The sequence below is a fragment of the Sphingomonas sp. 4RDLI-65 genome, assembly GCF_049472435.1.
GTDB lineage: Bacteria > Pseudomonadota > Alphaproteobacteria > Sphingomonadales > Sphingomonadaceae > Sphingomonas.
The window spans coordinates 396,181-511,523 of sequence record NZ_JBCEBT010000002.1 but is presented as its reverse complement, the minus strand read 5'-3'; the positions used below and the strand labels follow the sequence as shown (position 1 = coordinate 511,523).

103 protein-coding genes, 1 tRNA gene and 1 pseudogene (1 of these 105 running past the window's edge) are annotated in these 115,343 nt (G+C 65.3%); 60 read left to right on the top strand and 45 right to left on the bottom strand.

What is annotated here, in order from left to right; translation table 11 throughout:
• Nucleotides 1-2,389, bottom strand: partial view of a TonB-dependent receptor domain-containing protein gene (locus VH567_RS07410; protein ID WP_423324616.1) — the 5' portion only. 128 nt of this gene lie to the left of the window's left edge; 2,389 of the gene's 2,517 nt are visible here — the first part of the coding sequence; its start codon is at nt 2,387-2,389; its stop codon lies off the left edge, out of view.
• Between the two features lie 98 nt (nt 2,390-2,487).
• Nucleotides 2,488-3,471, bottom strand: a complete 984-nt coding sequence (locus VH567_RS07405; RefSeq protein WP_423324614.1) for a LacI family DNA-binding transcriptional regulator — start codon at nt 3,469-3,471, stop codon at nt 2,488-2,490.
• Between the two features lie 150 nt (nt 3,472-3,621).
• Here VH567_RS07405 and VH567_RS07400 point away from each other — a divergent pair, with 150 nt between their 5' ends.
• From VH567_RS07400 to VH567_RS07350, 11 genes are all read left to right on the top strand, one after another.
• Entirely contained in the window at nt 3,622-4,629 is a 1,008-nt protein-coding gene (locus tag VH567_RS07400; protein WP_423324612.1) for a zinc-dependent alcohol dehydrogenase family protein, read from the top strand.
• A gap of 90 nt (nt 4,630-4,719) precedes the next feature.
• Entirely contained in the window at nt 4,720-5,202 is a 483-nt protein-coding gene (smpB, locus tag VH567_RS07395) for an SsrA-binding protein SmpB (RefSeq protein ID WP_055879372.1), read from the top strand.
• A 24-nt stretch (nt 5,203-5,226) separates the two neighbouring features.
• Nucleotides 5,227-5,778, top strand: a complete 552-nt coding sequence (locus VH567_RS07390) for a DUF2062 domain-containing protein (protein WP_423325020.1) — start codon at nt 5,227-5,229, stop codon at nt 5,776-5,778.
• 93 nt (nt 5,779-5,871) lie between these two features.
• Nucleotides 5,872-7,950, top strand: a complete 2,079-nt coding sequence (locus VH567_RS07385) for a M13 family metallopeptidase (RefSeq protein WP_423324609.1) — start codon at nt 5,872-5,874, stop codon at nt 7,948-7,950.
• 177 nt (nt 7,951-8,127) lie between these two features.
• The gene (locus VH567_RS07380) at nt 8,128-10,179 is read left to right on the top strand and encodes a M13 family metallopeptidase (RefSeq protein WP_423324607.1); all 2,052 of its coding nucleotides are present in this window, start codon (nt 8,128-8,130) and stop codon (nt 10,177-10,179) included.
• Nucleotides 10,180-10,531: 352 nt separating this feature from the next.
• Entirely contained in the window at nt 10,532-12,907 is a 2,376-nt protein-coding gene (locus tag VH567_RS07375; RefSeq protein ID WP_423324605.1) for a response regulator, read from the top strand.
• Between the two features lie 65 nt (nt 12,908-12,972).
• The gene (locus VH567_RS07370; RefSeq protein WP_423324603.1) at nt 12,973-13,323 is read left to right on the top strand and encodes a response regulator; all 351 of its coding nucleotides are present in this window, start codon (nt 12,973-12,975) and stop codon (nt 13,321-13,323) included.
• A 237-nt stretch (nt 13,324-13,560) separates the two neighbouring features.
• Nucleotides 13,561-15,282 carry a dihydroxy-acid dehydratase gene (ilvD, locus tag VH567_RS07365; protein ID WP_423324601.1) on the top strand — a complete coding sequence of 574 codons (1,722 nt, stop codon included), beginning with the start codon at nt 13,561-13,563 and terminating at the stop codon, nt 15,280-15,282.
• Nucleotides 15,283-15,409: 127 nt separating this feature from the next.
• Nucleotides 15,410-15,817: a hypothetical protein gene (locus VH567_RS07360; protein ID WP_423324599.1), complete on the top strand. Its 408-nt coding sequence runs from the start codon at nt 15,410-15,412 to the stop codon at nt 15,815-15,817.
• Entirely contained in the window at nt 15,814-17,304 is a 1,491-nt protein-coding gene (locus VH567_RS07355) for an NAD(P)H-hydrate dehydratase (RefSeq protein WP_423324597.1), read from the top strand. The genes VH567_RS07360 and VH567_RS07355 overlap by 4 nt, the downstream gene beginning before the upstream one ends.
• Nucleotides 17,301-18,509, top strand: a complete 1,209-nt coding sequence (locus VH567_RS07350; RefSeq protein ID WP_423324595.1) for a class I SAM-dependent RNA methyltransferase — start codon at nt 17,301-17,303, stop codon at nt 18,507-18,509. The genes VH567_RS07355 and VH567_RS07350 overlap by 4 nt, the downstream gene beginning before the upstream one ends.
• A gap of 65 nt (nt 18,510-18,574) precedes the next feature.
• On the opposite strand, the gene truA is transcribed toward VH567_RS07350, so the two are convergent.
• The gene (gene truA, locus VH567_RS07345; RefSeq protein WP_423324593.1) at nt 18,575-19,315 is read right to left on the bottom strand and encodes a tRNA pseudouridine(38-40) synthase TruA; all 741 of its coding nucleotides are present in this window, start codon (nt 19,313-19,315) and stop codon (nt 18,575-18,577) included.
• Nucleotides 19,312-20,238, bottom strand: a complete 927-nt coding sequence (gene fmt / locus VH567_RS07340) for a methionyl-tRNA formyltransferase (RefSeq protein WP_423324591.1) — start codon at nt 20,236-20,238, stop codon at nt 19,312-19,314. Before fmt ends, truA begins: the two co-directional genes overlap by 4 nt.
• Nucleotides 20,239-20,291: 53 nt before the next feature.
• Between fmt and recR the strand changes: the two genes are divergently transcribed.
• From recR to rmuC, 3 genes are all read left to right on the top strand, one after another.
• Entirely contained in the window at nt 20,292-20,888 is a 597-nt protein-coding gene (gene recR, locus VH567_RS07335) for a recombination mediator RecR (protein ID WP_423324589.1), read from the top strand.
• Between the two features lie 48 nt (nt 20,889-20,936).
• Nucleotides 20,937-21,461 (top strand): peptide deformylase, encoded by a 525-nt coding sequence (def, locus tag VH567_RS07330; RefSeq protein ID WP_423324587.1) that lies wholly within the window; start codon nt 20,937-20,939, stop codon nt 21,459-21,461.
• Nucleotides 21,462-21,836: 375 nt separating this feature from the next.
• The gene (rmuC, locus tag VH567_RS07325; RefSeq protein ID WP_423324585.1) at nt 21,837-23,195 is read left to right on the top strand and encodes a DNA recombination protein RmuC; all 1,359 of its coding nucleotides are present in this window, start codon (nt 21,837-21,839) and stop codon (nt 23,193-23,195) included.
• A gap of 399 nt (nt 23,196-23,594) precedes the next feature.
• Here the strand turns inward: rmuC and rplI are convergent, their stop codons facing one another.
• From rplI to VH567_RS07305, 4 genes are all read right to left on the bottom strand, one after another.
• On the bottom strand, nt 23,595-24,191 hold the full coding sequence (gene rplI, locus VH567_RS07320) for a 50S ribosomal protein L9 (protein WP_056050886.1): 597 nt from the start codon (nt 24,189-24,191) through the stop codon (nt 23,595-23,597).
• Nucleotides 24,192-24,202: 11 nt separating this feature from the next.
• Nucleotides 24,203-24,427 carry a 30S ribosomal protein S18 gene (gene rpsR, locus VH567_RS07315; protein WP_031393978.1) on the bottom strand — a complete coding sequence of 75 codons (225 nt, stop codon included), beginning with the start codon at nt 24,425-24,427 and terminating at the stop codon, nt 24,203-24,205.
• A 2-nt stretch (nt 24,428-24,429) separates the two neighbouring features.
• The gene (gene rpsF / locus VH567_RS07310) at nt 24,430-24,864 is read right to left on the bottom strand and encodes a 30S ribosomal protein S6 (RefSeq protein WP_132739164.1); all 435 of its coding nucleotides are present in this window, start codon (nt 24,862-24,864) and stop codon (nt 24,430-24,432) included.
• A 187-nt stretch (nt 24,865-25,051) separates the two neighbouring features.
• A complete protein-coding gene (locus tag VH567_RS07305; protein ID WP_423324582.1) occupies nt 25,052-25,408 on the bottom strand; it encodes an RcnB family protein in 357 nt (118 codons plus the stop codon).
• 209 nt (nt 25,409-25,617) lie between these two features.
• On the opposite strand from VH567_RS07305, the gene fabD reads away from it, so the two are divergent.
• The 6 genes from fabD (at nt 25,618) to mltG (ending at nt 30,568) form a co-directional block, all read left to right on the top strand.
• Nucleotides 25,618-26,577, top strand: coding sequence for an ACP S-malonyltransferase (gene fabD, locus VH567_RS07300; RefSeq protein WP_423324580.1), 960 nt, complete (start codon nt 25,618-25,620; stop codon nt 26,575-26,577).
• Nucleotides 26,578-26,624: 47 nt separating this feature from the next.
• Entirely contained in the window at nt 26,625-27,047 is a 423-nt protein-coding gene (locus tag VH567_RS07295) for a GxxExxY protein (RefSeq protein WP_423324579.1), read from the top strand.
• A 14-nt stretch (nt 27,048-27,061) separates the two neighbouring features.
• Nucleotides 27,062-27,802, top strand: coding sequence for a 3-oxoacyl-[acyl-carrier-protein] reductase (fabG, locus tag VH567_RS07290; protein ID WP_423324577.1), 741 nt, complete (start codon nt 27,062-27,064; stop codon nt 27,800-27,802).
• 78 nt (nt 27,803-27,880) lie between these two features.
• Nucleotides 27,881-28,117 carry an acyl carrier protein gene (locus VH567_RS07285; RefSeq protein ID WP_031393971.1) on the top strand — a complete coding sequence of 79 codons (237 nt, stop codon included), beginning with the start codon at nt 27,881-27,883 and terminating at the stop codon, nt 28,115-28,117.
• Nucleotides 28,118-28,238: 121 nt separating this feature from the next.
• Nucleotides 28,239-29,501 carry a beta-ketoacyl-ACP synthase II gene (fabF, locus tag VH567_RS07280; RefSeq protein WP_121904024.1) on the top strand — a complete coding sequence of 421 codons (1,263 nt, stop codon included), beginning with the start codon at nt 28,239-28,241 and terminating at the stop codon, nt 29,499-29,501.
• A 98-nt stretch (nt 29,502-29,599) separates the two neighbouring features.
• Entirely contained in the window at nt 29,600-30,568 is a 969-nt protein-coding gene (gene mltG / locus VH567_RS07275) for an endolytic transglycosylase MltG (RefSeq protein ID WP_423324574.1), read from the top strand.
• A 162-nt stretch (nt 30,569-30,730) separates the two neighbouring features.
• Here the strand turns inward: mltG and eda are convergent, their stop codons facing one another.
• The 8 genes from eda to VH567_RS07235 all read right to left on the bottom strand — a co-directional run bounded on the left by eda (nt 30,731) and on the right by VH567_RS07235 (nt 38,226).
• The gene (eda, locus tag VH567_RS07270; RefSeq protein ID WP_423324572.1) at nt 30,731-31,339 is read right to left on the bottom strand and encodes a bifunctional 4-hydroxy-2-oxoglutarate aldolase/2-dehydro-3-deoxy-phosphogluconate aldolase; all 609 of its coding nucleotides are present in this window, start codon (nt 31,337-31,339) and stop codon (nt 30,731-30,733) included.
• Nucleotides 31,336-32,304, bottom strand: a complete 969-nt coding sequence (glk, locus tag VH567_RS07265) for a glucokinase (protein ID WP_056486103.1) — start codon at nt 32,302-32,304, stop codon at nt 31,336-31,338. Before glk ends, eda begins: the two co-directional genes overlap by 4 nt.
• A 142-nt stretch (nt 32,305-32,446) precedes the next feature.
• Nucleotides 32,447-34,261: a phosphogluconate dehydratase gene (gene edd, locus VH567_RS07260; protein WP_423324570.1), complete on the bottom strand. Its 1,815-nt coding sequence runs from the start codon at nt 34,259-34,261 to the stop codon at nt 32,447-32,449.
• 2 nt (nt 34,262-34,263) lie between these two features.
• Entirely contained in the window at nt 34,264-34,968 is a 705-nt protein-coding gene (pgl, locus tag VH567_RS07255; RefSeq protein ID WP_423324569.1) for a 6-phosphogluconolactonase, read from the bottom strand.
• A gap of 171 nt (nt 34,969-35,139) precedes the next feature.
• A complete protein-coding gene (gene zwf, locus VH567_RS07250; RefSeq protein WP_423324568.1) occupies nt 35,140-36,603 on the bottom strand; it encodes a glucose-6-phosphate dehydrogenase in 1,464 nt (487 codons plus the stop codon).
• 27 nt (nt 36,604-36,630) lie between these two features.
• Complete coding sequence (gene argC, locus VH567_RS07245) at nt 36,631-37,554, bottom strand: N-acetyl-gamma-glutamyl-phosphate reductase (RefSeq protein ID WP_423324567.1); 924 nt, start codon at nt 37,552-37,554, stop codon at nt 36,631-36,633.
• Complete coding sequence (locus VH567_RS07240) at nt 37,551-37,754, bottom strand: hypothetical protein (protein WP_423324566.1); 204 nt, start codon at nt 37,752-37,754, stop codon at nt 37,551-37,553. Before VH567_RS07240 ends, argC begins: the two co-directional genes overlap by 4 nt.
• A gap of 142 nt (nt 37,755-37,896) precedes the next feature.
• A complete protein-coding gene (locus tag VH567_RS07235; protein ID WP_132897785.1) occupies nt 37,897-38,226 on the bottom strand; it encodes a MarR family transcriptional regulator in 330 nt (109 codons plus the stop codon).
• Nucleotides 38,227-38,460: 234 nt separating this feature from the next.
• Between VH567_RS07235 and secG the strand changes: the two genes are divergently transcribed.
• Together secG and VH567_RS07225 are read left to right on the top strand one after the other, a co-directional pair.
• Nucleotides 38,461-38,856, top strand: coding sequence for a preprotein translocase subunit SecG (secG, locus tag VH567_RS07230; RefSeq protein WP_423324565.1), 396 nt, complete (start codon nt 38,461-38,463; stop codon nt 38,854-38,856).
• A gap of 84 nt (nt 38,857-38,940) precedes the next feature.
• The gene (locus tag VH567_RS07225; protein ID WP_332755283.1) at nt 38,941-40,575 is read left to right on the top strand and encodes a CTP synthase; all 1,635 of its coding nucleotides are present in this window, start codon (nt 38,941-38,943) and stop codon (nt 40,573-40,575) included.
• A 253-nt stretch (nt 40,576-40,828) separates the two neighbouring features.
• Here the strand turns inward: VH567_RS07225 and VH567_RS07220 are convergent, their stop codons facing one another.
• Nucleotides 40,829-41,305: an Hsp20 family protein gene (locus tag VH567_RS07220; RefSeq protein WP_423324564.1), complete on the bottom strand. Its 477-nt coding sequence runs from the start codon at nt 41,303-41,305 to the stop codon at nt 40,829-40,831.
• Between the two features lie 232 nt (nt 41,306-41,537).
• On the opposite strand from VH567_RS07220, the gene VH567_RS07215 reads away from it, so the two are divergent.
• The 8 genes from VH567_RS07215 to VH567_RS07180 all read left to right on the top strand — a co-directional run bounded on the left by VH567_RS07215 (nt 41,538) and on the right by VH567_RS07180 (nt 49,984).
• Nucleotides 41,538-43,997, top strand: a complete 2,460-nt coding sequence (locus VH567_RS07215) for a TonB-dependent receptor (protein WP_423324562.1) — start codon at nt 41,538-41,540, stop codon at nt 43,995-43,997.
• A 198-nt stretch (nt 43,998-44,195) separates the two neighbouring features.
• Entirely contained in the window at nt 44,196-44,630 is a 435-nt protein-coding gene (locus VH567_RS07210) for a hypothetical protein (RefSeq protein ID WP_423324560.1), read from the top strand.
• 48 nt (nt 44,631-44,678) lie between these two features.
• On the top strand, nt 44,679-45,539 hold the full coding sequence (gene panB, locus VH567_RS07205) for a 3-methyl-2-oxobutanoate hydroxymethyltransferase (protein ID WP_423324558.1): 861 nt from the start codon (nt 44,679-44,681) through the stop codon (nt 45,537-45,539).
• 72 nt (nt 45,540-45,611) lie between these two features.
• The gene (locus VH567_RS07200) at nt 45,612-46,337 is read left to right on the top strand and encodes a tetratricopeptide repeat protein (protein ID WP_423324556.1); all 726 of its coding nucleotides are present in this window, start codon (nt 45,612-45,614) and stop codon (nt 46,335-46,337) included.
• Entirely contained in the window at nt 46,334-47,656 is a 1,323-nt protein-coding gene (locus tag VH567_RS07195) for a PQQ-binding-like beta-propeller repeat protein (RefSeq protein WP_423324554.1), read from the top strand. The genes VH567_RS07200 and VH567_RS07195 overlap by 4 nt, the downstream gene beginning before the upstream one ends.
• Nucleotides 47,657-47,850: 194 nt before the next feature.
• Nucleotides 47,851-49,239 carry a ribosome biogenesis GTPase Der gene (der, locus tag VH567_RS07190; protein ID WP_423324552.1) on the top strand — a complete coding sequence of 463 codons (1,389 nt, stop codon included), beginning with the start codon at nt 47,851-47,853 and terminating at the stop codon, nt 49,237-49,239.
• A 3-nt stretch (nt 49,240-49,242) separates the two neighbouring features.
• Nucleotides 49,243-49,461, top strand: a complete 219-nt coding sequence (locus tag VH567_RS07185) for a sulfurtransferase TusA family protein (RefSeq protein ID WP_423324550.1) — start codon at nt 49,243-49,245, stop codon at nt 49,459-49,461.
• An 82-nt stretch (nt 49,462-49,543) separates the two neighbouring features.
• Nucleotides 49,544-49,984, top strand: coding sequence for an Hpt domain-containing protein (locus VH567_RS07180; protein ID WP_423324548.1), 441 nt, complete (start codon nt 49,544-49,546; stop codon nt 49,982-49,984).
• Nucleotides 49,985-50,160: 176 nt separating this feature from the next.
• Here the strand turns inward: VH567_RS07180 and bfr are convergent, their stop codons facing one another.
• The 4 genes from bfr to purL all read right to left on the bottom strand — a co-directional run bounded on the left by bfr (nt 50,161) and on the right by purL (nt 55,000).
• Nucleotides 50,161-50,676, bottom strand: coding sequence for a bacterioferritin (gene bfr / locus VH567_RS07175; RefSeq protein WP_056486959.1), 516 nt, complete (start codon nt 50,674-50,676; stop codon nt 50,161-50,163).
• 102 nt (nt 50,677-50,778) lie between these two features.
• Nucleotides 50,779-50,949: a (2Fe-2S)-binding protein gene (locus tag VH567_RS07170; protein WP_082441433.1), complete on the bottom strand. Its 171-nt coding sequence runs from the start codon at nt 50,947-50,949 to the stop codon at nt 50,779-50,781.
• A gap of 75 nt (nt 50,950-51,024) precedes the next feature.
• Nucleotides 51,025-52,281 carry a DUF418 domain-containing protein gene (locus VH567_RS07165; RefSeq protein WP_423324545.1) on the bottom strand — a complete coding sequence of 419 codons (1,257 nt, stop codon included), beginning with the start codon at nt 52,279-52,281 and terminating at the stop codon, nt 51,025-51,027.
• A gap of 490 nt (nt 52,282-52,771) precedes the next feature.
• The gene (gene purL, locus VH567_RS07160) at nt 52,772-55,000 is read right to left on the bottom strand and encodes a phosphoribosylformylglycinamidine synthase subunit PurL (protein ID WP_423324543.1); all 2,229 of its coding nucleotides are present in this window, start codon (nt 54,998-55,000) and stop codon (nt 52,772-52,774) included.
• 101 nt (nt 55,001-55,101) lie between these two features.
• Here purL and VH567_RS07155 point away from each other — a divergent pair, with 101 nt between their 5' ends.
• Complete coding sequence (locus VH567_RS07155) at nt 55,102-55,548, top strand: hypothetical protein (RefSeq protein ID WP_423324541.1); 447 nt, start codon at nt 55,102-55,104, stop codon at nt 55,546-55,548.
• 12 nt (nt 55,549-55,560) lie between these two features.
• On the opposite strand, the gene map is transcribed toward VH567_RS07155, so the two are convergent.
• Nucleotides 55,561-56,388: a type I methionyl aminopeptidase gene (gene map, locus VH567_RS07150; protein ID WP_332746254.1), complete on the bottom strand. Its 828-nt coding sequence runs from the start codon at nt 56,386-56,388 to the stop codon at nt 55,561-55,563.
• 51 nt (nt 56,389-56,439) lie between these two features.
• Here map and VH567_RS07145 point away from each other — a divergent pair, with 51 nt between their 5' ends.
• On the top strand, nt 56,440-57,198 hold the full coding sequence (locus VH567_RS07145; protein WP_423324539.1) for a competence/damage-inducible protein A: 759 nt from the start codon (nt 56,440-56,442) through the stop codon (nt 57,196-57,198).
• Nucleotides 57,199-57,204: 6 nt separating this feature from the next.
• On the opposite strand, the gene VH567_RS07140 is transcribed toward VH567_RS07145, so the two are convergent.
• Nucleotides 57,205-57,630, bottom strand: coding sequence for an HIRAN domain-containing protein (locus VH567_RS07140; RefSeq protein ID WP_423324537.1), 426 nt, complete (start codon nt 57,628-57,630; stop codon nt 57,205-57,207).
• A 137-nt stretch (nt 57,631-57,767) separates the two neighbouring features.
• Here VH567_RS07140 and VH567_RS07135 point away from each other — a divergent pair.
• Nucleotides 57,768-57,841 (top strand) — tRNA-Gly (locus tag VH567_RS07135).
• Between the two features lie 20 nt (nt 57,842-57,861).
• Here VH567_RS07135 and VH567_RS07130 read toward each other — a convergent pair.
• Both VH567_RS07130 and VH567_RS07125 read right to left on the bottom strand, forming a co-directional pair.
• On the bottom strand, nt 57,862-58,632 hold the full coding sequence (locus VH567_RS07130; RefSeq protein ID WP_423324535.1) for a GDSL-type esterase/lipase family protein: 771 nt from the start codon (nt 58,630-58,632) through the stop codon (nt 57,862-57,864).
• Nucleotides 58,632-59,498: an IclR family transcriptional regulator gene (locus VH567_RS07125; RefSeq protein ID WP_423324533.1), complete on the bottom strand. Its 867-nt coding sequence runs from the start codon at nt 59,496-59,498 to the stop codon at nt 58,632-58,634. Before VH567_RS07125 ends, VH567_RS07130 begins: the two co-directional genes overlap by 1 nt.
• 164 nt (nt 59,499-59,662) lie before the next feature.
• Between VH567_RS07125 and lldD the strand changes: the two genes are divergently transcribed.
• A complete protein-coding gene (gene lldD, locus VH567_RS07120) occupies nt 59,663-60,796 on the top strand; it encodes an FMN-dependent L-lactate dehydrogenase LldD (RefSeq protein ID WP_423324531.1) in 1,134 nt (377 codons plus the stop codon).
• 210 nt (nt 60,797-61,006) lie between these two features.
• Here the strand turns inward: lldD and VH567_RS07115 are convergent, their stop codons facing one another.
• The gene (locus VH567_RS07115; protein ID WP_423324529.1) at nt 61,007-61,726 is read right to left on the bottom strand and encodes a hypothetical protein; all 720 of its coding nucleotides are present in this window, start codon (nt 61,724-61,726) and stop codon (nt 61,007-61,009) included.
• On the bottom strand, nt 61,723-62,103 hold the full coding sequence (locus VH567_RS07110; RefSeq protein WP_423324527.1) for a hypothetical protein: 381 nt from the start codon (nt 62,101-62,103) through the stop codon (nt 61,723-61,725). The genes VH567_RS07115 and VH567_RS07110 overlap by 4 nt, the downstream gene beginning before the upstream one ends.
• 333 nt (nt 62,104-62,436) lie before the next feature.
• Between VH567_RS07110 and VH567_RS07105 the strand changes: the two genes are divergently transcribed.
• From VH567_RS07105 to istB, 5 genes are all read left to right on the top strand, one after another.
• Nucleotides 62,437-63,012 (top strand): recombinase family protein, encoded by a 576-nt coding sequence (locus VH567_RS07105; protein WP_107957239.1) that lies wholly within the window; start codon nt 62,437-62,439, stop codon nt 63,010-63,012.
• A gap of 1,107 nt (nt 63,013-64,119) precedes the next feature.
• Nucleotides 64,120-64,383, top strand: coding sequence for a hypothetical protein (locus tag VH567_RS07100; protein WP_423324525.1), 264 nt, complete (start codon nt 64,120-64,122; stop codon nt 64,381-64,383).
• A 28-nt stretch (nt 64,384-64,411) separates the two neighbouring features.
• Nucleotides 64,412-64,924, top strand: a complete 513-nt coding sequence (locus VH567_RS07095; RefSeq protein WP_423324523.1) for a hypothetical protein — start codon at nt 64,412-64,414, stop codon at nt 64,922-64,924.
• Nucleotides 64,925-65,365: 441 nt separating this feature from the next.
• Entirely contained in the window at nt 65,366-66,877 is a 1,512-nt protein-coding gene (gene istA, locus VH567_RS07090) for an IS21 family transposase (RefSeq protein WP_423325018.1), read from the top strand.
• Nucleotides 66,864-67,592: an IS21-like element helper ATPase IstB gene (gene istB, locus VH567_RS07085; RefSeq protein ID WP_133032303.1), complete on the top strand. Its 729-nt coding sequence runs from the start codon at nt 66,864-66,866 to the stop codon at nt 67,590-67,592. Before istA ends, istB begins: the two co-directional genes overlap by 14 nt.
• 64 nt (nt 67,593-67,656) lie before the next feature.
• Here istB and VH567_RS07080 read toward each other — a convergent pair whose 3' ends face one another.
• From VH567_RS07080 to VH567_RS07060, 5 genes are all read right to left on the bottom strand, one after another.
• The gene (locus tag VH567_RS07080) at nt 67,657-68,274 is read right to left on the bottom strand and encodes a Crp/Fnr family transcriptional regulator (RefSeq protein ID WP_423324521.1); all 618 of its coding nucleotides are present in this window, start codon (nt 68,272-68,274) and stop codon (nt 67,657-67,659) included.
• A 383-nt stretch (nt 68,275-68,657) separates the two neighbouring features.
• A complete protein-coding gene (locus VH567_RS07075; RefSeq protein WP_423324519.1) occupies nt 68,658-69,140 on the bottom strand; it encodes a DUF421 domain-containing protein in 483 nt (160 codons plus the stop codon).
• The gene (locus tag VH567_RS07070) at nt 69,140-69,676 is read right to left on the bottom strand and encodes a hypothetical protein (protein ID WP_423324517.1); all 537 of its coding nucleotides are present in this window, start codon (nt 69,674-69,676) and stop codon (nt 69,140-69,142) included. The genes VH567_RS07075 and VH567_RS07070 overlap by 1 nt, the downstream gene beginning before the upstream one ends.
• 178 nt (nt 69,677-69,854) lie before the next feature.
• Complete coding sequence (locus VH567_RS07065; protein WP_423324515.1) at nt 69,855-72,371, bottom strand: PAS domain S-box protein; 2,517 nt, start codon at nt 72,369-72,371, stop codon at nt 69,855-69,857.
• 310 nt (nt 72,372-72,681) lie between these two features.
• On the bottom strand, nt 72,682-73,437 hold the full coding sequence (locus VH567_RS07060) for a MauE/DoxX family redox-associated membrane protein (RefSeq protein ID WP_423324513.1): 756 nt from the start codon (nt 73,435-73,437) through the stop codon (nt 72,682-72,684).
• A gap of 83 nt (nt 73,438-73,520) precedes the next feature.
• Here VH567_RS07060 and VH567_RS07055 point away from each other — a divergent pair, with 83 nt between their 5' ends.
• Nucleotides 73,521-73,922: a MerR family transcriptional regulator gene (locus VH567_RS07055; RefSeq protein ID WP_423324511.1), complete on the top strand. Its 402-nt coding sequence runs from the start codon at nt 73,521-73,523 to the stop codon at nt 73,920-73,922.
• Nucleotides 73,923-73,950: 28 nt separating this feature from the next.
• On the opposite strand, the pseudogene VH567_RS07050 reads toward VH567_RS07055, so the two are convergent.
• A pseudogene (locus tag VH567_RS07050) lies at nt 73,951-74,121 on the bottom strand (transposase); the annotation flags it as partial.
• A gap of 2,262 nt (nt 74,122-76,383) precedes the next feature.
• Between VH567_RS07050 and VH567_RS07045 the strand changes: the two are divergent.
• The 15 genes from VH567_RS07045 to VH567_RS06975 all read left to right on the top strand — a co-directional run bounded on the left by VH567_RS07045 (nt 76,384) and on the right by VH567_RS06975 (nt 94,924).
• Complete coding sequence (locus VH567_RS07045) at nt 76,384-77,403, top strand: sterol desaturase family protein (RefSeq protein ID WP_423324509.1); 1,020 nt, start codon at nt 76,384-76,386, stop codon at nt 77,401-77,403.
• A 71-nt stretch (nt 77,404-77,474) separates the two neighbouring features.
• The gene (locus tag VH567_RS07040; RefSeq protein WP_423324507.1) at nt 77,475-78,077 is read left to right on the top strand and encodes a hypothetical protein; all 603 of its coding nucleotides are present in this window, start codon (nt 77,475-77,477) and stop codon (nt 78,075-78,077) included.
• 104 nt (nt 78,078-78,181) lie between these two features.
• The gene (locus tag VH567_RS07035; RefSeq protein ID WP_254686229.1) at nt 78,182-79,126 is read left to right on the top strand and encodes a LysR family transcriptional regulator; all 945 of its coding nucleotides are present in this window, start codon (nt 78,182-78,184) and stop codon (nt 79,124-79,126) included.
• A 159-nt stretch (nt 79,127-79,285) separates the two neighbouring features.
• Nucleotides 79,286-80,380 carry a putative urea ABC transporter substrate-binding protein gene (locus tag VH567_RS07030; protein WP_423324505.1) on the top strand — a complete coding sequence of 365 codons (1,095 nt, stop codon included), beginning with the start codon at nt 79,286-79,288 and terminating at the stop codon, nt 80,378-80,380.
• Nucleotides 80,381-80,565: 185 nt separating this feature from the next.
• Nucleotides 80,566-81,384: an ABC transporter permease gene (locus VH567_RS07025; protein ID WP_423324503.1), complete on the top strand. Its 819-nt coding sequence runs from the start codon at nt 80,566-80,568 to the stop codon at nt 81,382-81,384.
• A gap of 14 nt (nt 81,385-81,398) precedes the next feature.
• Nucleotides 81,399-82,187 (top strand): ABC transporter ATP-binding protein, encoded by a 789-nt coding sequence (locus tag VH567_RS07020; protein WP_423325016.1) that lies wholly within the window; start codon nt 81,399-81,401, stop codon nt 82,185-82,187.
• Nucleotides 82,184-82,993, top strand: coding sequence for an urea amidolyase associated protein UAAP1 (locus VH567_RS07015; RefSeq protein WP_423324501.1), 810 nt, complete (start codon nt 82,184-82,186; stop codon nt 82,991-82,993). Before VH567_RS07020 ends, VH567_RS07015 begins: the two co-directional genes overlap by 4 nt.
• Before the next feature lie 9 nt (nt 82,994-83,002).
• The gene (locus VH567_RS07010) at nt 83,003-83,626 is read left to right on the top strand and encodes an urea amidolyase associated protein UAAP2 (protein ID WP_423324499.1); all 624 of its coding nucleotides are present in this window, start codon (nt 83,003-83,005) and stop codon (nt 83,624-83,626) included.
• Nucleotides 83,626-87,234, top strand: a complete 3,609-nt coding sequence (uca, locus tag VH567_RS07005; protein ID WP_423324497.1) for an urea carboxylase — start codon at nt 83,626-83,628, stop codon at nt 87,232-87,234. Before VH567_RS07010 ends, uca begins: the two co-directional genes overlap by 1 nt.
• Nucleotides 87,234-89,021 (top strand): allophanate hydrolase, encoded by a 1,788-nt coding sequence (gene atzF, locus VH567_RS07000; protein ID WP_423325014.1) that lies wholly within the window; start codon nt 87,234-87,236, stop codon nt 89,019-89,021. Before uca ends, atzF begins: the two co-directional genes overlap by 1 nt.
• Nucleotides 89,018-90,445 carry a hybrid sensor histidine kinase/response regulator gene (locus VH567_RS06995; RefSeq protein ID WP_423324495.1) on the top strand — a complete coding sequence of 476 codons (1,428 nt, stop codon included), beginning with the start codon at nt 89,018-89,020 and terminating at the stop codon, nt 90,443-90,445. The genes atzF and VH567_RS06995 overlap by 4 nt, the downstream gene beginning before the upstream one ends.
• Nucleotides 90,432-91,361, top strand: a complete 930-nt coding sequence (locus VH567_RS06990) for a response regulator (RefSeq protein WP_423324493.1) — start codon at nt 90,432-90,434, stop codon at nt 91,359-91,361. Before VH567_RS06995 ends, VH567_RS06990 begins: the two co-directional genes overlap by 14 nt.
• Before the next feature lie 11 nt (nt 91,362-91,372).
• Nucleotides 91,373-92,956 (top strand): sulfotransferase, encoded by a 1,584-nt coding sequence (locus VH567_RS06985; protein WP_423324491.1) that lies wholly within the window; start codon nt 91,373-91,375, stop codon nt 92,954-92,956.
• A 95-nt stretch (nt 92,957-93,051) separates the two neighbouring features.
• Complete coding sequence (locus tag VH567_RS06980; RefSeq protein WP_423324489.1) at nt 93,052-93,936, top strand: sterol desaturase family protein; 885 nt, start codon at nt 93,052-93,054, stop codon at nt 93,934-93,936.
• Nucleotides 93,937-93,988: 52 nt separating this feature from the next.
• Complete coding sequence (locus tag VH567_RS06975) at nt 93,989-94,924, top strand: YncE family protein (RefSeq protein ID WP_423324487.1); 936 nt, start codon at nt 93,989-93,991, stop codon at nt 94,922-94,924.
• Nucleotides 94,925-94,941: 17 nt separating this feature from the next.
• On the opposite strand, the gene VH567_RS06970 is transcribed toward VH567_RS06975, so the two are convergent.
• The 3 genes from VH567_RS06970 to VH567_RS06960 form a co-directional block, all read right to left on the bottom strand.
• Complete coding sequence (locus VH567_RS06970) at nt 94,942-95,868, bottom strand: MBL fold metallo-hydrolase (protein ID WP_423324485.1); 927 nt, start codon at nt 95,866-95,868, stop codon at nt 94,942-94,944.
• Between the two features lie 96 nt (nt 95,869-95,964).
• Nucleotides 95,965-96,294, bottom strand: a complete 330-nt coding sequence (locus tag VH567_RS06965; protein ID WP_423324483.1) for a UrcA family protein — start codon at nt 96,292-96,294, stop codon at nt 95,965-95,967.
• Nucleotides 96,295-96,397: 103 nt separating this feature from the next.
• A complete protein-coding gene (locus tag VH567_RS06960; RefSeq protein WP_423324481.1) occupies nt 96,398-96,628 on the bottom strand; it encodes a hypothetical protein in 231 nt (76 codons plus the stop codon).
• A gap of 389 nt (nt 96,629-97,017) precedes the next feature.
• Here VH567_RS06960 and VH567_RS06955 point away from each other — a divergent pair, with 389 nt between their 5' ends.
• Nucleotides 97,018-99,465: a TonB-dependent receptor gene (locus tag VH567_RS06955; protein ID WP_423324479.1), complete on the top strand. Its 2,448-nt coding sequence runs from the start codon at nt 97,018-97,020 to the stop codon at nt 99,463-99,465.
• A gap of 156 nt (nt 99,466-99,621) precedes the next feature.
• Entirely contained in the window at nt 99,622-99,945 is a 324-nt protein-coding gene (locus VH567_RS06950) for a 2Fe-2S iron-sulfur cluster-binding protein (RefSeq protein ID WP_423325012.1), read from the top strand.
• 151 nt (nt 99,946-100,096) lie between these two features.
• Here the strand turns inward: VH567_RS06950 and VH567_RS06945 are convergent, their stop codons facing one another.
• The 3 genes from VH567_RS06945 to VH567_RS06935 form a co-directional block, all read right to left on the bottom strand.
• A complete protein-coding gene (locus VH567_RS06945; protein ID WP_423324477.1) occupies nt 100,097-100,732 on the bottom strand; it encodes a hypothetical protein in 636 nt (211 codons plus the stop codon).
• A 23-nt stretch (nt 100,733-100,755) separates the two neighbouring features.
• Nucleotides 100,756-101,067 (bottom strand): hypothetical protein, encoded by a 312-nt coding sequence (locus tag VH567_RS06940; RefSeq protein WP_423324475.1) that lies wholly within the window; start codon nt 101,065-101,067, stop codon nt 100,756-100,758.
• 68 nt (nt 101,068-101,135) lie between these two features.
• Nucleotides 101,136-101,405, bottom strand: a complete 270-nt coding sequence (locus tag VH567_RS06935; RefSeq protein WP_093400148.1) for a GlsB/YeaQ/YmgE family stress response membrane protein — start codon at nt 101,403-101,405, stop codon at nt 101,136-101,138.
• Nucleotides 101,406-101,585: 180 nt separating this feature from the next.
• Between VH567_RS06935 and VH567_RS06930 the strand changes: the two genes are divergently transcribed.
• Nucleotides 101,586-103,052 carry a PAS domain S-box protein gene (locus VH567_RS06930; RefSeq protein WP_423324473.1) on the top strand — a complete coding sequence of 489 codons (1,467 nt, stop codon included), beginning with the start codon at nt 101,586-101,588 and terminating at the stop codon, nt 103,050-103,052.
• A 98-nt stretch (nt 103,053-103,150) separates the two neighbouring features.
• Here VH567_RS06930 and VH567_RS06925 read toward each other — a convergent pair whose 3' ends face one another.
• On the bottom strand, nt 103,151-104,665 hold the full coding sequence (locus VH567_RS06925; RefSeq protein WP_423324471.1) for a M28 family peptidase: 1,515 nt from the start codon (nt 104,663-104,665) through the stop codon (nt 103,151-103,153).
• Nucleotides 104,666-104,820: 155 nt separating this feature from the next.
• Between VH567_RS06925 and VH567_RS06920 the strand changes: the two genes are divergently transcribed.
• Nucleotides 104,821-106,626 carry a DUF885 domain-containing protein gene (locus VH567_RS06920; protein WP_423324469.1) on the top strand — a complete coding sequence of 602 codons (1,806 nt, stop codon included), beginning with the start codon at nt 104,821-104,823 and terminating at the stop codon, nt 106,624-106,626.
• Nucleotides 106,627-106,719: 93 nt separating this feature from the next.
• On the opposite strand, the gene VH567_RS06915 is transcribed toward VH567_RS06920, so the two are convergent.
• The 3 genes from VH567_RS06915 to VH567_RS06905 are packed head-to-tail and all read right to left on the bottom strand — an operon-like array spanning nt 106,720 to nt 112,496.
• Nucleotides 106,720-108,126 carry an efflux transporter outer membrane subunit gene (locus tag VH567_RS06915; protein ID WP_423324467.1) on the bottom strand — a complete coding sequence of 469 codons (1,407 nt, stop codon included), beginning with the start codon at nt 108,124-108,126 and terminating at the stop codon, nt 106,720-106,722.
• Complete coding sequence (locus VH567_RS06910; RefSeq protein ID WP_423324465.1) at nt 108,113-109,300, bottom strand: efflux RND transporter periplasmic adaptor subunit; 1,188 nt, start codon at nt 109,298-109,300, stop codon at nt 108,113-108,115. Before VH567_RS06910 ends, VH567_RS06915 begins: the two co-directional genes overlap by 14 nt.
• Nucleotides 109,293-112,496, bottom strand: coding sequence for an efflux RND transporter permease subunit (locus VH567_RS06905; RefSeq protein ID WP_423324463.1), 3,204 nt, complete (start codon nt 112,494-112,496; stop codon nt 109,293-109,295). The genes VH567_RS06910 and VH567_RS06905 overlap by 8 nt, the downstream gene beginning before the upstream one ends.
• A gap of 447 nt (nt 112,497-112,943) precedes the next feature.
• Here VH567_RS06905 and VH567_RS06900 point away from each other — a divergent pair, with 447 nt between their 5' ends.
• On the top strand, nt 112,944-113,441 hold the full coding sequence (locus VH567_RS06900; protein ID WP_423324461.1) for a MucR family transcriptional regulator: 498 nt from the start codon (nt 112,944-112,946) through the stop codon (nt 113,439-113,441).
• A gap of 123 nt (nt 113,442-113,564) precedes the next feature.
• Here the strand turns inward: VH567_RS06900 and VH567_RS06895 are convergent, their stop codons facing one another.
• Both VH567_RS06895 and motA read right to left on the bottom strand, forming a co-directional pair.
• On the bottom strand, nt 113,565-114,464 hold the full coding sequence (locus tag VH567_RS06895) for a flagellar motor protein MotB (RefSeq protein WP_423324459.1): 900 nt from the start codon (nt 114,462-114,464) through the stop codon (nt 113,565-113,567).
• Between the two features lie 4 nt (nt 114,465-114,468).
• Nucleotides 114,469-115,332, bottom strand: a complete 864-nt coding sequence (motA, locus tag VH567_RS06890; protein WP_423324457.1) for a flagellar motor stator protein MotA — start codon at nt 115,330-115,332, stop codon at nt 114,469-114,471.
• Nucleotides 115,333-115,343: the final 11 nt, after the last annotated feature.

Sequence of the window (115,343 nt, the reverse complement as noted above, 5' to 3'; positions counted from 1 at the left end):
CGTTGACCGACAGCGTGACGTTCTCCGCCGGGCGTACCGAGACGAATGCATTGACCTGCGTATAGCCGGGCATCTTGAGGACGTTGTTGTCCTGCGCGAAGCTGTCGGTGGTGCCGATCACGTTCGCGCCGACGGTCAGCCGGCCGACATCGACCTGTGGGGTCGCCTGGAAGATGAACTTGGCCTGGCGGCGCGGGCGGTTGCCCTCGACCGCGGGGTTGAGCACGTCCTTGGTGATCTCCGCATCGGTATAGGTGCCGCCGGCCGACAGCGAGAACGGTCCGCGAGCGATCCGGCCCTCGAGCTCGACGCCCTTCGCTTCATATTCGCGGTTGAAGAAACGCTGCGTCGTCGCCTCGAAATTCTGCTCCTCGGTGCGCGCCCAGAAGCCGGTGGCGTAGAGCGAGAGACCGTTCTGGCGGAACTTGAAGCCACCCTCGAGCTGGCGGACGAAATCGACCGCGGCGCCTTCGTCGGTCAAGCCGCCGGTGGTCGTGTTGATCGACGGGCCGAACAACAGGCGATCGGCGTTGGCACGGCCGCCGCGGCTATACCGGGCGAATACCGCGGTGCTGTCGGTCAGGCGATAGTTCGCGCCGCCCGAGTACGACAGGTAATCGTAATTATAGTTGAGCGGCGAACGACGGTCCGGAATCACCGCGACCTGGCGCTCGGCGGCCGAGATCACGCCGTCGCCGTTGATGTCGAAGGTCGTGATGCCGCTGCCGAAGCCCGCACCCAGATCGGCGCCGGCGACGCTGCCCCGTGCGCGACCGAAATCGTAGCGGAGCGAGCCGTCTATGTTGAACCGGCCGATCTCCAGCCCGAGCTGCGCGAACGGTGCGTAGGTCGTGTAGTCGAGATCGTACGACCGACGGCAGCAATTGCCGAAGCCGCTCGCCGAATAGCCGGGGACGCCGTTCTGCGTGACCGGCACGCCCGCCGCGGTGCGGATGTCGACCAGTTCCGAACGGCCGTCATCGGCGACGGTCTGGACGAACGAGTTCCACAGCCAGTCGGTCTTGATGTCCTGGCGCGACGCATAGAAGCCGCCGGTGATCGCCAGCGTGCCCGACCCCATCGGCACCGAGCCGTTGAGGCGGATGTCATTGGTGATGTTGTTGAGGCTCTTCAGGTCGACGTCGAACAGCACGACGTTCGCCAGCAGACCATTGCCGTTGAGCGACGCCGGGTTGGTGATCCGCTGGCCGTTCTGCGATCCGCTGGCGTAGAACAGCTGTGCGCCGGCGCCACCGATGCCGTTGGCGATCGTCTGCGCCGAACCGACGGCCGACGGGAAGGGCGAGGTGAAGCCGCCCGAGATGTCCGAATAGCGGAACCGCTCGACGATGTTCCAGCCGTCGGCGACCGGGATCTGCGTCTCCAGGCCCGCGGAATAGACGACGGGATGCTGGCCGTCGCGGATCGAGCGCGTGACGAGCTGGTTGTTACCGTCGAGCGTCTGCACGGTGCGGATGTTGCCGCTGTGCAGCGTGCCGTTGTTGATCGAGAAATTGGTGATGTTGCTGTAGGTCGGGTCGCTGTTCGTGCCGCTCACCTGCACCGGGTTCGGGAGGTAGCCGATCGCGCGGTCGTCGAGATACTTGCCGTACAGCCGGACATAGCCGCCATTGCCGAACGACTTGGTGACGTTCGCCTTGAACTGGCCGCCCTTGACGCCGTCATAGCCGACCTGCCGCTGGCCGTCGCCGATCCGGTAGAAGCCGCCGAAATGATAGGTAAGCGTGTCGGACAGCTTGCCGCCCTGGTCGAAATCGACGCGGAATTCGCGGTAGTCGAGCCCGCTGGTCAGCTGGAACGCGCCGCCTTCCTGTTCGCCGGTCTTCGAGATGAAGTTGATGACGCCGCCGGGCGAGTTCGACGCGAAGGTCGAGGCCGAGCCGCCGCGGACCGACTCGATCGTCCGCACGTTGAAATCGGCGCGCAGGAAGATGTCGGCGTTGCCGAACGTGATGTCGCCGAATTCGAGGATCGGCAGGCCGTCTTCCTGCAGCTGGAGGAACTTCGACCCACCCGATGCGACCGGCAGGCCGCGGACCGAGATGTTCGCGTTGCCGTCGCCGCCCGAGGCCTCGACGCGGATGCCGGGGAGGTTGCGGAGAAGCTCGCCCGAGGTGCGCGGTGCGAGCTGGACCAGCGTGTCCGAGTTGATCGAGCTGGTCGTGATCGACGTGTTGAGGCGGTTCGTCCCGCGCGCGACCGCGGTCACGACGATGTCGTCCTGCGGTGCGTCGGCGGGGGCGGCTGCAACGGGTGTGGTGGCTGCATCGGTCTGCGGATCGGCGGTCTGCGCCGACGCCCCCGTTGCGAACGATGCGGCGAAAGAAGCGGCGGCGATGCCGGCCAGCAAAACGTGACGAGTGTTCATGCGATCCTCCCTGCGGGGTGGCTTTCTGTGAAGCCCAGAATCGCCTCCTACGCTTTTCGCAATCGATTGCAATAACCTTCCGCAATCGATTGCGAAATTCAGGCGGACTGTCGTGCGATCAGGCTCGGCGGCACGATCGCGGACTCCGCAGGCTCGCCCGCGATGCGCTTGAGCAGGCGGTCGACCATAAGACCGGCACCGATCGCCAGGTCCTGCCGGATCGTCGTCAGCGATGGTGAAGTATGCGCGGCAAGCGTCACGTCGTCATACCCGACGACGGCGGTGGTCCCCGGAACGTCGATCCCGGCCTCCGCCAGCGCACGCAGCACGCTCATCGCCGCGACGTCCGATGCCGCGAAGATCGCGTCTGGCGCGGGACCTTGCCCGAGCCGCTCGGCGACGGCCGCATGGACGATTTCCGGCATCATCGGCGTCGCCAGGACCTCGCACGCCAGACCCGCTTCGCCGGCGGCCGCGGCAAATCCCGCCAGCCGGTCCGCGAACTCCGGCGGGGCAGGGTCGCCGACGAACATCAGGCGTTTGCGCCCTCCCGCGATCACGCGCTCCGCTGCCATTCGACCGCCCGCGACATTGTCCGATCCGATCGTCAGGTGATGCTGGCCATCCCGGTGAGCCCCCCACACCACCAGCGGGCGATAGCGTTGCGCGACACGTTCGATCACCGCGAACTGGTCCGACTGGCCGACCAACAGCAGCCCGTCGATCCGCCCGCTGTCGACCACCCGTTCCAGCCAGTCGTCGGCATCCGGGATCACGCGCGACAACAGGATGTCATAGCCCCGCTCGACGAGCAGGTCGGCGAGGAACCCGAGCAGCGTCAGGAAGAACGGGTCGGTCAGATGCTGCGTCCGCGCATGCCCCAGCGGCAGGACGAGCCCGATCGCGCCGGTATTCTTCATCCGCAGGTTGCGCGCGAGCTGGTTGGGCCGAACGTCATGTTCGCGGGCGAGCGCCCGGATACGGTCGCGCGTCTTGGTGTTGACCGACGAATGCCCCGCGAGTGCACGCGAGACGGTAGCGGTCGAAACGCCCGCGAGCACGGCCAGATCGGCGAGTTTCATGGCGATGGGCTGTCTCGCGGTTACCAGATGGGACTGACAGCAATAGGATCACGCATCCTCCGCCGCAATCGACACCGGCCGGGCGCGCAACACCGGCCGGGGAGGGAGAGTTTGCCGGGCAGGCGCGTTGGAGCCGCAAAGGAGTCTGCGATGAAGGTCATGACGCTCCGGTCCCCGGCCGGTCTTGAAAATCTGCGGATCGAGGAGCGCGACGATCCCGGCGCACCTACGCCTGGCACGATCCGGGTGGCGCTGCACGGCAGTTCGCTCAATTTCCACGATCTCGGCGTCGCGACCGGAAAGTCGCCCAGTGCGGACGGTCGCGTGCCGCTGTCCGACGGCGCGGGCGTGGTCGAGAGCGTCGGTGAAGGCGTCACCGAGTTCGCCCCCGGTGATCACGTCGTCTCGTGCTTCTTCCCCGACTGGCAGGACGGCGCGCCGACGATCGGCGATTTCAGCCGCACCCCCGGCGACGGCATCGACGGTTTTGCACAAAGCCACGTCGTGCTCCCCGCCACCGCCTTCACCAAAGCGCCGGAAGGCTACGACCATGTCGAGGCCGCGACGATCACCACAGCCGGGCTGACGGCGTGGCGCGCGCTGGTGGTCGACGGCAAGCTGAAGGCGGGCGACACCGTGCTCCTGCTCGGCACCGGCGGCGTCTCGATCTGGGCGTTGCAGATCGCCAAGGCGATGGGCGCGACCGTCGCGATCACCTCCTCGTCGAACGACAAGCTGGAGCGCGCCAAAGGGCTCGGCGCCGATTTCACGCTCAACTACCGCGAGGAGCAGGACTGGGGCCGCAAGGTCGCCGATTGGGCCGGCGGACGCGGGGTCGATCACGTCGTCGAAGTCGGCGGCCCCGGCACGCTGGCGCAGTCGATCGATGCAGTCCGGGTCGGCGGCCACATCTCGCTGATCGGCGTACTGACCGGCCGTGGCGGCGAGGTTCCGACCGCCGCGCTGATGGCCAAGCAGGCGCGGCTGCAGGGCCTGATCGTCGGCAGCCGCCGCGAGCAGCAGGATTTCGTTCGCGCGCTGGAAGCGACCGGGATTCGCCCGGTGATCGACCGCCGCTTTCCGCTCGACGCGTTGGCGGATGCGTTCGCTTATGAGGCGAGCGGCGGGCATTTCGGCAAGATCGGCATCGAATGGTGACGCCGCTGTACGGAAATCGCAATCCGCATCGACACGATCGGCCCGCCACCGCTTCCCCTAAGCCCTCCGACCTCCTACATCGCGCGTCCCATGGCACGTCCCAAACCCCCGACCTTCGAGAAGACCAAGATCGTCGCCGAGAACCGGCGCGCGCGGTATGATTATTATATCGAGCAGGTGTTCGAGGCGGGCATCGCGCTCACCGGCACCGAGGTGAAGGCGCTGCGCGGCGGCGAGGGCTCGATCGCCGAGGCCTATGCCGAGGTGAAAGGCAAGAACGTCGTCCTGGTGAATTCGAACATCCCCGAATTCAGCCACGGCAACCGCTTCAACCATGAGCCCAAGCGCCCCCGCAAGCTGCTGCTGCACGAGCGCGAGATCAACAAGATGTTCGGCGCGGTCGCGCGCCAGGGCATGACGCTCGTGCCGTTGATGATCTACTTCAATTCGAAGGGCCGCGCGAAGATCGAACTGGCGCTCGCCAAGGGCAAGCAGAACCACGACAAGCGCGATTCGGTGAAGGAACAGGACTGGAAGCGCGAGCAGGGCCGGATCATGCGGGATCGCGGATAGCCTGTGTCGAAGGCGCCGGGCAGTATTTTCGGGCGCCTCGGGGCGTGGTCGCATCGCAATCTGCCGACCCGCGAATCGATGGAGCGGAACCGGCTGCTGCGCCCGGTCGCGCACCGCGTGCTCGCGCCCGAATTGTGGCGCTTCACCCGCCGATCGGTCCCGCGCGGTGTCGCGCTTGGCATGGTCGCAGGCATCCTGATCCCGGTCGCGCAGACGCCGGTTGCCGCGATCTTCGCGCTGCCGTTCCGCGCCAACGTGCCGACTGCGGCGCTCACCACCTTCATCACCAATCCGCTGACCACGCCGCCGCTCTGGATCGCCGCCTATTGGATCGGATCGTCCTTGCTGCGGCTCGACGAGCACGTCCCCGGCCAGCCCGTCGCCAACGCCACGGCGCGCACCGAATGGATCCCCTGGCTGATGCAGGCGGGGCCCGCCACCGCGCTTGGCCTGCTGGTCATCACGGTGGTCTGCTCGGTCGGCGGCTATGCGCTCAGCGCGCTCGGCTGGCGGTTGTGGATCGCGCGCAAGTGGCGGCACCGCCACGACAATCGCCCCGACACGCGCGGGTCGTAACAATCGTCACTATTATTGACCTAGCCGAATTGACGGACCGTCCTATCGGCGTAGAACACGCATCATCCAGACGATCTTTCTCCGAGGTTCTTGATGCGCAAGTCGATTGTTACCGTGATCCTGCTCGCGTCCGCCGCATCGGCTTTCGCCCAAACCGCCAGCCCTTCGACGACGTCCACGCCGACCCTCGCCAAGGCCGCCAAGGGCCCCGTTGCTCCCAAGGACGCCAATAAGCCGCAGATCGGCGATTTCGGCTTCGACATGGCGGGCCGCGATACCAGCGTGACGCCCGGTACCGACTTCTTCGACTATGCGAACGGTGGCTGGGTGAAGACCACGCCGATCCCCGCGGATCGCTCGTCCTACGGTATGTTCCACGTCCTCCAGGACCTGTCGCTCGAGCGTACCCGCACGATCCTCGACGGCGCCGCCAAGACGCCGGGCGACAAGGTCGGCGATTTCTACACCAGCTTCATGGACGAGGCCGCGGTCAACGCGAAGGGGGCCACGCCGGTCAAGCCGATGCTTGCCGCGCTGAAGGCGACCAAGGACAAGACCGCGCTCGTCACCGAAATCGCCAAGCTCCAGCGCCAGGGCGTCGGCGGTCTCGTCGGCGTCGGCGTCTCGCAGGACGACAAGGACCCGACCACCTACGTCGTCGAGTTCGGCCAGAGCGGGCTCGGCATGCCCGACCGCGATTATTACCTCAAGGACGACGCCAAGCTGGCGACCGCCCGTACCGCGTACCAGGCGTATCTCGCGCGCATGCTGACGCTGGCCGGTGAGCCGAACGCCGCAGCCCGCGCCGCCGCCGTCTTCGCGATGGAGAAGGGCCTCGCCACCGCGCACTGGACCCGCATCGAGAGCCGCGATGCCGACAAGCGCTACAATAAATGGACCGCCGCCGATTTCGCCGCCAAGGCACCCGGCTTCCCCTGGACGCAGTATATGACCGCGATGGGCGTCACCGGCCGTCCGTTCTACATCGTCGCACAGCCCAGCGCGGTGACAGGCGAGGCGAAGGTCTTCGCCGACACGCCGATCAACGTCCTCCAGGACTATGCGATGCTCAAGGTGCTGCGCGCCTACGCGCCGTATCTGTCGAGCGATTTCGACAAGACCAACTTCGCCTTTTACGGCACCACGCTGTCGGGCACGCCCGAGCAGCAGGTTCGCTGGAAGCGCGGCGTATCGACCGTGTCGGGCGCGATGGGCGAGGCGATCGGCCAGCAGTACGTGGCGAAGTATTTCCCGCCCGCGTCGAAGGCCGCTGCCGACGATCTGGTGAAGAACGTCATCGCGGCGATGGGCGAGCGCCTCAAGAACCTCGAATGGATGGCGCCCGAGACCAAGACCAAGGCACTCGCCAAGCTCGCCGCCTTCACGCCCAAGATCGGCTATCCCGACAAGTGGCGCGACTATTCTGCGCTGCAGATCCAGCGTGGCGATCTCGTCGGCAACGTCGCGCGCGCCAATGCGTTCGAATACGACCGCGACCTGAAGAAGCTCGGCCAGCCGATCGATCGCGGCGAGTGGTTCATGACGCCGATGACGATCAACGCCTATGCCAACCCGACGATGAACGAGGTGGTCTTCCCGGCCGCGATCCTCCAGCCGCCGTTCTTCGATCCGAAGGCAGACCCGGCGGTCAATTACGGCGGCATCGGCGCGGTGATCGGTCACGAGATCAGCCATCACTTCGACGACCAGGGCCGCAAATACGATCTCAACGGCAAGCTCACCGACTGGTGGACGCCGCAGGACGTCGCGCGCTTCAAGGTGTTCACGGATTCGCTGGTGAAGCAGTACGATGCGTACGAGCCCTTGCCCGGCCAGCACATCCAGGGCGGCCTGACGCTCGGCGAGAACATCGCCGATCTCGCCGGCCTCACGGTTGCCTACGACGCGTATCACAAGTCGCTCGGCGGCAAGCCCGCGCCGATCATCGACGGCACCACCGGCGACCAGCGTTTCTATTACGGCTGGGCGGGCGTGTGGCGCAGCAAGTTCCGCGACGCCGCGCTCCAGCAGACGCTCCTGTCGGACCCGCATTCGCCGGGCCACCAGCGCGTCCTGACGGTCCGCAACCTCGACCCGTGGTACGCCGCATTCGGTGCCAAGCCGGGTGAAGCCAGCTACCTCGCCCCCGCCAATCGCATCCGTATCTGGTAACTACGACCCCGCCGCATATCCCGACCGTGCACCTCCCCGGCGAAGGCCGGGGCCCAGTTGGGGGACGGGCGTAACGGCCGACTGCCCCTCGTCACCGAGATCTTTCCAACTGGACCCCGGCCTTCGCCGGGGAGGTGGTGTTGGTGGTTTGTGCCAACGAAATTCTAGGAGAACCCCGTGAAGTCCTTCATCGTCGCCGGCCTACTTGCCGCAACCGCCATCACCGGCGTCACCGCCGCCATCTCGCAAACCTCTGAACCAAAGCCCACTCCCGCACCCGCCGCCTCGACCGGCGCGCAATACGGAAGCTTCGGCTTCGACGAGAAGGGCATGGACAAGACCGTCCAGCCCGGCGACGATTTCTATAGCTACGCCAACGGCGCATGGGCCAAGAACACCCCGATCCCCGCTGACAAGGCGGCCTACGGCGCGTTCAACTTCCTGTCCGACCTGTCCGAGAGCCGCACCCGCGGCATCCTCGACACCGCCGCGAAGGACCCGAACTCGAAGATCGGCCGCGCCTATGCGACCTTCCTCGATACCGGCACGATCGAGGGCAAGGGCCTAGCGCCGATCAAGCCCTGGCTCGGCAAGATCGCCGCGCTGACCGATCGCGCCGGCTATCCCGCGCTCCTCGCCGAAGCCGACCGCGCCGGCATCCGCGGGCCGTTCGGCGGCGGCGTCGGCCAGGACGACAAGTCCCCTGAGCAATACGCACTCTCGCTCGGCCAGTCCGGCCTCGGCCTCCCCGACCGCGATTACTACCTCAGCGCCGACGCCAAGCTGGTCGAGGCGCGCAACGCCTATCGCGCGCACATCGTCAAGATGCTCACCCTCGCCGGCGAACCCAATGCCGAGGCCCGCGCCACCGCCTTGCTCGCGTTCGAGACCGAGATCGCCAAGGTCAGCTGGACCCGCGTTGACAGCCGCGACGCCACCAAGACCTACAACAAGATGACCGTCGCCGATCTCGCCAAGCGCGCGCCGGGCTTCGATTTCGTCGCCTATTTCAAGGGCATCGGCACGCCCGTCCCGACCGTCATCGTCGCGCAGCCCTCTGCGATCACCGGCATCGCCAAGCTCGTCTCGACCGCGCCGATCGGCGTGCTCAAGGACCAGCTGATCCTGCGCTCGCTCGACGGCTATGCCGACGTCCTCCCCAAGGCGTTCGACGCCGAGCAGTTCGCCTTCTACGGCACCGTCCTCGGCGGCACGCCGGAACAAGAGGCGCGTTGGAAGCGCGGCGTGCAGTTCACGTCGGGCGCGCTCGATGACGAGGTCAGCAAGCTCTACGTCGCACAGTATTTCCCGCCCGAAACCAAGGCCGCGGCCGACAAGCTCGTCAAGAACGTGCTCGCCGCGATGGGCCGCCGGATCGACAAGCTCGAATGGATGGCGCCCGAGACGAAGGTGAAGGCGCACGCCAAGCTCGCCGCCTTCACGCCGAAGATCGGCTATCCCAGCCAGTGGAAGGATTTCTCCGGCCTGACGATCACGTCGGGCGATGCGTTCGGCAACGAATGGCGCGCCAACGAATGGCAGCACCAGGACAACATCGCCAAGCTCGGCAAGCCGCTCCAGCGCTGGGAATGGGGCATGACGCCGATGACGGTGAACGCCTACGCCAATTTCGGCATGGTCGAGATCGTTTTCCCCGCCGCGATCCTGCAGCCGCCGTTCTTCGATCCGAAAGCCGACGACGCGGTCAATTACGGCGGCATCGGCGCGGTGATCGGCCATGAACTGAGCCATCATTTCGATGACCAGGGCTCGAAGTACGACGCGAAGGGCCAGCTCACCGACTGGTGGACGGCCAAGGACATCGCCGGCTTCAACGCGCTCACCGGCAAGCTCGGCGCGCAGTACGACGCCTACGAGCCGCTCCCCGGCATGCACGTGAAGGGTCAGCTCACGATGGGCGAGAACATCGCCGATCTCGCGGGTCTTACGGTGGCGTACGACGCGTACCACACGGCTTTGGGCGGCAAGACGGCACCGGTGCTCGACGGGTATACTGGCGACCAGCGCTTCTATCTCGGCTGGGCGCAGGTCTGGCGCCGCAACTACCGCGAAGCGAACCTTCGCAATCGCTTGCTGACCGATCCTCATTCGCCGTCGCAGCAGCGCGCCTGGGTCGTACGCAACCTCGACCCCTGGTACGCGGCGTACAAGCCGACCGCCGGGCAGAAACTGTACCTGACACCGGAACAGCGCGTCCGGATCTGGTAACGGATGGATGCACGCTTCGTGTTCCCCCGCGAAAGCGGGGGCCCAGGAGCCACAAGCGCCGTCCTCCGCAGTCCCTGGACCCCCGCCTCCGCGGGGGAACAGCAGGGCGGGCGAGGCAGCTCTACGCAAGCATCGGCGCAAATCATGGCACCACCCCGGCGGAGGCCGGGGCCCAATTGGAGGATGCCGCTGACGACGGACGGCGCTCCGTTACGACCACCTTTCCAGTTGGGCCCCGGCTCCGCCGGGGTGGTGCGGTCTTTGGGGACCGGCTTCGGCGATAAGAGTAGCGCCCCCCGCAATACCGCATCCCGCTTGACGCCCGGCCCCGCTTGAGCGGATGACTCCCCCGATGGCATCGTTCGCTTTATCCACTCCGGCCCGTAACGCCGCGCTCGTCGCTATCGCCTCGGGCGCTGCCGCCGCCGCGATCGTACTTCTGCTCGTCGGCAGCTGGATCGCCGCCGCCGGTTTCTTTGCCGCCGCCATCGTCGTCATTGGCGCGCTGATTGCCTGGCGCCTGCTCAACCCGGTCGCCAAGGACGCCCCGCGACCGGTCGACTGGGACCTGACGCGCACCGTCGCCGAAGCCGGCACCGACGCCATCGCCATCACCGACCGCGCCGGGCGGCTGGTTTGCGCCAACGACGCGTACGAAGCGTTGTTCGCAGGCTTCCCCACACCCCCCGGCCTCCCGCTCGACGAAGCCGGCATCGCCGCTCTCGCCGACGCCGGCCGCTCCGCGTGGCGTGACGGCACCGCGCAGGTCGAGCGCCTCAACACGCAGGGCATCCAGCTGTCCGCGCAGATCGCCCGCGCCGGCGACGATGCCGACATGCTCGTCTGGCGCTTCGTCACCGCGCAGGAACACGACCTTGCCGAGACGCTCGCCGCGCTGCTCGCCGGCCCGACCGGCGACCGGCTCGGCGGCAGCGGCATCATGGCGGCGTTGCTCTCCCCCGACGGTCGTGTGCGTTCCGCCAACCGCGTGCTGAGAGCGCGTGCGTGCGGCGACGAATACGACCCGGTCGAGGGCCGCGACTTCGCGCGCTTCCTGATCACCGACAGTCGCGGCCTCGTCCGGTTCGAGCGCGAAGGCCTCGAAGGCACGCCGCTCCGTGTCCTCCAGATCCCGTTCCTCGAAGGCGACGACGCGCCCGTATTGGTCGCGCTGCTCGACGACGAGGAAGACGCCCCCGCACTCGGCGCCAGCGCCTCCGCGCACGTCCGCAGCCTCGTCAGCATGATGCCGTTCGGGATGGCGCTGGTCGATCGCGATGGCCGCTTCCTGCAGATGAACGACTCGTTCCTGCGTGCGGCGGGCGTCAATTCGGTCGCGCCGCCACTCTATCCCGGCGACCTCGTCGTCCGCGAGGACAAGGCCGCGGTCGCCGACGCGATCCGCAAATTCGCCAACGGCGCGACGCACTCCGCCGACATGGCGGTTCGCCTGAAAGATCACCCTGACGAGCCGGTCGCGCTCACCATCGCCGGCGCGCGCGGCCTGGGCGATGCCGCCGTGCTCCTGAGCCTCAAGGACAATAGCGAGGAAAGCCGCCTCAAGCGCGAGGTCGCGCAGGCCACCAAAATGCAGGCGGTCGGCCAGCTCGCCGGCGGCGTCGCGCATGATTTCAACAACATCCTGACCGCGATCATCGGCCATTGCGACCTGATGCTGATGCGCCATTCGCCCGGCGACAGCGATTACGACGATATCCAGCAGGTCCGCACCAACTCGAACCGCGCCGCCAGCCTCACGCGCCAATTGCTCGCCTTCTCGCGCCAGCAGACGCTCCGTCCCCAAATCCTCCAGCTCCCCGACGTCGTCTCCGAAGTCTCGAACCTGCTGAAGCGCCTGATGGGCGAGAACGTCCGTCTCGACATGACGCACGGCCGCAACCTCGGCCCGGTCCGCGCCGATCCCGGCCAGCTCGAACAGGTCGTCGTCAACCTCGCGGTCAACGCGCGCGACGCGATCGTCTCGGCCAATGCGCGGGGTGGCGGCGTGCTGACGATCACCACGCGCTCGGTTCCCGCATCCGAAGTGCGCGAGATGGCGTCCGACATCCTGCCCGTCGCCGATTACACCGCGCTTGTCGTGCAGGACACCGGCACCGGCATCCCGCCCGACGTGCTGCCGAAGATCTTCGAGCCGTTCTTCACCACCAAGGAATTCGGCAAGGGCACCGGCCTCGGCCTCTCGACCGTCTACGGCATCGTCAAGCAATCCGGCGGCTACATCTTCGCCGACAGCAAGCCGGGGCAGGGCGCCACCTTCACCATGTACCTGCCGGTCCACGCCGCCCCCGCCGCAACGCGCGCGCCGGTGGTCAAGGCACCGCCCAAGCCGGTCGACCTCTGGGGCACGGGCACGATCCTGCTGGTCGAGGACGAGGACATGGTCCGCGCCGTCGCCGAACGTGCGCTCGCGCGGCAGGGCTATACCGTGCTCACTGCGGAGAATGGCGAAGTCGCGCTCGAAGTGTTGCAGAAACACGGCTGCCCCGACCTGCTCATCAGCGATGTCGTCATGCCGCAGATGGATGGCCCGACCATGGTCCGACATGCGCGCGAGAAATATCCGAACCTGCCGATCCTGTTCATGTCGGGCTATGCCGAGGAGCAGTTGCGCAAGTCGATCGATCTCGACAACGTCGCGTTCCTTCCCAAACCCTTCTCGGTCCAGGAGCTTGCCGAAGCGGCGCGGGACGTGCTGGCCGCGCGCTGAAACGAAGTCATATTGAATTGAACAAGATGTTGGCAAGTCGTAACAATCCCGACTATGCGGGCGATATGACCGCTCCCAAGCAGATCCTCATCGTCGAGGATGAACCGTTGATCGCCATGATGCTCGAGGATTTCCTCGAAGTATTGGACAAGGGAGTGGCGGGTTCGGTCGACACCGTCGCCGACGCATTGAAGCGGATCGAAGAAGGCGGCGTCGATGGCGCGATCCTCGACGTGAACCTTCGTGGTGGCGAGAAGAGCACCGCGGTTGCCGAGGCGCTGGCCGCCAAGGGCGTCCCCTTCGTCTTCGCGACAGGCGGCGGCGATGACGGCGTGGCCCCGGAATTCCGCGACCGCCCCCGGTTGCAAAAGCCTTTCACGATGGACGGCGTGGCGAAGGCGCTCGAAGGCCTTTAAGCCTCCTTCGCTGGCACGCCCCTCTTTCGCATCCTCCCCTGTCGGGGGAGGTGGCAGCGCATAGCGCTGACGGAGGGGTGACCCGCCCTCGATAGGCCATCACCCCTCCGTCGCTGCGCCACCTCCCCTTGCAGGGGAGGATCTGGGATGAACGCGAGGGACGCAGGCGTCGTCCCACCGAAAAATCGACGCAACTCTCTTGCGCAAATACCCCCTCCCGCGACATAGGCGTTCGCCATGACCCGCACATTCGATAAATCGCGCCTGCCGAGCCGCCATGTCTCCGTTGGTCCCGAACGCGCCCCGCACCGCAGCTATTACTACGCGATGGGCCTCGACGAGGAGCAGATCGCCCGCCCGTTCGTCGCGCTAGCCTCCGCCGGCAACAACTCCGCACCGTGCAACACCACGCTCGACGCGCAGGCCGACGCGGCGCAAGCCGGCGTCATCCAGGGCGGCGGCATGCCGCGCCGGTTCAACACCATCACCGTCACCGACGGCATTGCGATGGGCCACCAGGGGATGAAGGCCTCGCTGGTGAGCCGCGAAGTCATCGCCGACTCGGTCGAACTGTCGGTCCGCGGCCATTGCTACGACGCGATCGTCGCGTTTGCCGGCTGCGACAAGTCGCTCCCCGGCATGATGATGGCGATGCTCCGCCTCAACGTCCCCGGCATTTTCGTCTATGGCGGCTCGATCATGCCCGGCCGCTACGAGAACCGCGACGTCACCGTGGTCGACGTGTTCGAGGTCGTCGGCAAATACGCCGCCGGCGCCTGCCCGTTGTCCGAAGTCCACGCGCTCGAGAAGGTCGCATGCCCGGGCCACGGCGCGTGCGGCGGCCAGTATACCGCCAACACCATGGCCTGCGTCGCCGAAGCCATCGGCCTGTCGCTCCCCAACTCCAACATGGTCCCCGCGCCCTACAGCACGCGCGAGCAGATCGCCGTCGCCGCCGGTGCGCAGGTCATGGAATGCCTCGCCGACAATCTGCGCCCCCGCGACATCTGCACGCGCGAAGCCTTCATCAATGCCGCGCGCGTGGTGGCTGCGACCGGAGGCTCGACCAACGCTGCGCTGCACCTGCCCGCGATGGCCAGCGAAGCCGGCATCGACTTCGACCTGTTCGACGTCGCCGAGATCTTCAAGACCACGCCCTACATCGCCGACCTCAAGCCCGGCGGGAAATACGTCGCCAAGGACATGTACGAGGCCGGCGGCGTCTACATGCTGATGAAGACGATGCTCGGCGGCGGCCTGCTCGACGGCAATTGCAAGACCGTCACCGGCAGGACGCTCGGCGAGAATATCGACCAGGTGACGTGGAACCCCGACCAGAAGGTCATCTACGACATCGCCACGCCAATCACCCCGACCGGCGGCGTCGTCGGCCTGCGCGGCAGTCTCGCGCCCGACGGCGCGATCGTGAAGGTCGCGGGGCTCCACCGCCTGCAATTCTCGGGCCCGGCGCGTGTGTTCGATTGCGAGGAGGATTGCTTCGCCGCGGTCGAGAACCGCCTCATCAACGAAGGCGAAGTCATCGTTATACGCTACGAAGGGCCAAAGGGCGGCCCCGGCATGCGCGAGATGCTGTCGACCACCGCAGCGCTCTACGGCCTCGGCATGGGCGAGAGTGTCGCGCTGATCACCGACGGCCGTTTCTCGGGCGGTACACGCGGCTTCTGCATCGGCCATGTCGGCCCCGAAGCGGCGGACGGCGGCCCGATCGCACTCGTGGAGAATGGCGACATCATCCACATCGACGCCGAGGCCGGCACGATCGACCTCGACGTTCCCGAGGACGTGATGGCCTCGCGACGTGCGGCGTGGGTGCCGCGCACCAACGATTACGGCTCGGGTGCACTCTGGCGCTATGCGAAGACTGTCGGCCCCGCCTACAAGGGTGCCGTCACGCACCCTGGAGCGGCAGCCGAAACCCATGTCTACGCGGATATTTGAGCTCAGAACCGGTCGCGCCACCCGTGACATCACCCGTCACCCCAGCGAAAGCTGGGGTATCCCGCGTGGTGCGTGCAGCGACCCGAACGGGGATATCCCAGCTCGCGCTGGGATGATGGACTGTGGTTTGAAAGTCGGCTTCGGCAAGACATTGAGTCGCCTCCTTTGCCTCTCCCTCCTCCCGCTAGCGGCATGCGGTCCCGGCAAGCCATCCAGCACGCAGGTCGCAGCCGAGCAGACCAAGGAGGCCGCCGGCGACCTCCGCATCCCCTGCGCCCGCGGGACCGCCGCGCTCGAAACGGTCTGCACGATCGAACAGGCCAAGGGTGAGACTGGCCCGATCCTGACGATCCGCCACCCTGATGGCGCATTCCGCCGCCTGCTCGTCACCGACGACGGACGCGGCGTCGTCGCGGCCGACGGAGCGGAGGTCGCCAAGGTCGGCCTGATCGAGGGCAACGGCATCGAGGTGTCGATCGGCGACGCTCGCTACCGCCTCCCCGCAACCGTCAAGGGCGCAGCCAAGCCGTCATGATTCGCATCGACGGCCAGCCGATCCTGACCGCCGCCGAGATGCGTGCGGCGGAGGACGCGGTGATCGCCAGCGGCGTCTCGGTGGAAACGCTGATGGACCGCGCGGGCACGGCGATCGCGGGCGCCGTTCGCCGGTTGGCGGGCGCGAACGACGTCCTGATCCTCTGCGGCCCCGGCAACAACGGCGGCGACGGCTACGTCGCAGCGCGGGTGCTGGCCGAGATGGGGGTATCGGTCCGCGTCGCGGCGCTATCCGAGCCGAAGACGGATGCGGCGAAGTCGGCAAGGGCAGGGTGGTCCGGCCCGGTCGAGACACTGGCGGCGGCAAAACCCGCGCCGATCCTGGTGGATGCGCTGTTCGGCACCGGCCTGACCCGCCCGTTGGACTCCAGCCCTGTCCACCGCGGCAGCACCTCCCCGGCGGAGGCCGGGGCCCAGTTGGGCAACGCTATCGAGCACCCCGCCGGTTCGCCCAACTGGACCCCGGCCTCCGCCGGGGAGGTATCAGTGATCAGGCGCCTTCACGCCCTAGTCAAAGCCGCGCAACTCAGCATCGCCGTCGACCTCCCGAGTGGCTTAGCCACCGACTCCGGCAAAGCCCTCAGCGAACCGCCGGTCTTCAACCTCACCCTTGCGCTCGGCGCGGTAAAACCAGCGCACCTCCTCCAACCGGCCGCGCGCTATTGCGGCCAGATCCGTCTCCTCGACATCGGCGTTCCCACCGTCGGCCAAGCCGAGGTTCTTAAAACCCCAATCCTCCCGTCCCCGGGCCCAGACTCGCACAAATATACCCGAGGCATGGTCGCCGTCATCGCCGGCAGCATGTCCGGTGCCTCCGACCTTGCGGCGCTGGCGGCGATGCGCGCCGGTGCCGGCTACGTAACGCTGGTCGGCGATAGCGAAGGCCCGCCCCATGCACTCGTCCGCACGCCATTCTCCGACGCCGCGCTCGCCAACGACCGCATCGGCGCGCTCGTCATCGGCCCCGGTCTCGGCCGCGACGCCGACGCCAGGGCTCGCCTCGACGCCGCGCTGACCGCCGGCCGCCCGCTGGTCATCGACGGCGACGCGCTCCGCCTGCTCGACCCGGATCGGATCGCGGCGCTGGACAGGCCCGTCATCCTCACGCCGCACGCGGGCGAATTCGACGCGCTCTTCGGCAAATCCGACGCGGACAAGATCACGCGCGCCCGCAACGCCGCCGTCCGCGCCAATGCCGTCGTCGTCTTCAAAGGCGCCGACACCGTCATCGTCACCCCCGACGGCGACGTCCGGATCGCGCAAGGGGCCAGCGACTGGCTCTCCACTGCCGGCACCGGCGACGTCCTGGCCGGCGTGATCGGCGCAATGCTGGCGGCCAAGCTCGATCCGCTCGACGCCGCCTGCGCCGGAGTGTGGCTCCACGGTGACGCTGCCCGCCGATTGGGGCCCGCGTTTATCGCCGACGACTTGGCGGAAGCGCTCCGGTCGGCCAGAGCGTCGCTATGACCTCTGAAACGCCCCCCGATATAAACGCCGACACCATCATCCGCGTCGCGGCCCGCGGCGATGGGATGACCGCCGACGGACGCCACGCCGCCTTCTCGGCACCGGGCGACACGCTCACTGCCGACGGCACCGTGATCCCCGGTCCGCACCACCAGACTCCCCCCTGCGTACACTTCCCGACCTGCGGCGGCTGTCAGCTCCAGCATCTCGACGACCAAGCCTATGCCGAGTTCGTCACCGACCGCATCGCCTCCGCGCTCGACGGCCAGGACCTGTCCGCCCCGATCCGCACCCCACACATCTCCCCCGAACGCAGCCGCCGCCGCGCGACGCTCCACGCCGAGGGCAAGGGGGGCAAGATCACGCTCGGCTTCACCGCCGAGAAGGCGCACACGATCGTTGACATCAAGGAATGCTGGATCCTCGATCCGCGCCTGTTCGCGCTCGTCCAACCCTTGCGCCAGCTGCTCAAGCGCCTCAACTTCCGCCGCCGCGCCGACATTCACCTGACGCTCGCCGACCAAGGCGCCGACATCCTGATCACCGGGTTCGCGCCCGAAGGCCTCGCCGCCGCTGAAGCGCTGACCAAGTTCTGCGAAGACTACAAGATCGCCCGCGTAGCGTTCGACGACGGCCTCGGCCCCGAGACGCGCTGGGAGCCCGATGCGGTCACGATCACGCTGGGCGGCGTCCCCGTTCCGCTCCCGCCAGCCTCGTTCCTGCAAGCCACGCCCGACGGCGAGGCGGCGCTCACCGCCGCCGTCCTCGAAGCGATCGGCAAGCCCGCGACGGTCGCCGACCTGTTCGCCGGTCTAGGCACCTTCACGCTCGCGATCCCGGCCAAGGTCTATGCGGCCGAAGGCGCGCGCGACGCACTCGGCTCGCTGAAAGCCGCTGCGCACCGCACCCAGCGCCCCGTCTACCCCGAGCATCGCGATCTCTATCGCCGCCCGCTGACGGTAGCCGAACTCGATCGCTTCGACGCAGTAGTCATCGATCCGCCGCGCTCGGGTGCACGCGAACAGGCGACCGCGCTCGCCGAGTGCAAGACGCCAGTGATCGTCTACGTCTCGTGCAACCCGGCCAGCTTCGCGCGCGATGCGAAGGAACTGTGCGACGCCGGCTGGCGGATCGACTGGGTCCAGCCGGTCGGCCAGTTCCGTTGGTCGACGCATGTCGAGCTCGCCGCAAAGTTCGTCCGCTAGTCTCTTGTTCCCCCGCGAAGGCGGGGGCCAGACTGGACCCCCGCCTTCGCGGGGGAACATCCTTTCTAAGGGTAGACTGCACTCACGAAGAACAGCCCATCGGGCGGCGCATTCAGCCCCAGCATCGCCCGGTCCTTCGCCGCCAGCGCCTTCGCGACATCGCCAACCGCCCAACGCCCCATGCCCACCAGCGCAAGGCACCCGACCATCGACCGCACCTGATGATGCAGGAACGACCGCGCCGCCGCGTAGACGAACAGACGCTCCCCCTCGCGCACCACCTCGAGCCGATCGAGAGTCCGCACCGGACTATCCGCCTGACAATGCGCCGAGCGAAACGTCGTAAAATCATGCCGCCCGACCAGCGCCCCCGCAGCCTCCGCCATCGCCCCCGCATCCAGTGCCTGAGGCACCTGCCAAGCCAACCCAGCCTCGAACGTCAGCGGCGCGCGCCGGTTGACGATCCGATACTCGTAAGAGCGCCCGACACACGAAAACCTTGCATGCCAATCGTCGTCGACCACCTCGCACGCCAGCACCGACACCGGCGCCGGCTTCACCAACGCATTCAGCCCCTCCATCAACCGAAACGCCGCGAGCGGCTTTTCGATATCGACATGCGCGCGCATCGCCATCCCATGCACCCCCGCATCGGTCCGCCCCGCCGCCTGCACAGAGGCGGTCTCGCCGGTCATCTTCAGCACCGCGGCTTCCAGCGCCGCTTGCACGCTCGGCCCGTGCTTCTGCCGCTGCCAGCCCATGAACGGCCGCCCGTCGAACTCCACCGTCAACGCGAACCGCGTCAAAGCTGCGTCCCCGACGGGATCGCAAACCCACGCAGCAATTCCGTGGCCGAGGTCACCCCGCGTCCCGCCCGCTGTACCAAGGTCGGCCGGATCGCCCCGTCGCCGCACCCGATCGTCAGCTCGGCATTGACCGTCAGCCCCTCGCACCCAAGAAACGTGAACGGCAGTACGTCCGCCGCCAGCACCTTCACCCGCTCGCCGGCATGCTCGAACCACGCCCCCGGCGCCGGGTTCATCGCGCGCACCAGCCGCTCGACCTCGGTCGCCGACCGCTCGAAATCGATCCGCGCCTCTGCCTTCTCGATCTTCGCCGCATAGGTGACGCCCTCCTCGGGCTGCGGCCGGGCAGGGTAGGCGTCGAGATTAGCCAGCACCTCGACCATCAGCCGAGCCCCCATCGCCGACAGCTCGGCGGTTAAGTCTCCCGCCGTCTTACCGACGATCGGCGTCCGCCCCTCGAGCCGGACCGGCCCGGTATCTAGCCCCGCCTCCATCTGCATGATCCCGACCCCGGTTTCGGCATCGCCCGCTAGGATAGCCCGCTGCACCGGCGCCGCCCCGCGCCACCGCGGCAACAGCGACCCATGCACGTTCAGGCACCCGAACCGAGGCGCTTCCAGCACCGCGCGCGGCAGGATCAGGCCATACGCCGCGACCACCGCAACATCCGCGTCCAAGGCGGCAAACGCTTCGCGAGCCTCCAGCCCCACCGGCAAAGACGCCTTGAACGACACCGGCGTCCGCACCTCGATCCCGAGCGCCTCCGCCCGAACCTGCACCGGCGACGGCACCAGCTCGCGCCCACGCCGCCCGCCCGGTCGCGCCGGCTGGCAATACGCCGCCACCACGTCATGCCCCGCCGCGACGAGGGCCTCCAGCACCGGCACTGCGAAGTCCGGCGTTCCCATGAAGATGATCCGCATGGCCCTCTCGAACACGCTGGCGGGGAGCCGCGCAACCCCCTATCTGTTCCGGTATGGCATCCCCCGAGATCGAGGCGCTGACGCAGGCGCTGGCCCGGCTCCCCGGCCTCGGCCCCCGGTCTGCACGTCGCGCCGTGCTGCATCTGCTCAAGAAGCGCGACGCCGCCCTGGGTCCTTTGCGCGAGGCACTGACCGCGGTCGACGAGCGGCTGGAGAACTGCACGACCTGCGGCAACGTCGACACCACCAACCCGTGCGCGATCTGCGCCGACCCCCGCCGCGACCAGCGCGCGCTCTGCGTCGTCGAGGAAGTCGCCGACCTCTGGGCGCTCGACCGCTCCCGCCTGTTCCCCGGCCGCTTCCACGTCCTCGGTGGCCGCCTGTCCGCGCTCGAAGGCATCCGCCCCGAGGATCTCAGCATCGACAGCCTCGTCCGTCGCATCGAAGCCGGCGGCATCGACGAAGTCGTCCTCGCGATGAACGCCACGCTCGAAGGCCAGACCACCGCGCACTACATCGCCGAGCGCATCGAACGCTTCCCCGTCCGCGTCACCCAACTCGCGCACGGCCTCCCGGTCGGCGGCGAACTCGACTATCTCGACGAGGGCACGCTGGCGCAGGCACTAAGAGCCAGAAGGCCAATGGCTTGACGCCCATCGGCTTGACGTGATGCCCACGCGTACCTTAGCGGACGCGCTATGACCGTCATGACCGTTCTCGAAGTCCCCGATCCCCGCCTGCGTCTCGTCGCGCAAGCCGTGGAGACGGTCGACGACTCCATCCGCACGCTCGTCGCCGACATGATCGAGACGATGTACGACTTCAACGGCATCGGCCTCGCCGCGACCCAGGTCGGCGTCCAGAAGCGCGTCCTCGTCATCGATCTCCAGGAGGAGAAGGACGAGGACGACAAGCCGATCAAGAACCCCAAGGCGTACATCAACGCCGAGATCCTGTCGGTCAGCGACGAGATGTCGACGTACAACGAAGGGTGCCTCTCGATCCCGGAGCAGTATGCCGAGGTGGCGCGCCCGGCGCGGTGCCGCGTGAAGTGGCTCGACGAGACCGGTGCGGCGCATGAGGAGGATTTCGACGGGTTGCTGTCGACCTGCATGCAGCATGAGATCGACCACCTCGACGGTGTGCTGTTCATCGACCACATCAGCCGCCTCAAGCGCGACATGGTGCTGAAGAAGCTGGCGAAGCAGCGCAAGCTGGGGTGAGCGAGCTTGGGTGTTGCGATTGTGTAGCCATCCGCGCGCCTAGCAAGTTACCACCCCGGCGAAGGCCGGGGCCCAATTGGGGGACGTCGCCGACTGAGCGCAATCCCTCGTTACTGCGACCTTTCGAATTGGGCCCCGGCCTCCGCCGGGGTGGTGCTATTCCGCGAGGATATGGAGCCGCTCCATCCTAGTTCCCCCGCGAAGGCGGGGGCCCAGGACCACAAGCGCTAGCGCCCGTAACCCTGGACTCCCGCCTCCGCGGGAGAACGATATTCTGATTGTCCTGCATCAATCGTTCAACGTATGTTCTCACCATGACGTATCGAACCCCACCTCAAATGCCCATGATCCGTGCGCTCGCTTCGGTGACGGCGCATGGCTGAGTTCGCCATTATCGCCGTCCTAGCCCTAGCTGCCGGCATCCTCCTAGGCTGGCTCCTGGCCTCCCGCCGAGCCGCCACCCTAGCCAGCGAACTCGCCGTCGCGCAGACCAAGGTCGCCGACGTCGACCTCATCCGCACCACCCGCGACGCAGTCGAACGCGAACGCAACGAAGCGCAGCGAGACCTTGCTCGTCTCCAGGCTCAGAGCGAAGAACGCCAGGCCGCGCACTTGGTCACGCTCCGCCAGCTCAAGGACGCCAACGACGCGATGACCGCGCAGTTCGGTGCCGCCGCCGCCAAGGCGCTCGAGGTCGCGCAGGCGCAGTTCCTCGAACGCGCCGACGCGCGCTTCCGCCAGTCGGAGGAATCCGCCGGCCTCAACCTCAAGTCGATGCTCCAGCCTGTCAGCGACCGCCTGCAACGCTACGAAGAAGGCGTCGCCAAGGTCGAAGCAGAGCGCCGCGACGCGTTCGGCGACCTCAAGGGCCAGATCGAACAGATGCGCCTGGGTCAGGAAAAGGTCTCGACCGAAGCCGCCAAGCTCGTCAATTCCTTGCGCAACGCCCCGAAATCGCGCGGCCGCTGGGGCGAGCAGCAGCTCAAGAACGTCCTCGAAACGTGCGGCCTCAGCGAACACACCGACTTCCAGACCGAAGTCAGCGTCGCGGTAGGTGACGACGGCGCCCGCCTCCGCCCCGACGCGATTGTCAAAGTACCAGGCGGCCGGAGCCTTGTTATCGATGCCAAAGTTTCGCTGAATGCTTATCAAGATGCGTTCGGCGCGGTTGACGAGGCAGAGCGGGAGATCGGATTGCGGTCACATGCCGCGTCTATGCGCGCTCACGTAAACAGTCTCGGACAGAAGGCGTATTGGAACCAGTTTGCTGATGCGCCAGACTACGTCGTCATGTTCGTGCCCGGCGAGCATTTTCTATCTGCTGCGTTAGAATATGATCCAACGCTTTGGGATTATGCGTTCGATCAGCGAGTATTGTTATCAACGCCGACCAATCTGATCGCCATAGCTCGTACTGTGGAGGCTGTTTGGCGTCAGGAAAAAATGGCTAAGCAAGCTCAGCAGATCGGGATGCTTGGCAAGGAAATGTACGAGCGCCTTGCCAAGGTCGCAGACGACCTGCGGAAGGTTGGCGTCGGCCTCAACAGCGCGGTGAAGAACTTCAACGGCTTCACCAACTCGTTCAACGGCCGCTTGATGGTAACCGGCCGGAAGTTCCGCGACCTGAACATTGAGACCGGCGCGCGTGATCTAGAAGATGTGTCGTCGGTAGACGCGCTAGCGCTAGGCGAGGGGCCAGCGCTGATCGAGAAGCCGGAAATCGTCGAAAGCTGACATTGCTTCCACACCACCCCGGCGAAGGCCGGGCCCAATTGGGAGCGGCGTCAACTAAGCGCAGGACGTCGTCACTACGACCTTGCCAATTGGGCCCCGGCATCCGCCGGGGTGGTGGTGCAGGGTGGCTTCCTCCGCACCGAAAACCGATCGGTACAAAATTCGTTCACCTCCCGGAAACCTTTCCCGACCCCGCGCATTAACCCGGCAACATCTCCAAAGAGTCAGCCGGTCATGAAAACCCTAGTCCCCGTCCTCTGCGCCCTGATCCCCTTCGCCGCCATGATCGGCGCCTGCGTCACCTGCCCCTAATAACCGTCGCGCAGACACAAAAGAAAAGGCCCGCCCGGATCACTCCGGGCGGGCCTTTCTATGCAAGCCAAGAAGGAAGCGAAGGGATCAACCCTGCGCTTCTTCCTCCTGGTCGCGCGGAGCTTCGGCGGTCGCGCCTGGCTCTGCGTTCGGATCGTAATCCTCGACGAAGCCAGCCTCGTCGCGCTCGAACATCGACGACATCACGTCGACGCCCGAAGCCTGCATCTCGGCCTCTTCAGGCGAGCGAGCGACGTTGACCTTGACGGCCACCGACACTTCAGGGTGCAGCGATACCTTGACGGTGTAGACACCGATCGCCTTGATCGGCTTGTCGAGCACGATCGCCGACTTGCCGACCTTGTGACCGTCGGCCACCAGCGCATCGACCAGATCGCGAACCGCGACCGAACCGTAGAGCTGACCGGTGTTCGACGCCTGACGGATCAGGGTCACGGTCGCGTCGTTGAAGGTCTTCGCTTCGGTCTCGGCATCGCTGCGACGCGATGCGTTGTCCGATTCGATCTTCGCACGGTTCGACTCGAACACCTTGCGGTTGGCTTCGTTCGAACGAAGCGCCTTCTTGTTGGGAAGCAGGAAGTTACGCGCGTAACCGTCCTTGACCTTCACCACGTCGCCGATAGCACCAAGCTTTTCGACGCGCTCAAGCAGAATGACGTCCATGTGGGCGCTCCTTACTTAACGATGTAGGGCAGCAAGCCCAGATGACGCGCACGCTTGATGGCTTGAGCCAGTTCGCGCTGCTTCTTTGCGGCCACCGAAGTGATACGCGACGGGACGATCTTGCCACGCTCGGACACGAAGCCCTGCAGCAACCGGACGTCCTTATAGTCGATCCGGGGAGCGTCTTTTGCGGAGAACGGGCAGCTCTTGCGGCGGCGGAAGAATGGACGTGCCATGATTATTCAGCTCCCTCTTCGCGGTCACGACGGGGACCACGGTCCGGACGATCGCCACGATCGGGACGGTCGCCACGGCCACCCTCACGGTCGCCACGACGCTCGCGGTCACGATCCTGCTTGCGCATCATCACGGTCGGGCCCTCTTCGAGGGTGTCGACCTTGACCGTCATGTAACGGATGATGTCTTCGTTGATCTGGGTCTGGCGCTCCAGCTCTGCGATCACGCTGCCCGGGGCATCGATCTCGAGCATCACATAGTGCGCCTTGCGGTTCTTGGCGATCTTGTACGCCAGCGAACGCAGGCCCCAGTTCTCGGTCTTTACGACCCGACCTTCGTTGTCGTTCACGATCTTGGTGGCGATTTCCGCCAGTGCGTCCACCTGCGCTTGTGCCAGATCCTGGCGCGCAAGGAACACGTGCTCGTAAAGAGCCATGTCTTGTCCTTCGTCTTGGCCGATCGCTGATACACGCCCCATGCGTGCACCCCTCCGGCTGTCGTCTTAGAAAACGGCGTCTAGAATGCAAACAGGGGCGAGAGACGCGAATCTCTCACCCCGGTTGCAATGGGCCTTAGCCGATTATCCGGCAAAGGCAAGGTAATGGTAGGTGTTACCGGCCCGATTACCGAAACGCGCCGCCACGAACCTGGACCACGTTGCCGCGACCGTTGATCAGCAGCGCGTCGTTGCCCGAGCGAACCCACTGGCTGCCACGCGGCGGGGCGGCGAGGCGATAGTTGCGATACGTCGTGATCACCCGGTAGTTCTGCGCATAGCGGCGATCGAAGCGCTGGCCGGCGCGCCAGTTGCGATACTGGTTCGGGCGGACGACGGTCTTCTTGGTGACGACGGTGCGGCCATTGTTGTTCTGGCGCACGGTGGTCACTTCGCGACGCTGCTGTGCCTCGGCCGGGGCTGCGGCGAGCAGCGGGCTGGCGACGAGGGTAGCGGCAACTGCGCTGAGGATGAACTTCTTCATGAGTAATCTCCCGTTTGAAACACGGCGCCGTTGTGCGGCGTCATCCCTAATCTGGGACCGGATTGTCGCAGGTGCATGTCGCATCGGTCGCGAAATGGTCGCCATTTGTCGCAAACGCACGGGCTTCGTTCAGGTTCGCGCAGTTGCAACTCAGCCCGCACCTTTATAGGCCCCGCGCTCAAACGAAGACCGAACACAGAGGAGAGGTCATGCGCGCGTTCATCTTCCCCGGCCAGGGGAGCCAGTCTGTCGGCATGGGCAAGGCGCTCGCCGACGCCAGTGCCACCGCCCGCGAGGTTTTCGCCGAAGTCGACGAGGCGCTCGGCCAGCACCTGTTCCGCCTGATGAGCGAAGGTCCGGCGGACGACCTCCTCCTGACCGAGAACGCCCAACCCGCGATCATGGCAAACGCGATCGCCACCTTGCGCGTCGCCGAGAAGGAAGGCGGCCTCCGCCTCGCTGACAAGGCCGATTACGTCGCCGGCCACAGTCTCGGCGAATACACCGCCCTGTGCGCCGCCGGTGCGCTCGACCTCTCGACCACCGCGCGCCTCCTGAAACTCCGCGGCCGCGCGATGCAGTCGGCGGTACCGGTAGGTGAGGGTGCGATGGCCGCGCTGCTCGGCACCGACCTCGAAAAGGCACAGGTCATCGCCGGCGCAGCCGTCGACGCAATCCTCGCGGAAGGCGGCCCCGAACTGATCTGCACCGTCGCCAACGACAACGACCCGTCGCAGGTCGTCATCTCCGGCCACCGCCTCGCCATCGAAAAAGCGATCGCGCTAGCCAAGGACCTCGGCGCCAAGCGTGCCGTCCTGCTCCCCGTCTCCGCCCCCTTCCACTGCCCCCTGATGCAACCCGCCGCCGAAGCCATGGAAGCCGCGCTCCTCGACGCCGACCTCCGCGCGCCTTTGGTTCCGGTCTTCGCTAACGTAGACGCCACCGCCGTGGCCGACCCAGGCGCGATCCGTCATCTGCTAGTCCAGCAAGTCACCGGCATGGTCCGCTGGCGCGAATCAGTCCTCGCGATGCACGCTGCGGGCGTCGAGCACTTCGTCGAATTCGGCGGCAAGGTCCTCAGCCCGATGGTGAAACGCATCACCCCCGACGTCGAGACGACCAGCGTCATCACGATGGACGACATCGAGGTGCTGGTCAGGAGTTTGTAGAGTAAGAGTGGTTCGCGCAGAGGCGCGGAGGCGCAGAGGAGGTCGCGATGAAGGATATCGATCGGATTACCGGCGACGTCCTTGATGTCGCGATCCGCATCCACCGCGACCTGGGGCCGGGACTGCTCGAAAGCGTTTATGAAACCGTCTTGGCGGGCAAGCTGGCTGCGATGGGATATCGCGTGGAACGACAGCGTCCGGTAGACATCGAGTTTGAAGGAATGTGTTTTGCTGCCGCCTTCCGTATCGATCTGTTGGTGGACGAGCGACTGATCCTCGAAATCAAATCCATCGACCAACTGAGTCCGGTGCATGCCAAGCAACTGCTCACCTACCTGAGATTGACGAAACAGCCCGTCGGCCTGCTCATCAACTTCGGTGGCGAGACGCTCAAAGAGGGCGTCCGCCGGCTCGTCAACAATCACTATCCTCTCAGCGCCTCTGCGCCTCTGCGCGAACAAATTTCTTGAATCTGGAGACCAAAATGTTCGACCTCACAGGCATGACAGCCCTAGTCACCGGGGCATCCGGCGGGATCGGGTCCGAGATCGCCAAGGCCCTAGCCGCCCAAGGCGCGCGCCTCGCCGTGTCCGGCTCCAACGCCGAAAAGCTCGAAGCCTTCCGCGCCAGCCTCCGCGGCGATCACGTCGCGCTCCCCTGCAACCTCTCCGACGCCGCCGCAGTCGACGCGCTCGTCCCGCAAGCCGTCGAAGCGCTCGGCGGCAAGCTCGACATCCTCGTCAACAACGCCGGCGTCACCCGCGACAATCTCGCGATGCGGATGAAGGACGACGAGTGGGACAGCGTCATCCGCGTCAATCTCGAAGCCGCGTTCCGCCTCATGCGCGCCGCCGCCAAGCCGATGATGAAGGCACGCTTCGGCCGGATGATCTCGGTCACCTCGATCGTCGGCGTCACCGGCAATCCCGGCCAGGCCAACTACGCCGCATCGAAGGCCGGCCTGATCGGCATGTCGAAATCGATGGCGCAGGAACTCGCCAGCCGCGGCATCACCGTCAACTGCGTCGCCCCCGGTTTCATCACCTCGCCGATGACCGACGCGCTGCCCGAGGCACAGAAGACCGCGCTCACCACGAAGATTCCGGCCGGTCGCCTCGGCGAAGGCGCAGACATCGGCGCGGCGATCGTGTATCTTGCCAGCCGTGAAGCCGGCTACGTCACGGGACAAACCGTGCACGTGAACGGCGGGATGGCGATGATCTGAACTTGCGCGCTGAACTGCCGCGTTCTAGGTGCGTTCAGGAAATACCCAAAACCCCCCAGATTTGAAGAGGGAACTACCATGAGCGAGACAGCTGACCGCGTGAAGAAAATCGTCGTCGAGCATCTCGGCGTCGAAGCCGACAAGGTGACCGAGGACGCGAGCTTCATCGACGACCTGGGTGCAGACAGCCTCGACATCGTCGAACTCGTCATGGCGTTCGAGGAAGAATTCGGTGTCGAGATCCCCGATGATGCCGCCGAGAAGATCGCGACCGTCAAGGATGCGATCACCTACATCGACGAGCACAAGGCCTGATCAGGGTTTAGGGTCCGAGACTTTGGACCTGCCCTGATGGGTATGATTTGAGCGGCTCCCCGTCCTTGGGCAAAGAGGGCGGGGAGCCGTTTCGTTTTGAGAGCAGACGGAGTTTGAAGCCATGCGGCGTGTCGTCGTAACCGGGCTAGGCCTGGTCACCCCCCTCGGGGCGGATGTTGAAACGGCCTGGGCGAATATCCTCGCCGGCAAGTCGGGCGCGGGCCCGATCACGCGCTTCGACGCGTCGGATCAGGTGTGCCGCATCGCCTGCGAGGTGAAGCCGGCCGACCACGAATATGGCTTCGATCCCGGCAAGCGCGTCGATCACAAGGTCCAGCGTCAGGTCGATCCGTTCATCATCTACGGCATCGACGCCGCGGGCCAGGCTCTGGAAGACGCAGGTCTGACCGAGATGACGCTCGAAGAGAGCTGGCGTGCCGGCGTCTCGATCGGCTCGGGCATCGGCGGTCTGCCGGGCATCGAGAGCGAATCAATCGTACTCCACACAAAGGGCCCGCGCCGCGTCTCGCCGCACTTCGTCCACGGTCGTCTGATCAACCTGATCTCGGGTCAGGTCTCGATCAAATACGGCCTGCGCGGTCCGAATCACGCGGTCGTCACCGCCTGCTCGACCGGCGCGCACGCGATCGGCGATGCCGCGCGGATGATCGCGATGGACGACGCCGACGTGATGCTCGCCGGCGGCGCGGAGGGCACCGTCTGCCCGCTCGGCATCGCCGGGTTCGCGCAGGCGCGCGCGCTGTCGACCAACTTCAACGATTCGCCCGAGAAGGCTTCGCGTCCGTACGACAAGGACCGCGACGGCTTCGTGATGGGCGAGGGCGCCGGTGTGCTGGTGCTCGAAGAATACGAGCACGCGAAGGCGCGCGGCGCGAAGATGTATGCCGAGGTGATCGGCTACGGCCTGTCGGGCGACGCGTATCACGTGACCGCGCCGCATCCGGAGGGCGATGGCGCGTTCCGGTCGATGCAGATGGCGATCAAGAAGTCGGGCCTCAAGCTTGAGGACATCGACTACATCAACGCGCACGGCACCTCGACGCCTTTGGGTGACGAACTCGAACTCGGTGCAGTCCGCCGCCTGTTCGGTGACGCGATTTCAGGCCTGTCGATGTCGTCGACCAAGTCCGCGATCGGCCATCTTCTCGGCGGTGCCGGCGCGGTCGAGAGCATCTTCTGCATCCTCGCGCTGCGCGACCAGATCGTCCCGCCGACGCTGAACCTCGACAATCCGAGCGACAGCTGCGTGGGTGTCGACCTCGTGCCGCACGTCGCGAAGAAGCGTGAAGTCCGCGCGGTGCTGAACAACTCGTTCGGCTTCGGCGGCACGAATGCTTCGCTGGTGATGACCAAGGTCCAATAATCCTGTTCCCCGGCGAAGGCCGGGGTCCAGTTGGGTGATTGGTGCGATTTATCGGAGGGCCTGCCCAACTGGGCCCCGGCCTCCGCCGGGGAACTATAGTGCGCAAGGTCGGCTGTTTCGGACTCGTCTTAGGCCTGGCGGCAGTCGTCGCGCTGTTCCTGGTCGTCCAAGGCTGGGGCGGCGCTGGCCCAGCCCCGCGCACGCTAACCGTGCAAATCGGCGAAGGCAGCACGCTGGCCGGCGCTGCCACCGAACTCGAAAAGGCCGGCGCGATCCCCTCGGCCCGACGCTTCCGCCTGTACGCCCGCGTGTTCGGCTCGGGCGATCCGATCAAGGCCGGCGAATACCGCATCGCGCCACACACCAGCCAGTCCGACATCCTGAAGCTGATGCAAGGCGGCAAGGTCGTCCAGCGCCTCGTCGTCGTACCCGAAGGCTATCCCTCGGTCCTCGTCCACGACGCGCTGATGAAAGCCGACGGCCTGACCGGCACCGTGCCCGTCCCGGCGGAAGGCTCGATCCTCCCCGACAGCTACGCCTTCCAGGCCGGCGACACGCGCGCCTCGGTCGTCGTGCGGATGCAGGCGGCGATGAAGACCTATCTCGCCAAGGCATGGGCGGCGCGTAAGCCCGGCATCGCGGTGACGACGCCCGAACAAGCGATCATCCTCGCCTCGATCGTCGAGAAGGAAACCGGCAAGCCCTCCGAACGCCGCACCGTCGCCGCGGTCTACGGCAACCGTCTTCGCAACGGCATGCCGCTCCAGGCGGACCCGACCGTGATCTACCCGATCACCAAGGGCCGCCCGCTAGGCCGCCGCATCCTGCGCTCGGAACTGCACGCAAAGAACGGCTACAACACCTATGCCGAGGCTGGCCTGCCGGTCGGCCCGATCGCCAATCCCGGCCGCGCCTCGATCGACGCGGTGCTCGACCCGGCGCAGACCCAGGCGCTGTATTTCGTAGCAGACGGCACGGGCGGTCACGTGTTCGCCAACACGCTGGCCGAACACAACGCCAACGTGAAGAAATGGTACGCCATCCGCAAAGCCCGCGGCGAGATGTAATCCTCCCCGGAACGGGGAGGGGGACCATCCGCAGGATGGTGGAGGGGGCTCACCGCGAGCGTACCCTCAGTGAGGCGGGATCCCGCGGGGCGGTACGCTTGTGGCACTCCCCCTCCACCACGCCGCTACGCGTCGCGGTCCCCCTCCCCGTGCCGGGGAGGATTACCCCCGCAACGCGTTAGCCGCGCGCGCCTTGATCTCGATCTCGGCCATCGTCCCGCCGGTCACCCAGCTCCCGCCCACACAAAGCACCGGCTTGAACGCCAGCCACTCGGGCGCGCTCGCCTCGGTGATCCCGCCGGTTGGACAGAAGTTGCACTGGTAGAACGGCGCGGCCAGAGCCTTGAGCGCCTTCAACCCGCCATTCGCCTCGGCCGGGAAGAACTTGAAGTGCGTCAGCCCGAGGTCGAGCCCGGTCATGATGTCCGCCGCATTGGCGATCCCCGGCAGGAACGGGATACCGCTCTCGATGATCGGCGTGGCGAGGCGTTCGGTCAGCCCCGGCGACACGATGAACTCCGCGCCCGCATCGCGAACCTGCACGAACTGCTGCGTGTTGACGACGGTGCCCGCACCGACGATCGCGCCCGGCACCTTCTTCATCTCGGCGATGGCTTCGAGCGCAGCGCCGGTGCGCAACGTCACCTCGAGCACGCGCAGGCCGCCGGCGACCAGCGCCTCGGCGAGCGGACGAGCGAGTGCCGCGTCCTCGATCACCAGCACCGGGATGACGGCGCTGGTCTGCATGATATCGGCGATAGTTGCGGTCATTGGGTGTGTTCCTGTGCGAAGGCGGCCGCGGCGCCGAACAGGCCGGGCTGGGGATGGGTAATGAGCTTGACGGGCATCGCCGCCATCATGCCCTGGAAACGACCCTTGGCGACGAAGCGCTGGTCGAAGCCCGAGCGGATCAGGCGATCCTTGATCCGGAAGCCCAGGCCGCCGGCGATCACGACCGCCTTCGCGCCTTGCGCCAACGCCAGATCCCCCGCGACCGCGCCAAGTGCGAGGCAGAACCGATCGAGCGCGGCCAGCGCAATCGAATCGGTCCCGTCGATCGCTTCGGTCCAGATCGTCTTGTCGTCATGGCTGGGAACCGCGCGGCCCTCCAGCGCGGCGAGCGTCTCGTAGATCGCGACGATGCCTGGCCCGGCGACGACCCGTTCGGCCGAAACGCGCGTGAACGTTTTCCGCAGGCGTTTCAGCAGCGCGTCCTCGATCCCGTCGAGCGGCGCGAAGTCCATGTGCCCGCCCTCGGTTTCGAGAACCTGATAGCCGTCCTTCCGCCGCAGCAGCTGCGCGACGCCGAGCCCGGTGCCGGGGCCGCAGATCGTCGTGATCCCCTCGGACGGCAGCGGCGTATCGGGGCCGCAGAGGTGGATGAAGTCGCTGCTGGGCACCTGCGCGACGGCATGGCCGACCGCACCGAAATCGTTGACGACCACCCACTGGTCCGCCTTCAGCCGCTCGGTGATCAGCGACTTGCGGATGATCCACGGGTTGTTGGTCAGCCGGATGACGTCGTTCGCGACCGGCGACGCGACCGCGATCGCGAGTGCGCGGGGGAGGGGGCGGCCGAGCCCCGCCTCGAACGCCTGGTACGCGGTCTGGAGCGACGCGTGGTCCGCGGTCTTCAGTGTCGCCGGCTCGCCGAGCGACACGACACGGCCGTTCTCGACCTCGGCGATCGCGAAGCGCGCATGCGTGCCGCCGATATCTGCCGCTACGATTTCCATTCGTCTCTCCTAACCCCTTGCCGTTCGTCCCGAGTAGCCGTCGAGCTTGTCGAGATGGCGTATCGACGGACATGCCACGGGGGTGTCCTTCGATACGGGCTCTCGACTTCGCTCGATCCCTACTCGGGACGAACGGAATTTATTACAGCCCAGCGCCCGCCAGCATCGCCGACGCACCCTTTTCGGCTTCGTCGGCAAGCCCGCGGAACATCCCGAACAGCTCGCGGCCCATGCCGCTCACTGGCGGTGGTACCGCGACCATTTCGCGCGTCGCCCACACATCCGCGTCGACCAACGCTTCCAGCGTGCCATTCACCGCGTCCACCCGGATCATGTCGCCATCGCGGATCAACCCGATCGCGCCATCGAGCAACGCCTCGGGCGAACAATGGATCGCGCACGGCACTTTCCCGCTCGCACCCGACATCCGGCCATCGGTGACCAGCGCCACCTTGAACCCACGGTTCTGCAACACGCCCAGCGGCGGCGTCAGCTTGTGCAGTTCCGGCATGCCGTTAGCGCGCGGCCCCTGGAAGCGGACGACGACGACGACGTCCTTCTCCAGCTCGCCGAGCTTGAATGCCTCGATCACATCCAGCTGGTCGTCGAACACCATCGCGGGTGCTTCGACGATCCACCGTTCGCGTTCGACCGCGGACACCTTGATGCACGCCCGGCCGATATTGCCCGCGAGGATCCGCATCCCGCCATCCGGCGAGAACGGCGCCGTCGCAGGACGCAGGATCGTCTCGTCACCGCTGTCCGGCGTATCGCGCCAGGCGAGCGTGTCGCCCTCGACGACCGCGGTCTTCGCGTATGCCGACAGGTCGTCGCCACCGATCGTCATGATGTCGCCGTGCAACAGGCCTTCGCCGAGCAGCTCGCGGATCACATAGGGCATGCCCCCGGCAGCCTCGAACGCGTTCACGTCCGCCGAGCCATTGGGATAGACCCGCGCGATCAGCGGGACCGCGCAGGAGAGGCGGTCGAAATCCTCCCAGTCGATGATGATCCCAGCCGCGCGAGCGATCGCCGGAACGTGGAGCAGATGGTTGGTCGAACCGCCGGTCGCGAGCAGCCCGACCGCGGCGTTCACGATCGCCTTCTCGTCGACGCAATGCCCGAGCGGCCGATACGAATCGCCGCGCGCGCCGATCTTCGCCAGTCGGTGCACCGCCGCCCGCGTCAGTTCCTGGCGCAGCTTGGTGCCCGGATTGACGAACGCCGCGCCCGGCATGTGAAGGCCCATGACCTCCATCATCATCTGGTTGGTGTTCGCCGTGCCGTAGAAGGTGCACGTGCCTTTCGAATGATACGCGCCGATCTCGGCCTCGAGCAGTTCCTCGCGCCCGACCAGCCCCTCGGCGAACTTCTCGCGAACCGCGGCCTTGGCCTTGTTGGGCAACCCGGTCGGCATCGGACCGCCAGGGATCAGCACCATCGGCAGATGCCCGAAGCGCAGCGCGCCCATGAGCAGCCCCGGCACGATCTTGTCGCAGATGCCGAGCAACGCGGCACCCTCGAACGTGCCGTGCGACAGCGCGATCGCAGTGCTCAGCGCGATCGTGTCGCGGCTGAACAGCGACAGCTCCATGCCCGGATACCCTTGCGTCACGCCGTCGCACATCGCCGGCACGCCGCCCGCGACCTGCGCCGTCGCGCCGGCTTCGCGCGCCCAGATCTTCATCAGTTCCGGATAGCGATAGTAGACGGCGTGCGCGGACAGCATGTCGTTATACGCGGTGACGATGCCGATGTTCATGCCGGCATCGGCCTTCATCGCGTCGCGGTCCTCCTCGGTCCCGGCATAGGCATGCGCGAGGTTCGCGCAGCCAAGGCCGGGACGCCGGACCTGCGCCGCCGCCTCACGCTCGATCAGCGCGAGATAGGCGGCGCGGCTGTCGCGAGACCGCTCGATGATTCGGTCGGTAACCGCGGAGACGACGGCGTTGAGCATCGTCACGGCGCCCAGTGCACGTCGACCGGCAGCTCGACTTCGGCCAGAACGCGGCCGATCGGGTAGGACGAGGACGGCCCTTGTTCGATTGCATGCTCCAGCACCTTCTTCTTCGCGTCGCCGGTGATCATGATCATCAGCGCCTTCGACGACGCGATCGCCGCCGCCGACAACGTCACGCGCGCCAGCGGTGCCTCGGGCGGCAGCGGATCGGGCATCACGCCGAGCGCACGGCGTTCCTTGGGGCCGCTCAGCGCCTCGTCATAATCCGGGCCGGGGAAGATCGACGCGGTATGCCCGTCGCCGCCCATGCCGAGCAGGCAGAAGTCGAGCGGCCAGTGCAGGTCCTGCATCAGCGCATCCGCCGAACGGCCCGCGGCCTTGTAGTCCGCCATCGCCTCGGGAACGATCGGCTTCACGCGTGCGCCCTTGGGCAGGAAGATCTTCGCCAGCGCCGTCACGTTCGACAACGGATCGCCAAGCTTCACGATACGCTCGTCGCCGGGGATGATCGTGACCTTCTTCCAGTCGAGCTTCGCCTGGGCGAGTTTCTCATACGCGGCGAACGGCGTCTTGCCGCCCGCGAGCGCGATCACCGCCGAGCCGCGCGCGTCGAGCGCACTCTCGATGACGAACTGGATATCGCCCGCGACTGCGTTGGCGAGTTCGTCGGAATCCTCGTAATCCCACCATTCGATTTCGGTCATAAACTTGAACTCACTCAGAAAATTGCTGTCAAAAATGCCGTTCGTGCCGAGTAGGGATCGAGCGAAGTCGAGATCCCGTATCGAGGTACAGTGCCACAAACGGGCCGATCCCTCGATACGCCTTCTCGACTTCGCTCGAACGCTACTCGGGACGAACGGAAGAAAACAAACTCAGTCGTCCTGCCAGGTCACGCCGTCGCGCTCGGTCAGCGCGATCGCCGCCGACGGACCCCAGCTGCCCGATGCATAGCTCTTGGGCTTCATCGCGTTGGCCTTCCAGCCCTCGCGGATCGCGTCGATCCAGGTCCATTGCGCCTCGACCTCGTCACGCCGCACGAACAGCGTCTGGTCGCCCTCGATCAGGTCGAGCAGCAGGCGTTCATACGCGATCCGGCGACGCGAGCCCGCGAACTCGGCATCCATGCTGAGGTTCAGCGGCACTTCGCGCAGGCGCACGCCCTCGCGGTCGAGGCCGGGCTCCTTCGCCATCACCAGCAGCTGGATATATTCCTCCGGCTGCAGGCGGATGATCAGCATGTTAGGCTGGAGTAGCCCGCCACGGCCCGCGAACATCGAATGCGGTACCGCCTTGAACTGGATCGCGATCTCGCTGCGACGCGTCGCCATGCGCTTGCCGGTACGCAGGTAGAACGGCACGCCCTGCCAGCGCCAATTGTCGACATGCGCCTTGATCGCGACGAACGTCTCGGTGGTCGAGGACTGGCCGAGCTCGTCCGAGTAGCTCTTGACGAACTTCCCCTTCACCGCGCCTTCGCCGTACTGGCCCGTCACCGTGACGTGCGGCACTTCCTCGGGCTTGATCATGCGCAGCGACCGGAAAACCTTCGACTTCTCGTCGCGGACGTCGGTGCCCTCGAACCGTGCGGGCGGTTCCATCGCGATCAGCGCGAGCAACTGGAGCATGTGGTTGGCGACCATGTCGCGGAGTGCGCCGGCGGTCTCGTAATAGCCCGCGCGCTCTTCGAGCCCGACCGTCTCCGAGATCGTGATCTGGACGTTGTCGATGCCCTGCGCGTTCCACACCGGTTCGAAGAACGAGTTACCGAAGCGCAGCGCGAGGATGTTCTGGACGGTTTCCTTGCCGAGATAATGATCGATCCGATAGGTCCGGTCCTCGGGGAAAGCCTTCGCCACAGAGTCATTGATCTCTCGGCTGGTCTCCAGATCATAGCCAAGCGGCTTCTCCAGACCGACACGCACGGTCTCGCCGGCGAGACCGACCTTGTGCAGACCTTCGATCGCAGCTTCGAACAGCGACGGCGCAGTCGACAGATAGATCGCCAGACCGCCCGATATGTCGCCGATCTTGTCTGCCAGCGGCTGGAAGCTCGCTGGATCGGACAGGTCGGTCGGTTGGTAGAATAGCCGGTCGAGGAATGTCCCGAGCGCGCTCTCGTCCTTGCGATCCTCGGGCAGGAACTCGTCGAGCGCCTTCTTCGCGAATTTCCGGTAATCCTTGTCGTCATGCTCGTGACGCGCGGCACCGGTGATCGTCAGGTCTTCGGGCAGCAACCCGTCGGCGTGCAGGCCATAGAGCGACGGCAGCAGCATGCGCTGCGCGAGATCGCCGGTCGCGCCGAACAGGAGCAGCTTGGCTACGGGATTACGGTGCATGAAAGCTCCTGGAACTAGCCGGTTTCTTTAGAAAACCAGGCCGGCGACCGGGTCGACCCCGGCCATGATGTTGAGGTTCTGGACCGCGGCGCCGCCGGCACCCTTGCCCAGATTGTCGAGCGTCGCGATCAGCCGTGCATGGCCGACCGCATCGTTGCCGCAGACCCTCAGCGTCAGCCGATCGGTCCCCGCATTCTCCTCGATATCGACCGCGCCGATATCGCCGGGGGCGACCGAGACGAGCTTCGAGCCATCGAACGCCGCGCGCAAGACGTCCTCGATCGCAGCGAGCGACGGGCGGCCGGGCAGGGCGTGCAGATGCAACGGCACTTCGACGACCATGCCACGATAGGTGTTCGCAACCGCTGGCGCGAAGATCGGCGCGTGGGTGAGGCCCGCATGCTGCGTCATCTCGGCGATATGCTTGTGCGCGAGGCCGAGCGCGTAGGCGCGGAACGCCGTCGCGGGCTCGCCATTCTCGAACGCGGCGATCATCGCCTTGCCGCCACCTGAGTAGCCCGAGGTCGCGTTGACGCTGAGCGGAAGATCGGCGGGAACGAGTCCGGCGCTGACCAGTGGCGCGACAAGCGCGAGGAAGCCGGTCGGATAGCAGCCTGGGTTCGACACGCGCATCGCGGTCGCGACCTTCTCCGCCTGACCCGGCAATTCGGGGAAGCCGTAGGTCCAGCCCGCGGCGACGCGGTGCGCGCTCGAGGCATCGATCACTCGGGTGCGGCTGTTGTCGATCAGCGTCACCGCCTCGCGCGACGCGTCGTCGGGCAGGCAGAGGATAACGAAGTCGGCGTCGTTCAGTGCCTCGCGACGTGCCGCCGGATCCTTGCGCCGATCCTCCGGCAGCAACGCCAGCGTGATGTCGGTCCGCCCGGCAAGCCGCTCGCGGATTTCGAGACCGGTGGTGCCGACCGCGCCATCGATGAAGACCGTGGTCATGCCGCGTCCGTCGTCGAAAGATCGAGTGCTGCTGCTTCGACATAGCCGACCAGACCGCTCGGGCGCGCAACGCCCCATGCGGAAACGCCGGCAATCTCCAGCACTTCGAAACTGTCGCCAGGCTTGAGGTCGACCATCGTATCGCTCGCTTCGTCTCGTCCGCTGCGCAACAAAGCTGTGCGCGCGACGGGCCGTATCATCGGCACCGCATAGTGTGGAGCGAATACGTATTCGGCGAGGCGAATATCGGCGATATCACGGCGAACGGCGTGCGTGCGCGGGTCGAGGCTGACCGACCGGCCCGTCAGCGCGAAGCTGGTCCGGGCCTTGTCGTCGAACGGCTCAAGCGTGCGCGGCGTGGCCGTTTGAGCCGGCTGGGGCGGGGCCGTCGCCGATGAATTGCCCGAACTCTTCAAGAAAATCTGCCCCTTCGGTCGTGCGCGCGACGAAGATGTTGCGCTTGTCGCTATCGTCGCGTTGCCGGCGCAGATAGCCGAGGGCACCCAATCTGTTCAAGGCGCGCGTGACGACGGGCTTCGATACGTTCAGCGCGCGGGCAAGGCCGCGCACCGTATGCGGTCCCGGTTTGAGGTAGACGAGCAGTAGCAAAGCCATCTGACGATTGGTCAGATCGGGTTCACCCGAGCGGACATAATCCACCAGAGCGGTCATCCAGGTCGATAAGGTATTGGCTGCCATTGATGCCACAGCGTTGATCCGCCATCTGAATTTATATGCACGATACCCAGTCATGAGCGTCATTACGGGTTCACAACGCTGCCCGGACGTCATGTTTCCGTAGTTTTGCGATTGGCTTGCGATATGCCGTGCCACCGTTCCGGTTGATCGAAGCGGCTGTGTCGCCTATGTGCGCGCCTTCGCAAAAGTTCCGGGGTTTTCCGCGCAATGTTCGCCTTTCTGCTCGTCATCCACGCGATCATCGCGGCCGCCCTCGTCACGGTGATCCTCATGCAGCGGTCGGAAGGCGGCGGTCTCGGCATGGGCGGCAGCCCGTCAGGCCTGATGTCAGCCCGCGGCGCCGCCGATTTCCTGACGCGCGCCACCGGCGTCCTGGCGACGATGTTCGTGCTGTTCTCGATCCTGCTCGCAGTCCTCGCGGCGAATCACCGGACCACCACGATCGACACGTCGCTCGCGCGTACCCCGGCGGCGGCAACGGCCGTCCCGACCGCGCAGCCAAAGGGCGACGCGGCACCGTTCGCCGGTGGCGCCGAGAATGCCGGCGTCCCAGCCGGTACGACGGCTCCGGCCGACAACGGCGCGGTCCCGCTAGCCAACTAAACACTCCATTCGCCGATAAATGCGCCCCGCGTGATCCGCGGGCGCTTGTCGTTCGTCCCCAACACACGCTACGAGACTCTTCCCATGGCTCGGTACATTTTCATCACCGGGGGCGTGGTTTCGTCGCTCGGTAAAGGTCTCATGGCGGCATCGCTTGCCGCTCTCCTCCAGGCACGCGGGTATACCGTCAGGATTCGGAAGTTCGATCCGTATCTGAACGTCGATCCCGGCACGATGTCGCCGTATCAGCACGGCGAGGTCTACGTCACCGACGACGGCGCCGAGACCGATCTCGATCTCGGCCATTACGAGCGCTTCACCGGCGTTCCCTCGCGCCAGTCGGACAACGTCACCTCAGGGCGCATCTACCAGCAGATCATCACGCGCGAGCGTCGCGGCGATTATCTCGGCGCGACCGTGCAGGTCATCCCGCACGTCACCGACGCGATCAAGGCGTTCGCCCGCGCCGAAACCGACGGCATCGACTTCATCCTTTGCGAGATCGGCGGCACCGTCGGCGATATCGAATCGCTGCCGTTCATCGAGGCGATTCGCCAGCTCAAGAACGAGGAAGGTCGCGGCAACGCGATCAGCATCCACGTGACGCTGGTCCCGTACATCGCCGCCGCCGGCGAGCTGAAGACCAAGCCGACCCAGCATTCGGTCCGCGAACTTGCCGCCTTGGGCGTTCAGCCCGACGTCCTCGTCTGCCGCTGCGAACACCCGCTGCCGCCGTCGGAGCGCGCCAAGATCGCGCTGTTCTGCAACGTCCCCGCCAGCGCGGTCATCCCCGCGCTCGACGCGAAAAGCATCTACGCGGTGCCGCTCCAGTATCACGGCGAAGGCCTCGACATCGAAGTGCTCCGTGCGTTCGGCATCGAACCCGCCGAGGCACCCGACCTGTCGCGCTGGACCGAGATCATGGACCGCCTGACCAACCCGCAAGGCGAGGTCACGATCGGCGTGGTCGGCAAATATGTCGGCCTCCAGGATGCGTACAAGTCGCTCAACGAGGCGCTGGTCCACGGCGGCATCGCGAATCGCGTGAAGGTCAACGTCCGCTGGATCGACGCCGAACTGTTCGAGAACGCCGAAAGCGACATCGCCGGACAGCTCGAGCCATGCGACGCGATTCTCGTCCCCGGCGCGTTCGGCGAACGTGGCGCGGAAGGCAAGATCGCGTCCGTGAAGTTCGCGCGCGAGCGGAAGATCCCGTATTTCGGGATCTGCTTCGGCATGCAGATGGCCTGCGTCGAGGGCGCGCGCGATCTCGCGGGCATCGCCAATGCGTCGTCGACCGAGTTCGGCCCGACCGACGAGCCGGTGGTCGGCATGATCACCGAGTGGATGGGCCGTGAGGGTCTCGAAACGCGTGCGGCCGAGGGCGACATGGGCGGCACGATGCGGCTCGGCGCGTACGACGCGAAGCTCACCGGCAACAGCGTGGTGGCCTCGATCTACGGCGGCACCGAAATTTCGGAGCGTCATCGTCACCGCTACGAGGTCAACACCGGGTACAAGGAAGCGCTGGAGCAGGGCGGCCTCGTCTTCTCGGGCATGTCCCCCGACGGCACGCTCCCCGAGATCGTCGAACGCCCCGACCACCCTTGGTTCGTCGGCGTCCAGTTCCACCCGGAACTGAAGTCGAAGCCCTTCGACCCGCACCCCCTGTTCGCGAGCTTCATCGAAGCCGCCGTCAAGCAGAGCCGCCTAGTCTAACCCCCATCCTCCCCCCTGGCGGGGGGAGGATATCGCCCCGTAATACGCGAGCGATGTAAACCATGTTTCCCCGCGAAGGCGGGGACCCAGACTGGGCTCCCGCCTTCGCGGGAGAACAAGGCAGCGTTCGTTGCAGTGTCGGAGCGCGTGGACATGTCCCACGAGGGGTGATCGCGGAACGAGTCCGGGGCGACGAAGCAATTTACGGACTCGTCACGATTCGAACACGCCGAATATCGATCGGCTCAAGTTGTCATGCAGCCTGCTCGATGGCGCCGCTATCTTTCGTCGTCTCGACCGCGGCCAGCGGCGCGCCCGTCTTGATCGCGATGCTCTTCGGCTTCATCGCCTCGGGCACCTCGCGCACCAGATCGATCACCAATAGCCCGTCGTTCAGCCGAGCATCCTGTACCAGCACGAAATCGGCCAGTTCGAAGCGCCGCTCGAACGAGCGGTTGGCGATACCGACATGGAGCAGCTGCCCCTCGGACGCAGGCTCGTCCTTCTTGCCGGCGACCAGCAACAAATTCTGCTGCGCGGTGATCGCGATCTCGTCGCGGGTGAACCCGGCGACCGCAAGCGTGATCCGGTAGCGATCCTGCGCGATCCGCTCCAGGTTGAACGGGGGGTAGTTGTCGGACGTCGCGGCGCGCGCGTTCGTCTCGATCATGTCGAACAGCCGATCGAACCCGACGGTCGAACGGCGATAGGGGGTAAGGTCGAGTCGCATGTCGAAATCCTCGTCTGAGCAATTTGTCGAAAGCCCGGATCCGCCCGTGCGCGACCCGGACGCACGGCCCATCAGGCGCCGCGCGGCGGTGATCTGGTAAGCCGTTTTTCGCCGTCAAGAACTGCGCGAAAAAAAATGGCAAAGGCCCGCTTTCGGCCGCCAAAGAGATATCGTCATTGAATATCCCCCAAATCAATAGACTTTGCGCGCCAAGGTTCAGGGGAAAAAATTCATGTCGCTAACGCTTGCTCTGTTGCTCGCCGGTCAGGCCGCTACCGTATCGACGCCGTCCGCCGCGCCGCAGGCACCCGTGGGTGATCAGGCGACCGAGCAGCCCACAGGTCGTCTCGGCAACCAGCAACAGGGAGGCGGCGGTGATATCGTCGTCACCGCGCGGCGCCGCGCCGAGACCGTACAGACCGTCCCGATCGCGATGTCTGTCATCGGCGGCACCGCGCTCGCCGAAACCGGCGCCTACAACGTCAGCCGTCTCACGCAGCTCCAGCCGACGCTGCAATTCTACTCGACCAACCCGCGCAATTCCGCCGCGAACATCCGTGGCCTCGGCGCTCCGTTCGGCCTGACCAACGACGGGATCGAACAGGGCGTCGGCATCTATGTGGACCAGGTCTATTACAGCCGCATCGCCTCGGCGACGTTCGACTTCACCGACACCGAGCGGATCGAAGTCCTCCGCGGACCGCAAGGCACGCTGTACGGCAAGAACACCACCGCCGGCGCGATCAACATCACGACTCGCAAACCCAGCTTCACGCCCGAGGCGCGGATCGAACTCACCACCGGCAACTACCAGTTCATCCAGGCCAAGGCGTCGGTGTCCGGCCCCCTGATCCCCGACAAACTCGCGATCCGGCTGTCGGCGTCGGTGACCGAGCGTGACGGCACGATCCACAACGTCGTGACCGGCAAGGATCTGAACGCGCAGGACAATAAGAGCGTGCGCGGCCAGCTCTACTGGAAGCCCACCGACAATCTCGATCTCGCTCTGTCGGGCGATTACGGCCAGCAGAACCCGAATTGCTGCGTGCAATATTACGCCCGTACCGGCGCCACCCAGCGGCCGCTCACCCGCCAATACGCCGCGCTCGCCGCCGCGCAGGGCTACGTCGTGCCGTCGACCAACGCGTTCGACCGGGTGACCGATGTCGACACGCCGTTGCGCGCGAAGCAGGAACTGGGCGGCGTATCGCTGCTCGGCAATCTGGATCTCGGCGCGTCGACGATCACCTCGGTCAGCGCGTGGCGGTTCTGGAATTGGGATCCGTCGAACGACCGCGATTTCATCGGCCTGCCGATCACCACCGTCTCCGCCAATCCGTCGCAGCAGACGCAGTATAGCCAGGAGCTGAGGATTGCCTCCAACGGCAAGCACACGCTCGATTACGTCCTCGGCGCGTTCTATTTCTACCAGACGATCGATACGCAGGGCTTGCAGGTGCAGGGGCCGGCGGCGAGCGCTTTCCTGCTCAACCCGACTAGCACGGGCGGGAAGAATCCGGCGACGCTGAACGGGCTGACGTCACGCAACACGATCGGCTTCACCAACACCAGCGCAGCGCTGTTCGGCAAGTTGACCTGGAACGTCAGCGACCGGTTCCAGATCGCGCCGGGCCTGCGGTTGAACTATGACAAGAAGAAGGGCGACTATGTTTCGGTCGTGACGACCGGGGCAGGCGAACTTGTCACCAGTAACGCAAGGTTCAACGACCAGCGCGGGGTGCTTGCTCCGCAAAGCTACCAGCCCGACTTCGACAACTGGAATTTGTCGGGGGATATCACGGCGGCCTACACCGTGACGTCCGACATCCACGCTTATGCGACCTACGCACGCAGCTACAAGTCGGGCGGGATCAACCTGTCGGGCCTGCCGCTCGACGGCAGCAACAACCCGATCCTGTCGGCTGCCACGGTGAAGCCCGAGAAGGTCAACCATTTCGAGCTTGGCCTGAAGACGCAGTTCCTGGATCGCCGTCTGACGCTCAATCTTGCGGGGTTCTGGACCGAGATCAGCGATTACCAGGCGACCGTCACCAATGGCCAGCTTGGCGTGTTGCGCGGCTATCTCGCCAATGCCGGCAAGGTCCGGACGCGCGGCCTCGAATTCGACTCGGCGTTTCGCCCGACCGACCGGTTCAGCGTCTACGCCAATGGTGCGTACACCGACGCGAAATACGTCAAGTTCGTCGATGCGCCGTGCCCGCCCGAACTGTCCGGCGGCACCACCGCCGATGCGACGCATCCCGCCAGCCCGGCCGGTCAGGCGGGAACGTCGACGACACCGTCCTACAGCCCGGCCAACTGCGACATCTCCGGCCAGCGCCTGCCCGGCGTGTCGAAATGGGCGTTCTCCTACGGCGCCGAATACGACCTGCCGGCAACGCTCGGCGGGCTCGATGGCCAGGTCTATCTCGGCTATGACGGCAGCTATCGGTCGACCTTCTCGTCGAACCCGTCGCGCTCGCTCTACACCGACATCAACGGTTACGCGCTCAGCAACTTTCGCTTGGGATTCAAGGCGAAGGACAGCTGGAACGTGTTCGGCTGGCTGCGCAACGCGTTCGACCAGAACTATTATGAAGTGCTCGCGCTCCAGTCCGGCAGCACTGGTCTGGTCGTCGGCCAGCCGGGCGATCCACGTACCTATGGCCTGACCGTGTCGCGATCGTTCTGATCGTGATGCGCAAATCGTCACGACGCGTTCAGGTTGCGCACGCTACACCTTGAATACGGCCCGGAGGGACATCGCAGTCGGAAGCTCCCGATGTTCCTCCGGTTCCAAAACCGTGACATCTTGCCGCATAGTGGCGGCCTATTGCGCGTAACCTCTGCGGAGCGCAGTCTGGTGCCCTGAAACAACAGGGGCGGCGGTATGTTCTTCGTGCGACAGGGACCCTTGTGGTTTCGACTGACCACCGGTGTCCTCGTACTCTGGGGACTGCTCGGATGCTTCATGTGCCTGCAGCAGGTCCGGCTCGGCGCCGACGCGATGGGCCATGCGACCGCCTACGACCGCGCGCTCTATGCCGCATTGCCCAACTGGTACGATCCGCTGTTCGCCGTCGCCGTGCTGACCGGTCTGGTCGGCGCGATCCTGTTGTTCATGCGGCGCGCCAACGCGCGCCCGTTCCTCCTCGCCTCGCTGGTCGCGACGATCGCGCAGTTCGGCTGGCTGTTCGCCTCCACCGATATCGTCGCGCAAAAGGGCGCCAGCGAGACGCTCGGCTTTCCGCTGGTGATCGTCGCGATCGCCGCATTCACGCTCTGGCTCGTCGGTCATGCCCGCGTGAAAGGCTGGGCGGTTTGATTCCGCTCAGGCTGGGCGAGCGTCGAGCCGCGCGCTACTAGCGTCGCCATGTCCACGACCTACACCCTCGACACCGCGACGAGTCGCGCGAACCCGACGCCCGCCCCGCTCAAGCGGCTGACGATCCCCGCGATCCGTCGGCAGAAGGGCAAGATGCCGCTCGTCATGCTCACCGCCTACACGGTTCGCACGGCGCAACTGCTCGATCCGCACTGCGACATGCTGCTGGTCGGCGACAGCCTGGGGCAGGTGATCTACGGCCTGCCGTCGACCGTGCCCGTGACGCTGGAGATGATGGCGGCGCACGGCGCTGCGGTGGTGCGCGGCAGCTATCACGCGGTGGTCGTCATCGACATGCCGTTCGGCAGCTACGAGGCGTCGCCCGAAAAGGCATTCGAAAGCGCCGCGTTTCTGCTGAAACAGACCGGCGCGGCGGCGGTGAAGCTCGAAGGCGGCACCGCGATGGCGCCGACCGTCAAGTTCCTCACCGAGCGCGGCATCCCGGTGATGGGGCATGTCGGCCTCACCCCGCAGGCGGTCAACGTCCTCGGCGGCTACGGCGCCCGCGGTCGCACGCCCGAGGAAGCCGCCAAGATCGTCGCCGACGCGCAGAGCATCGCCGAGGCGGGCGCCTTCTCGCTGGTAATCGAAGGCGTGGTCGAGCCGATCGCGATCGAGATCACCACCACCATCGCTTGCCCGACGATCGGCATCGGTGCCTCGGCGCAGTGCGATGGCCAGGTGCTGGTGACCGAGGACATGCTGGGCATGTTCGAGCGTACCGCCAAGTTCGTGAAGCGGTTCGCCGACATCGCCGACACCATTTCGTCGGCGACGCAGACCTATGCCGACGACGTCCGCGCCCGTGCATTTCCGGGCGCGGAGCAGGTCTACGCGCCCAAGGATTGATCCGCTTCCGTTTCGGTTCCGGCGCGGCTAAGGTCCGCGCCGCCCACCCCCTCACTATTTCCGGAGCATTCCTTGGCCCTCCCGCCGAAAACCGATCAAGCATTCCTGCGCGAGGTCGACGAAGAACTCCGCCGCGACCAACTCGCCGGGTTCTGGACGAACTGGGGCAAGTGGGTCGCGATCGGCGTCGTCGCCGCGCTCGCCGCTCTCGCCGGCTCCCTGTACTGGCAGCATCACAATGGCGAGGCCGCCGGTGTCGAGGGCGAACAGCTCCAGGCCGCCTACGACTCGCTCGGCGCCAACAACGCCGCCGCCGCGTCCAAGCCGCTCGCCGAACTCGCCAAGTCGAACCGCGATGGCTACCGCGCGCTCGCGCTGTTCACGCAGGCCGATGTCCTTCTCCAGAAGGACGATCTGAAGGGCGCCGCCGCCAAGCTCGGCGCGATCGCCGGCGATACCTCGCTGGCCAAGCCGTTCCGCGATCTCGCGCTGGTCCGCCAGACGTCGGCCGAGTTCGATACGCTGAAGCCGCAGGTCGTCGTCGAGCGTCTCCGCCCGCTCGCCGTCCCCGGCGGTGCATGGCTGGGCAGCGCGGGCGAGATGGTCGCGATCGCCTATCTCCGGATGAACCAGCGCCAGCAGGCGGGCGTTTTGTTCGGCCAGATCGCGCGTGACACCGGCGTGCCCGAGACGATCCGTCAACGCGCGGTTCAGATGGCCGGGGTACTGGGTGTCGATGCCGTAGCGAATACCGGGGCCAACCCCGGGCAAGTCAACGAGGATACCAAGGCGCAATGATGAAGACATATCGGGTGACGGTCGCCGTCGCCGCGCTGGTGGCGCTCAGCGGTTGCGGGATCTTCAAGGGCGGCGTCAAGAAGACGCCGACCGTCGGCGACCGCGTGTCGATCCTGGTGTCGGAGAACGAGGTCGAGACCGACAAGACGATCGCCGACGTCCAGGTCCTGCTGCCCGCGCCCGCGGTCAACGACGCCTGGGCTCAGCCCGGCGGCAACCCCGCCAAGTCGATGGGCCAGCTCGCGCTCGGCGACCAGCCCAAGCGTGCGTGGCAGGCCTCGATCGACGGCGGCTCGAATCGCCAGCGGCTCGGCGCAGCACCGGTCGTCGCGGACAACAAGCTGTTCGTGACCGATGTCACCGCGACGATTCATGCCTTTGCCGCCGATACCGGTGCTGCGTTGTGGAGCGCGGGCATTACCGAGGGCAAGCTCAACAGTGCCGCACGGTTCGGCGGCGGCGTCAGCTATGACGACGGCAAGCTCTACGCCACCGACGGCGTCGGTGACGTCGTCGCGATGAACGCGGCCGATGGCGCGATCCTGTGGCGCGCCAAGCCCGGCGCGCCGCTGCGTGGTTCGCCGACCGTCGCCAACGGCGCGGTGTACGTCCTGACGCAGGACAACCAGGTCTTCTCGCTCAACCAGGCCGACGGCAAGGTCCAGTGGGTCCAGTCGGGCACGCTCGAAACGCAGGGCGTGTTCGGCGTCGCGGCCCCCGCGGTCAGCCAGGGCACCGTCGTCGCCGGCTTCTCCAGCGGCGAACTCAGCGCCTATCGCTACGAGAACGGGCGTATCCTCTGGCAGGACGCATTGTCGCGCACATCGGTCACCACCTCGGTGTCGAGCCTGTCGGACATCGACGCCGCCCCGGTGATCGACGGCGGCCGCGTCTATGCGGTCGGGCAGGGTGGCCGCATGGTCGCGCTCGAACTGTCGACCGGTCAGCGCCTGTGGGAGCAGAACTTCGCCGGCATCTCGACGCCGTGGATCGCGGGCGAATGGCTGTTCGTGGTTACCGACGACGCGCGGCTGGTCTGCCTGTCGCGCTCGAACGGCAAGGCGCGCTGGATCGCCCAGCTTACGCGTTTCCAGAACGAGAAGAAGCGCAGCAACGCGATCACCTGGTTCGGTCCGATCCTCGCCGGCAACCGCCTGGTCCTCACCAACTCGCGCGGCGAGATCAATTTCGTCTCGCCGACCGATGGCACGGTGAGCTCGACGATCGAGACGAAGACGCCGTTCTCGCTGCCCCCGATCGTGGCGAATTCGACGCTCTACACGCTCGACCAGAAGGGCAAGGTCACCGCGTACCGGTGACGTATACTCCCTCTCCCCGCCGGGGAGAGAGAAGGGGCCCGGCGCGCTTGCGCTGGGAAGGGTGAGGGGAGTGAGGCTCGAAACGCTCTCCACAACTCCCTCACCCTTCCGTCGCCTATGGCTCCTCCCTCCCTCTCCCCAGAGGGGCGAGGGACATAGGTGACCTTTGCCGCGACACGCGCTAAGGCCCCCTCATGTCCAAACTCCCCGTGGTCGCAATCGTCGGCCGCCCAAATGTCGGCAAGTCGACCCTGTTCAACCGCCTCGTCGGCAAGAAGCTCGCGCTGGTCGACGACCGGCCGGGCGTCACGCGTGATCGCCGCGAGGGCGACGCGTCGCTGATCGGGATGGATTTCCGCATCATCGATACCGCCGGATACGAGGATCACGACGCGCAGACGCTGCCCGGCCGGATGCGCCAGCAGACCGAAGCCGCGGTCGCGCAGGCCGACGTCGCGCTGTTCCTGTTCGACGCGCGCGCCGGGATCGTGCCGCTCGACGAAGAGATCGCCCGCTGGCTCCGCACCGCCGACGTCCCCGTCATCCTCGTCGCCAACAAGGCCGAGGGCCGCGCGGGCGAAGACGGCATCCTCGAGTCGCTCGCGCTCGGGTTCGGCGATCCGGTCCAGCTGTCGGCCGAACACGGCGAGGGCATGGGCGACCTGTTCGAAGGCCTGCTCCCGCTTCTCGAAGGCAAGGAAGAGCCGCCCGAGGAACAGCCCGACAACGAATATGAGGGCCCGCTGAAGCTCGCGATCGTCGGCCGCCCGAATGCGGGCAAGTCGACGCTCGTCAACCGTATCCTCGGCGAAGACCGCATGATCACCGGCCCCGAAGCCGGCATCACCCGCGATTCGATCAGCGTCGATTACGACTGGCACCCGACCGGTGGCGAAGCGCGCAAGGTCCGCCTGATCGACACCGCGGGCATGCGCAAGCGCGCCAAGGTGCAGGACAAGCTCGAGAAGATGTCGGTCGAGGACGCGCTCCACGCGGTCGACTTCGCCGAGGTCGTCGTGCTGCTGCTCGACGCGACCCTCGGCCTCGAGGCGCAGGATCTCCGCATCGCCGACAAGGTGCTGCAGGAGGGCCGTGCGCTCGTCATCGCGCTCAACAAATGGGACATCGCCGAGAGCGCGTCGTCGCTGTTCAACGGCGTCAAGCGCGCGCTCGAGGATGGCCTGAGCCAGGTCAAGGGCGTCACCGTGATGACCGTGTCCGGCGCAACCGGCAAGGGCATCGACCAGTTGCTGCAAGCCTGTTTCGACACGCGCGACGCGTGGTCGAAGCGTGTCGGCACCGGCGAACTCAACCGCTGGTTCGAACGCGCGATCGAGGCGACCCCGCCACCGGCGCCTGGCGGCAAGCGGATCAAGATGCGCTACGTCACGCAGGTCAAGACGCGTCCGCCCAGCTTCGTCATCTTCGGCACGCGCGTCGATCAGCTGCCGGCGAGCTACGAACGCTATCTGGTCAATTCGATGCGCAAGGATCTCGGCTTCGGCGCGGTCCCCGTCCGGCTAATGTTCCGCGCACCGAAGAATCCGTACGATGACAACGGCAAGGGCGGCGGCGGCAACTAGGCGGTGTCCGGCGCGGTCCGTATCGATGCCAGGGGCATGCGCTGCCCCTGGCCCGCGGTGCGGCTCGCAAAAGCGCTGCGGGGCGGGGCGAAAGCGGTCACGGTAATCGCCGACGACGCCAACGCGCCGACCGAGCTCGCGGCGGTCGCCACGGCTGCAAATGCGACGATAGAGATCGTTTTGGATGAAGTTTCACCGACCTTCATCGTAACACTTCGGTAGCATGACAACATTGTGTTTACCCAAGCCGGGTACAGCAGCGTTTAGACCTTCATGGCGCGTGGCCGAACGGGAGAAGGCGATAGTGTCGTTCGAAGGAAGCACCTTGATCAACTGGCCCGCGTTCGCGCAGGCGCGGAGTGAGCTGGGCGCCGGATTTGTCCGCATTCTCGGCTATTTCCGGGAAGATGGCGTAAAGTCGGTCGCGGCGATCGAAGCGGCGATGCGCGCCCTCAACGCGGCGGCGATGGTGATCCCCGCGCATACGCTGAAGGGCGAGGCACGCCAGTTCGGTGCAGAGCCGCTGGCCGATCTGGCCGAGGCGATCGAGACCATCGCGCGCGATTGCGTGGAAATGCAGGATACGCCGGAAGAAGCGCTCGAGCATATCGTCCGCTTGCGTCCGCTGTTCGGCGAAACGCTGACGCTGCTGGAGCGCGAGGCCAATCCGATCGTAGCGCGCAAGCCCGTCGCGGGCGGCGGCTTCGGTCGCCGTGCGATTCCGACAGGCTTTGGCGAAGACTAAATAAATTAATCCTCCCCCGCCAGGGGGAGGTGGCAGGCGCCAGCCTGACGGAGGGGGCGGTAAGCGAAACCGCTGTTCCGTGTCCTCCCCCTCCGTCACCTTCGGCGACACCTCCCCCCTGGCGGGGGAGGATTAAGTCTTCCAGGCGATACCGGCTCACCGGCATCGCCCGTAGCTCACCCCTTCAGATACGGCGCCGCGCCAGCCTTGGGCGAATCATGCTCGGAGATCGAGTTCAACTGGATGTAGTTGTGGATACCCATCCGCGCGATCATCTCGAACTGGCGCTCGAGCGTGTCGACATGCTCTTCCTCGCTGGCGAGAATGCGCGCGAACAGATCGCGGCTGATATAGTCCTTGACCTCTTCGCAGTACGAGATCGCGCCCTTGAGCTGGACGGTGGCCTCGACTTCGAGCGCCAGATCCGACTTCAGGACCTCCTCGACGGTCTCGCCGATGCGCAGGCGACCGAGCAGCTGGAAGTTCGGCAGGCCATCGAGGAACAGGATGCGCTCCGACAGCCAGTCGGCGTGCTTCATCTCGTCGATCGATTCCATCCGCTCATACTGGGCGAGCTTGTAGACGCCCCAATGCTCGAGCATCCGGTAATGAAGCCAATATTGGTTGACCGCGGTCAGCTCGTTCTTGAGCGCCTCGTTCAGAAATTCGATTACTTGGGGGTCGCCGCGCATGGCCATATCTCCGTCACCTCTGACGGACTTGTAGCGCCGGCAATACCGCAACCGCAACCCAGGAAATGGCGGATTTCTGCGGTTTCTTAGCTGTTGCGACGCTTATGCAGCGGCGCGTTCCTCGTCGATAATCGCTCGCGCTATCGACGTGCACTGGCCACATTTGGGTTTGCGACCCATCGAACGGAACGCCTGGCAGGGTGTCGTACACCCGCCACGTGCGCAGTTGCGAACGTCGGATTCTCGTATGGCATTGCAAACGCAGACGACCATGTGAACTCCCTAGCTGTAAGCCGGGGATACGGATATTGCGAACTACTCGCAAGCTCTTTTGCGTCTTATTCGCAATTAGCCCGATCGGTTCGTCGCGAATGCCGAACCGCGCATCGGCTGCCAGGCAAAGCGTGAAAGGCTGCGCCATAGCCATTCGAGTGGGCCATAACGGAAGCGGTCGAGCCAGGGCTTCGACCACAGTAGCATCAACAGCCAGATCGGCACGACGACGCAATAGAGCTGCGCGCGGGACAGCGCGCCGTAAAGGCCGAGCCCGTACCCGTAAAACAGCGTCGTGCAGAGGATCGTCGTACCGAGATAGTTCGAGAACGCCATGCGACCCGCGGCCGAAATGCGCATGGTCAGCCAACCGCCGGGCCGGGCGAGCAGGATGATAGCGGCGGCATAGCCCATGATCGTGACCGGCCGGAGCGGCGTCGCCAGCGCCAGCCATGACAGCGCGACATAGCGCGCATCGAACCCGTGGGCGATGTCGAACGCCGCGATGGCCGCATAGCCGAGCCAGCCGAAGCCGATCCCGGCGACCGCGATCACGGTATAGCGCCGTCGTGTCCACTCCCCCGTCAGGAACCCCGATCGCAGCCCTGCCATGCCGAACAGCATGAACCCGAGCGTCTCCGGGCCATTGACGGTCAGCGCCGTGATCGGCCCGACCGCATGCGTCCACCGCCACGCGACCAGATCGCGCCATCCGCCAAGTCCGATGGCCAGTTCGCGCGCTATCACTGCCGGGGTAGGCTGGCCGAACTGGTCCGCCAGCAGCTGCCAGTTCGTGACGATCCGCGCTGCTGCATGCGGCCGATGCGCCGACGCGTGCAAATCGAACGCATACGCGGTGAGCGTCGCCAGTTCGACCGTCTGGAGGACGATGCAGGCCAGCCCGACGCCGATCAGCCAGCGTACCGGCAACCGGACGAACATGTACGCGATCGCGCCGACCAGCGCGTAATGCGCGAGGATATCGCCCCACCACAGCAGGTAGAGGTGCGCGATGCCGAACACGAACAGCCAGGCCATCCGGCGCAGGTGTACGGTCGCCGGATCCTCGTCGGTCGCCTTGGCCCGGTCGATCACCAGCAGCATCGACGCACCGAACAGAAACGAGAACAGCCCGCGCATCTTGCCATCGATGACGATGAAGGTGGTCGTCCAGGCGACCAGGTCGGGCGTGCTAGGCGGGCCCATCGACGCGGGGCTCATGTAGGCGAATTCGGGGAAGCCGAATGCGGCGATGTTGGCCGCGAGGATACCCATGACGGCGACCCCTCGGATGAGGTCGAGCGTAGCGATCCTGGCGGGGGCAGGGGTCATGCGGACGGCGTGAAGTACAGCCGCTCGCGCAGCATTTCGCGGGCGATCGGCATGGCTGCGTTTGGCGGTGTTGAACCGTGTGTCGGGAAGGCTGTGACCATTCGGGACTGCTCGCATAAGCGGGGCGTATAGAACAGCGTAGTTCTTGGGGTGGTCGATGATCCGCAGGGAGCGCACGCGGCGGGAGTGCCCGGCAGCATCACTGGTAGATCGAGGCCCGCTGCATGGTTGCCCTCGTTTCCCTGTTCTCCCGCGAAGGCGGGAGCCCAGACTGGGTCCCCGCCTTCGCGGGGAAACATGCTGTGTTTTGGGGGTGTTCTCGCCTCAAGGGCCGACCACCCCGGCGAAGGCCGGGGCCCAATTGGGGGACGGTCGTAACTGGGGCCGGCGCCTCGCTACCGCGGCTTTTCCAATTGGGCCCCGGCCTTCGCCGGGGTGGTTCGCTTGCGTTGGAGACGGCAGGCCCTCGACTACCCCCGGACGCAGCCCGTCACGCAAGCGCCGCGTCGACCCCCATCAGCTTCGGGAAGAACCCTTCATGCGCCGTCCGCAGCGTGTCGAGCGCGATAACGTCGTCGCGGTCGGGGCGTTCGAAGATCAGGCGCTTGCCGCCGGTGCGACCGAGCGGTTCCGCTTCGACGTCGGCCGCATGCGCAGCGCCGAGGAAGTCGAGCAGCGCATGGTCCTCGACCGTGACGATATAGACCCCCTGGTCCTCGGCAAAGAACGAGCGCGCGCAATCGAACGGCTGCTTGCGATCGATCATAGCGCCGATCCCGCCAGCCAGCGCCATCTCGGCAAGCGTCACCGCGATGCCGCCGTCGGACACGTCATGGACCGCAGTCAGCTGGCCCAGCGCGATCGCCTCGCGGATCAGGTCGCCGACGCGGCGTTCGGCCGCGAGATCGACCGGCGGCGGCGGGCCGGCGTCGCGCTGTTCGCGACCATGGCATTCGCGCAGCCACAGCGACTGGCCGAGATGGCCGCCGCGCGCGCCGACCGCGAGGATGATGTCGCCCGAACCCTTGAACGCGATCGTCGCATTCTTCTGCCAGTCCGCGAGCAAGCCAATCGCGCCGATCGCCGGCGTCGGCAGGATCGCCGAGCCGCCACCGGTCGCCTTCGACTCGTTGTACAGCGAGACGTTGCCCGACACGATCGGGAAGTCGAGCGCGATGCAGGCGTCGCTCATGCCTTCGAGGCAGCCGACGATCTGGCCCATGATCTCAGGACGCTGCGGGTTGGCAAAGTTGAGGCAGTTGGTGACCGCCAGCGGCAGCGCGCCGACTGCGGTCAGGTTGCGCCAGGCCTCGGCGACCGCCTGCTTGCCGCCCTCGACCGGATCGCTGAAGCAATAGCGCGGGGTGCAGTCGGTGGTCATCGCCAGCGCCTTTTGCGTGCCGTGGACGCGGACGACCGCGGCATCGCCACCGGGGCGCTGCACCGTGTCAGCGCCGACCATGTGATCGTACTGCTCCCAGATCCAGCGGCGCGAGGCGACGTCCGGCGAGCCCATCAGCGTGAGCAGATCGGCGGCGATGTCGTTGCTATGCGGTGCGTTTTCGAGCGGCGCAGGCTTTGGCGTCGGCACGTGCGGGCGATCGTAGAGCGGCGCTTCGTCGGCGAGCGGGCCGAGCGGGATGTCGCAGACGGTCTCGCCCTTGAACGTCAGCACCATCCGGCCGGTGTCGGTGACGCGGCCGATGACCGCGAAATCTAGTTCCCACTTCTTGAAGATCGCCTCGGCCTCGGCTTCGCGGCCGGGCTTGAGGACCATCAGCATGCGCTCCTGCGACTCGGAGAGCATCATCTCGTACGGCGTCATGCCGGTCTCGCGCTGCGGTACGTCGTCCATGACGAGTTCGATGCCGACGCCGCCCTTCGACGCCATCTCGACCGACGACGAGGTGAGGCCGGCGGCGCCCATGTCCTGGATTGCAACGATGACGTCGGTCGCCATGAGTTCGAGGCAGGCTTCGATCAGCAGCTTCTCGGTGAAGGGATCGCCGACCTGGACGGTCGGGCGCTTGGCGTCCGAATCCTCGCCGAAGTCCGCGCTCGCCATCGTCGCGCCGTGGATGCCGTCGCGGCCGGTCTTGCTGCCGACATAGACGATCGGATTGCCGATGCCGGAGGCGGCCGAATAGAAGATCTTGTCCTGGTCGGCGATTCCGACGGTCATCGCGTTGACCAGGATGTTGCCGTCATACGCCGAGTGGAAGTTCACCTCACCGCCGACGGTCGGGACGCCGACGCAATTGCCGTAGCCGCCGATGCCGTGGACCACGCCCGAGATCAGGTGGCGCATCTTGGGGTGATCGGGGCGGCCGAAGCGGAGCGCATTGAGGTTGGCGATCGGCCGCGCGCCCATCGTGAAGACGTCGCGCAGGATGCCGCCGACGCCGGTCGCCGCACCTTGGTACGGTTCGATGTAGGACGGGTGGTTGTGGCTCTCCATCTTGAAAATCGCCGCCTGGTTGTCGCCGATATCGACGACGCCGGCGTTCTCACCGGGGCCGCAGATGACGCGCGGACCCTTGGTGGGCAGCTTCATCAGGTGGATCTTGCTGGATTTGTAGCTGCAATGCTCGGACCACATGACCGAGAAGATGCCGAGCTCGACCATATTCGGCTCGCGGCCGATGGCGCGCAGGACGCGCTCATATTCTTCGGGGGACAGGCCGTGGTCGGCGACGATCTGCGGTGTGATCTCGGTCATGGGGCGGGCTTTAGCGGGGTAGTGCGCGTTCGTCACGTAGGGAGGACGCATCGTTTTCATTCGATAAGCTTGCTCGCGCACCGACGTCGACCTAGCCTGCGATGATGCGGATCAAAGCGCCTATCTTCGCCATTGCCGGGATCGTCGCCGTCACGGGGACAGCATATGCCCTGCAACTCTCTCCCGAAACGATAATGGAAGCGTCGAGAGGCATGACCCGCCTTGTAGGAATGTCTCCGGCGGGGACGGAGATGTGGGTCCGGCTTTCCGTCGCACGCGGAGGGAAGCAGGATTTAGGAGCGTTCGACCGGATCGACCGCGAGATTGGTGAACAGCTCGCGTTCGATACTCCGGACAAGGCGAAGTTGGCGATGCTAGCCAGAGCTTATGCGACCGAACAGGCCAAGTTCGAGCTTAACGAGCGTAATGGGATGATCGCCGATGCACTTCGACTATCGGTTGCGGATCGTAAAATCCTAGGCCGCTTTCTCGTACGATCCCGAACGAGAGACGGACCGCCAACACCCGTCGTAGCACCGCTGCCATAGTTCCCCTGAAACTCAGACGTAAGGCGGTTGGGTGTAGCCCTTGGGGCTTAGCGTGAAGATGTCGCAGCCCGTTTCGGTAATCCCGATCGAGTGCTCAAACTGCGCCGACAGCGAGCGGTCGCGCGTCACCGCCGTCCAGCCGTCGTCGAGCAGCTTCACGTCGGGCCGGCCGATGTTGATCATCGGCTCGATCGTGAAGATCATGCCCGGGCGCAGTTCGGGGCCGGTGCCGGGCTTGCCGACATGGACGACTTCGGGGGCGTCGTGGAACAGCCGGCCGACGCCGTGGCCGCAGAAATCGCGGACGACTCCGTAGCGGTGCTTTTCGGCATGGCGCTGGATCGCGTTGGCGACGTCGCCCATGCGGTTGCCGGGTTTCGCCTGCTCGATGCCGATCATCAGGCATTCGTAGGTGACTTCGACAAGGCGCCGCGCCTTGATCGGAACGTCGCCGATCAGGTACATCCGGCTCGTGTCGCCGTGCCAGCCGTCCAACAACGGCGTGACGTCGACGTTGACGATATCGCCCGATTTCAGCGTCTTCTCGCTCGGGATGCCGTGGCAGACGACATGGTTGATCGAGATGCAGACGCTATGCGTGTAACCGCGATAGCCGAGCGTCGCGGGGACGCCGCCGCCGGCGATGATGAAGTCGTAGATCAGCCGGTCGATCTCGGCGGTCGTCACGCCCGGCACCATGTGCGGCACGATCATGTCGAGCGTCTCGGCGGCGAGCCTGCCCGCCTTCATCATGCCTTCGAACGCGGCGGGGCCATGCAGCTTGATAGCGCCGGTGCGCGCGTCGGGCTGGTCCGAGGTGACGGTTACATATTCGGTCATGACGCGCGATATAGCGTGGCGGGCGGGCTTTTGCGAGGCTATGCGAGGGGCATGGTAGAGGAACGCATCTGGACGGCCGCGCTGACGATCATCGGCGACGAGATCCTGTCGGGCCGCACGCAGGACAAGAACGTCGCGCAGATCGCGGCTTGGCTCAACGTGCAGGGCATCCGCCTCGCCGAGGTGCGCGTGGTCGCCGACAAGACCGAGGCGATCGTCGAGGCGGTCAACATCCTCCGCGCACGCAACGATTACCTGTTCACGACCGGCGGAATCGGGCCGACTCACGACGACATCACCGTCGATGCGATCGCCGAGGCGCTGGGCGTCGCGGTCGAGCATCATCCGCGCGCGATGGCGGTGCTGGAGGCGTATTACGAAACTCGCGGCGGGCTGACCGAAGCGCGCGCGAGGATGGCGCGGGTGCCCGTCGGCGCGGACCTGATCGACAACAAGGTGTCGGGCGCGCCGGGGATCCGGATCGGCAACATCTTCATCATGGCGGGCGTGCCGCACATTACCGCCGGGATGCTCGACGCGCTGACCGGGACGCTCGAGGGCGGCCGCCCGGTAGTGTCGAAGACGATCGGCTGCTGGGTCGCGGAGAGCGAAGTCGCGGATATCCTGCGCGATGCCGAGAAAAGCCACGAAGGCGTCGCGATCGGCAGCTACCCGTTCTTCCGCGACGGCAGGACGGGCGCGAACTTCGTCGTGCGCAGTTCGGACGAGGCGCTGGTCGACCGCTGCCTCGCCGACCTGACGCGTGATCTCGAAGCGACCGGCCGCACCGTCAGCGCACAGGGCATCTGACGCGTCTCAGGCGCCCCATTCGGGGCCCTCGGGATCGGGATAGAAGACGTCAGGATCGTACCCCGGGCTGCGCGTCGAGGCGCGGACGGGTCTCTCTGTCGCGGTAGCCTCGGGCAGGGTCGGTGCATCGCCGCCGAAGCGGATGCGGACATAGCCCATCGTCCCCACCAAGGCCTGGAACACCACGACGAAATCTTCGGATTGCATGCGCCGGCCGATGAATGGCGCTCGATCCGCGGAGAGATACCCCATCTGCACGCCGCGGATGCTAAATACCGCGACCGCATTGGCGTCATGCGGATTCTTCGGTTCGCGGCGCAGCTCGACGGGTTCGCCGGGCGTGCACAGCAACAGCTCCATCCGCCGGTTGCTCTTGCTCCTGTCCGCATTCGGAAAGTCGATGCCGACCACGGCGAGCGTCAGTTCGTCCATTCGCGGCATCCTATAGCGCGGACGGACCGATCGAAAGCGGCTCTTGCGTCGCTAACGGGCAACGGATAGAGGCTCACGACCGGCGTGCCGCACAGCGGACGCCGACGCCTGACATTACATAGTAATCTCAAGGCCGTGCGGGTGTAGCTCAATGGTAGAGCTTTTGCTTCCCAAGCAAGTGACGAGGGTTCGATTCCCTTCACCCGCTCCATTCCCCCATCGCCGTCCCGACTAGCGGCCGATCAGTCCCGCCAGCGTCGGTTCGATCGCCTCGGCCATCATCCGTTGGCCGACGCTGTCCGGATGGAGCGGCTTGCCGTGCTGGGGCAGGCGTGGGTCGTAGAATAGGGCTTCGTTCAGCGTGCCATCCGATCGGCGAAAGACCGCACCGATATCGCGGTAGGCGACGCGTCGATCGGTCGCGTAACGCTTGGCCAGATAGGTGTTGATCGCCGTGTCGGTCGCCGTCTTCGCAGGACTGATCGCGCTCGGCAGCAGCCCCATCAGCAGGATGCCGGCATGCGGCAGCCGGCGTTTCAGATCATCCACCACCGCATCGATCCCGCGCTCCGTCTGCGCGGCAGTCCGCCCCGCACTCCCGGTGTCGTTGGTCCCGATCAACAGCACGACCGTCTTCGGATGCAGCCCGGCAACTTCGCCATGCTGCAACCGCCACAGCACGTTGGCCGTCGTATCGCCGCTGAACCCCAGATTGAGCGCACGGCGCGGCGCATAGTATCTCGCCCAGGTCGGCGCGAAATTCTCGTCCGGCAGGATCGCCTTGTCGTAGTTGTTGGTGATCGAATCGCCGATCAGCACGACCTGCGGATCGGGATGCGTCGCGATCGTCGCCAGTATCGCCGCATGCCGGTCGGCCCACCAAGGCTGATCCAGGCGGTCGTGCGCAGGTGCGGCAGCCGCGGCTGCCGCGGGAGGCAGGGCAGGCGGGGCAGGCGCGGCCCCGACTAGCAGCAGCAGGAGAGCGAGCAGGCGCAATGTCATTACGCCGCGTCCTCGCTGGCGGAAGCCTCGCCCGGATCGAACCATCCCAACGCTTGCGAGATATCGGCCGCGGTGCGCTTCAACGCGATCAGCGTGTCCGCGGCGGAGATGTGCGGGGTCTCGTCGATCACTTCGAGGAACGGGATCGTCAGCGCCGCGACGACGTGCCCGTCATAGCCGAAGATCGGGCAGCTCATGTCCGATACGCCCGCCATCCGCGCGCTCTTGAGCGTTTCATGGCCGCGCGCGCGGATCGTGGCGAGGTGCGCGTCGAGCGCCGCCGCGCCGGGGATCGCAGACCGGGCGCCTGCGCTCATGAACGCGAGCAGGACATGGCCCGAACAGTTGGTGGCGAGCGCGATGCTGGTGCCGAGGCGGACCGCGAACCCGGTCGGACCCGGGCTTTCCTGGCGATGGACGATCAGGCCGTGTGCGCCGCTGACCACCACGAGGTGGCAGGATTGCATCGCCGCGGCGGCCAGCGCGAGCATCAGCGGGGCGGCGACCTGCGTCAGTTCCTGCGCCGGCGTCGCGCGATGTGCCGTCTCGAGCAGCTTGTACGTCACCCGGTAGCGATCGCTGTCGCGGTCCTTGTGCAGCCAGCCGCGGCGATCGAGCACGACGACCACGCGAAACAATTCGCTGATCGACCGCGACAGGCGGTTGGCGATTTCGGTGATCGTCAGTCCGCGGGGTTCGGTCGCGAGCAGTTCGACGATGTCGATCGCCTTCTCCAGCGCCGGGGCGGAGTAGACGCGCCGCCCGGTATCGGCCGCCGCGGCGGCGGCAGGGCCGGTATCGGCCGCCATGACGGCGGCAGGGCCGGTATCACGCGTAGGAATGAGGTCGAGCGGCACGTCGGACATGGCGGGATCGATCGTCGTTGCAGGCGCTCCCCCTATGCCGCAACCGTCCCGGACACGTACATCAATCTTTTACAGGGGAAAGTTGCCCGATCGGCGCATCGCTTGCTAGGGATCGCGTAACGCCACGATTTTGGGATCGATGCGCACGATATGGGAGCTGCCGCATGACGATCGCCTCGACGCTCGATTTCCGCGAGGCCGCGCGCCGGCGCCTGCCGCGGTTCCTGTTCGACTATGCGGATGGCGGCTCGTATGCGGAGGCGACGCTGGCGCGCAACGTCGACGACCTGTCGGCGATCGCGCTGCGCCAGCGGGTGTTGCGCGACGTGTCCGATCTCGATCTGTCGACGACGCTGTTCGGCCACCGCCAGGCGTTGCCGGTCGGGCTCGGCCCGGTCGGGATCGCGGGCATGTACCATCGTCGCGGCGAGACGCAGGCGGCGCGTGCGGCGCATAAGGCGGGCGTGCCGTTCTGCCTGTCGACGGTGTCGCTCTGCTCGCTTGGCGAGGTGGTGAAGGCCGCCCCCGCCGGGCCGACCTGGTTCCAGCTCTATGTCCTGCGCGACCGTGCGTTCATGCGCGACCTGCTGGCGACGGCGAAAGCAGAGGGCGCGACCGCGCTGGTGTTCACGGTCGACATGCCGGTGCCGGGCGCGCGCTACCGCGATCAGCATTCGGGGATGTCGGGGCCGCATGCGCCGCTGCGCCGGGTCCTCCAGGCGATGGGCAGGCCGGGCTGGGCGTGGGACGTCGGCTTGCACGGGCGACCGCACCAGCTCGGCAATCTCGAGCCTGTGCTCGGCAAGGCGAGCGGGCTGAACGATTACATGGGCTGGCTCGGCGCGAATTTCGATCCGTCGATCGCGTGGAAGGACCTGGAATGGATCCGCGCCGGTTGGGACGGCCCGCTGATCATCAAGGGCATCCTCGATCCCGACGACGCGCGCGAGGCGGCGGCGATCGGCGCGGACGGCATCGTCGTGTCGAACCATGGCGGCAGGCAGCTCGACGGCGTCCTGTCGAGCGCGGCGGCACTGCCCGCGATCGCCGAGGCGGTGAAGGGGCAACTGACGGTGCTGGCGGATTCGGGCGTTCGTTCGGGGCTCGACGTCGTGCGGATGCTGGCGCTGGGCGCGGACGGCGTACTGCTCGGCCGCGCGTGGCTCTATGCGCTGTCGGCACGCGGGGAGGCCGGCGTCACGCAGCTGCTGACGCTGATCGAGCGCGAGATGCGCGTCGCGATGGCGCTCACCGGCGTCCGCTCGATCGCCGAGATCGACCGAAGCATCTTGGCGTAGCCGTCCGAAGCGCGGCGCTCGCGCCAATAGCGCGTTCGTGTCGCCCGGTACCGATGACGTGAAGCAGGTCGCCGCGCGCTGGTGGAGCCGAAGGGAAGCCCCGGCAAACCCACTAACTACTGATAAACGAAGGCTTTTTATTTCGGCGTCGGGACCATGGTGTTAGCCCTTTGTACTAGCTGAGGCAAGTCCGCGCAGTCGCCTTTCGTGCTACGATGATGGCGCTAGCGTCGGATCGACCTCGAACGTCATCAGCGCCTTGCCAAAATACCTCGTCATATCCTTATTATACTGCACCAAGCATTGTTGCAGCTTCGAGGTGTTTTCATCAAGTAGAACCATCATGCCTTCCAGCAATGATTCCAGCATAAGGGTGTATGGTGTGATCCTAGCAAGCTCCTCCGGTGTGAGCTTGTGAGTAAACCGCATTCCCTCATTGGCAATAGGCGGAGGCATTAGCTCGTACAAGGCTTCATGTCGATTCCTATACTCACCCATCGAAAAGACTATGGATGAATACCGACCAAAGCAAAGCTCAAGCTCCATTAGCAATTCTGCGGATTGGGACTTTAAGAGTAAGTCAGTCTCGCTTTGATTTAGCTCCTGCGGACGCCTATCAGGAAAACCTAATGGCCTAACGAGCGGAAACTTCATGTTAGGCGGGTACATCGGCTCGCGATTAGTGAGACTGCCTTTGATATGCCGATCAATGTCAGCATTTTGATTTAGCAGGGTGAGCACCTTCCAGCCGATACCCCGACCAATCTCCTTTTCACGCTGCCGGTCGTTTTGCCGCTTTTGACGCTTGCTAATCGGGTAAGCTGCCAAAGCCACAGCAACAGCAAGCGCGGACATGGAACCAGAGAACCAATCCGCCCAGCTTCCCGGCTCCAAGCTAACAAGGCCCAGCAGCGAGAAAGTATCACTCATGTCCGCTTTTCCAGTTTGAAACGGTAGCTGCCTACAAGAGTAACCAGCCCAGCAAGCGCTATGGCAAGAATGACCCAGCGCGGCACATCGATCAGCATAATCTTGGCATGGTGGATTGCAGGCCCGAGACGTTTCAGTTCATTCTTGGAGTTCGAAGCGGCAAGCGTCTGGCTTTCCCGTATCTGGCTGGAATAACTAGCCTCATCTATCAATCCGGCGGCATCCGGGGGGAAGTCAATCGGTTCGAACTGGGCCGATATCAAGTGTTGCTCGTATGATCGCGAGTTTGCCAACGAGACATATTCCCCTGCCCAATATGCCATCCAAACTGAAACCGCTAAAGACGCCGCCAACAAAAGCCTCTGCATGCGAATCATGAAACCCCCTACGGCCTATTTTCGCTAAGGATATGCGAGAGGGCAATTCAGACAAGAGTGAGCGCGGTTCTCCCCGTATACCCGGCTAGCCCCTCAGGCGATTATGACACGCCTAGCGCGACCTGCATTATCGCGCGTGGTTCTCCATCCCTGCACTACGTGTCACAGTTGCCAAGCTCTAGCCCAGCCCATCGCTAGCCCTGCCGATACCCTGCCTCTCAACTTGTAGCTTGTGAGTCATGCCGTATCGGTATCCCTGATATGCCTCACAAGATACTTGACAGGGTTATGAGCATGCCTCATTAAGCCGTCATACCTTGTGAGGATGAAGCCATGAGCCGCGTTGCCTACTTCCGCGTATCGACCGAAGCCCAGAGCATTGAAGCCCAGCGCCAAGCGTTAGGTGATGGCTTTGACCGTGAGTTCAGCGATGAAGGCGTAAGCGGAGCCACGTTGGCGGCAGACCGTCCCGGCTTCGGAAAGCTCCTGGACTACATTCGGGAGGGTGACACGTTGTACGTCTATGCCCTTGATCGCTTGGGCCGTGATGCCTTGGACGTACAGGCCACGGTTCGCCGCCTGCTAGAGCGGGGCGTAACGCTGGACGTAAAGGGGCTTGGACCTATTGGCCGTGGCGTAGGCGAGTTGATCGTGGCTGTCCTAGCTCAGATGGCAGACATGGAACGGCATCGGATCAAGGAGCGGTGTGAGAGTGGGCGGGTAGCGGCTCGGGCCTCGATAGCTGCAACGGGGCTGACGCATCGCGGTAAGGCTAGCTTGGGCCGTCCGTGGGCCGCTGATGCTCAGGAGGTGGCCGATTGGCGTAAGGCGAACGGGGCCACGATCAGTCAGACGATGGCGCACTTCGGTATCTCGAAGGCCACGGTATCCCGGTATTGCGCTGCATGATCCGGGTACTCCCCAAGCTGATACCGGGCAGGCGATGGGAAGGGCCGCGCATCCGCCTCAGGGAGTCGCTGGACTCGACTAGGGAGGGTCCGGGTACTTGCCCAGCCTGAGTGTCGGAATGCTTCTGAGAGGAGCTTATTCCGGCAAGGACATATTGGGACCGTATAGCATAGAGAAAACATCACCTTCGCAACCGGTCCCTTCCAGTACCGTATGGCATAGAAGAAACTGCACGGTCGAATGCAGTACCGTAGTCCAATATGATCTATTGATACCGCCCAAGCTAGGAAGCCCTAGGACGCCTGACAGTGCGATAACTGTAGGACCCACAGCCAGCAATGGTTAGCTTTAGAGCGAGGGGGTGTGCCATTCTTACGAATAGGTACATGGCGTCCAAACCGATAGCTCTACAAGCGACGTATGATCTAACTCAAGATGATGCTGCTGTAATGGCTTTCCCAATGACTGTAGCTGAGGCATTCCGCCTCATCCTATGTAGTCGATTATCCTGCATCCGTTCTTACGGGTAGAGTCCGTTCTCGGTGGCTTGGGGGTAAGGGGGAAACCGATAGATACAGCTTCTATATTCCCTAATCTAAGATGATACCTATAGTATTATCTATGATACCCGGATCAATCTCCGGTACTCTACGGCCATAATTCGTATCTCCCACAAGCATCCTTCAGATTAGCTCAGTAATCAATATCGAAGCACCCCTAGTCTTTGTATTGACATGGCTTACGATACGCTGGTTTCCGTCATTGGTTTTCCAGATATTCATCCATTGAGCTAATCTGAGGAATGTAGGAGCGTTGAATCTTAACAGGTCCGCTTCACGGCAAGCAATATGTACGGCGCATAGGCTTGCCGCTCCTCTCCCTATAGTATCCCGCATCTATCATCCCGGACAAATCCAAATCCATCGAGTTGCGCCCATGATAGAGGCAGATACTACGGCCTGTCAGCTAGTGCATTGCCCCTGTTGGTAGCTGGCAGGCCACCCCTTTCCATACCATCAATTTACCCGTTCCCGTTTGCTTATACGCAAGGGGGCTATCTCTCTATTACATTGGGACAAGTTCCTACACACCATGAAAGGATAAGCCATGAATATTGTCACCGTTAATACCGACCGCATCAATAACAAGCCGGTTGCTGATTACCTCGCATCTACCGACCGCCGAGTAACGATTGGCGTTCGCTTCACATTGGAAGCCCTAGGCATCGAGTTGCCTGACTTCCTCTGCCGTAAGCCCGCAGGCCGACCGGGACGGGCCGCTCTAATGGCCGCAGTCGATGCCGATACCGGCACAATCCATACCTACCGCGCCGAGAAGCTACGGGTCGGCCCGTTCGCTTCGCGTCCTTAATCCCCTCAATACATTTCAAGGAAAACCAATGACACAGAATAATACGCTTGCAGATATCGCCACTGAGATTGAAGCCCTCGATACCCAGTTGCTTAAGATCAAGGACCTTATTGATTTGATCGGCCAGTCCGCAATCCTTAAAGCTGATGAGGTTGCCAAGGCTTTTGCTGATGCGAAGGACCGATTTGCTGATGCCCTTGCTAATCAGGGTGAGGTAGAGCGAGAAGAACGGCTTAAGAACTTTACCGATATCCGCATTGTCGCCTCCCCCGGTCATAACCTGATGACTACGGCTTTCACAATTTACTATACCCGTAAGGCTTGGGATAATGATGCAAAGGAGTCTCTCCCCAAGGTGTTTGAATGCAAGGGGTTTGCTGGACTTGACGATGCTGCATACGAATATCTCGTAACGGTGAAGCCGCATCTGATCCCTGCCGAGATCATGGCACTAGCACCGGGAAACGCACAGGAGGCGTTCGGCCTGTACTTTGTAGGTAAGCAGCGAGGCTATGTTAAGGGCGCGGCAGTAGCGGTCTAATGTCTAACCTTGATGATCCGGGGACTGGGGATGCACCAAGGCCATCCCGCCCTGATTACGTTCCCAAGGTCGCTATCGTCCCTCAGACCCTAGACGATCTGATGCAGCAAGCAGGCCCCTACGCCGATGCCGTCAAAGCCCATCTGGAATGGTCCGCTGTATCGCTATGGCTAATGAAGACAGACGGCGAGCAGCTTGAAGCCGCATCGTTGCCGGTCCGTGTCGCTCACCTCTCTGTCATCCTGACAAGGGAAGCTGAGGAACATGCAGCAGGATGGCCCCGCCTATCAGGCCCTGCCGCAACTCCCGCAATCTACGGCTATTCTGTGGATCGGCGTGGAAAAAGGACCCCGGTAGCGGGGTGATCGGCGTCGAAAAAGGACCCCTCATTCCGTTGGTCTAAGGCTGTCCGCTTGGCAGATGTCAGGCGGCGAGATCGGGATGTTGGTATTGGAGACGGTATTGAGGATCCGGCGCGAGCACGCGTCGGGCAAAGCCATCAAGGCGATAATGCGAGACCTGCATTTGTCACGCGGTGTCGTGCGCAGGGCGATCCGGGCGCCGGAGGCGGACACCAAGTACCGGCGAGAAGTACAGCCGTTGCCAAAATTGGGGCCGTTTCAGATGCGGCTCGATGCGCTGTTGGAAGAGGATGAGGCACGACCGCGGCGCGAGAAGCTGCGCATTACGCGTGTCCACGATCTGCTGCTGCGCGAGGGGTTCGATGGCTCGTACGATGCGGTGCGCCGCTACGCTACCCGCTGGCGGCAGGCTCGGCGTCGCGACGTAATGGACGCGCCAGCGTTCATCCCGCTGCTGTTCCGGCCGGGCGAGGCCTACCAGTTCGACTGGAGCCACGAAGACGTCGAGATCGCGGGCAAGCCGATGCGGGTGAAGGTTGCGCATGTGCGGCTGTGCGCATCGCGGGTGATGTACGTGCGAGCCTATCCGCGCGAGACGCAGGAGATGCTGTTCGACGCCCATGCGCGGGCATTCGCCTTCTTCGGTGGCGTGCCGACGCGGGGCATCTACGACAACATGAAGACCGCCGTGACGAGCGTGTTCACAGGCAAGGAACGGGTTTTCAACCGGCGCTTTCTGGTCATGGCGAACCACTACATGGTCGAGCCGACCGCATGCTCGCCGGCAGCCGGCTGGGAGAAAGGCCAGGTCGAAAACCAGGTCCAGACGGCACGCGGTCGGTTCTTCCAACCGCGCCTGCGCTTTGTCAGCCTCCAGGAGCTGAACGGCTGGCTGGAGGCGGAATGTTGCCGCTGGGCCGACCTGCACCAGCACCCTGAGCAGAAGGAACTGACGGTCGCCCAGGCATGGGCTGCCGAGCGCGGTGTGCTCCAGCCGGTCGCCGCGCCCTTCGACGGGTTCTACGAGAGCGAGCATGCGGTGAGCGGCACGTGCCTGATAAGCTTCGACCGCAACCGCTATTCCGTCTCGGCCAAAGCCGTGCGGCGCACGGTTCAGGTGCGTGCCTATGCTACGCGCATCGTCGTGCGCCTCGGCGGTGAGGTACTCGCCGACCATCCTCGGTTCTTTGGTCGCGACCGCACCATCTACGACCCGTGGCACTATCTGCCGGTGCTCGTGACCAAACCCGGCGCCTTGCGTAACGGCGCGCCATTCCAGGACTGGGAGTTGCCGCCTGCGCTGTCACGACTGCGGCGTAAGCTCGGCGCTGGCGATGATGCAGACCGGCGGTTCGTGCGCGTGCTTGCAGCGGTGCTCGACGACGGGCTCGATCTCGTCGAGGCGGCCGTCCGTGAAGCATTGCTGGCCGGTATCACCAGCGACGACGTCATTCTCAACATCCTTGCCCGTCGGCGCGAGCCGCCACGACCGTTGGCCATCGCCACACCCGAGGACCTGGCGCTGCGCCATCCGCCTCGTGCTGACTGCGGCCGCTACGACAGCCTGCGAGGTTTCCATGCAGCGGCATGAGATGATGACGGCCATGGCCGAGTTGGGGCTCAAAGGCATGGCTGGTGCCTTCGACGAGGCGGTCACCACCGGCCTGCAGCGCAAGCGTATGACAATGGAAATCCTGACGGACCTGCTGCGGGCAGAGACGGCCCATCGCCATGCAGCGTCGGTCCGCTACCGGATGTCAGCCGCCAAGCTGCCGGCGGTGAAGGACCTCGACGCCTTCGTATTTGACGGCACGCCCATCAACGAAGGCCTGGTGCGCTCGCTGCACAGCGGCTCCTTCCTGGCCGGCCAGCGCAACATCGTGCTCGTCGGTGGTACGGGCACCGGCAAGACGCACCTCGCCAGCGCCATTACCGCCAACGTCGTGCGAAACGGCGCCCGCGGCCGCTACTTCAACACGGTCGACCTGGTGAACCGGCTCGAGGAGGAAACCCGCCTTGGCAAGGCCGGCGCGCTTGCAGCTCAGCTGTCACGCCTCGAGGTCGTGGTGCTCGACGAGCTTGGTTATCTGCCGTTCGCCCGCTCGGGCGGGCAGCTGCTCTTCCACCTGGTCAGCAAGCTCTACGAGCGCACCTCAGTCATCGTCACGACGAACCTTGCCTTTGGCGAATGGCCGACCGTTTTTGGCGACCCCAAGATGACCACCGCGCTGCTCGACCGCATTACGCACCACTGCGACATCGTCGAAACCGGCAACGACAGCTGGCGCTTCAAGCACCGCAGCTAGCCCTCGGGAACCCGACAGAGGAACGCTTCGCGCTGGTTACGCCTCCGGACGGGCTACGCCCGCCCTACGCCGCAACCAGCGCGAACGGCGCGTCCGTTACCGTCACGCCGCCCAACGAAGGGGGTCTCTTTTGGACGCCGATAGGGGGTCCTTTTTGGACGCCGATTGACAGCCAGTCATAATCCAGACCGTTGCCTAGTCCCGCGACATCCTGTCGTACGGCCAGTTCGCATATGAGATGTGCTACACGCGCCAGAGCGCTACGCCGGCCCATGCTGAACAGCCATTCTTTCGAAATAGATAAGTCTTTTAGCATATTCCGTAACAACGCCTGCCTGAAGGCATAATTACCTTCGAATGCATCCAGGACCGCTTGCTTGGGTATTAAAAAAATCGATGCGTGGCTCAGCACCTGAATATGATGATCAGATTCATCGAGGAATATGCTCTGAAATCCAAACAAATCGCCATTTAAGTGGAAAGATACAATCTGCCGAGAACCATCGCCGCCTATCTTCGAACTACATAACAATCCCGAGACGACCAGGCCACAATGGATAGCAACATCACCTTGACGAACCAGGTACGTCATCGGCTCGAAATCAGCGATCCGATAGGGCAAACCGGATATTGTACTCATATCGGCAGAGCCAAGACCCAATCCTTGGGCTAGCTTGTCCATAAGCGGGGCGAGGCGTAACTGATCACGGGTATACAGTATTTTTTGCCTTTACTGGGAATAAGGGACCTCGCCGTGCTTGATGATTACCATAAAACATAGCCGAATTCATTCCAAGGTCGCGTGGGGCCCGGCACGACATACCCGTCATGGACCCGCGATTACAACGCGACGGCCAGTCTCGTCGCTGGCTATTGATCGACGAGGGAGCCGGCCCCCTTCCAAAATACGTTAGCTACCGCAGGCCGATCGGATTCGGCTTAATGCCCGTTCCCGGTGTCGGCACTGAGAAGGGCTCAGGCCGCAGAGTGCTATTTGTATGATGAAATACTTTGGGGCCCAACCGACAGCGCGCACCCTCGCCAATCTCCAGCCAGCGCGGGCATCTATCGTGCAGCTGTATCGTCCTTCGCGCGCTGTACCTCCCCATCGCTCTTGCGGATAAAACTGATTTTGCCTTGTGTCTCCAGGATCGCCCAGGCCACATCATGCATACGCGCGATGCCGGCGAGGCGCATTTCCGCTTCCACCTCGCCGCGCGTGATCCTGTCACGCCGAAGGTTTGCTTCGATCAACTCGCCATCCCGTATGATTACTTGAGGCCGACCGTCGAGTAGCGTTTCGAGCCGTGGAGACAGATACGTCGCCCAACTCATCACCAGCGCCCAAAATGCGAAGGTCGCGATTGCGAGGATCGATCCGATCAGACTGAAGTCGTTATGCGTCACCCCCTGCTGAACGAGATCACCCATCACCACGATGACGACCAGTTCAAAGGGAGTGAGCTGGCCGATCTCGCGCTTTCCCAAGAGGCGTAGCAGCAGGTAAAGTGCGGCGAATGTGACGCTGGCGCGAAGGACGATATCCATCAGGGAAGCACCGGAATCGAAACGCGCACTCCGGCCAACCGGGTATCGTCGTCAAGCAAGGTTATGGCTCCGGCGAGGTGCCCGACCAGCGGGGGATTGGTCTGGCCGTCGATCTTGATATCGAGCGTGTCGCCAGCTTTGAGCGCCGCGTAATCAAAGCGAAACTGTCCCTCTTTGAAGCTCTCGTCGGCGGCGGCGGGAATCTGGCTGTTGATGGTCAGGTCGCGCCACAGCGGCGCATCGATACCGATTACCGGCTTGGCAATGTCGCGCCGCGCGACGACCCGGATGTGCGTTTCAAAAACCAAGCCGCTTCGCAATGGTCGAGCGAGCTTTACCTGCAGCGACGCGCTCGGGGCGTTCACGACAGTGACCGGCGCAGGACTGCCCCCAAGAACGCCCGTCATTGCTGTCACCATCAGTCCGCCAAGCATGAAAAACGCGAGTGGACTGGCATGCGCGCGCATACCCTTCACGGCCTTGGCATGGCTTGCATCGAGTCCGTCTGGGAACGCTGCAACGTGTTTCTCGGCCATAATGCGGTGTTCTGCCCCCTCTCCGCCTGACGGGCAATAACGACGACGCCGTTTTTGCCATGCCCGCGCATTCGGCATTGCCATGGATCGCTATCGAATAAGCACTCGACTTCGGGAAGACCGAGGCAGTGCAACTACGACTGGCGGCGCCACCATGGTCGTTTATTGGAGCAAGGTCTCAACCGCGCCGTGACATCTTCCGCAGAGCCCTCGACAGCGCATCGATCGAGTAAGGTTTGTGCAGCAGATCGAACCCGTGCGTCCCGCTTTGCGCCAGTACCTCGCTATACCCGCTTGTCAGCATGACTGGCAGCGCCGGATAAAGCCGGCCGATCTCCTGACCGAGTTCCACACCCGACATACCCGGCATCATCACGTCGGAAAACACGACATCAAACCGGTCCACCCCTGTTGCCAGCTCGGCAAGCGCCTCGGCGCCGTCCATCGTCAGCACGGTGTTATAGCCCAGCTCCGCTAACGCTCGCGTGGCAAACATGCCAACCTCGACATTGTCTTCCACGACGAGGACGCAGGCACCTTCGCCAAGCGACAGGGGCTGTTCGCCCGCCTCGACAGCGACCCGACCGACACCTTCCACACGCGGCAGGTACATGGTGAACATTGCCCCTGCGCCTTTGGTACTTGCGACCAGAATGTCGCCACCGGATTGTTTGGTGAAGCCGAAGACCTGGCTAAGCCCGAGGCCGGTGCCCTCGCCGACGCCCTTGGTCGTGAAAAACGGTTCGAAAATCTGGTCCAATTTGTCTGCCGGGATCCCGGGTCCACTGTCGACGAGCGACACCATGACGAACTGACCCGACACCGCGGGATGCGACCGAATGACGGGCATGTCGGTCGCCTGCTCGACCGTGATGATCAACTCGCCTTCGCTCTTCATGGCATCGCGCGCGTTGACGGCCATGTTGACGACCGCAGTGTCGAACTGGCTACGATCGGCATTTACATAGCAAGGTCCCGACGGGAGCCTGAGCGTAACCTTGACCCGCGCGCCGGCCAAGGTTCGGATCATGTCGCCAAGCGTTCGCACGCTGTCGGTTGCGTCGAAAACCTCGGGCTTCAAGGACTGCCGACGCGCGAAGGCGAGCAACTGGCCAGTCAGCTTGGCGGCACGATCCGTCGTATCCGAGATCGCATCGATATACTTTTGGCGACGTTCATCAGAGACGCTCGCGCGGCGCAGGAGATCGACCGATCCCCGGATCACCGTAAGCAGATTGTTGAAGTCATGGGCGACACCACCAGTCAGCTGCCCGATAGCCTCGACCTTTTGGGATTGGCGCAGCGCATCCTCGACTTGCATCAGGTCGGCAGTGCGTTCGGCGACGCGCTGCTCAAGAGTATCATTGAGCGAGCGCAGGGCAGCAAGAGCTGTGTCGCGCTCGGCCTCGACGGCACGTCGATGCTCCACATCGATAAGCACACCGGGAAAGCTCAGAGGCGTTCCCTCGGGATCGAGATTGACCCTGCCGTTAGCCTCGATCCAGTAATAATCCCCATCGGTTCGACGAACCCGGTATTGATGAGCGTAAGAACCGCCGCGGGTAATTGCCTCGTCGAGAGCTTGCGCCAGGCCCGCTTGATCATCCGGATGAACGGTCGCCACGATCTGGGCGAGCGGAAGACCTTTGCGGCCCAACGCCGGGTCCAGACCAAAGGCACGGGCGAACGCCTCGTCGACGGTAAACTGGTCTCTGGGGAGGTCCCAATGCCATGTGCCAATGATCGCCCCTGCTGCCAGGGCGAGCTGAACACGCTCCACATTCTCTCGAGCCACCGCTTCACTGACCCGTAGCCGCTCTTCCGCCTCGCGCCGCGGTGTCACGTCATTGAAGAAGATCGCGATCTGTCGGTCGGCGGCATCTCCTACCCGAACGGCTCTAACGTCGAACCACCGCTTGAAGGCGTCCGCATAGCTCTCGAAATTGGTCGGCTCGCCCGTCCTGGCCACGCGTCCATAGGTTTCGAACCAGAATTGCTCCAGGTCAGGGGCAAATTCGGTGACCCATTTCCCACGAAGGTTCACGCCCGACTGACGCTCGAAAGCCGGATTGGCTTCGACAAACCGGTAGTCCACAGGGCGGTCATCGGCATCGAACTTCACTTCGACAATCGCAAAGGCCGCGTCGATCGTATCCAGGATCGTTTGGAAGCGGTCTTGGGCTTGCCGGAGGGCGACACCTGCAAGGTGCTCATCCGTACGGTCGCGCAGGATTTTCACAAAACCGAGATGTTCGCTCGCGTCGCCGAGAAGCGGCATCATCTCTCCCGATGCCCAGAACAGATGGCCATCCTTGCGCAGGTGCCAACGCTCGTCCGCGGCACGTCCGTCCTTAAGCGCTCGGCGCATTTCTGACGCGACCTGACCGCCGGCCCGATCTTCAGGCGTAAAGAAGAATGCTCCGTCTTGCCCGCGCACCTCTGCGGCCGTCCATCCCATCACGTTTTCAGCGCCTGGGTTCCAGTCCGCGACCACCCCGGCCGGGTCGGTGACGATTATTGCAAAGTCGATCGCGCTTTCGAAAATTGCACGTTGCCGTGCTGTGGCGCTGACGGGGCCGTTGTCGTACTGGTTCCTACCAATTTGGCGCTCGGCGATAGGCAGCAGATTCGTCGTCGCGGCTTCAAGGGCTGCGCGCAGACGCGCATTCTCTGCTTCAAGCTCGTCGTAGGTCATCGCATCAGCGTATCCCGCTCATCCGTCCTTGCCCAGAGGGCAGGCAGCAGCTTCGGAGGCTCTTCGCCGATCTAAGTCCCCTCCCGAAAACGTCTGCAGTAGACCGCCTGCAGAGACCGCTGCACCAATGCGAGATAGCCGAAATGATCACTGCGCTTTTGTCCTTCGCAAAACGTCCGCTAACGGGCGATGATTAGCGCTGGCCTCCCCATTGCGAACAGCGACCAGGGCCGAATAGGCCGGACCGGGAGCCATATCGAAAAGGCGGCGGCGGTGATGATTGCGCCATGGCGTGCGCAGCACCGCCAGCTTAGCCGAGCGCTTCAAGCCCCATCCACACCGCCATCGCGATCATCATGAGGTTCTCCGTCAGCGACAGGAAACCGAGCGGCACGTTGCTGGCTCCACCTACGCAGGCGCATTTCAGCTCGCGCCTATCGAGGTACACCGCCTTGAACACTGACACGGCACCCACGGCTCCAATGAACAGCGCGACAGACGCCGACAACCAGGTCAGCACGCCTGCGATCATCAGCACGCCCGCCAAGCCCTCCGCAAACGGGTAGATGTAAGAGTAGCGTACCCAGCGCTTCGCCAGCAGATCGTAATTGAGGAACATGGTGGCGAAGCTCTCGATGTTCTGGAGCTTGAGCAGCGCCAGCACCGCCATGCTGAACCCGATGAACCACTCGCCCGCTCGTAGCGTGAAGGGCGTGCCGTAAGCGGCATGACTTGCGGCGAGCGCCATCACCGCGGTCACTGCGAAGAGCGCGACGACCGGCTTGTAGGTGGTCGCCTTGGGATCGGCGACAGCCTTGCCGAAATAGTGGCGCACGTCGTCATAACCGCCGATCCGCTCGCCCCCGATGAAGGTCTGCGGCGTCGTCCTCACGCCATTTTCGGCCTTGAAGGCGTCAGTTTCCTCTCGCGTGGTCAGCCAGCGGTCGTCAACGGTGTAGCCCTCGCGTTGCAGTAGGTCCTTGGCCTTCAGGCCGTAGGGGCAGACGTGCTTGTCCATTACCATCCGGTACAGGGTGGCGCGGCGGGGATCGGCGATCGTAGTCATGGCAGCGGCTTTCGAGCTAGTATCCTTCAGGTTGGCGTCCATATAGGGTCCGGACCATGGTACGGAGTCAAGGGTTGCAACAGATGACTATTGCCGGGCTGGCGCGCGAGGCAGGCGTCGGCGTCGAGACCGTGCGCTACTATCAGCGGCGCGGGTTACTTGAGACGCCTGAGCGGCCAAGCGGCATCGGACGTGGAAGCGTGCGGCGCTACGGTATTGAAGACGTTCGCCGGCTGCGCTTCATCCGCGCGGCGCAAGCGGCTGGTTTCACGCTTGCGCAGATCGAGGAATTGCTGGCGCTTGACGCGACCGACGATCGAAAACGGGCGCGTGAACTTGCCAGCGAGCAGATAGCGGCGTTGGACGTCAAGATCGAGGGATTCGAGAAGGCCCGCGCATCGCTGCGCCGGCTCGCTCACGAGTGTGGCAGCGGCGCGGCTGGGCCGTGCCCGATCCTGACCTCATTCGAGCAGTCCCATGACTAAACTCTGCGCTTCCCAATAAGGACCGCGTTCGCAATCGCGCCGCCTCCGATACTGTCATCACGCCGTACTTCGAATTCCAGTTGTAAAACGTCGCATCGCTGATCTCGTGCTTGCGGCACAAATCCGCCGTCTTCACGCCGGCCTCATGCTTGGGCAGCACACCAGTGATCTGATCCTCGGTAGATCGGCCTCGCCCCATCACTCGTCTCCATCTGACGAGCCAACTTATCAATGGCATGATTTCCGAGAGCAGGTTAATCTGTCGCAGGCAACGAACGTCTCCTTTGGAGATGCTACAATGCAGAGCGATTGTTCGAAGGTCGGCGAACGAGCCGACGTTCCGGGTCGAACCGGTGTCATAGAGTGTGTCCGGCGGAGAGCTAAGGGGAGGCCTGAAAACCTCCCCAGCCCATTACTGCCTTTCCGCATGTCTATGATGCGGAACAGAGCCAATGCGGTTTACGCGTTCTTACGCGCAAGACAGTCTTTTCGAACAACGCTGGGCGTGCGCCTGTCAATGGAGTCGGCTCCGACCACATTTTGATTAATGGGTAATGCCGATCAAATGTCCATATCCAGGCCGCTAATCCGACGATTTCGCTGCCACGGTGGCGCCGATTTTCAATTGTTCTTTCCAGAATCGGCCGTCGCACAAATTGGTAAGGCGCGCCATTTTGTTGGTGCCGGTATGAGACGCTGTTTGGCGCGATCGTGCTTCCGAAGCTCAAACTTTCGACAACCAGCGCATTGCCAATAACCTGCCGGACAGAGCTTCGCCTATAGCAAGCAAAACCCGCGTCACACCGGGACGCATCCTAGAAGCCAAAAGCGTCGGCAGGGCCCCGAACGACAAGCTGCGAATCGTGCAAATTATTGATCCGAAAACCATGCATCACGACGTATTTTTCCTCTAGAAATTTCACTAAAATTCATGCCAAACCATCGAAATTCAGACGTTGGTGTTGGTACCTCTGTTGGTATCGCCAATTTACGTCGCCATATTTATCAATGACTTAAATGTCTTATTTGAAAGTTCACAGTCCTCTTCCGGCACCATCTTCCCCCCATGGGGTTGAGACGACGAAAGATCTCCACATTGCCGCGAGTTACGCTCCCAAATCCGGTACGCGGAATGGGGCAAACTCCGTCACCGGCGGGTCGCTCGGCCGGGTTCGATGAACCGACAGGCCACCTCGTTTTTCGTCGCACCTTTCCAGAAGCCATCCGAGCGCTTCTCCCGAACGCCAGACAGCGGGAGGTGAAGCTCCCGTTGCGGCCCAAGCGCTACATGACGCCGGAAGCGTTCCGATTGTACGACCAAGCCACCACGCGCTTCGAAGCGGACGTGCGCCATGCCCTCGCCGTCCAGGCCGTAGAGGGCCGGGAGGTTACAGGGACGGTCGACGCGCTCACACTGGACTTGATCGCCTACCTCGTCACCGCCTTCAAAGCCGACGACCTGGAGCTGGAACAGGAGCTATGGTGGACCGCTCGCCCCCCTCGAAAAGAAACGAGAGGCCCGTCAGCGACTGGATGAGAATTGCCGGACGGACCTAACGGAAGCGCTCCAGCTTAGCGCCCTCGGGGACATGGAAACAATCCGCAGCCAGTGGGCCGGACCGGCGTTCGATCACGCGAACCTTCACGGCGTCTTGGCCGACAGGGATGACCCGAGTTCTCCAGCTACGTCCGCGCCTTCCATGATGCCCAGATTGAAACTTGGCAGGCCATCCTCCGGCTCCTCCAGGGCGAAGACGCTCCCCCACACGTCGTCTCTCCGAGCCCAGCCGAGCCCGCCAGTGTCGCCGCGATGAAGCGGCATCGGGACGTCCGCTAGCCTCTCCATCTCGGACATTCCCGACCGTCCCTCATGCCGTCTGTCCCAGCTCGCCTTCGCAGTCGCCGACCGGGCACCGAAGGACGCCGTAGAGACCCGCCGTTCTCTTTGGCTCCCCTACCGCCGCGTCGGGGAAGCCCATTGCGATCGCCATCGACCGGGTTCGAAATAGACGGCTTCGCTCGCGCCACCACAGCGCCAGTCCGACTCTGAGTATGCCCGCCGGCCCCTGGGAGATCGCCAAAAAGGCGTTCGACTATATCATGGCAGCTCCGCGCCGGACGCTTTAGGCGACTAGACCGAGACGATCCGAAGGGGCTCAGGACACTGACCTCGCGCGTGAACGAGGACAACCTGACGAACAGGCGATATTGGGCGACGGGTGGCACGACCCTCTGTGTCGGCGCGGCTCGCATGGTCAGGATGTCGGCGTCTTTCGCCCAGTAGAACGGCCACGTCCTGTTGCTTGAACGAGGCGTACTTCATCTCGGCACGGTTCAAATTGTACCTGTCAGAGCTCATCCGTCCTGCCCCCTATCCCCTACGATATACGTCCGATGACGTATGACGTCGCCCCGCGATCTCGGGCATTTACCCCTCGAGACTTGATATCGCGGGGACAAGATGAACGGAGTTCGCGTCGGCAAGAGGATCATCGGAGCACAGGCGCCGGTCATCGTGGGTTGGGAAAACATTCCCAAGGTCGAGGGCGGCCCGGTGAAGCAGATCTTCTTCACCTGGTTCCAGCCGACGATGCTGTTCGCGCTGATCGCCTTCTGGTTCTACGCGCCCAATTCGATCGCCAAGGCGTCGACCGCGATCGGTATCGGCATCGGCTTCAAGCTCCTTCTGCTGGGGCTCGAATGGCTCGCCCCGCGCCATGAAAGCTGGCGGCTGACCTGGAAGGAGCTGACCACCGATCTCTTCTATGTCGGGATCGGCTTTACCGTCGTCCGCCTGATCGACAGCTATATCGGCGACGGCGCGATGATCGAGGCGATCCAGCATTCGTTCGACTGGGAAAAGTTCGCCTGGTTCACCGGCCTGCCTCTGCTGGTGCAGGCACTGATGATCTCGCTGGTGTTCGATTTCGGGCAATATTGGATGCACCGCGGGATGCACAACTGGCATCCGCTGTGGCTGGCGCACGCGCCGCATCACTACATCACGCAGCTCAACGTCAACAAGGGCGCGGTGGGCAATCCGGTCGAGCTGTTCCTGATCGGGCTCGGCATCGGCGGATTCTTCGATTTCGTGCCGCGCGCCGCCTTGCTCGCGGGGGCCTTCGGCCTGGCGGTCGGCACCTACCAGCACATCAATGTCCGCTTCAATTCGCCGCGCTGGTGGCGCTTCCTGTTCAACACCACCGAGCATCACAGCGTGCATCACTCGCAGGACTTTGAGGCGAGCCGCAGCAATTATTCGAACACCTGGGTGATCATCGATCGCCTGTTCGGGACCTGCGTCGACGGCGAAGCCGAACTGCTCGGGATGGAGGGCGGTCGCCCCATGTCGGTCCGTGAGACGATGACCTACACGTTCACCGAAGGGTGGAAGTCGGCCAGGGAACGGATCGGTCGGCGGTCGATGGGCGCCATGGTGCCGGCTCCAACGGTACCGGGCCAAATGGTACCGGCAGAATGACCGGAGCTGTTTCGGCAGACCGGGCTTCGGCGTTCGATGCAACGTCCCCCCGGGCATCGCTAGGATATTCGGTGTATCGGCGCTTCATCGACGGGATCTGGCATGTCGAGGGCAGCCTTCCTCTCGTGCCGGGCCAGTCCGTCGACGACGCCTTCGAACGGCTCGACCCATTGTTCCAACAAACCGGGACGACCCACGACCGGGCAGGCGACACGCTGACGTTTCGGAAGGAAAGTCAGGCCGCCCAGGACAAGATGGCGGTTTTCGATGGCGGCGTCCTGCGGATCGAACCGGACGCGCCCGGCCTCATGTTGCGATACCGCCTCGCCAGCCGCGCTTTGCTGTTCTGCTTCCTCGCGCCCTTCCTGTTTCTCGCCTTCGCCCAGGCGACGATCGTCCTCGGCAAGTTCGAGCAGGCGAGGACCGCAGCCAAGGGCAAGAAGCCCGAGGTCAAGAAGCCGCCCGTGGTGCTGAACCCGATCGACAAGGCGCTGGGCGCCCCTGAACCCGACCCGCCGAAAAAGAAGAAGAAGGCGGACGAGGACGACAAGAAGCCTTCGCCGACCCCCGCCTATGTCTTCGCAGGCATGTTCGCGGCACTCTACGTCATCGGGCGGGTTCTCGAAGATCGGCGGATCAAGGCGCTGTTCCGACGACGCCTGCTGGACGCGTAGCGTCGCGACGATCGACCGGGTTCCCGATGCTCCCCCATGAATTCCGGGCGCACGTTGCGTATGAACGCCGCGCGGCTAAGGATGCGCTCCAAGATCCTGGAGCCATGTGTTTGGTCGATAGCGCATTCCTGCCTGACAAGACGTTCGCCAGTCGGGTCGACTGGAACCTGCTGCGGACCTTCGTCGAGATCGTTCGCGCCGGCGGGATCGGCGCGGCCGCCCGAAAACTGAACAAGCAGCAGCCGAGCATCAGCGCCGCGCTGAAACGGCTGGAGGAACAGGTCGGCGAACAGCTGCTGAACCGCTCCTCGTCCGGCGTCGAGATGACGGCCGCGGGCACCGCCCTGCTCGGTATCTGCGAGGAGATGCTCGAAGCGGCGAGGATGGTGCCGCACCAGGTCGCGCAGGCGACCAAGCGAGTCGAGGGCATCGTCCGCATCCAGCTGATTTCGGCGGTCGCCTCCACCGAGTTCGACGAAGCGATCGCCAGCTTCCACCGCCGCAATCCCAACATCCATATCGAGATCCGCGTCTCGCCCTGGCGCGCGGTGCTCGACGCGCTGGAGCATGGCGAGGCCGAGATCGGCGTCGGTTACGACAGCAACGCGCGGAGCAGCCTGGTCTACGAACCGCTGTTCGTCGAACGCCAGCAACTCTACTGCGCGCGCAGCCACCCCCTGTTCGGCCACCGCGTCGAGCGGCTGGGCGAACTGAAGGACGAGGGCTTCGTCCTGACCGGCGAGGACGAACTCGACACCATCACCCGCCTGCGCCGTCGCTACCGTCTCGGCACGAAGGCGAACGGCCATGCGGAGGACATCAACGAGGCGGCTCGACTGATTACACTCGGCGTCGGCATCGGCTTCCTGCCCGTGCTCGCCGCCGCGGACGCCGTCGCGAAGGGGCGATTATGGCCGCTGCTCTACGCCGATGCGGAGCCCGCCTACGACATCTTCCTGCTCGCGCGGGCGGAGCCGTCACGCGATACCGCCACACAGTTGTTTTTGGACGAAGTCACCCGAAGGCATAGGGCACAACGCAGGGCATAGATTTTATCTATGCCTTTCATCATTATTTTATGTCTTCATCGATGATCCCTGGCACGCCAACGTCGCCAAAGGGTGATGCCTGCATATGCCGTCCTGTTCCCGGTCATACCGGAGGACGGCGGCGCACTGGCATCACCGGGTGGCTAAGGGGTGTGCTTGATGGTGTCTCGACCGTGGCTGAATGGCGTTGCAGCCGTCGCTGTACTGCTCGCGCTCGGCGGTTGCGGCAGCAAGCCGTCGGGATCGGCGACCGACGCCGGCATCGTGAAGAAGGATTTCGCGATCGGCTGGTCGATCTACACCGGGTGGATGCCGTGGGCGTATGCGCAGCAGTCCGGGATCGTGAAGAAATGGGCCGACAAATACGGCATCCAGATCCGGCTGGTTCAGGTCAACGACTATGTCGAATCCGTCAACCAATACGCCGCCGGCAAGCTCGATGGCGTGGTCTGCACGACGATGGATGCGCTGACCATTCCGGCGGCGGGCGGCAAGGATACCACCGTGCTGCTGATCGGCGATTATTCCGACGGCAATGACGGCGTGGTGCTCAAGAACGGCCGGACGATGGCCGACATCAAGGGGCGCTCGGTCAAGCTGGTCGAACTGTCGGTGTCGCATTTCCTGCTCGCGCGCGGCCTGGAACTGAGCGGCATGAAGCTCGCTGACGTGAAGACGGTGAACACAGGCGACGCCGACATCGTCGGGGCGTTCGCATCGTCGAGCGTGAACGCCGTCGTCACCTGGAACCCGCAATTGTCGACGATCCGTGCGACGCCGGGCGCGACGCAGGTCTTCGACAGCTCGAAGATTCCCAACGAAATTCTCGACACGCTCAACGTCAGCACCGCGACGCTGAAGGCCAATCCGAACCTCGGCAAGGCGCTCGCCGGCATCTGGTATGAGACGATGGCGATCATGACCCGCAACGACGCCGCGGGCCGCGCCGCGCGCGCCACGATGGCAAAGGCCGCGGGCACGACCGAGGCGAGTTTCGACGAACAGCTCAAGACGACGCATCTGTACGCGAAGCCGCAGGACGCGGTCGCTTATGCGCAGAACCCGGACCTGATCACCGTGACCGACCGGGTCCGGCAGTTCAGCTTCGCGCACGGCCTGTTCGGTCCGAGCGCGAAATCCGTCGATACGATCGGCATCACCTTCGCCGGCGGCAAGACGCTCGGCGATACCAAGAACGTGAAGCTGCGGTTCGACCCGAGCTACATGAAGCTGGCGGCGGACGGGAAGCTGTAGCCTCACGCCAGCACGACGGGGGCAGACACAGACGACGAGCACCGTCGGGACAGCCGTTCCGACGAACGGAGGAGCATGCCTTGGCCATGCGTGAAATCGGGGAATGAAATGAGCGTATTGCCAACACATTCCGCCATGCCGACGCCCGACAAGCGCGCCCGGAGCATTGCGCCTGGGCATCCGCATTGACCCGGCTCGTCGACATTCGCCTCGGCCGCGGGGCACGATTGCTCCTGGGCGCGCTGCCGATCGTGGCGCTGCTGTTCGTCTACCTGCTCGCCTCCGAGGCGCGCCACCTCGACAATCCCTCTGACAAGGTGCTGCCGACCTTCGAGGCGATGGCGCAGGCCATTCGCGGCTTCACCACGGATCGCGATCCGTCCACCGATCGCATCATCCTCGTCGCCGACACGCTGGCGAGCCTGTACCGGCTCGGCATCGGCCTCGCCATCGCAACCGCGACCGCGCTGGTGCTCGGCCTGCTGCTCGGCGTCATGCCGCTCGCGCGCGCCGTTCTCGGCCCCATGGTCGCGGTGATCGCGGTCATCCCGCCGGTCGCGGTGCTGCCGATCCTGTTCATCGTGCTCGGGCTCGACGAAGCGTCGAAGATCGCGCTGATCGCGATCGGCATCGCGCCATTCATGACACGCGACCTGACGAGCTTCGTCGCCAATTTGCCGGTCGAGCAAACCGTCAAGGCGCAGACGCTGGGCGCCAATAGCTGGCAGCTCGCGATCCGCGTCGCGCTGCCGCAGTTGATGCCGCGCCTGATCGAGGCGCTGCGGCTGTCGATGGGGCCCGCCTGGGTGTTCCTGATCGCGTCCGAGGCGGTCGCCTCCGATGTCGGGCTCGGCTACCGCATCTTCCTGGTCCGGCGCTATTTCGCGATGGACATCATCCTGCCTTACGTCGCCTGGATCTCGCTGCTCGCGATCGCGGCCGACGCGCTGCTGCTGTTCGTCAGCCGCCGAGGCTTCCCCTGGGCACACGGAGCCGGCCGGTGACTCCGCTTCTCGAAATGCGCAACATCTGGGTCGAATATGGCGACAAGGTCGTGCTCGAACGCGTCTCGCTCGAGATCGCCGAGCGCAGCTTCGTCGCGGTGGTCGGCCCCTCGGGTGCCGGCAAGAGCACCTTCCTCCGCCTGATCCTCGGCCAGGAGGCGCCGAGCCGCGGCCAGGTGCTGCTCGACGGCCAACCGATGCGCGCCGAATGCGGCCCCGATCGCGGCGTCGTGTTTCAGCGCTATTCGGTGTTCCCGCATCTCACGGCCTTACGCAACGTGATGTTCGGGATCGAATGCGCGCAGGCGCCCTTTGCCGCGCGGCTGTTCGGTGCGCAGCGGCGCGCGGCGCGCGACACCGCGGTCGAGATGCTCGCAGCGGTCGGTCTCGAACACAGCCTCGACGTTTATCCGGCACAGATGTCGGGCGGCATGCAGCAGCGGCTGGCGATTGCCCAAGCGCTCGTCAAGCATCCCCGCATCCTGCTGCTCGACGAGCCGTTCGGCGCGCTCGATCCGGGCATCCGCCTCGACATGCACGCGCTCATCACGCGGCTCTGGCAGGAGCGCGGGCTGACCATCGTGATGGTGACGCACGACATCGGTGAGGCGTTCAAGCTCGGCACGCGCGTGCTCGCCTTCGACAAGCGCCGCCACGATCCGCACGCGCCGCACCGCTTCGGCGCCACCACCACCTACGACCTGCCGCTCGATCGCAAGACGCTGCCACCGCAAGCGCTGGTCGACGCGATCGGCGGCGACGACCTTCCACGGCCCGATCTTCTACGGAGACCCTTAGCATGACCACCACGACCGCCGATCCGTACGGCGCCCGCGATCACGCCCGCGCGATGACGGGCACCCGGGTGGAGGCGATGCCCACCCTCCCCGCCGTTGCCGACGACGCGCCCGGCGACACCGTCTGGGAAGAGACGATCGCGCCAGCGGGCTACACGTCGCGCCGGATCGCCCGCGGCACACGCCTGCGGCTGATCGACGTCGCCGGCGACGCCTGCGCCTCGATGCTGGTCTTCAACGCCGAGACGCCGACCGAACGGCTGAACGTCGCCGACACGCTCAAGGTGCAGTGGAACGGCTATCTGGGTGCGGGCCGGCTGCTGCTGTCGGACATGGGCCGGGTGATGATGACCATCCTGGAGGATGACGCCGGGACGCACGACGCGTTCTGCGGCGCGTCGAACGAGGCGTCCAACGCGCGCGCTTACGGCGACGGCAAGAATTACGGCGCGCATCCGAACGCGCGCGACCGCTTCATGCTGGGTGTCGCCAGGCACGGGCTCGGTCGCAAGGACGTCCACCCCTGCATCAACTGGTTCAAGGGCGTCCGGATCGCCGAGGACGGCGCCACCCTGCCCGAAATCGGGCCCTTCCCGCCCGGCCGGACGCTCGTCCTGCGCGCGGAAATGGACCTGGTCGTCGTACTCGCCAACTGCCCGCACGTGCTCGACACCCGCGCCGATTTCACGGTGACTCCGCTGCGCGCGACGGCGTGGCGTGGCGCGCCCGCCGCCGAAGACGACCCTGTACGCACCGCGACGCCGGAAGGGCTCCGCGCCTTCCTGAACACCGAAGATCTCTACGCGCGCTGAAGGACCGACATGACCACTCCCCCCCTCCCCGGTACCATCCGCCACGACGAGATCGTCCCCGCCCGCGCCCCCTGGATGCACCGTGTCGCCGCTGGTGAAACGCTGCGCATCGTCGATCTCGAAGGCAATCAGGCGGTCGATTTCCTGATGTACGCCGACGACGACGATTCCGAGCGGTATAGCGCGCAGGACACGATCGCGGCGCAGCGCAACCTGTTCTTGCGCGAGGGCGCGGTACTGCTGTCCAACGAAGGCCGGCCGATGATGACGATCACCGGCACTAGCGTCGCGTATCACGACACGATCGGCGGCGCCTGCTCGTGCGAGTCCAACACCTTGCGCTACGGCCACCATACCAAGGCCCAGCATAGCTGCGTCGACAATTTCCTCGACGCCAATATCCGCGCCGGCCGCGGCAAGCGCGACATGGTGTCGAACATCAACTTCTTCATGAACGTGCCGGTCGAGGCGGACGGCACGCTCGGCATCGTCGACGGCATCTCCGCGCCGGGGCTTACGGTCGACCTGCGCGCCGAGATGGACGTCATCGTGGTCGTGTCCAACTGCCCGCAGATCAACAATCCCTGCAACGGCTTCAATCCAACGCCAGTGCGCATGCAGGTTTCGGCGTGATGTTCAAAAAGGTCCTGATCGCCAATCGCGGCGCGATCGCCTGCCGCATCATCCGCACGTTGAAGACGATGGGCGTAAGCTCGATCGCAGTATTCAGCGACGCCGATGCCGGCTCCGCGCACGTCGCCCAGGCCGACGAGGCGGTCCGTATCGGCCCCGCACCGGCTGCGGAAAGCTATCTGAACGTGGAAGCGATCCTCGCGGCTGCCGAAGCGACCGGTGCCGAGGCGATCCACCCCGGCTACGGCTTCCTGTCCGAGAACACCGCCTTCGCCGAGGCCTGCGCCGCGCGCGGCATCGCGTTCATCGGTCCGACCCCCGACAACATCCGCGCCTTCGGACTCAAGCACACCGCGCGCGATCTCGCCGCCGCGCAGGGCGTACCGCTCGCGCCCGGCACCGACCTGCTCCGTGACGAAACCGCGGCGATCGAAGCGGCGGCGCGGATCGGCTATCCCGTCATCCTCAAGGCTACCGCAGGCGGCGGCGGCATCGGCATGAAGGTCTGTGCGGACGAAGCCGATATCCGCGAAGGCTTCGCCACCGTAGCCCGCCTCGGCGCAGGTAACTTCGGAGACGGCGGCGTATTCCTCGAACGCTATGTCGCCCGCGCACGACACATCGAGGTGCAGGTGTTCGGCGATGGTGCAGGCCACGTCGTAGCACTCGGCGAACGCGATTGCTCGCTGCAACGCCGCAACCAGAAGGTCGTCGAGGAAACCCCCGCCCCGCTGCTCCCCGCCGCGACACGCCAGGCGCTGATCGCCGCCGCTGTCCGGCTCACCGCCGCCGCAGATTACCGCTCGGCGGGCACGGTAGAATTTCTCTACGATGCCGAACGTGACGACTTCTTCTTCCTCGAGGTCAACACGCGCCTCCAAGTTGAGCACGGCGTCACCGAACAGGTCACCGGCGTCGACCTCGTCGAATGGATGGTCCGCGGCGCGGCCGGCGACTTCACCTTTCTCGACGGGTTCGCGGCGAAACCCGTCGGCGCATCGATCCAGGTCCGCCTCTATGCCGAGGATCCCGCACAGGATTATCGCCCCAGTTCGGGCCGCCTTGTCGGCGTCTCGTTCCCGGAAGGTCCGCGCGTCGACAGCTGGATCGCCGCCGGCACGGAGGTGTCGAGCTGGTACGATCCGATGCTCGCCAAGCTGATCGTCACCGCCCCCTCCCGCGACGCCGCGGTACAGGCGATGCAGGACGCGCTCGACGCCACGTCGATCGCCGGGATCGAGACCAACCTCGACTGGCTGCGCACAGTCGTACGCTCGGCAGCGTTCACCAGCGGCAAAGTCTCCACCCGAGCGCTCGCCGACATCGCCTACACGCCACGGTCGATCCGCGTGCTGGCGGGCGGTGCGTCTACCACGGTCCAGGATTATCCCGGACGGCTCGGCCTGTGGGACGTCGGCGTACCGCCCTCGGGACCGATGGACGCGCTCGCCTTTCGCCTCGGCAATCGCCTGGTCGGCAATCCGGAGGGCACCGCGGGTCTAGAGATCACCGCCGCCGGGCCGACGCTGCTGTTCAACGTCGCCACCCGGATCTGCCTGACCGGCGCCGATTTCGGTGCGGTCGTCGATGGCACGCCAGTGTCGTCCTACGAGCCGATCGACATCGCAGCAGGCCAGATTCTCAAGATCGGGCGCGTCACCGGTGGCGGCATGCGCGGCTATATCGCGATCGCCGGCGGACTCGACGTGCCGCTGTTCCTCGGCAGCCGCAGCGCCTTCACGCTCGGCGAGTTCGGCGGCCACGCCGGGCGCGCGGTGATGACCGGCGACACGCTGCATCTGGCCCGAACCGAACTGCCCAGCGCGCCTACGGCAACGCTCGCGCTCGCCGACCGACCGGCGATTACGCGCGAATGGACGCTTGCCGTCCTCTACGGCCCGCACGGAGCTCCCGATTTCTTCACCCCCGACGACATCGCGATGCTGCGCAGCACGGCGTGGAAGGTCCACTACAACTCCAACCGCACCGGCATCCGCTTGCTCGGGCCGAAGCCGCAATGGGCGCGCAAAGATGGCGGCGAGGCGGGGCTCCACCCGTCGAACATCCACGACAATGCCTATGCGATCGGCGCGGTCGACTTCACCGGCGACATGCCGATCATCCTCGGCCCGGACGGTCCCTCGCTCGGCGGCTTCGTCTGTCCGTTCGTGGTCGCGCAGGCGGATCTTTGGAAGATCGGGCAGCTCGCACCGGGCGACAGCGTACGCTTCGCACCGATCGACAATGCGACGGCGGTGGCGGCCGAGCAGGCGCAGGACCGGCTCGTCGCCACGCTCGCCGCGCCGCCCCCGCCGGTTGAGGCGGGCGACCATCTCGGCTCGCCGATCCTACGTGCGATCGAAGCGCAGGGCGTACGTCCGGCGGTAACCTATCGCCAGCAGGGTGATCGCAACCTGCTGGTCGAATACGGCCCGATCATGCTCGATCTCGAACTCCGGCTCCGCGTTCACGCGCTGATGCTCGAAGTCGAGAAGGCCGCGCTCACCGGCATCATCGACGTCACGCCGGGCATCCGCTCGCTTCAGATCCACTATGACAGCCGGCAACTTTCGCAGGCATCGCTGCTCGATGCACTCGCCGCGGCCGAAGAGCGCCTCGGCGGGCTCGACGATTTCGAAATCCCCTCACGCGTGATCTATCTGCCGTTGTCGTGGAAAGACCCGGCGATCTACCAGACGATCGACAAATACATGGAATCGGTGCGCGACGATGCGCCGTGGTGCCCCGACAATATCGAGTTCATCCGCCGCGTGAACGGGCTCGACAGCATCGACGACGTGCAGCGGATCGTATTCGACGCCGAGTATCTGGTGATGGGCCTCGGCGACGTCTATCTCGGCGCGCCGGTCGCGACCCCGATCGACCCGCGCCACCGGCTCGTCACCACCAAGTACAATCCCGCGCGCACCTGGACCCCGCCCAACGTCGTCGGCATCGGCGGCGCATACATGTGCATCTACGGCATGGAGGGACCGGGCGGATACCAGCTGTTCGGCCGCACCATCCAGGTGTGGAACGCCTGGCGCCAGACCGACGCGTTTCGAGACGGCAAGCCCTGGCTGTTGCGCTTCTTCGACCGCATCCGCTTCTTCCCGGTCAGCCACGACGAACTCACCGAGTGGCGCCGCGACTTCCCGCTCGGCCGGCGCGCGATCCGGATCGAGGAGGAGGTGTTCCGCCTTTCCGAATACCGTGCCTTCCTTGCCGACAACGCCCCGTCGATCACCGCTTTCCAGACGCAGCGGCAGGCAGCGTTCGATGAGGAGCGTGCCGATTGGGAGCGCAACGGCGAATTCGACCGTGTCGCGGCGCTGACCGAGGAAGCGGACGCCGGCGGCGCCACCGTCGAGATCGACCTGCCCGAGGGCTGCGAACTGGTGGAGGCCCCGTTCGGCGGCAGCTTGTGGAAGCTGCTGGTCGCGGTCGGGGCCGAAGTGACGGAAGGCGACACCATCGGCATCATCGAGGCGATGAAGATGGAATCGCCCGTGATCAGCCCCGTCACGGGGACGATACGCCGCATCTACGTCCAGGAACGGCAACCGCTCTCGCCCGGCGGCGCGATGCTAGCGGTGGAGGTGGCATGATGGACGAACCGTTCGAAGTCGGCCCGATCGCCGCCGCCGTCTCGTCCGGGCGCATCGATGCGGTCAGCGTCGCCCAAGCCGCGCTCGCCCGCATCGACGCCTATGCCGCAATCCAGCCTGCGGTGTGGATCACCCGCATCGCCGACGCCGATGTCCTGGCATACGCACACCGCGTCGATGCACGGATCGCCGCGGGAGAGGTGCTGCCGCTCGCCGGCGTGTCGTTCGCGATCAAGGACAATATCGATCTCGCCGGCGTGCCGACCACCGCGGCTTGCCCCGACTTCGCCTATACGCCGTCCGTGTCGGCAGAGGTCGTAGAGAGGCTGGTCGCCGCGGGTGCGATTCCAATGGGCAAGACCAACCTCGACCAGTTCGCGACCGGGCTCAACGGCACCCGCAGCCCCTACGGCGCGCCCGCCTGCGTGTTCAACCGGGCCTATGTCAGCGGCGGATCGAGCTCTGGTTCGGCAGTCGCGGTCGCGGCCGGACTGGTGGCGTTCGCGCTCGGTACCGACACCGCAGGCTCAGGCCGCGTCCCCGCCGCGTTCAACGGCTTGATCGGGATGAAACCCACCAAGGGCCGCTGGAGCACCACCGGGCTGGTGCCGGCGTGCCGCACGATCGACTGCATCACCGTGCTCGCGCACTCGACAGCGGACGCCCGCGCGATCGACACGGTGCTGGCCGGCTTCGATCCCGCCGATCCCTATTCCCGCCCGCGCGAGGACCGCTCCGTCGCCGCCCGCCGGATCGGCGTACCCGCGCCGGACCAGCGTATCTTTCTCGGCGATGCCACCGCCGCCCGCCTGTACGAACAGGCGCTGGCAACGCTTGCCGCGAACGGCGCCGAACTGGTCGAGGTGGACATGGCGCCGCTCCGCGAGGCAGCGATGCTGCTCTACGGCGGCCCGTGGGTGGCGGAACGCACCGCAGCGGCCCTTCCACTGCTCGATACGCACCCCGAGGCGATCGACCCGACCGTGCGCTCGATCATGGAAGCCGGCTGTTCCGTCAGCGGCGTAGACGTGTTCGAGGGCCAGTATCGGCTTGCCGCGCTTCAGCGGATCGCCGACGCGATGTGGCAGGATATCGACCTGCTCGCGCTGCCGACCACGCCGACGATCTACCGGATCGCCGAGATGCGCGCGGCACCGATCGCGCTCAACAGCAACCTCGGGCTCTATACCAACTTCGTCAACCTGCTCGACATGGCCGCGCTCGCGCTTCCAGCTGGCTGGCGCGACAACGGGACCGGCTTCGGCATCACGCTGATCGCCCCCGCCTGGACCGATCAGGCCCTGCTCGACGCCGGCGAGGCCTATCTCGCCGTCGCCGCGCTTCCCCCACCCCCGCCCCTGAATATCGAGGACAGTATGGAAACCGTGAAACTCGCCGTCGTCGGCGCCCACCTCGACGGCATGCCGCTCCACTGGCAGCTGACATCCCGCGAAGCGCGTCTGGTCAGTGCCACCACCACCGCGCCGACCTATCGGCTATACGCGATGGCCAACTCCACGCCGCCCAAGCCCGCGCTGATCCATGTTGGCGAAGAGGACGGTGCCGCGATCGCGGTGGAAGTCTACGAGCTCGACGTGGCCGCCTTCGGCAGCTTCGTCGTCGAGGTCCCGGCGCCCCTTGCGATCGGCTCGGTGACGCTTGCCGACGGATCGGTCGTCAAGGGCTTCGTCGCCGAGCCACGCGCGATCGTCGGCGCCGAGGACATCACCGCACTGGGTGGCTGGCGCGCCTATATCGCCACGCTCTCACGTCCAAGCGGATCATGACCGCGGCGAACGAATCCCATGCGGCGACCCTGGCCGAGCTTCAGCGCGCCAAGGTCTCGGCGGAGGCCGCCAACGAGGCGAAGACCCGCTACCTCGTCGCGGTCAGCCATGAGATCCGTTCGCCCCTCAACGTCATCTACGGCTATGCGCAGTTGCTGGAACGCGACGACACGCTGTCGGGCGCGGAAGTCGGGACGATCATCCGTCGCTCCGCCGAGCACGTCACCAATCTGGTCGAAGGGCTGCTCGAAATCTCGCGGATCGAGAGCGGCGTCCTGACGATCCGCTCGGACCTGATCGACATCCGCGCGCTGTTCGACCACATCGTCGACATGTTCCGGATGCAGGCCGCCGCCAAGGGCCTGGCGCTGACGCTCGAAATCGACGATCGGCTGCCCGCGCAGGTGAAGGCGGATGAAAAGCGCCTGCGCCAGATCCTCATCAACCTCGTCTCCAACGCGATCAAATACACCCAGTCGGGCAGCGTCGCCGTCAAGGTCCGCTACCGCAGCCAGGTCGCCGATATCGAGGTGCGCGATACCGGCATCGGCATTGCCGCAGGCGATCTCGACCGCGTGTTCGAACCGTTCGAGCGCGGCAACTCGGCGGAGGCGCAAAGTCAGCCCGGCATCGGGCTGGGCCTCGCCATCACACGCGTCCTTGCCAGCGTGCTCGGCGGCGACATCGCGGTGGAAAGCACGCCGGGAGTCGGAAGCAGTTTCCGCTTCCGCATCATGCTGCCCGCCCCGATGGTCGCGTTGCGCGCGCCCGTGCAAGGTGCCAGGATCACCGGCTATGCGGGACCGCCGCGGACCGTGCTCGTGATCGACGACGATCCTGCGCAGCGTGCCATCCTCCAGGCGCTGCTCGCCGCGCTGGGCTTCGTCGTGCATACCGCGGCGAATGGGACGGAGGGGCTCCTGCTGGCCGAGCGCACGCCCGCCGATATCGTGCTGCTCGACATCCAGATGCCGGGGATGAGCGGTTGGGATGTCGCGGCCCGACTGCGCGCGACGCACGGCGCGGCGCTGCGGATCGTGATGGTGTCCGCCGACGTGCATGAACTCCACATCGGTGGCGAGAGTCGCAGCAACCATAATGCGTTCGTGACGAAGCCGGTCGAACTCGACGCGCTGATCTCGCTGATCGGCACGCAGCTCGATTTGCGCTGGGACGAGGCAGCATTGCCCGACCTACCCGACACGCCAGCAGACCTGCCCCCCTTGCCGGCGGCGGCCTTGCCCTTCCTCGATCGCTTGCGGGACCTCGCAAGGATCGGTCACCTCCGCGGGTTGGAAAGCGCACTCGATACGCTCGAGCAGACGATACCGACCACCGCCCCCTTGGTCGCGGTGCTCCGGCGCCAGTTGCGCGACCTCGATCTCGCCTCGCTCCAGAAGACGCTCGACGATGCAGCGCGTTGAACCCGCAGACGCGGCACGACCAGTCATCCTGGTCGTCGACGACACCCCCGAGGCGTTGCGGTTCCTGACCACGATCATCGAGAGCGCCGGGATGACCGTCCTGATCGCGATCGATGGCCTAGCCGCGCTCGCGCTGCTGAAGAACATCACGCCCGACCTGATCCTGATGGATGCGGTGATGCCCAATCTCGACGGGTTCGAGACGACCCTGCGGATCAAGGCCATTCCGGCGTTCCAGCATCTGCCGATCATCTTCATGACCGGGCTAACCGAGACCGAGCATGTCGTCCGCGGGCTCAACGCCGGCGGCATCGATTTCGTCAGCAAGCCGATCGTTATCGAGGAGCTGCTGGCACGCATCCGGGTTCACCTGGCCACCGCGCGCGTCGCGCATGGCAGCCAACTGGCTCTCGATATGAGCGGTCGGCCGGCCCTCGCGGTCGATGGCACCGGTGAACCGCAATGGCTGACCCCGGCCGCTAGCGCGATGCTGGAACGCTTGTTCCCCGGCTGGTCCTGCGCGTCCGGCGGGCTACCCGAGCCTTTCCTCGCAGCCCTCCGCCTGTTGCAGGCAAGCCCGCCGATGCCGGGTGCACGCGTCACCGTGGCCGCCGGCGATCGCACGCTGGAAGCCGGCCTGCTGCGCAACACCGCAGCGGACCAATGGGTGTTCCGCCTGACCGAGCGCCACGAAGGCGAGGAACAGGCGATGCTCGCCGCCCAGCACGGCCTCACCTCGCGTGAGGCCGAGGTCCTGCTCTGGATCAGCCGAGGCAAGCAGAACCGCGAGGTGAGCGAGATCCTCGAGATCAGTCCGCGCACCGTGAACAAGCATCTCGAGCAGATCTTCGAGAAGATGGGTGTCGAGAACCGCGCGTCGGCAACGGCGATCGCCGTCACCACGCTGACGCGCTAGGTCGAGCGAGCATGGATCGACCCGCAAGCAGGGCCACCCGCGCCACAGCTATCCGAGCGGCACTCGCGCGTGGCGACAACGAGGGCGCGCTCGCCGCCGCAACCCGCTGGCGCACGGAAGCGCCGGACGCAGCTGAAGCCCATTTTCTCGCTGGGATCAGCGCGGCCGCGCTTGGCAAGATACGCATCGCGATCGACCTGATCGAGACGGCCGTCACGCTTGACGGGTGCGGCGAATTTCAGGCCCAACTCGCACGCCTCTACACGCTTGTCCGACGGGATGCGGACGCCGCATCGGCGCTTGCCGCCGCCGAGCGGTCGCCCCCGGGCGATGCGCTCGGGCGTGACACGATGGGCTGCGTCTATGCGCGGCTCGGCGATCATGCCGCCTCGCTTCCCCATTTCGTCGAGGCGGTGAGACGAGCGCCCGCCAACACCGCGTTCCGCTACAACCAGGCCGCGGCGCTAAGCTTCCTCGGGCGACAGGACGAGGCGGAGCAGGCGTTGGAGGCGCTGCTTACGCTGGCGCCGACCGATGCCCGCGCGCATCATTTGCTGGCAGGGTTGCGCCGCCAGACACCGGACCGCAACCACGTCGACCGGCTCTCGGCGGTACGCAAGGCGACGCGGTCACCGCACGATCGCCTGCTGCTGGGCTATGCGCTCGCCAAGGAGATCGACGACCTCGCCGACCCGCGCGCCGCGTTCGCCATCCTCGCCGAGACCAACGCCGAGCACCGCGCCACGCTGCCGTATCGCTTTGCCGACGACGCCGCCAATTTCGACGCGGTCGAGGCGTGCTGGCCGATCCTCGCCAGCGCGCAGGTTTCCGATCCGCCCCAGGCGTCCCCCATCTTCATCATCGGCATGCCGCGCACGGGCACGACGCTGGTCGACCGCATCCTGTCGTCGCACCCCGAGGTCGAGAGCGCCGGCGAACTCCAGGCCATGCCGCTAGCCGTCAAAGCCGCCGCAGGAACGCGCAGCCGAACCGTGCTCGACCCCGAGACGATCCGCGCCGCCGCCAGCGCAGACCTAGGCACGATCGGCCGCGACTATCTCGCGCGCGCCGCTTCCCACGCCTCGGGTACGAAACCTCGCGTCGTCGACAAATTCCCCGGCAATTTTCTCTATGCCGGCATGATCGCGCGCGCATTGCCCAACGCGACGATCGTATGCCTTCGCCGCGACCCGATGGACACGATCCTCGCCAACTTCCGCAACCTGTTCGCGATCGGCTCGCGCTATTACGACTATAGCTACGACCTGCTCGACATCGCCGCCTATTACCAACGCTTCGACCGCATGATGGCGTTGTGGCGCGAGGTGCTGCCCGGCCGTGTGCTCGAACTCCGGTATGAGACGCTCGTCGACAACCAGCGCGAAGAGACCGCCCGCCTGCTCGACCATTGCGGACTGGAATGGTCGAACGCCTGTCTCGATTTCCATACCAACACGGCGCCGGTCTCGACCCCTAGCGCCGCGCAGGTCCGCCGGCCGCTCTACCGGGACTCGATCGATCGCTGGCGTCTCCACGCCGACGCGCTGGCGCCCGCGCGCGACTTCCTAGAGCGCCACGGGATCACCGTCGACTAGCCGCCCGCGTACGTCATTCGCACACCTGCCACGGTCGCCTTCCCATCCTATCGTCACGGCGCAGTGCGGCGGTTTTCACCAAACAGGGGCCTATGATGCAGAAAGTGCTTCTGAGCTACGTGCAGCCCGTGATGGTCGCGGCGATCATCCTGTTCTGGGCATTCGGCCCCGCGGACTGGATCCTGAACCCCTGGTCGATCGTAGTCGCGACCCTGACGACGACCGGGCTGATCCAGGCGCTGGAATGGGTCAAGGAGCGGCATTCGAGCTGGCGCCTGACCAGGCAGGAGTTCTTCACAGACGTCTTCTACGTGGTGCTGAGCTACACCGTGATCGCCTGGGCGACGAAGACCTTCGCCGACGAGCCGATGATGGCCGCCAAGCGTGCGCTCGGCATCGCGACGCCGTGGGCGATGCATTTGCCGTTCGTGGTGCAGGTCGCGCTGGTCGTCGTGCTGATCGAGTTCGGGCAATATTGGCTGCACCGCCTGATGCACAACCAGTCGTTCTTCTGGTCGACGCATGCGCCGCATCACCACCTGACGCAGCTCAACGCGATGAAGGGCGCGGTCGGCAATCCGCTCGAACTGTTCCTGATCAGCCTCAGCGTGATCGCGTTGCTCGACCTGCCGCAGGCCGCGATCTTCTGCGCGCTCAACATCCTCGCGGTGGTCTCGACCTTCGCGCACGCCAACACGCGGTTCGATCCGCCACGCTGGTACGCGTTCGTCTTCACCACGATCCGGAATCACAGCCTCCACCATTCGGTGGCCTATGAGGACACGCGCTGCAACTATGGCAATTCGCTGATCCTGCTCGACCGCATCTTCGGCACGTACCGCAGCGGCGAAGCCGAACTGGTGGGCCAGGACGAGCGTCGACGGCTGTCGATCCCGGAACAGTTCCTGTTTCCGGCACGCCCGCTGATCGACCGGGTCAAGGCGCGGCAGTCCGATTCCGATGCAGAGGTCACTGCGTGATCGGCACTATCGAACAACTACGGGGCGCCACAGATTGAAAAAGACAATGGTAATGAAATGCGCCGCCGTGGTGTTCGGCATCGTCGTGGCCGGAGCGCCTGCCTTCGCCGCCAAACCGCGCGAGCAGGTCATTCCCGTGCCCGGCTTCGCGGACTTTCTGGCGGTCGATGGCAAGACGGTTTGGGCGACCAACAGCGGCCGGGTCGAACGCTGGTCCCGCAAGGGCAAGCGCGCCGAGGTGCCGTTGGCGCATCCGTGCGGCGCGATGACCATTGCGTTCAAGTCGCTATGGGTCGCGGACTGCGAGGATTTCACGCTCACCCGGATCGACCTGAAGACCGCGAAGATCACCGCCGTCATCGCGACCGGGATCGCCAACCCGAAGGGCGAACTCAACGTCGTCGCCGGCGCCGGATCGATCTGGGTAGCGAGCGACGCGAAGGGCGTGATCGCGCGCGTCGACCCCGCCACCAACGCCGTCGCCGCGTCGATTCCGACCAATCCCGACAGCTATTATTTGACCTTCGGCATGGGGGCGCTCTGGGCCGTCAGCGGCACGCAGCAGACATTGCAAAAGATCGACCCTGCCACCAACGCGGTCGTCGCGACGACCCCGCTTGGCCGCGAACCCGGTTTCCTGGCGGCAGGCGAAGGATCGATATGGGTCCAGGAACAAGGTGACGGCACGGTCGCCCGGATCGATCCGACGACTGCCGCGGTCTCAGGGCGGGTCAAAGTGGACGAGACGCTGAAATACGGCGACATCGACACCGGCGGCGGCAAGGTGTGGCTGCGCACCACCGCCGGGCAGACCTTCGTGGTGATCGACCCCACATCGCTTGCGATCACGGCGCGTATGGGCGCACCCGCCGGTAGCGGCGCGCTCCGCTATACGCGCGCGGGCGTATGGACGACCGCGCATGACGCGCACACGATGTCGTGGTGGCGCAAACCCAAGACGATCGGGAACCGAGCTACCGCACCATGATCGGCGCATCCTGAACGTCAAACCGGCTTGGGCTCGACCGGATAGACGATGAAGTCGGGATGGCGGTCGATCTCTGGCGGCGACTTCACCGCGGCGGCCGCCTTCTCCAGTTCGTCGATCGCCGACGGCGGCAGCGCAAGGCCGTGTTCGGACGGATGGGCGGCCGCTTCCATCGGGTAATCCTGCCCGGGCGTCGTCGTCATCTCGATATGCGCGCCAAGCAACGCGCGGACCGGATGGGTCTTGGCAAAGCCCGCCAGCCGAACCGCGCTCGCACGAAACACGTCGAACCGATCGCGTGGCACATAGAGCCTGCCGGGATACAGCATGTCGCCCGAAAACATCAGCCGCGTCCGCGCGTCATAGATCATGATGTGCGCGGGCTCGTGCCCCGGGGTCGGCATGATATCGAGCACGCGATGCCCGAGGTCGTAGCGGCCGATCGTGTTCGGCCAGTCGCGGATGCCGAAAAAGGCGGCAACCTGTTGCGGCTGAAGCCCGACCAGATCGGTATCCGGCCGATCGCGAAACTCTGCGTCGCCGCCATGATGATCGCCATGCGAGTGCGAGTGCGCGACGACCAGCCGGACCGGCCGATCGCCGTGCCGCGCACGCCAGTCGGCGATCAATCGGTCCACCGTCGGGCGAATCTTCAGCCCGCCTGCACCGCTGTCGATCAGCAGTACGCGATCGGTACCGAACAGCAGATAGAGGAAGGGCGCCTCGAAATTGGTCCTGACCGATTGGCGGATGACGAACGTATCGACATCGATCCGCTGCACCTGCGTCTCGGATTCGCCGGGCGTGGTGCCATCGATCCAATGGGTGAACCGCGGCGCGCTACCGGTCGGGGCCGCGCCGATCGACATCATCGCCACGCAGACCAGCGCACTCGCGCGAAGGAGGTCACGGCCTTTGCCATGTATCGGGACCGTATTTTTCATGCGCAAAGCGTAGCCGCCGCAACCCAGCCAGCCATACGCCATTTAACGGAGCGCAACCGGGGCGCGAACCGATCCGGCCGCACCCCGGTCAAACGGTCAACGCGACGCGAGCTGCACGCCACGCGCCGGATCATGCGATGCCGTTGCCACAGCAATCCGCGTCCGCATGTCGGCGATCACGTCCGCACGGCATCCGCGTGCCTGCGCACCGAGCGTCAGGTGAATCGAACTCAGCCCCTCGCCGCACACCGCGTTCGCGACGTTGTCCATACGGATCGCGAGACGCTGCTGTCCCTCGACGCTGGCGAGATCGATCCCGCTGAGATTGAGGACGGCGCTGTCGGCCGAAAAGGGATCTCCGCCGGGCGCGGCAATGGCAGGCGTCGCCATCAGAATTGCGGCACATGCCGCCAGGCCAATCTTCATCATCGTCTCCTGCGTTCGCGGGCCTATCGCTCTCCGGCGATCAGGTAACGATAATGTAAGACTGCCCCGGCACGATCACAAGCGCGCGACAATTACGGGAGCCTCAGCGGGCGCTGATGATCAGCGACGCGATCTCGGTGCGGGATCCCAGCGACCCCGGCGGCAGCATGACCGTCTCGACCCGCTCCGTCCCCGCATCGGGATCGACAAAGGCCAATCGCACCGCATAATTCCGGGCGATCGGCCAGGCACGCGCGACATTCAGCGGCACCGTAGCCTGCCATGCGCGGTCGCCCTCGACGGCGAGATCGCGCTCTCCGATCCTGACGACCATGTCTGCCCGCGCCCGATATCCCGACAGCCGCAAGCAGCTGTTCTCACCGCAGGCTACCAGTCGAGCCCGCGTTTGCCGCTCCGCCTGCGCTGGCGCGATCATGGCCAGCGCGCAAACCAGGCCAAGTGAGTTGCGTATCGCGCGAGAAGTGGCGTGACGATCCATGGCTACTGAATACCGTTCCGCGCCCGCGCGCGGCATGCGCCGTTTGACGTAGATCGTTGCCGCACCCCGGTCCGGATGCGCGACCGGCTTACGTCAAACGCCCCATGTTGGTCCGCCGATTATATCCACACTCTGCACCCAAGCGATTGGCCCCGGACGAGGCGCCGACGTCGTCAGGAAGAACATGGAGAGGCGATAGCGTTTTACGTACCAAGGGGGCTTAGATGGCAGGACGATTCTCGCGCGCGGGTTTATTGTGCGCGACGGCGCTGGCGAGCGTGGCTGGACTTCCCGCGCTGGCGCAGGATGCTCCACAGGCGCCGGCCGCGTCCACCGCGGGGCAAACCGCAGAGTCCGACCCCAACGAGATCATCGTGACCGGCAGCCGACGCCGGACCACGCTCCAGGACGCGCCGATCAACATCAGTGCGATCTCCGCCGAGACGATCCAGTCGCAGCGGCTAGACGACGTTCGCTCGCTCGCCTCCTTCGTCCCGGGCGTCACCGTGGCGGATACCGGGCCGGGATCGACCGGTGGCATCATCCTGCGCGGCATCGCGTCCGGCGATACCAGCGTGTTCGGTGCCAATGCCGGCAATTCGGTCGGCGTGTATCTCGGCGAGGTCCCGCTCTACCTCGATTTCAAGCTGATCGACGTCAACCGGGTCGAGGTGCTGCAAGGGCCGCAGGGCACGCTGTACGGGCTCGGCACGCTGGCCGGCGCGGTGCGCTACATTCCCAATCGCCCGGAAACCGACCGCTTCTCGATCGACGTCCATGGCCGCGGCTATGCGCAGTCGCATTCGGACGATTTCGGCGGGGTCGGCGACGTCGCGATCAACGTGCCGATCGTCAGGGATCACATCGCCTTCCGCACGTCGACCGGCTATTACGACAATGCCGGCTTCATCGACTATGATTACCTGCTGCAGCAGCCGGGCATCTCCAATCCGCAGCCGGGCCGCGCGACGTCCACTTCGACCGGTTCGCTCGGCACGACCGCCGACTATGCGGCCAATTTCAAGCGCAAGGAGGATGTGAACTACGAGCACACCTTCACCACGCGCAACCAGCTGCTGCTCGAATACAACCCCAATATCAAAGCGTACCTGACCTACGCGCACCAGACGACCAAGACCGGCGGGCGCCAGGCGAATGGCGCCGGTGTGCTGGGTACCGGCAAGTACGATGCGCCGTTCCGATATCTGGAGCCCGTCGATCGCAGCGCCGACCTGTTCTCGGCCGAGTTCAATATCAATCTGGGCAGCATCGCCCAGCTCGTCAGCACGACCGCCTATACCAAGCAGCATATCAGCAGCGTCGACGACAACACCGATCTGCTGCTCGACTTGGACTATGGCTACGAGGCGTTTCCTGCATTCTCGTCCTACGCCAACAACGAACGCAAATATAAGCAGTTCAACCAGGAAGTACGCCTCGTCTCCACGCATGGCGGCCCGGTTAGCTGGGTGATCGGCGGCTTCTACAACCGCCAGAAATATGCAAGCGACCGGCACGAATATACGCCGGGCTTCTCGGACTTCGCCGGCGCAGGGCGGCCCGACGATCTCGAATATGTCTCGAAGCTCAACAGCAAGAACGTCGAGAAGGCGCTCTATGGCGAGGCGTCGCTTCACCTGACCGACGCGTGGCAGGTGACGGGCGGCATCCGTTACTTCAAATACGATGCGACCATCGTCGGCGGGTCGGCACTGCCGCTGATCGGCGTCGGCATCGGCGCTTTTCCGTCCACGACGATCAACGCGAACCGGTTCAAGCCCGGCTCGACCGGCAAGGACGGCATCGTCTGGAAGGCCAACACCTCGTACAAGTTCAGCGACAATCTGCTCGCCTATGCCACCTATTCGACGGGCTACCGCGTCGGCGGCGTCAACCAGGTCATCGCCTGCACGCCGGAGGATCTGGCCAGGGCCGCGGCGGGTGGGCAGGTGCTGTGCGCGCTGCCCAACGAGGTGGGCTATGGTCCCGATCGCACGCGCAACGCGGAACTGGGCGTCCGCGCCAGCCTGTTCGACAAGCGGCTCCTGCTCACGCTGGACGGCTATCACGTCAAATGGTCGGGGGTGCAGGTGCCGAGTCAGACGGTCAACGGCGCGATCGGAATCACCGTCAACGGTGCCGAGGCGGTGTCGCAGGGCTTCGACTTCCAGGGCACGGTAAAGATCACGCCGAACCTCACGCTCACAGGCACCTACTCCCACGTCGACGCACATCTCACGCAGGACGTCACCGGGCTGGTGGTGAGCCAGGGCATTCGATCCGATGCCTTTAACGGTGATCGGCTGCCGGGGTCAGCGAAGAACTCGGGCAGCGCGCAGCTCAACTACAGCTATCCGCTGGGCGACGGCCGCAAGATCGAGGCAACCTGGGCGACCATCTACCGCGGCGAGATCTATTCGCGGGTTGGCCTGCGTGGCAATGGCGAGGCGATCCCGGGCTATGTGACGCACAGCGCCTCGCTCACCTACGTTACCAAGCCGTTCGAGGTCGGGCTGTTCGCCGACAACATCTTCGACAAATATGCGGTGACCGCGATCAGCAACGACATATCGTCATACAACCAGGTCCGCACCGACGTGGTCGAACGCTATTATTCACGCGGCGTGCTGACCCCGCGCCGCGTGGGCGTCGAGTTCAGGTTCCACTATTGATCGATTTTGGAGCGTTGCGCGCGGTTGCCGGATCGACATGATCCGGCGACCGCGCGTCAACACTGCCCGTATTTATTAACCGTCCCCCTGCCCCGCCGGCGTTTCGCCGATCGGGTTCGTACGCTTGCTCCAGGACTTGCCATGACCACTCTCGCCATGACTCATCTTATCGTAACGACCCGCGAAGGCGCCACGCGGACGCTGTCCGCCATCCCCGGGTTTTCTTTGATGGAAGTCATCCGCGACGGCGGGGTCGACGAACTGCACGCGCTGTGCGGCGGCTGCCTGTCATGCGCCACATGTCACGTCGTCGTCGATCCGGCGCAGGCCGCGTTGCTGCCGCCGGTCACGGACGAAGAGGACGCCCTTCTCGACGGCCTGGATACCCGCACCCCGACATCCCGGCTGTCGTGCCAGATCCCGTTCGACGAAACGCTGGCCAACCGTCACGTGACGATCGCGCCACACTACATACAGTGATGCTGCCTGACCTCACACCTGATTGCCGACGAGGCGGCTACAGAGGCACGTGGGCCGTAACCAGCCAGCGATACGCCTGGCCCGATTCGACCGTCGCTCATTCGAGGATAGTACGCCGCCGACCTGTCAGCAGGCCGGCGGCATTGGCATCTCAGTACGTCGTCGAGGTCGACGTTGACCGATAGCGATCGCGCTCGGCGGCGACTTCGTCCCGGCTATAGGCTGGCGCGGTATCGTCGAACGACGACCAGCCATCCTGACGATACGCGGTCCCCCGGGTCGTGGCATCTACCGACCGGTGACGGTCGAGTACGGCTTCGGCCTCGGTCACCAGCGTGTCGTCGACGCGTGCGCTGAACAGCGTGCCACCGCGGCGAACGCCTTCCGAATAGACGTGCGCCTCGTCGTCGGAGTGGCCTGCCTCCTTCAGCGCGCCGACGATCGTCCCCGTTGCGGCGCCACCAGCGGCACCGATACCTGCGCCGACCACCGTCGATGCCAGCCAGCCGGCCGCGACGATGGGGCCGAGGCCGGGGATTGCCAGCAGGCCCAGCCCTGCGAGCAGGCCACCGACACCACCGACCGCAGCACCGGTCGAGACGCCACGGCTGACGTCGCCGTGATCGTTGACGTCGCCGAGCGTGGAGGTCGCGTCGCCGTGCGCGCCGTCGGCGTTATTGGCGACAATGCTGACCGAGTCATGCGACACGCCCAGTCGTTCGAGGTCGTGCAACGCCGCGGTCGCGTCCGAATAGTCGTCGAACAGGCGTGTAATGGTCTTGGTCATGGTCTCTCTCCTATCGAATTGCTTCAGCGCGACGACACGTCGCCCTTGTAGTCGAGCCCGACATGGACCGTCTTGCCGCCGCGCGTGCCCGTGCCCCGCCAGACGCCGTCCTTGTCCTTCGCCAGACGCGAGATCGCGCGATAGCCGGCCTTGGTCAGGCGACCGCGGGCCTGGTCTTCCGAGAAGGAATTGGCACCGCTCGCAGGGGCGGCGACGTGGGCCGCGGCACTCGCCTTGACGGCGGGATTGTGCGTACCGGTATGCGTCGCGGTCTGTGCGACGGCGCCGGAGGCCAGCAGCATCGCGCCGCATGCCAGGATAACTCGAACGGTCATTGCACTCTCCTAAGTGTCTTTGATTTTCGAAGGGCGGGAGGGCGTCGCGAGCGCGCCCTCCCGTTCGCTCAGCGCACCGTACCGCGACGAAACATGTTGACGATCGCGAGCAGGATCACCGCGCCGACCAGCGAGATCAGGATCGACTGGATGTTGAGCGCGCCGTCCATGATCGATGCGCCACCGATCAGCGGCGTGATCAGGAAGCCGGCGAGCAGCGCGCCGACGATGCCGACGACGACGTTGAGGAAGACGCCCTGCTGCGCGTCGGTCCGCATGATCATGCTGGCGACCCAGCCGATGAGTCCGCCGACGACGAGAAGGATGATTAGGTTCATGATAAGGCTCCTGGACGATATGGTTACAGACGGCTCAACGGTCTCGGCGTGCGATCCGTTCAGTTCGCCAACGTGCCGGCAATTTTGAAATTAGTGCGCAAGTACCGGGTCTATTGGTATATTTATCCTGGCTCGACTGGAACCAGGAGCCCCGCACGGCGCTGAACCGGGATGACCAAGATGCCCACGAAACCGCTGCACGCGCCTACCCTGCATCATCTCGAACAGCTGATGACCGGGCTGCTCGAAGGCGTGATCCTGATGGATCCGACCGGAATCATCCTCAGCGCCAATCCGGCGGCGCTGAAGATGCACGGGGTGCGCGCGGTCGAGGATCTCGGGCAGACCGCGGACGAGTATGCCACGCGGTTCCGACTGCGCTACCGGGATCACCGCAAGCTGCCGCGGCGCGACTATCCGCTGATGCGGCTGCTCGCAGGCAAGAGCTTTCCCGACCTGATCGTCGAGGTCGCGCCGGTCGATGCCGACGAGCCGCGCTGGGTCCATCAGGTGCGCGACATCGTCATGGACGAGGATGGCGGCGAACCCGATTGCCTGGGCCTCGTCATCAACGACGTGTCCGAACGGTTCGACGCGGAGGACCGGTTCGAGGCGATGTTCCACGCCAACCCCGCCCCCGCGCTGATCATCCGTGTCGCCGACCAGCGCTATGTGCTCGTCAACCAGGGTTTCCTCGACCTGTCGGGCTATGAGCGCGACCAGATCGTCGGCAAGACACTGTTCGATTTCGATTTCCTGGCGGAGGTCGACCGAAAGGCGTTCGTCAAGGAGTGCGTCGCGGCGGGCAAGACGATCCCGCAGCTCGAGGCGGAACTGCCGCTCGCCGGCGGCGAGACGACGCTGGTCATTCTTGCGGGGCAACCGATCGAGGTCGCCAATCAAGATTGCCTGTTGTTCACCTTCGCCGACCTCGAACCGCGACGGCGCGCGGAACATGCGCTGAAGGCGAGCGAGCGCCACTTCGCATCGGTGTTCGAGATGGCGCCGGTCGCGATGGTCGTGACCGAAGGCGGCGACAACCGCATCGTCCAGGTGAACGCGGCGTTCAAGGCGCTGACCGGCTACACCGACCGCGCGGTGATCGGCCGCATCGCCGACGACCTGCAACTCTGGAACGATGCCGCGCAGCGCCAGCAACTCGAAACCGAGATCGGCGAGCATGGCGGCTTCCGCAGTCGCGACGTGCAGCTGTTGCACAAGGCCGGCGAGGCGCTCGACTGCCTCGTATCCGCCGAACGGATCAGCGTCGACGGCACGCCGTGCGTGCTGTGGCTATATCAGGACATCTCGGCCCGACGACGCGGCGAACTGGAACTGGTCGAGGCGATCGACGCGGTGATGAAGGACGCCAACTGGCTCAGCCGGTCGATCATGGACAAGCTGGCAACCTTGCGGAATCCCAGGACCTCGACCGGGTCCGCGGCGCCCACGGCCGATCTCAGCAAGCGCGAGCGCGAGGTGCTCGAGCTGATATGCCAGGACCTCGACGACGCGGCGATCTCGGAGCGGCTCGGGCTGTCGCGCAACACGGTCCGCAATCACGTCGCGCGGCTGTATGCGAAGATCGGCGTCAATCGGCGCAGCGCCGCGATCGTCTGGGCGCACGAACGCGGCGTAGGGCCATGACGTCGGATAGACAGCGCCATCAGCAGAGATCGGCATGACGTCTCTGCGACGAACTGCGATCATATCGCCGCGTCGCTCCGGACTATCGAAGGGCCGGACTATCGAGGGATCTGCGAACGGAGCGAACTTGCAGGTTTCCAGCTCGGGGCCGCGGGTTGATCCGCGATGCGAGCGACGAGCGTGGTGAAGAACCGGTTGAAGTCCGTGGCCGCTTGCCAGTCGATCGGCTGATCGAGATCGTCCTGCGGCTTGTGATAGCCGGTCCGGTACCATTGCCGGTAGATCCGCTCGCTTTCGCTGCCAGCGCGGTAGCCGAAGACGAAGGCGGTCGCCGGTATGCCGGCCTGGATGAACGGCCATTGATCGGCACGGCGCAGCAGGTTGCGCTCGGGTTCGGGATCGCGCTGCACCTCCACCCCCATCGCAACGGCAACCGCGCGTGCGTCGTCGCCGAGCGAGGTATCGTCGAGTGCGTGCACGGTCAGGAGCTTGAGCGGAAAGATCGGACGGATCTGATCGAGATTGATGTCGGCGGCGATACGCGACTTCGCCACCGTGGAATGGTCGACGAACCAGCGCGCGCCGAGCAGCCCCTTCTCCTCACCCGTGAAGGCGGCAAACAGCAGTGGCCGGCGAAAACCCTTGCCGGCGCGACGCTCGGCAAGACGGATCAGCAACGCGACATAGGCGGCATCGTCCAGCGTCCCGTTATAGATGCGGTCGCCCGCGACCGGCTCACCCGGCCCGTAGCCGTCGAGATGCGCCGACAGCACGATCGTCTGCGCCGCCATCGACGGGTCGGTTCCCGGCAGAAACGCCAGCACGTTGGGGCTATCGATCGACCGCTGCGTCAAGCGGATCGACGCGCGGAACGGCCTGGGTGGATCGAACGACGGGAGCGGCTGCCCCGCCGCCCCGGCGGCGATCAGTCGCGCGGCGTCCCGCCCGCTGCCGGCGATGACGGCGGCCAAGGCGTCGGCGTTGAGCGTGAAGCGAACCGGCCCGCGTGCCTCCGGCGGCTTGCCCGCGATCCAGACGGTGCGTGCATAGGCGAACGGCCAGCGCGGCGGCTCGACCGCAAAGCCCGGGTCGGCAATGGTCACGACACCGGCGCCGCCTGCTGCCTGAACGGCCACGGTCCGCTCGGCATCGCTCGGGTGACCCGCGCGGTGCGTGCCGTGGCAGATCACGATCCTGCCGCGCACATCCCCGAGTGCGTCCGCGGCACAATAGCCACGATAGGCGAGCGCGGCATCCAGCGTTGCCGGCATGCCCGGCACCGGATTCATCATGATGTCGTGGAGGAAGCGGAGCGGCCGCCCGCCGACGCTCACCGAGATACGCTCGACGCGCACCTCGTGCATCGGCACGCGCTGGAAATAGCTGCCCCCGTCGCCCGCCGGCTTCAGCCCGGCCTTGGCGAAGCGGTCGGCGACGAGCCTGGCCGCGCGCTCATGGCCGGAGGAGCCCGTGTCGCGCCCTTCCATGACGTCGCCGGACAGGTCGGCGGTGGTCGCCCACCACGCCCGTGTCTCGGGATCGGACGGCAACGGTCGCTGGGCGGCGAGTGCGAGGCAGCAAAGCGGGGCGATGCGACGGACGATCGGGTTCATGCGCCGATGCTGCCCAAAGTCGCCGGGCCGGGCAAGAGCGTCTCCATCGGCCAAGCGCCGCCGAGCGCCAAGCCGGGCTCGACAAAGCCGGTCGGGGCCCTCAGACCATGCGCATATCGCGCAGGGTTTGCGTCACCGATCGGTCTGGAGCGTTCATGCATCGTCGTCACTTTCTCGCGTCCGTCAGTCTCACATCGGTTTTGATGGCCCTGCCGGCGATCGCGCGGGCTGCAACGGGCCGCGACGACGCCAAATTGAGGGCGATGCTCGACCGGTTCTTTTACGCGCGGCTGGACGAGAGCCCCGAACAGGCGACCTCGCTCGGCCTCGACACGGGTGCGCGGGCCCGGCTGAAATCGAAGCTCGACGATACCTCGCGCGCCGGCGAGCAGCGCCAGTTCGCACGGGCGAAGAAGGAGATGGCTGCGCTGAAGACGATGTCGCGCGACGCGCTGGGCGACGCGGCGAAGCTCGATTACGACGTGGTCGAATACAGCCTGGACCGCGCGATCGCGGGGCAGCGCTATGCCTATGGTGCCAGTGCCGGTCGGTACGCGCCCTATGTGCTGACCCAATTGACGGGCGCCTATCGCGACGTGCCGGACTTCCTGGCCAACCAGCACGCGGTCCGCAGCGCGGCCGACGCGGATGCCTATGTCGCCCGCGTGCAGGCGTTTGCGGGCGCGATCGATGCCGAAACGGAGCGTCAGCGCGAGGATGCTGCCAAGGGGGTGTTCGCGCCGGACTATATCCTCGACACCACGCTGAAGCAGCTGGCGTCGGCGCGCGACAAGGCGCCCGACCTGTCCGGCCCCGCGACCGACCTGGCCGCCAAGCTGAAAGCGGCCAACTTGCCACCCGAGCGCAGCCAGGCGGTAGCGGCGCTGATGCGCGACCAGGTGTTCCCCGCGCTCGATCGGCAACGCGCGCTGGTGACCGAACTGCGCAGCAAGGCGACGCACGATGCCGGCGTCTGGCGCTTGCCGGATGGTGACGCGTATTACGCAGCCGCCGCGAGCGCCGCGACCACGGTGGAACTGACGGGCGACGAGATCCACAAACTGGGCCTGTCGCAGGTCGCGGAAATCAGCGCGCGCATCGACGGCATCCTCAAGACGCAGGGCATGACGCAAGGCAGCGTCGGCGAGCGTCTGGTCGCGCTCAACACGCGACCCGATCAGCTCTTCCCCAACACCGATCCGGGCCGTGAAGCGCTGCTGGAGCAACTCCGTGCGCAGATCGCAGCGATGGCGAAGCGCCTGCCCGAGCAATTCGGGGTTCTGCCCAAAGCACCGGTCGAGGTCCGCCGCGTTCCCGAGGATATCCAGGCCGGCGCGCCTGGCGGCTATTACCAGTCCGCGTCGCTCGACGGGTCGCGGTCGGCGATCTATTTCATAAACCTGCGCGACACGTTCGACCGCCCGAAATTCGGCCTTGCGACGCTGAGCTATCACGAGGCGATCCCGGGCCACCATCTCCAGGTGATGTCGGCGCTGGAGAGCGAGGACATCCCGCTGATCCGCCGCCGCGGCTTCTATTCCGGGTATTCCGAGGGTTGGGCGCTCTACGCCGAACAGCTTGCCGACGAGATGGGCGTGTACGACGGAAACCCGCTGGGCCAGGTCGGCTATCTCCAGTCTCTGCTGTTTCGCGCGACCCGGCTGGTGGTCGATTCAGGGATGCACGCCAAGCGCTGGAGCCGGGAGAAAGCGACCGATTACCTCATCGCCACCACCGGCATCGCGCGTGGGCGGAGCCAGGGCGAGATCGACCGCTACACGGTCTGGCCGGGACAGGCGTGCAGCTACAAGATCGGCCACACCGTGTGGACCCGCCTGCGCGACGAAGCCAGGCTGAAGGCCGGCGCGAATTGGGACCCGAAGCAGTTCCACCGCGTGCTGACGATGGGCGCGATGCCGCTGACGGTGCTGGAGAAGGTCGCGCGCGAGCGGATCGGGTAGCGGAATCGGGCGCCGAACCCGCGCAGCCAGCGCGACATCGCGAACTAGGCGATCGTTTTCGCGATCATCTTCGCAGGGAGGACCCGCTCGATGCTAGCCGCCACCGATCGCGCGGACCGTGTCGACCGCGATCTGTAGCCGTGTGCTCTGCACTTCCAGCAGCAGGCGTTGCGCGTCGAGCGCGGCAGTCTGCGCGGTGACGACGTCGAGATAGTCGGACGCGCCGTCGCGGTAGCGGATCAGCGCGAGGTCGCGCGTACGCTCGGCGGCGCGGGTCGCGGCGAGCTGGTCGCGTTCCTGCGCGACCAACGCACGCGAGCGGGCGAGGTCGTCCTCGACTTCGCGGAAGGCGGTGAGGACGGTCGAGCGATAGGACGCCGCCGCTTCGTCATATTGCGCGCGACTGATGCGGACGCGGGCGCGCCGTGCGCCGCCGTCGAAGATCGCGAGCGCGGCGGATAGCGGGCCTAACGCCCAGAAGCTGTTCGAGGCGCGCAGGATGTTGCCGTTGCCGGCCTCGAACCCGCCCGAGCTGCCGAGCGTGAGCGATGGATACATCGCCGCGCGTGCGACGCCGATCTGGGCGTTGGCGGCGGCGATCCGACGCTCGGCCGCGACGATGTCGGGGCGGCGCTGGAGCAACGTCGAGGGTATGCCGACAGGGATGACGGGCGGCCGCTGCAACGTGTCCGCGACGGGGATCGCGAAGGTCGAGGGGGTCTCGCCGACCAGTGCCGCGATCGCGTGCTCGAACGCCGCGCGCGCGCCAGCCACGGCCGACAGTTCCGCGCGCGCGCTCGACAGCAACGCGGCCGAGCGGCTGACGTCGATCCCCGACGCTATGCCGCCGGTATGGCGCGTGTCGGTCAGGTCGTAGGCGCGCTGGAACGCGGCGACGGTCTGGCGCAGCAGCACCGTCCGGGCATCGAGGCCGCGCATCTGGAAATACGAGTCCGCGAGCGACGCCTGGAGCCCGAGGCGGACGGCGACGACGTCCTGTGCGCTGGCCTGCGCCGAGGCTGCATCCGCGCGGACCGAGTTTCGCACACGGCCGAACAGGTCGATCTCATACGCCAGCGACGCGCCGACCGAGAGAGTGTTATACGTTGCGGCGTTGCCCGGTGACAGCGGCCGCCCGGCCGACACACGCGAACGACCGCCATCGGCTCCTACCGATATCAACGGCAGTTGCGCGGCTCGCGTCTCGCCGAGCAGGCCGCGTGCCTGATCGTAGCGGGCGACGGCGGCGGCGAGATCGGGATTGCCGGCTTCGATCCGCGCTTCGAGCGCGGTCAGTGTCGGATCGTCGAACGCGGTCCACCATGCGGCGGGCAGCGACGTGTCGGTCGCGACGGGCTGCCACGGCCCCTGCCCTTGCGGCCCGAGTTCCTTGTACGCCGCCGCGGCCGGGCTCGGCGGAATGCTGTACGGTGGCGCCAGCGAACAGCCGGCCAGGCTTGCCGCGACGACCGCCGCCGTTCCGAGCCTAGCGCTTCGCACGAGCCGGTCCTGTGCGCGGTGCGATGCGGACCGGATCGCCGGTCTGGAGCGAGTCCGGCGGGCTGTCGATCACCCGGTCGCTGGCGGTGAGCCCTGCGCTGATCGCGACGCTGTCGCCATCGTCGCGGCCGATCGTGATCGTCTTGAGGTGCGCCTTGCCGTCCGCGCCCAGCACCGCGACCTGCGTGCCCTTCGCGCCGATCACCAATGCGCTCGACGGCATCCGCACTCCGCTGCCGCCCGCACCGACCGGGAATTTGACCTGCGCATAGGCGCCAGGCTTCAGCGCACGGTCGGCGTTCGCCGCCTGCAACTCGACCAGCACGGTGCCCGACTGGGGATCGACCGCGTCGGCGCTGCGGGTCAGCGTCACGTCGAAGGCGCGTCCCGGATATTCGGGCACGGTCAGCGTCGCGTGCATCCCCTGCCGGGTCTGTCCCGAATAGGCCTGCGGCACGCGGACGTAGATTCGCATCCGGTTGACGTCGGCGATCGTGAACAGCGGCGTCGAGGCTGCGGTGCCGGCGGTCACCAGCGCGCCGACTTGCGTCGAGCGGCTCGTGACGACGCCCGAGAACGGCGCGGTCAGGCGCGTGAAGCCCTGCAGCGCGCCGAGCCGACGGACGTTGGCCGAGGCGGCGTTGGCAATCGCGGACTTGGCGGCGAGGTCGCCGATCTTCTCGTCGGTCTCCTGCTTCGACACCGCATCCTTTGCCAGCAGGTCACGCCAGCGCGTCGCGGTCGACTCGGCGAGCGACCGGTTTGCGCGCGCGGTCTGGAGATCGGCCTGCGCGGCGGCGACCTGCTGGTCGACTTCGGGCGCGTCGAGGATCGCGAGCGTCTGGCCGGCGCGGACCGGATCGCCGATGTCGACGAACCATTTGCGGATATAGCCCGTGGTCCGCGCGTAGATCGCCGCGCTGTTATACGCCTGCACATTGCCCGGCAGCGTCAGCGCATCGCTCGCGCCCTCGGCGGTAGGGCGGATCACCGTGACGATCGGAGTCGACTGCGCGGTCGTCCAGGTCGCGAGCTGCGAATCCGAACGGTGGCGGGTGAAGATGCCGAACGCTACCAGCGCGAGCGCGATCACCGCCGCTACGATGCCGACTTTCTTGAGCGACCCGCGCTTCGGCTCGGTAGTGATTGGCTCCGAATGAACGATCTCAGACATGCGCTTCCTCTAAAATCTCGTCGCGGCGGGCTTTGGCGGCGGCGCGCTCTGCGTCCTTGCGGTGCACGAGGCTGAAGATGACGGGCACGAACATCAGCGTCGCGAACGTCGCGACGATCAACCCGCCGATCACCGCGCGGCCCAGCGGTGCGTTCTGCTCGCCGCCCTCGCCGAAGCCCATCGCCATCGGCAGCATGCCGATGATCATCGCGAGCGCGGTCATCAGCACGGGGCGGAAACGGGTCATTCCCGCTTCCATTGCCGCCTTGTGCGAATCCCCCAGTTCGGCGAGGCGCTCGCGGGCGAAGCTCACCACCAGGATCGCGTTGGCCGTCGCAACGCCCATGCACATGATCGCGCCGGTCAGCGCCGGCACCGACAAGGGCGTGCCGGTCAGGAACAGGATCCAGACGATCCCGGCGATCGCGCCGGGCAGCGCGGTGATGATGACGAACGGATCGAGCCAGCTCTGGAAGTTCACGACGATCAGCAGATAGATCAGCACGATCGCGCCGATCAGCCCGAAGAAGAGGCCGGAGAACGCACTGTTCATCGTCGCATACTGACCGCGCAACGCGACCGTCGTGCCCTTCGGCGCGGAGGCCTTCGCGTCCGCCAGCACGCGCTTGATGTCGCCCGCCACCGCGCCGAGATCGCGGCCGTTGGGGGTCGCATAGATGTCGATCGCCTGCGCGATGTTATAGTGCGAGACCACCGCCGGCGAGGTGCCGCGGACGACGGTAGAGAGCCCGCCGAGCACCTGCGACGTGCCGCCTGCATTGGTGCCGGTGACGGGGATGTTCGACAGGTCGCTCATCGAGCCGACGCGGTATTCAGGCGTTTGCGCGACGACGCTGTACGACACGCCGTTCTCGGGGTTGAGATAATAGACCGGGGCGGTCTGCAGCGTACCCGCGAGCGAGGAGCCGACGCTGGCGGTCACGTCGCGCTCGGTCAGGCCGAGTTGGCCGATCCGGCTGCGGTCGATGTTGACGCGCAGTTCCGGGTAGCGCGCCGATTGCTGGATACGCGCATCCGCAACGCCGGGGATCGCCGCGATTTTCCGCAGCAGCGTCCGGGCATAGGCGTAGTTGCCTGCTGCATCCTTGCCGGTGATCTGGACATCGATCGGCGCGGGCGCGCCGAAGTTCAGGATCTGGCTGGTGATGTCGGCGGGCAGGAACGAAAAGGTCGCGCCGGGGAACGCCCCCGGCAGCGTCTCGCGCAGTTTGCGCACGTAATCCGCGGTCGGCGCATGCTCGTGCGCGAGCTGGATCAGGATGTCGCCGTCCTGCGGGCCGATCGTGCCCGAGTTGTTGTAGGTCGCGTTGATCGAGCTGACCGGCAGGCCGATGTTGTCGACCACCGAGACCAGTTCGTTCGCCGGGATGATCTGGCGCACCCTCCGCGCGATCCGGTCGAACTGCGCCGACGTGCTCTCGATCCGGCTGCCGATCGGCGCGCGGACGTGCATCGTGATCTGGCCGGCATCGACCGCGGGGAAGAAGTTCTGGCCGAGGAACGGGATCAACAGCATCGACAGCGCGACCACCGCGAGGAAACCGATCAGGAACGGCTTGCCGGTCGCCAGCGCGCGTTCGAGCAGCCGGCCATAGCCGTGGCGAAAGCGCTCGAACCGCGCCTCGAACCCGCGCTGGAACCGGACGAGCGGATTGCGCGAGGTCGGCGTACCCGCGGCGTGGACGTCGCCCGCGTGCGGCTTGAGCAGGTACATCGCCATCGTCGGCACCAGCGTGCGCGAGAGCACGAACGACGCGATCATCGCGAACACCACCGACAGCGCGAGCGGCACGAACAGGAAGCCCGCGACGCCGGGCAGGAAAAACATCGGCACGAACACGATGCAGATGCACAGCAGCGACACGAACGCCGGCGTGACGATCTGCGCGGCGCCGTCGAGGATCGCCTGGCGGACGCTCTTGCCCTGCTCCAGATGCCAGTTGATGTTCTCGATCGTCACCGTCGCGTCGTCGACCAGGATGCCGACCGCCAGGCTCAATCCGCCGAGCGTCATCACGTTCAGCGTCTGGCCGGTCGCGGACAGCGCGATGATCGCGGCGAGGATCGCCAGCGGGATCGAGATCGCGATGATGACGGTCGAGCGCCACGAGCCGAGGAACAGCAGGATCATCAGGCTGGTCAGCGCCGCCGCGATCGCGCCCTCCTTGACGACGCCCTCGACCGCCGCCTTCACGAACAGCGACTGGTCGCCGATCGGCACGATCTTGAGGCTGTCGGGCAAGGTCGCCTGGATCGCCGGCAGCGCGTCCTTGATCCCCTGGACGATCGCTAGCGTCGAAGTCGACCCGTTCTTCAGGATCGTCATCACCACCGATCGCGACCCGTCGACGTGCACCACGTTGGTCTGCGGTGCGCTGCCGTCACGGACATGCGCCACATCGCGCATGTAGATCGTCGCACCGTTGACGACCTTCACCGGCAGATTGTTCAGCTCGTCGATCGACCCCGGCGCGTTGTTGAGCCGGACGTTGTACTGGAACCCGCCGATCTTCGCGAAGCCGGCCGGGTTGATCTGGTTCTGCGCGGCGATCGCGAGGCCGACATCCTGCGCGGACAGGCCCTTCGATTGCAGCGCCTGCGGGTCGAGATCGATCTGCACCTGGCGCTGGCGCCCGCCCGACGGATACGGGATCGCCGCACCCGGCACGGTGACGAGACCCGGGCGGATCTGGTTGACCGCGGTATCGAACAATTTGCCCTCAGACAGCCCGACGCCTGACAGCGCGAGCTGGAGGATCGGCACGGTCGAGGCGCTGTAGTTGAGGATCAGCGGCGGGGTGATGCCCGGCGGCAACTGGCGCAGCACGGTCTGCGACACCGACGTCACCTGCGCGGTAGCGGTGCGGATGTCGGCACCCGGCTGGAAATAGATCTTCACGACGCCGATGCCCGGCATCGACTGGCTCTCGATATGGTCGATGTCGTTGACCGTGGTCGACAGCACGCGCTCGTACGGGGTGATGATGCGCCCCGCCATGTCGTCGGGCGACAGGCCCTGATAGGTCCAGGCGGCGGCGATCACCGGCACCTTGATGTCGGGAAAGATGTCGACCGGCGTGCGGACGGCGGCGAGCACGCCGACGACCGCGACCAGGATCGCCATGACGATGAAGGTGAGCGGGCGCGACAACGCGGTCCTGACGATACCGATCACGGAAGAATTCCTATCCGAACGCGGCACGACTGGTGGCGACTCCCGGAGCCGCCAGACCTGCCCGACACGTCCCCTTTGCGGCACCGCAACACAGAAATGCAAGGGTCAATGTTGCTTACGTTTCCGCTTCGGGCGTGCCGGCCACATGCCGCTGCGCCAGCAAACGTTCCATCCCGAGGCATCGTCCGCTCGGCGTTTTGCGCCAATGCGGGCGGCGAGCACGAGCCAGTTTTCAACATCTCTGCACATCAGCCCGCTTGGGCAAACCGAGTTCGCATCCGAGCCGGCGATGATCTTGCTTTGATCCAAAGCAATCAGAATGAACTAATCTCGCACTTCGGCGACTTCCAATGGCGGATTTTTTAATTTAAAATCGTGCATACCGCTTCATGTGGTTGAACCCAGTGTCGCACGCCGTTACGGCGTTCGCAGATAATGGAGTGCACCATGGCCGAAGATACCACCGACCTGAACGCTGTAGAGCTTGCGACCGAACTGACGATTGCTTGGCTCGGCAACCCCAATACGCGGAGTTCTGCCGACGACGTGCCTGCCTTTCTTGGCAAGATGCACGAAACCGTTGCAGCGTTGCTCGGCAACTCGGTCGAGGCGCCTCCGGCCGAAACGATCACCGAATACACGCCCGCGGTCACCGCACGCAAGTCGCTCGCGTCGAAGGATCACATCATCTCGATGATCGACGGCAAGTCGTACAAGACCTTGCGCCGCCACCTCGCGACGCACGGCATGACGCCGGCCGAGTATCGCGAGCGGTACGGCCTGAAGCCGGACTATCCGATGGTCGCCGAGAATTATTCGGAAAGCCGCCGCGCGATGGCGAAGAAGATCGGCCTGGGTCGCAAGCCCGGTCCGCGCAAGACCGAGGCAGCACCTGCTGCTGCGCCGACCCGCAAGCGCAAGGCAGAAACCACCGCCGCCGAGTAATCGGTCGCGACATCGACGATTCCGAGAGGATCGGATCGATAAAGACAGGACCGGCGTCTCGCGACGCCGGTCCTTTCGTGTGTCTAATGCAGTGGAAGACGGCCGGAACCCTGCGCCGACCGATTATTTGCCGAACACGCCGCGGCGATACAGCAGCGTGATCGCCACGCGCCGGTTGCGCGGATCGGACGGGTTCTTCGTGACCAGCGGTTCGCGGTCGGCGACGCCTTCGATCCGCTCGAACCGGGCCTCCGGCGTGCCGCCCGACAGCAGCCGGCGTCGCGTCGCCTCGGCGCGGCCCGACGCCAGCATCCAGTTGTTCATCGCGCGGGGATCGCCATACGGCACGCTGTCGGTATGGCCGCGGATCATGATCGGGTTCGTCATGCCCGCGATAGAGCCGGCGATCATCCCGATCAGCTCGCCCGCCTGCGGATCGAGCGCGGTCGTGCCGAGCGCGAACATCGAATAATCGGCGTCGTCGACCAGATCGATCCGCATGCCGTCCTGCGTCGGCACAAACCGGACATGGCTCGCCAGCCGCGACAGCTTGGCCGATCGCTGGATCTGGCTCAGCACGCGCTTGCGCATCGCCTCGAAATTCTTGCGGTCCTCGCTCGCGAGTTCGCGGCTTTTCAGCGAGCCCTTGTCGCCGGTGCCGGGTTTCGCGCCGCCCTGCCCCGCATCGGGGATCGCGATCGCCGGCAGGCTCGTCTGGCCGGGCTTGGGACCGATCTTGTTCTCGTCCATGACCGATTCGCCACCGAATAGCCCGCCGCCGCCGATACCTAGCGAGCGCGTGTCGATCAACGTGGGGGCGAAATAGTCGGCGATGCCCTTGCGTTGCTTCTCGGTGGTCGCGCCGAGGATCCAGAGCAGCAGGAAGAACGCCATCATCGCGGTCACGAAATCGGCGTACGCGACCTTCCACGCGCCACCGTGATGGCCGCCATGCCCCTCGATATAGATCTTCTTGACGATGATTTTCGGCGGCTGGATGTTGCCGTGGGGCGCGCGAGCCATCGCCCTACTTCCCGCGCAGGCCGTCGAAGACTTCGGCGAAGCCCGGCTGGTTCTTGTGCGCGATGCCCGAGCGTGCGGCCTCGATCACCAGCGGCTGCGGATGGCCGTGCAGCGAGGCGATGATGATCTGCTTGACCACGCCGTAGATCGCCGCGTCGGCATCGAGCACCTGCTTCAGCCGGTTGGCGAGCGGGGCGACCATGCCATAGGCCAGCAGCACGCCCATGAACGTGCCGACCAGCGCCGAGCCGATCATCGCGCCGAGAATCGTCGGCGGCTTGTCGATCGAGCCCATCGTCTTCACCACGCCGAGCACCGCCGCGACGATACCGAGTGCGGGCAACGCATCGGCGAGGCTGGTCAGCGTGGTGTGCGCGCTCTCCTCCTCGTGATGATGCGTCTTGATCGACTGGTCCATCACCTCCTCGACCGCGTGCACGTCGAGCGTGCCCGACGACACCACGACCAGGCGCAGCGTGTCGGCGATCAGGTTGACGAGCGTCTTGTCCTTCAGAAGCCGGGGATATTCGGCGAAGATGGCCGACGATTGCGGGTCCTCGACATGCGGCTCGAGCGCGATCGGCCCGTCCATCCGCAGCATCTTCATCAGCTTGCTGACGAGGAAGATGACGTCGAGATAATCCTGCTTCTTGTATTTCGGCCCCTTGAAGACCTTGCCGAGCCCGGCGCCGAGGCCTTTGAGCTCCTTGCCCGAATTGCCGATGATCAGCGCGCCCGCCGCGGCGCCGCCGATGATCAGCATCTCGTGCGGGATCGCCTCCAGCACGGGACCAAGGGCGCCGCCGGTGAACGCGAAGCCGCCGAACACCATGACAAGGAGGACAACGATGCCGATGACCGGAAACATGGTACTGGAAA

Bases quoted from the DNA above. Each gene is read 5' to 3' on its own strand.
- VH567_RS07220 (WP_423324564.1), bottom strand. From the start codon at position 41,305: ATGCGACTCGACCTTACCCCCTATCGCCGTTCGACCGTCGGGTTCGAT.
- VH567_RS07170 (WP_082441433.1), bottom strand. From the start codon at position 50,949: ATGGTCGTCTGCGTTTGCAATGCCATACGAGAATCCGACGTTCGCAAC.
- smpB (WP_055879372.1), top strand. From the start codon at position 4,720: ATGGCACGTCCCAAACCCCCGACCTTCGAGAAGACCAAGATCGTCGCC.
- VH567_RS06970 (WP_423324485.1), bottom strand. From the start codon at position 95,868: ATGAAAAATACGGTCCCGATACATGGCAAAGGCCGTGACCTCCTTCGC.
- VH567_RS06920 (WP_423324469.1), top strand. From the start codon at position 104,821: ATGCATCGTCGTCACTTTCTCGCGTCCGTCAGTCTCACATCGGTTTTG.
- ilvD (WP_423324601.1), top strand. From the start codon at position 13,561: ATGACCCGCACATTCGATAAATCGCGCCTGCCGAGCCGCCATGTCTCC.
- VH567_RS06900 (WP_423324461.1), top strand. From the start codon at position 112,944: ATGGCCGAAGATACCACCGACCTGAACGCTGTAGAGCTTGCGACCGAA.
- VH567_RS06960 (WP_423324481.1), bottom strand. From the start codon at position 96,628: ATGGTCGTCAGGATCGGAGAGCGCGATCTCGCCGTCGAGGGCGACCGC.
- VH567_RS07130 (WP_423324535.1), bottom strand. From the start codon at position 58,632: ATGACATTGCGCCTGCTCGCTCTCCTGCTGCTGCTAGTCGGGGCCGCG.
- pgl (WP_423324569.1), bottom strand. From the start codon at position 34,968: ATGACCGAAATCGAATGGTGGGATTACGAGGATTCCGACGAACTCGCC.
- VH567_RS06940 (WP_423324475.1), bottom strand. From the start codon at position 101,067: ATGACCGTTCGAGTTATCCTGGCATGCGGCGCGATGCTGCTGGCCTCC.
- VH567_RS06935 (WP_093400148.1), bottom strand. From the start codon at position 101,405: ATGAACCTAATCATCCTTCTCGTCGTCGGCGGACTCATCGGCTGGGTC.
- VH567_RS07105 (WP_107957239.1), top strand. From the start codon at position 62,437: ATGAGCCGCGTTGCCTACTTCCGCGTATCGACCGAAGCCCAGAGCATT.
- VH567_RS06930 (WP_423324473.1), top strand. From the start codon at position 101,586: ATGCCCACGAAACCGCTGCACGCGCCTACCCTGCATCATCTCGAACAG.
- VH567_RS06910 (WP_423324465.1), bottom strand. From the start codon at position 109,300: ATGTCTGAGATCGTTCATTCGGAGCCAATCACTACCGAGCCGAAGCGC.
- atzF (WP_423325014.1), top strand. From the start codon at position 87,234: ATGGACGAACCGTTCGAAGTCGGCCCGATCGCCGCCGCCGTCTCGTCC.
- rplI (WP_056050886.1), bottom strand. From the start codon at position 24,191: ATGGACGTCATTCTGCTTGAGCGCGTCGAAAAGCTTGGTGCTATCGGC.
- VH567_RS07095 (WP_423324523.1), top strand. From the start codon at position 64,412: ATGACACAGAATAATACGCTTGCAGATATCGCCACTGAGATTGAAGCC.
- VH567_RS07080 (WP_423324521.1), bottom strand. From the start codon at position 68,274: ATGGACAAGCTAGCCCAAGGATTGGGTCTTGGCTCTGCCGATATGAGT.
- VH567_RS06965 (WP_423324483.1), bottom strand. From the start codon at position 96,294: ATGAAGATTGGCCTGGCGGCATGTGCCGCAATTCTGATGGCGACGCCT.
- fabD (WP_423324580.1), top strand. From the start codon at position 25,618: ATGCGCGCGTTCATCTTCCCCGGCCAGGGGAGCCAGTCTGTCGGCATG.
- VH567_RS07370 (WP_423324603.1), top strand. From the start codon at position 12,973: ATGACCGCTCCCAAGCAGATCCTCATCGTCGAGGATGAACCGTTGATC.
- istA (WP_423325018.1), top strand. From the start codon at position 65,366: ATGTTGGTATTGGAGACGGTATTGAGGATCCGGCGCGAGCACGCGTCG.
- VH567_RS07035 (WP_254686229.1), top strand. From the start codon at position 78,182: ATGTGTTTGGTCGATAGCGCATTCCTGCCTGACAAGACGTTCGCCAGT.
- VH567_RS07225 (WP_332755283.1), top strand. From the start codon at position 38,941: ATGGCTCGGTACATTTTCATCACCGGGGGCGTGGTTTCGTCGCTCGGT.
- zwf (WP_423324568.1), bottom strand. From the start codon at position 36,603: ATGCACCGTAATCCCGTAGCCAAGCTGCTCCTGTTCGGCGCGACCGGC.
- VH567_RS07350 (WP_423324595.1), top strand. From the start codon at position 17,301: ATGACCTCTGAAACGCCCCCCGATATAAACGCCGACACCATCATCCGC.
- VH567_RS07295 (WP_423324579.1), top strand. From the start codon at position 26,625: ATGAAGGATATCGATCGGATTACCGGCGACGTCCTTGATGTCGCGATC.
- motA (WP_423324457.1), bottom strand. From the start codon at position 115,332: ATGTTTCCGGTCATCGGCATCGTTGTCCTCCTTGTCATGGTGTTCGGC.
- VH567_RS07235 (WP_132897785.1), bottom strand. From the start codon at position 38,226: ATGACCGCTCTGGTGGATTATGTCCGCTCGGGTGAACCCGATCTGACC.
- recR (WP_423324589.1), top strand. From the start codon at position 20,292: ATGGCATCCCCCGAGATCGAGGCGCTGACGCAGGCGCTGGCCCGGCTC.
- panB (WP_423324558.1), top strand. From the start codon at position 44,679: ATGTCCACGACCTACACCCTCGACACCGCGACGAGTCGCGCGAACCCG.
- purL (WP_423324543.1), bottom strand. From the start codon at position 55,000: ATGACCGAGATCACACCGCAGATCGTCGCCGACCACGGCCTGTCCCCC.
- VH567_RS07015 (WP_423324501.1), top strand. From the start codon at position 82,184: ATGACCACCACGACCGCCGATCCGTACGGCGCCCGCGATCACGCCCGC.
- VH567_RS07240 (WP_423324566.1), bottom strand. From the start codon at position 37,754: ATGATACGGCCCGTCGCGCGCACAGCTTTGTTGCGCAGCGGACGAGAC.
- VH567_RS06990 (WP_423324493.1), top strand. From the start codon at position 90,432: ATGCAGCGCGTTGAACCCGCAGACGCGGCACGACCAGTCATCCTGGTC.
- VH567_RS07215 (WP_423324562.1), top strand. From the start codon at position 41,538: ATGTCGCTAACGCTTGCTCTGTTGCTCGCCGGTCAGGCCGCTACCGTA.
- edd (WP_423324570.1), bottom strand. From the start codon at position 34,261: ATGCTCAACGCCGTCGTCTCCGCGGTTACCGACCGAATCATCGAGCGG.
- def (WP_423324587.1), top strand. From the start codon at position 20,937: ATGACCGTCATGACCGTTCTCGAAGTCCCCGATCCCCGCCTGCGTCTC.
- VH567_RS07070 (WP_423324517.1), bottom strand. From the start codon at position 69,676: ATGGCCGAGAAACACGTTGCAGCGTTCCCAGACGGACTCGATGCAAGC.
- rpsF (WP_132739164.1), bottom strand. From the start codon at position 24,864: ATGGCTCTTTACGAGCACGTGTTCCTTGCGCGCCAGGATCTGGCACAA.
- VH567_RS06975 (WP_423324487.1), top strand. From the start codon at position 93,989: ATGAAATGCGCCGCCGTGGTGTTCGGCATCGTCGTGGCCGGAGCGCCT.
- VH567_RS07100 (WP_423324525.1), top strand. From the start codon at position 64,120: ATGAATATTGTCACCGTTAATACCGACCGCATCAATAACAAGCCGGTT.
- VH567_RS06945 (WP_423324477.1), bottom strand. From the start codon at position 100,732: ATGACCAAGACCATTACACGCCTGTTCGACGACTATTCGGACGCGACC.
- glk (WP_056486103.1), bottom strand. From the start codon at position 32,304: ATGGAAATCGTAGCGGCAGATATCGGCGGCACGCATGCGCGCTTCGCG.
- VH567_RS06950 (WP_423325012.1), top strand. From the start codon at position 99,622: ATGACTCATCTTATCGTAACGACCCGCGAAGGCGCCACGCGGACGCTG.
- rpsR (WP_031393978.1), bottom strand. From the start codon at position 24,427: ATGGCACGTCCATTCTTCCGCCGCCGCAAGAGCTGCCCGTTCTCCGCA.
- VH567_RS07210 (WP_423324560.1), top strand. From the start codon at position 44,196: ATGTTCTTCGTGCGACAGGGACCCTTGTGGTTTCGACTGACCACCGGT.
- lldD (WP_423324531.1), top strand. From the start codon at position 59,663: ATGACGATCGCCTCGACGCTCGATTTCCGCGAGGCCGCGCGCCGGCGC.
- istB (WP_133032303.1), top strand. From the start codon at position 66,864: ATGCAGCGGCATGAGATGATGACGGCCATGGCCGAGTTGGGGCTCAAA.
- argC (WP_423324567.1), bottom strand. From the start codon at position 37,554: ATGACCACGGTCTTCATCGATGGCGCGGTCGGCACCACCGGTCTCGAA.
- fmt (WP_423324591.1), bottom strand. From the start codon at position 20,238: ATGCGGATCATCTTCATGGGAACGCCGGACTTCGCAGTGCCGGTGCTG.
- VH567_RS07030 (WP_423324505.1), top strand. From the start codon at position 79,286: ATGGTGTCTCGACCGTGGCTGAATGGCGTTGCAGCCGTCGCTGTACTG.
- VH567_RS07075 (WP_423324519.1), bottom strand. From the start codon at position 69,140: ATGGATATCGTCCTTCGCGCCAGCGTCACATTCGCCGCACTTTACCTG.
- fabG (WP_423324577.1), top strand. From the start codon at position 27,062: ATGTTCGACCTCACAGGCATGACAGCCCTAGTCACCGGGGCATCCGGC.
- uca (WP_423324497.1), top strand. From the start codon at position 83,626: ATGTTCAAAAAGGTCCTGATCGCCAATCGCGGCGCGATCGCCTGCCGC.
- VH567_RS06955 (WP_423324479.1), top strand. From the start codon at position 97,018: ATGGCAGGACGATTCTCGCGCGCGGGTTTATTGTGCGCGACGGCGCTG.
- VH567_RS07145 (WP_423324539.1), top strand. From the start codon at position 56,440: ATGGTAGAGGAACGCATCTGGACGGCCGCGCTGACGATCATCGGCGAC.
- VH567_RS07155 (WP_423324541.1), top strand. From the start codon at position 55,102: ATGATGCGGATCAAAGCGCCTATCTTCGCCATTGCCGGGATCGTCGCC.
- VH567_RS06895 (WP_423324459.1), bottom strand. From the start codon at position 114,464: ATGGCTCGCGCGCCCCACGGCAACATCCAGCCGCCGAAAATCATCGTC.
- VH567_RS07375 (WP_423324605.1), top strand. From the start codon at position 10,532: ATGGCATCGTTCGCTTTATCCACTCCGGCCCGTAACGCCGCGCTCGTC.
- VH567_RS06980 (WP_423324489.1), top strand. From the start codon at position 93,052: ATGCAGAAAGTGCTTCTGAGCTACGTGCAGCCCGTGATGGTCGCGGCG.
- VH567_RS07065 (WP_423324515.1), bottom strand. From the start codon at position 72,371: ATGACCTACGACGAGCTTGAAGCAGAGAATGCGCGTCTGCGCGCAGCC.
- VH567_RS07405 (WP_423324614.1), bottom strand. From the start codon at position 3,471: ATGAAACTCGCCGATCTGGCCGTGCTCGCGGGCGTTTCGACCGCTACC.
- map (WP_332746254.1), bottom strand. From the start codon at position 56,388: ATGACCGAATATGTAACCGTCACCTCGGACCAGCCCGACGCGCGCACC.
- VH567_RS07110 (WP_423324527.1), bottom strand. From the start codon at position 62,103: ATGATTCGCATGCAGAGGCTTTTGTTGGCGGCGTCTTTAGCGGTTTCA.
- rmuC (WP_423324585.1), top strand. From the start codon at position 21,837: ATGGCTGAGTTCGCCATTATCGCCGTCCTAGCCCTAGCTGCCGGCATC.
- secG (WP_423324565.1), top strand. From the start codon at position 38,461: ATGTTCGCCTTTCTGCTCGTCATCCACGCGATCATCGCGGCCGCCCTC.
- VH567_RS07045 (WP_423324509.1), top strand. From the start codon at position 76,384: ATGAACGGAGTTCGCGTCGGCAAGAGGATCATCGGAGCACAGGCGCCG.
- VH567_RS07355 (WP_423324597.1), top strand. From the start codon at position 15,814: ATGATTCGCATCGACGGCCAGCCGATCCTGACCGCCGCCGAGATGCGT.
- fabF (WP_121904024.1), top strand. From the start codon at position 28,239: ATGCGGCGTGTCGTCGTAACCGGGCTAGGCCTGGTCACCCCCCTCGGG.
- VH567_RS07195 (WP_423324554.1), top strand. From the start codon at position 46,334: ATGATGAAGACATATCGGGTGACGGTCGCCGTCGCCGCGCTGGTGGCG.
- VH567_RS06985 (WP_423324491.1), top strand. From the start codon at position 91,373: ATGGATCGACCCGCAAGCAGGGCCACCCGCGCCACAGCTATCCGAGCG.
- VH567_RS07055 (WP_423324511.1), top strand. From the start codon at position 73,521: ATGACTATTGCCGGGCTGGCGCGCGAGGCAGGCGTCGGCGTCGAGACC.
- VH567_RS07165 (WP_423324545.1), bottom strand. From the start codon at position 52,281: ATGACCCCTGCCCCCGCCAGGATCGCTACGCTCGACCTCATCCGAGGG.
- VH567_RS07010 (WP_423324499.1), top strand. From the start codon at position 83,003: ATGACCACTCCCCCCCTCCCCGGTACCATCCGCCACGACGAGATCGTC.
- VH567_RS07060 (WP_423324513.1), bottom strand. From the start codon at position 73,437: ATGACTACGATCGCCGATCCCCGCCGCGCCACCCTGTACCGGATGGTA.
- VH567_RS07115 (WP_423324529.1), bottom strand. From the start codon at position 61,726: ATGAGTGATACTTTCTCGCTGCTGGGCCTTGTTAGCTTGGAGCCGGGA.
- VH567_RS07305 (WP_423324582.1), bottom strand. From the start codon at position 25,408: ATGAAGAAGTTCATCCTCAGCGCAGTTGCCGCTACCCTCGTCGCCAGC.
- VH567_RS07140 (WP_423324537.1), bottom strand. From the start codon at position 57,630: ATGGACGAACTGACGCTCGCCGTGGTCGGCATCGACTTTCCGAATGCG.
- bfr (WP_056486959.1), bottom strand. From the start codon at position 50,676: ATGCGCGGCGACCCCCAAGTAATCGAATTTCTGAACGAGGCGCTCAAG.
- eda (WP_423324572.1), bottom strand. From the start codon at position 31,339: ATGACCGCAACTATCGCCGATATCATGCAGACCAGCGCCGTCATCCCG.
- VH567_RS06995 (WP_423324495.1), top strand. From the start codon at position 89,018: ATGACCGCGGCGAACGAATCCCATGCGGCGACCCTGGCCGAGCTTCAG.
- VH567_RS06925 (WP_423324471.1), bottom strand. From the start codon at position 104,665: ATGAACCCGATCGTCCGTCGCATCGCCCCGCTTTGCTGCCTCGCACTC.
- VH567_RS07400 (WP_423324612.1), top strand. From the start codon at position 3,622: ATGAAGGTCATGACGCTCCGGTCCCCGGCCGGTCTTGAAAATCTGCGG.
- VH567_RS07020 (WP_423325016.1), top strand. From the start codon at position 81,399: ATGCGCAACATCTGGGTCGAATATGGCGACAAGGTCGTGCTCGAACGC.
- VH567_RS07285 (WP_031393971.1), top strand. From the start codon at position 27,881: ATGAGCGAGACAGCTGACCGCGTGAAGAAAATCGTCGTCGAGCATCTC.
- der (WP_423324552.1), top strand. From the start codon at position 47,851: ATGTCCAAACTCCCCGTGGTCGCAATCGTCGGCCGCCCAAATGTCGGC.
- VH567_RS07125 (WP_423324533.1), bottom strand. From the start codon at position 59,498: ATGTCCGACGTGCCGCTCGACCTCATTCCTACGCGTGATACCGGCCCT.
- VH567_RS07385 (WP_423324609.1), top strand. From the start codon at position 5,872: ATGCGCAAGTCGATTGTTACCGTGATCCTGCTCGCGTCCGCCGCATCG.